The organism is Micromonospora matsumotoense, from assembly GCF_900091525.1.
In the GTDB taxonomy this organism is placed as follows: Bacteria; Actinomycetota; Actinomycetes; order Mycobacteriales; family Micromonosporaceae; genus Micromonospora; species Micromonospora matsumotoensis.
Genome location: NZ_FMCU01000011.1, coordinates 114,284 through 215,218 on the forward strand (window position 1 = coordinate 114,284; position 100,935 = coordinate 215,218).

Annotated in this window: 93 protein-coding genes, 2 tRNA genes and 2 pseudogenes (1 of these 97 running past the window's edge); 49 read left to right on the plus strand and 48 right to left on the minus strand. The window is 71.3% G+C overall.

What is annotated here, in order from left to right:
• The 4 genes and pseudogenes from GA0070216_RS21430 to GA0070216_RS21445 all read left to right on the plus strand — a co-directional run.
• Nucleotides 1-972 (plus strand): annotated as a pseudogene (locus GA0070216_RS21430) (glycosyltransferase 87 family protein); its annotated part reaches 360 nt to the left of the window's first position; the annotation flags it as partial.
• The gene (locus GA0070216_RS21435) at nt 973-1,605 is read left to right on the plus strand and encodes a phosphoribosyltransferase (protein WP_091249353.1); all 633 of its coding nucleotides are present in this window, start codon (nt 973-975) and stop codon (nt 1,603-1,605) included. It abuts the pseudogene before it with no gap.
• A 29-nt stretch (nt 1,606-1,634) separates the two neighbouring features.
• Nucleotides 1,635-2,060: a TFIIB-type zinc ribbon-containing protein gene (locus tag GA0070216_RS21440; RefSeq protein WP_091249053.1), complete on the plus strand. Its 426-nt coding sequence runs from the start codon at nt 1,635-1,637 to the stop codon at nt 2,058-2,060.
• A gap of 181 nt (nt 2,061-2,241) precedes the next feature.
• Nucleotides 2,242-2,925, plus strand: coding sequence for a maleylpyruvate isomerase N-terminal domain-containing protein (locus GA0070216_RS21445; protein WP_091249356.1), 684 nt, complete (start codon nt 2,242-2,244; stop codon nt 2,923-2,925).
• Nucleotides 2,926-2,953: 28 nt separating this feature from the next.
• Here GA0070216_RS21445 and GA0070216_RS33925 read toward each other — a convergent pair whose 3' ends face one another.
• Together GA0070216_RS33925 and dnaB are read right to left on the minus strand one after the other, a co-directional pair.
• Complete coding sequence (locus GA0070216_RS33925) at nt 2,954-3,145, minus strand: hypothetical protein (RefSeq protein ID WP_141723153.1); 192 nt, start codon at nt 3,143-3,145, stop codon at nt 2,954-2,956.
• Nucleotides 3,146-3,875: 730 nt separating this feature from the next.
• Entirely contained in the window at nt 3,876-6,221 is a 2,346-nt protein-coding gene (dnaB, locus tag GA0070216_RS21450) for a replicative DNA helicase (RefSeq protein ID WP_218108251.1), read from the minus strand.
• A 390-nt stretch (nt 6,222-6,611) separates the two neighbouring features.
• Here dnaB and GA0070216_RS21455 point away from each other — a divergent pair, with 390 nt between their 5' ends.
• Nucleotides 6,612-8,267, plus strand: a complete 1,656-nt coding sequence (locus GA0070216_RS21455; RefSeq protein WP_091249056.1) for a hypothetical protein — start codon at nt 6,612-6,614, stop codon at nt 8,265-8,267.
• A gap of 296 nt (nt 8,268-8,563) precedes the next feature.
• On the opposite strand, the gene rplI is transcribed toward GA0070216_RS21455, so the two are convergent.
• The 4 genes from rplI to rpsF all read right to left on the minus strand — a co-directional run bounded on the left by rplI (nt 8,564) and on the right by rpsF (nt 10,212).
• Nucleotides 8,564-9,010 carry a 50S ribosomal protein L9 gene (gene rplI / locus GA0070216_RS21460; protein WP_091249061.1) on the minus strand — a complete coding sequence of 149 codons (447 nt, stop codon included), beginning with the start codon at nt 9,008-9,010 and terminating at the stop codon, nt 8,564-8,566.
• Nucleotides 9,011-9,024: 14 nt separating this feature from the next.
• Nucleotides 9,025-9,306, minus strand: a complete 282-nt coding sequence (gene rpsR / locus GA0070216_RS21465) for a 30S ribosomal protein S18 (protein ID WP_091249063.1) — start codon at nt 9,304-9,306, stop codon at nt 9,025-9,027.
• A complete protein-coding gene (locus GA0070216_RS21470; protein WP_176739072.1) occupies nt 9,306-9,842 on the minus strand; it encodes a single-stranded DNA-binding protein in 537 nt (178 codons plus the stop codon). Before GA0070216_RS21470 ends, rpsR begins: the two co-directional genes overlap by 1 nt.
• Before the next feature lie 79 nt (nt 9,843-9,921).
• Nucleotides 9,922-10,212: a 30S ribosomal protein S6 gene (gene rpsF / locus GA0070216_RS21475; RefSeq protein WP_067301247.1), complete on the minus strand. Its 291-nt coding sequence runs from the start codon at nt 10,210-10,212 to the stop codon at nt 9,922-9,924.
• Nucleotides 10,213-10,751: 539 nt separating this feature from the next.
• On the opposite strand from rpsF, the gene GA0070216_RS21480 reads away from it, so the two are divergent.
• Nucleotides 10,752-11,534, plus strand: coding sequence for a deoxyribonuclease IV (locus GA0070216_RS21480; RefSeq protein ID WP_091249066.1), 783 nt, complete (start codon nt 10,752-10,754; stop codon nt 11,532-11,534).
• A gap of 405 nt (nt 11,535-11,939) precedes the next feature.
• A complete protein-coding gene (locus GA0070216_RS21485) occupies nt 11,940-13,880 on the plus strand; it encodes a hypothetical protein (RefSeq protein ID WP_245722627.1) in 1,941 nt (646 codons plus the stop codon).
• A gap of 143 nt (nt 13,881-14,023) precedes the next feature.
• Here the strand turns inward: GA0070216_RS21485 and GA0070216_RS21490 are convergent, their stop codons facing one another.
• The 3 genes from GA0070216_RS21490 to GA0070216_RS21500 form a co-directional block, all read right to left on the minus strand.
• Entirely contained in the window at nt 14,024-15,532 is a 1,509-nt protein-coding gene (locus GA0070216_RS21490) for a glycosyltransferase family 87 protein (protein WP_091249071.1), read from the minus strand.
• 164 nt (nt 15,533-15,696) lie between these two features.
• Nucleotides 15,697-18,276, minus strand: a complete 2,580-nt coding sequence (locus GA0070216_RS21495; protein WP_425413176.1) for a transglycosylase domain-containing protein — start codon at nt 18,274-18,276, stop codon at nt 15,697-15,699.
• A 533-nt stretch (nt 18,277-18,809) separates the two neighbouring features.
• Nucleotides 18,810-19,256: a DUF5318 domain-containing protein gene (locus GA0070216_RS21500; protein WP_091249077.1), complete on the minus strand. Its 447-nt coding sequence runs from the start codon at nt 19,254-19,256 to the stop codon at nt 18,810-18,812.
• A gap of 175 nt (nt 19,257-19,431) precedes the next feature.
• On the opposite strand from GA0070216_RS21500, the gene GA0070216_RS21505 reads away from it, so the two are divergent.
• Both GA0070216_RS21505 and GA0070216_RS21510 read left to right on the plus strand, forming a co-directional pair.
• Entirely contained in the window at nt 19,432-20,070 is a 639-nt protein-coding gene (locus tag GA0070216_RS21505; protein ID WP_091249079.1) for a PadR family transcriptional regulator, read from the plus strand.
• A 23-nt stretch (nt 20,071-20,093) separates the two neighbouring features.
• Nucleotides 20,094-21,173 carry an inositol-3-phosphate synthase gene (locus tag GA0070216_RS21510; RefSeq protein ID WP_091249082.1) on the plus strand — a complete coding sequence of 360 codons (1,080 nt, stop codon included), beginning with the start codon at nt 20,094-20,096 and terminating at the stop codon, nt 21,171-21,173.
• A gap of 58 nt (nt 21,174-21,231) precedes the next feature.
• Here GA0070216_RS21510 and GA0070216_RS21515 read toward each other — a convergent pair whose 3' ends face one another.
• From GA0070216_RS21515 to GA0070216_RS33930, 4 genes are all read right to left on the minus strand, one after another.
• Nucleotides 21,232-21,618: a hypothetical protein gene (locus GA0070216_RS21515; RefSeq protein ID WP_091249085.1), complete on the minus strand. Its 387-nt coding sequence runs from the start codon at nt 21,616-21,618 to the stop codon at nt 21,232-21,234.
• Nucleotides 21,615-21,821, minus strand: a complete 207-nt coding sequence (locus GA0070216_RS21520; RefSeq protein ID WP_091249088.1) for a ribbon-helix-helix protein, CopG family — start codon at nt 21,819-21,821, stop codon at nt 21,615-21,617. The genes GA0070216_RS21515 and GA0070216_RS21520 overlap by 4 nt, the downstream gene beginning before the upstream one ends.
• 361 nt (nt 21,822-22,182) lie before the next feature.
• Nucleotides 22,183-22,485, minus strand: coding sequence for a hypothetical protein (locus GA0070216_RS21530; RefSeq protein ID WP_091249094.1), 303 nt, complete (start codon nt 22,483-22,485; stop codon nt 22,183-22,185).
• Nucleotides 22,486-22,594: 109 nt separating this feature from the next.
• Complete coding sequence (locus tag GA0070216_RS33930) at nt 22,595-22,783, minus strand: hypothetical protein (protein ID WP_141723154.1); 189 nt, start codon at nt 22,781-22,783, stop codon at nt 22,595-22,597.
• A 156-nt stretch (nt 22,784-22,939) separates the two neighbouring features.
• Between GA0070216_RS33930 and GA0070216_RS21535 the strand changes: the two genes are divergently transcribed.
• Nucleotides 22,940-23,794: a Scr1 family TA system antitoxin-like transcriptional regulator gene (locus GA0070216_RS21535; protein ID WP_091249362.1), complete on the plus strand. Its 855-nt coding sequence runs from the start codon at nt 22,940-22,942 to the stop codon at nt 23,792-23,794.
• A 4-nt stretch (nt 23,795-23,798) separates the two neighbouring features.
• A complete protein-coding gene (locus tag GA0070216_RS21540; RefSeq protein ID WP_091249098.1) occupies nt 23,799-24,035 on the plus strand; it encodes a DUF397 domain-containing protein in 237 nt (78 codons plus the stop codon).
• 124 nt (nt 24,036-24,159) lie between these two features.
• Here GA0070216_RS21540 and GA0070216_RS21545 read toward each other — a convergent pair whose 3' ends face one another.
• Entirely contained in the window at nt 24,160-24,639 is a 480-nt protein-coding gene (locus GA0070216_RS21545; RefSeq protein ID WP_091249366.1) for a methylated-DNA--[protein]-cysteine S-methyltransferase, read from the minus strand.
• A gap of 43 nt (nt 24,640-24,682) precedes the next feature.
• A complete protein-coding gene (locus GA0070216_RS21550; RefSeq protein ID WP_176739073.1) occupies nt 24,683-25,453 on the minus strand; it encodes a hypothetical protein in 771 nt (256 codons plus the stop codon).
• Between the two features lie 416 nt (nt 25,454-25,869).
• Between GA0070216_RS21550 and GA0070216_RS21555 the strand changes: the two genes are divergently transcribed.
• Genes GA0070216_RS21555 through GA0070216_RS21570 form a run of 4 tightly spaced genes read left to right on the plus strand, consistent with a single transcriptional unit; the run spans nt 25,870 to nt 29,574 of the window.
• Complete coding sequence (locus GA0070216_RS21555; protein WP_091249103.1) at nt 25,870-26,388, plus strand: SigE family RNA polymerase sigma factor; 519 nt, start codon at nt 25,870-25,872, stop codon at nt 26,386-26,388.
• Complete coding sequence (locus GA0070216_RS21560) at nt 26,385-27,473, plus strand: TolB-like translocation protein (RefSeq protein ID WP_091249107.1); 1,089 nt, start codon at nt 26,385-26,387, stop codon at nt 27,471-27,473. The genes GA0070216_RS21555 and GA0070216_RS21560 overlap by 4 nt, the downstream gene beginning before the upstream one ends.
• 30 nt (nt 27,474-27,503) lie before the next feature.
• Nucleotides 27,504-28,025: a hypothetical protein gene (locus GA0070216_RS21565; protein ID WP_245722629.1), complete on the plus strand. Its 522-nt coding sequence runs from the start codon at nt 27,504-27,506 to the stop codon at nt 28,023-28,025.
• 28 nt (nt 28,026-28,053) lie between these two features.
• Nucleotides 28,054-29,574 carry a flotillin family protein gene (locus tag GA0070216_RS21570; protein WP_091249113.1) on the plus strand — a complete coding sequence of 507 codons (1,521 nt, stop codon included), beginning with the start codon at nt 28,054-28,056 and terminating at the stop codon, nt 29,572-29,574.
• A 52-nt stretch (nt 29,575-29,626) separates the two neighbouring features.
• Here GA0070216_RS21570 and GA0070216_RS21575 read toward each other — a convergent pair whose 3' ends face one another.
• Nucleotides 29,627-31,084, minus strand: a complete 1,458-nt coding sequence (locus GA0070216_RS21575) for a CCA tRNA nucleotidyltransferase (protein ID WP_091249117.1) — start codon at nt 31,082-31,084, stop codon at nt 29,627-29,629.
• 125 nt (nt 31,085-31,209) lie between these two features.
• Here GA0070216_RS21575 and murJ point away from each other — a divergent pair, with 125 nt between their 5' ends.
• The 7 genes from murJ to GA0070216_RS21610 all read left to right on the plus strand — a co-directional run bounded on the left by murJ (nt 31,210) and on the right by GA0070216_RS21610 (nt 39,731).
• The gene (murJ, locus tag GA0070216_RS21580) at nt 31,210-32,961 is read left to right on the plus strand and encodes a murein biosynthesis integral membrane protein MurJ (RefSeq protein WP_091249121.1); all 1,752 of its coding nucleotides are present in this window, start codon (nt 31,210-31,212) and stop codon (nt 32,959-32,961) included.
• 484 nt (nt 32,962-33,445) lie between these two features.
• Nucleotides 33,446-35,038, plus strand: coding sequence for a protein kinase family protein (locus GA0070216_RS21585; protein ID WP_091249125.1), 1,593 nt, complete (start codon nt 33,446-33,448; stop codon nt 35,036-35,038).
• 43 nt (nt 35,039-35,081) lie between these two features.
• A complete protein-coding gene (sigM, locus tag GA0070216_RS21590) occupies nt 35,082-35,888 on the plus strand; it encodes an RNA polymerase sigma factor SigM (RefSeq protein ID WP_091249128.1) in 807 nt (268 codons plus the stop codon).
• The gene (locus tag GA0070216_RS21595) at nt 35,885-36,898 is read left to right on the plus strand and encodes a hypothetical protein (protein WP_091249135.1); all 1,014 of its coding nucleotides are present in this window, start codon (nt 35,885-35,887) and stop codon (nt 36,896-36,898) included. The genes sigM and GA0070216_RS21595 overlap by 4 nt, the downstream gene beginning before the upstream one ends.
• 177 nt (nt 36,899-37,075) lie before the next feature.
• Complete coding sequence (trxB, locus tag GA0070216_RS21600) at nt 37,076-38,026, plus strand: thioredoxin-disulfide reductase (RefSeq protein WP_091249138.1); 951 nt, start codon at nt 37,076-37,078, stop codon at nt 38,024-38,026.
• A gap of 37 nt (nt 38,027-38,063) precedes the next feature.
• A complete protein-coding gene (gene trxA / locus GA0070216_RS21605; protein WP_067310719.1) occupies nt 38,064-38,387 on the plus strand; it encodes a thioredoxin in 324 nt (107 codons plus the stop codon).
• 186 nt (nt 38,388-38,573) lie between these two features.
• Complete coding sequence (locus GA0070216_RS21610; RefSeq protein WP_091249140.1) at nt 38,574-39,731, plus strand: N-acetylmuramoyl-L-alanine amidase; 1,158 nt, start codon at nt 38,574-38,576, stop codon at nt 39,729-39,731.
• Between the two features lie 51 nt (nt 39,732-39,782).
• Here GA0070216_RS21610 and GA0070216_RS21615 read toward each other — a convergent pair whose 3' ends face one another.
• A complete protein-coding gene (locus GA0070216_RS21615) occupies nt 39,783-40,451 on the minus strand; it encodes a GNAT family protein (RefSeq protein ID WP_091249369.1) in 669 nt (222 codons plus the stop codon).
• Between the two features lie 298 nt (nt 40,452-40,749).
• Here GA0070216_RS21615 and GA0070216_RS21620 point away from each other — a divergent pair, with 298 nt between their 5' ends.
• Complete coding sequence (locus tag GA0070216_RS21620; RefSeq protein ID WP_091249144.1) at nt 40,750-42,057, plus strand: aminotransferase-like domain-containing protein; 1,308 nt, start codon at nt 40,750-40,752, stop codon at nt 42,055-42,057.
• Nucleotides 42,058-42,094: 37 nt separating this feature from the next.
• Nucleotides 42,095-43,090, plus strand: a complete 996-nt coding sequence (locus GA0070216_RS21625; RefSeq protein WP_091249373.1) for a D-alanine--D-alanine ligase family protein — start codon at nt 42,095-42,097, stop codon at nt 43,088-43,090.
• Between the two features lie 164 nt (nt 43,091-43,254).
• Here the strand turns inward: GA0070216_RS21625 and GA0070216_RS21630 are convergent, their stop codons facing one another.
• From GA0070216_RS21630 to rpmH, 9 genes are all read right to left on the minus strand, one after another.
• Nucleotides 43,255-44,379: a hypothetical protein gene (locus tag GA0070216_RS21630; RefSeq protein WP_425413177.1), complete on the minus strand. Its 1,125-nt coding sequence runs from the start codon at nt 44,377-44,379 to the stop codon at nt 43,255-43,257.
• 2,351 nt (nt 44,380-46,730) lie between these two features.
• Nucleotides 46,731-47,780, minus strand: coding sequence for a ParB/RepB/Spo0J family partition protein (locus GA0070216_RS21635; RefSeq protein WP_091249147.1), 1,050 nt, complete (start codon nt 47,778-47,780; stop codon nt 46,731-46,733).
• A 27-nt stretch (nt 47,781-47,807) separates the two neighbouring features.
• Complete coding sequence (locus GA0070216_RS33935; protein WP_091249151.1) at nt 47,808-49,160, minus strand: ParA family protein; 1,353 nt, start codon at nt 49,158-49,160, stop codon at nt 47,808-47,810.
• Nucleotides 49,161-49,433: 273 nt separating this feature from the next.
• Complete coding sequence (gene rsmG, locus GA0070216_RS21645) at nt 49,434-50,135, minus strand: 16S rRNA (guanine(527)-N(7))-methyltransferase RsmG (protein WP_245722634.1); 702 nt, start codon at nt 50,133-50,135, stop codon at nt 49,434-49,436.
• Between the two features lie 118 nt (nt 50,136-50,253).
• Complete coding sequence (locus GA0070216_RS21650; RefSeq protein ID WP_091249154.1) at nt 50,254-50,832, minus strand: Jag family protein; 579 nt, start codon at nt 50,830-50,832, stop codon at nt 50,254-50,256.
• Between the two features lie 217 nt (nt 50,833-51,049).
• Nucleotides 51,050-52,045: a membrane protein insertase YidC gene (yidC, locus tag GA0070216_RS21655; protein WP_091249157.1), complete on the minus strand. Its 996-nt coding sequence runs from the start codon at nt 52,043-52,045 to the stop codon at nt 51,050-51,052.
• Nucleotides 52,046-52,048: 3 nt separating this feature from the next.
• The gene (yidD, locus tag GA0070216_RS21660) at nt 52,049-52,288 is read right to left on the minus strand and encodes a membrane protein insertion efficiency factor YidD (RefSeq protein ID WP_218108252.1); all 240 of its coding nucleotides are present in this window, start codon (nt 52,286-52,288) and stop codon (nt 52,049-52,051) included.
• Nucleotides 52,289-52,332: 44 nt separating this feature from the next.
• A complete protein-coding gene (gene rnpA, locus GA0070216_RS21665; protein ID WP_091249164.1) occupies nt 52,333-52,764 on the minus strand; it encodes a ribonuclease P protein component in 432 nt (143 codons plus the stop codon).
• 29 nt (nt 52,765-52,793) lie between these two features.
• Nucleotides 52,794-52,931 (minus strand): 50S ribosomal protein L34, encoded by a 138-nt coding sequence (rpmH, locus tag GA0070216_RS21670; protein WP_091249168.1) that lies wholly within the window; start codon nt 52,929-52,931, stop codon nt 52,794-52,796.
• 633 nt (nt 52,932-53,564) lie between these two features.
• Between rpmH and dnaA the strand changes: the two genes are divergently transcribed.
• The 5 genes from dnaA (at nt 53,565) to GA0070216_RS21695 (ending at nt 60,080) form a co-directional block, all read left to right on the plus strand.
• Nucleotides 53,565-55,358 carry a chromosomal replication initiator protein DnaA gene (dnaA, locus tag GA0070216_RS21675; RefSeq protein WP_091249382.1) on the plus strand — a complete coding sequence of 598 codons (1,794 nt, stop codon included), beginning with the start codon at nt 53,565-53,567 and terminating at the stop codon, nt 55,356-55,358.
• Nucleotides 55,359-56,140: 782 nt separating this feature from the next.
• Nucleotides 56,141-57,274, plus strand: coding sequence for a DNA polymerase III subunit beta (gene dnaN / locus GA0070216_RS21680; protein WP_091249170.1), 1,134 nt, complete (start codon nt 56,141-56,143; stop codon nt 57,272-57,274).
• A 41-nt stretch (nt 57,275-57,315) separates the two neighbouring features.
• Nucleotides 57,316-58,188 carry a phosphogluconate dehydrogenase (NAD(+)-dependent, decarboxylating) gene (gnd, locus tag GA0070216_RS21685; RefSeq protein WP_091249172.1) on the plus strand — a complete coding sequence of 291 codons (873 nt, stop codon included), beginning with the start codon at nt 57,316-57,318 and terminating at the stop codon, nt 58,186-58,188.
• A 16-nt stretch (nt 58,189-58,204) separates the two neighbouring features.
• On the plus strand, nt 58,205-59,338 hold the full coding sequence (recF, locus tag GA0070216_RS21690) for a DNA replication/repair protein RecF (protein ID WP_091249175.1): 1,134 nt from the start codon (nt 58,205-58,207) through the stop codon (nt 59,336-59,338).
• Entirely contained in the window at nt 59,328-60,080 is a 753-nt protein-coding gene (locus tag GA0070216_RS21695; protein ID WP_425413178.1) for a DciA family protein, read from the plus strand. Before recF ends, GA0070216_RS21695 begins: the two co-directional genes overlap by 11 nt.
• Before the next feature lie 3 nt (nt 60,081-60,083).
• Here GA0070216_RS21695 and GA0070216_RS21700 read toward each other — a convergent pair whose 3' ends face one another.
• On the minus strand, nt 60,084-60,311 hold the full coding sequence (locus tag GA0070216_RS21700; protein ID WP_091249178.1) for a hypothetical protein: 228 nt from the start codon (nt 60,309-60,311) through the stop codon (nt 60,084-60,086).
• A gap of 90 nt (nt 60,312-60,401) precedes the next feature.
• Here GA0070216_RS21700 and GA0070216_RS21705 point away from each other — a divergent pair, with 90 nt between their 5' ends.
• Complete coding sequence (locus GA0070216_RS21705) at nt 60,402-60,902, plus strand: MarR family winged helix-turn-helix transcriptional regulator (protein WP_091249181.1); 501 nt, start codon at nt 60,402-60,404, stop codon at nt 60,900-60,902.
• Between the two features lie 56 nt (nt 60,903-60,958).
• Here the strand turns inward: GA0070216_RS21705 and GA0070216_RS21710 are convergent, their stop codons facing one another.
• Nucleotides 60,959-61,543: a hypothetical protein gene (locus tag GA0070216_RS21710; protein ID WP_091249184.1), complete on the minus strand. Its 585-nt coding sequence runs from the start codon at nt 61,541-61,543 to the stop codon at nt 60,959-60,961.
• Nucleotides 61,544-62,070: 527 nt separating this feature from the next.
• On the opposite strand from GA0070216_RS21710, the gene gyrB reads away from it, so the two are divergent.
• The 6 genes from gyrB to GA0070216_RS21735 all read left to right on the plus strand — a co-directional run bounded on the left by gyrB (nt 62,071) and on the right by GA0070216_RS21735 (nt 69,511).
• Nucleotides 62,071-64,017 (plus strand): DNA topoisomerase (ATP-hydrolyzing) subunit B, encoded by a 1,947-nt coding sequence (gene gyrB / locus GA0070216_RS21715; RefSeq protein WP_091249187.1) that lies wholly within the window; start codon nt 62,071-62,073, stop codon nt 64,015-64,017.
• Between the two features lie 122 nt (nt 64,018-64,139).
• The gene (gyrA, locus tag GA0070216_RS21720; RefSeq protein WP_091249190.1) at nt 64,140-67,922 is read left to right on the plus strand and encodes an intein-containing DNA gyrase subunit A; all 3,783 of its coding nucleotides are present in this window, start codon (nt 64,140-64,142) and stop codon (nt 67,920-67,922) included.
• Between the two features lie 4 nt (nt 67,923-67,926).
• On the plus strand, nt 67,927-68,829 hold the full coding sequence (locus tag GA0070216_RS21725) for a DUF3566 domain-containing protein (protein ID WP_091249193.1): 903 nt from the start codon (nt 67,927-67,929) through the stop codon (nt 68,827-68,829).
• Between the two features lie 315 nt (nt 68,830-69,144).
• Nucleotides 69,145-69,218, plus strand: a tRNA-Ile gene (locus tag GA0070216_RS21730).
• A 49-nt stretch (nt 69,219-69,267) separates the two neighbouring features.
• Complete coding sequence (locus tag GA0070216_RS35030) at nt 69,268-69,396, plus strand: DLW-39 family protein (protein ID WP_218108253.1); 129 nt, start codon at nt 69,268-69,270, stop codon at nt 69,394-69,396.
• A 42-nt stretch (nt 69,397-69,438) separates the two neighbouring features.
• A tRNA-Ala gene (locus tag GA0070216_RS21735) sits at nt 69,439-69,511 on the plus strand.
• A gap of 17 nt (nt 69,512-69,528) precedes the next feature.
• On the opposite strand, the gene GA0070216_RS21740 is transcribed toward GA0070216_RS21735, so the two are convergent.
• The 6 genes from GA0070216_RS21740 to GA0070216_RS21765 form a co-directional block, all read right to left on the minus strand.
• Complete coding sequence (locus GA0070216_RS21740; protein WP_091249196.1) at nt 69,529-70,812, minus strand: tyrosine-type recombinase/integrase; 1,284 nt, start codon at nt 70,810-70,812, stop codon at nt 69,529-69,531.
• 513 nt (nt 70,813-71,325) lie between these two features.
• Complete coding sequence (locus tag GA0070216_RS21745; RefSeq protein ID WP_091249199.1) at nt 71,326-71,652, minus strand: helix-turn-helix domain-containing protein; 327 nt, start codon at nt 71,650-71,652, stop codon at nt 71,326-71,328.
• Between the two features lie 723 nt (nt 71,653-72,375).
• Entirely contained in the window at nt 72,376-73,653 is a 1,278-nt protein-coding gene (locus GA0070216_RS21750) for an AAA family ATPase (RefSeq protein WP_091249202.1), read from the minus strand.
• Nucleotides 73,654-73,799: 146 nt separating this feature from the next.
• Nucleotides 73,800-74,294 (minus strand): HNH endonuclease, encoded by a 495-nt coding sequence (locus GA0070216_RS21755; protein ID WP_091249205.1) that lies wholly within the window; start codon nt 74,292-74,294, stop codon nt 73,800-73,802.
• Entirely contained in the window at nt 74,294-74,626 is a 333-nt protein-coding gene (locus tag GA0070216_RS21760) for a helix-turn-helix transcriptional regulator (RefSeq protein ID WP_141723155.1), read from the minus strand. The genes GA0070216_RS21755 and GA0070216_RS21760 overlap by 1 nt, the downstream gene beginning before the upstream one ends.
• Complete coding sequence (locus tag GA0070216_RS21765; RefSeq protein WP_091249210.1) at nt 74,626-74,940, minus strand: hypothetical protein; 315 nt, start codon at nt 74,938-74,940, stop codon at nt 74,626-74,628. The genes GA0070216_RS21760 and GA0070216_RS21765 overlap by 1 nt, the downstream gene beginning before the upstream one ends.
• 153 nt (nt 74,941-75,093) lie before the next feature.
• On the opposite strand from GA0070216_RS21765, the gene GA0070216_RS21770 reads away from it, so the two are divergent.
• Nucleotides 75,094-75,291 (plus strand): hypothetical protein, encoded by a 198-nt coding sequence (locus GA0070216_RS21770; protein ID WP_091249213.1) that lies wholly within the window; start codon nt 75,094-75,096, stop codon nt 75,289-75,291.
• 150 nt (nt 75,292-75,441) lie between these two features.
• Entirely contained in the window at nt 75,442-76,803 is a 1,362-nt protein-coding gene (locus GA0070216_RS34645; RefSeq protein ID WP_176739074.1) for an NsdA family TPR-like regulatory protein, read from the plus strand.
• A gap of 1,126 nt (nt 76,804-77,929) precedes the next feature.
• On the opposite strand, the gene GA0070216_RS21780 is transcribed toward GA0070216_RS34645, so the two are convergent.
• The 4 genes from GA0070216_RS21780 to GA0070216_RS21795 are packed head-to-tail and all read right to left on the minus strand — an operon-like array spanning nt 77,930 to nt 79,580.
• Nucleotides 77,930-78,430 (minus strand): hypothetical protein, encoded by a 501-nt coding sequence (locus GA0070216_RS21780; protein WP_091249216.1) that lies wholly within the window; start codon nt 78,428-78,430, stop codon nt 77,930-77,932.
• Nucleotides 78,427-79,017: a CDP-alcohol phosphatidyltransferase family protein gene (locus tag GA0070216_RS21785; protein WP_091249219.1), complete on the minus strand. Its 591-nt coding sequence runs from the start codon at nt 79,015-79,017 to the stop codon at nt 78,427-78,429. Before GA0070216_RS21785 ends, GA0070216_RS21780 begins: the two co-directional genes overlap by 4 nt.
• The gene (locus tag GA0070216_RS21790) at nt 79,014-79,238 is read right to left on the minus strand and encodes a hypothetical protein (RefSeq protein ID WP_091249222.1); all 225 of its coding nucleotides are present in this window, start codon (nt 79,236-79,238) and stop codon (nt 79,014-79,016) included. The genes GA0070216_RS21785 and GA0070216_RS21790 overlap by 4 nt, the downstream gene beginning before the upstream one ends.
• Nucleotides 79,239-79,580, minus strand: a complete 342-nt coding sequence (locus tag GA0070216_RS21795; protein WP_091249225.1) for an ArsR/SmtB family transcription factor — start codon at nt 79,578-79,580, stop codon at nt 79,239-79,241. It abuts the gene before it with no gap.
• Between the two features lie 115 nt (nt 79,581-79,695).
• Between GA0070216_RS21795 and GA0070216_RS21800 the strand changes: the two genes are divergently transcribed.
• On the plus strand, nt 79,696-80,031 hold the full coding sequence (locus GA0070216_RS21800; protein WP_091249228.1) for a DUF952 domain-containing protein: 336 nt from the start codon (nt 79,696-79,698) through the stop codon (nt 80,029-80,031).
• On the opposite strand, the gene GA0070216_RS21805 is transcribed toward GA0070216_RS21800, so the two are convergent.
• From GA0070216_RS21805 to GA0070216_RS21815, 3 genes are all read right to left on the minus strand, one after another.
• Nucleotides 80,028-82,103 (minus strand): NACHT domain-containing protein, encoded by a 2,076-nt coding sequence (locus GA0070216_RS21805; RefSeq protein ID WP_245722631.1) that lies wholly within the window; start codon nt 82,101-82,103, stop codon nt 80,028-80,030. The two genes, GA0070216_RS21800 and GA0070216_RS21805, sit on opposite strands and share 4 nt — an antisense overlap.
• Nucleotides 82,100-82,909 (minus strand): nucleotidyl cyclase domain-containing protein, encoded by an 810-nt coding sequence (locus GA0070216_RS21810; RefSeq protein ID WP_245722632.1) that lies wholly within the window; start codon nt 82,907-82,909, stop codon nt 82,100-82,102. The genes GA0070216_RS21805 and GA0070216_RS21810 overlap by 4 nt, the downstream gene beginning before the upstream one ends.
• Before the next feature lie 138 nt (nt 82,910-83,047).
• A complete protein-coding gene (locus GA0070216_RS21815; RefSeq protein ID WP_176739075.1) occupies nt 83,048-83,809 on the minus strand; it encodes an HAD-IA family hydrolase in 762 nt (253 codons plus the stop codon).
• A 205-nt stretch (nt 83,810-84,014) separates the two neighbouring features.
• Here GA0070216_RS21815 and GA0070216_RS21820 point away from each other — a divergent pair, with 205 nt between their 5' ends.
• Together GA0070216_RS21820 and GA0070216_RS21825 are read left to right on the plus strand one after the other, a co-directional pair.
• Nucleotides 84,015-84,359: a hypothetical protein gene (locus GA0070216_RS21820; protein ID WP_091249239.1), complete on the plus strand. Its 345-nt coding sequence runs from the start codon at nt 84,015-84,017 to the stop codon at nt 84,357-84,359.
• A 156-nt stretch (nt 84,360-84,515) separates the two neighbouring features.
• Nucleotides 84,516-85,478 (plus strand): L-threonylcarbamoyladenylate synthase, encoded by a 963-nt coding sequence (locus GA0070216_RS21825; protein WP_091249392.1) that lies wholly within the window; start codon nt 84,516-84,518, stop codon nt 85,476-85,478.
• A 16-nt stretch (nt 85,479-85,494) separates the two neighbouring features.
• Here the strand turns inward: GA0070216_RS21825 and GA0070216_RS21830 are convergent, their stop codons facing one another.
• On the minus strand, nt 85,495-89,940 hold the full coding sequence (locus tag GA0070216_RS21830) for a cation-translocating P-type ATPase (protein ID WP_091249242.1): 4,446 nt from the start codon (nt 89,938-89,940) through the stop codon (nt 85,495-85,497).
• A gap of 200 nt (nt 89,941-90,140) precedes the next feature.
• Between GA0070216_RS21830 and GA0070216_RS21835 the strand changes: the two genes are divergently transcribed.
• The 6 genes from GA0070216_RS21835 to GA0070216_RS21860 all read left to right on the plus strand — a co-directional run bounded on the left by GA0070216_RS21835 (nt 90,141) and on the right by GA0070216_RS21860 (nt 94,327).
• Nucleotides 90,141-90,401 (plus strand): hypothetical protein, encoded by a 261-nt coding sequence (locus GA0070216_RS21835; protein ID WP_091249246.1) that lies wholly within the window; start codon nt 90,141-90,143, stop codon nt 90,399-90,401.
• A gap of 89 nt (nt 90,402-90,490) precedes the next feature.
• Entirely contained in the window at nt 90,491-91,861 is a 1,371-nt protein-coding gene (locus tag GA0070216_RS36195; RefSeq protein ID WP_281190454.1) for an MFS transporter, read from the plus strand.
• Between the two features lie 50 nt (nt 91,862-91,911).
• Nucleotides 91,912-92,547, plus strand: a complete 636-nt coding sequence (locus GA0070216_RS21845) for a GAP family protein (RefSeq protein ID WP_091249250.1) — start codon at nt 91,912-91,914, stop codon at nt 92,545-92,547.
• Nucleotides 92,548-92,611: 64 nt separating this feature from the next.
• The gene (locus GA0070216_RS21850; protein ID WP_091249253.1) at nt 92,612-93,397 is read left to right on the plus strand and encodes an SDR family oxidoreductase; all 786 of its coding nucleotides are present in this window, start codon (nt 92,612-92,614) and stop codon (nt 93,395-93,397) included.
• A gap of 37 nt (nt 93,398-93,434) precedes the next feature.
• Nucleotides 93,435-93,629, plus strand: a complete 195-nt coding sequence (locus tag GA0070216_RS21855) for a hypothetical protein (protein ID WP_091249256.1) — start codon at nt 93,435-93,437, stop codon at nt 93,627-93,629.
• 149 nt (nt 93,630-93,778) lie between these two features.
• Nucleotides 93,779-94,327: a YbaK/EbsC family protein gene (locus GA0070216_RS21860; protein WP_091249259.1), complete on the plus strand. Its 549-nt coding sequence runs from the start codon at nt 93,779-93,781 to the stop codon at nt 94,325-94,327.
• A 215-nt stretch (nt 94,328-94,542) separates the two neighbouring features.
• Here the strand turns inward: GA0070216_RS21860 and GA0070216_RS21865 are convergent, their stop codons facing one another.
• The 4 genes from GA0070216_RS21865 to proS all read right to left on the minus strand — a co-directional run bounded on the left by GA0070216_RS21865 (nt 94,543) and on the right by proS (nt 98,072).
• Entirely contained in the window at nt 94,543-95,175 is a 633-nt protein-coding gene (locus tag GA0070216_RS21865) for a DsbA family oxidoreductase (protein ID WP_091249262.1), read from the minus strand.
• A 20-nt stretch (nt 95,176-95,195) separates the two neighbouring features.
• Nucleotides 95,196-95,621: a SufE family protein gene (locus GA0070216_RS21870; protein WP_091249266.1), complete on the minus strand. Its 426-nt coding sequence runs from the start codon at nt 95,619-95,621 to the stop codon at nt 95,196-95,198.
• A 138-nt stretch (nt 95,622-95,759) separates the two neighbouring features.
• Complete coding sequence (locus GA0070216_RS21875; protein ID WP_091249268.1) at nt 95,760-96,179, minus strand: CBS domain-containing protein; 420 nt, start codon at nt 96,177-96,179, stop codon at nt 95,760-95,762.
• Nucleotides 96,180-96,242: 63 nt separating this feature from the next.
• Nucleotides 96,243-98,072 carry a proline--tRNA ligase gene (proS, locus tag GA0070216_RS21880; RefSeq protein ID WP_091249270.1) on the minus strand — a complete coding sequence of 610 codons (1,830 nt, stop codon included), beginning with the start codon at nt 98,070-98,072 and terminating at the stop codon, nt 96,243-96,245.
• Between the two features lie 240 nt (nt 98,073-98,312).
• Between proS and GA0070216_RS21885 the strand changes: the two genes are divergently transcribed.
• Nucleotides 98,313-99,053, plus strand: coding sequence for a class I SAM-dependent methyltransferase (locus GA0070216_RS21885; protein ID WP_091249274.1), 741 nt, complete (start codon nt 98,313-98,315; stop codon nt 99,051-99,053).
• Nucleotides 99,054-99,139: 86 nt separating this feature from the next.
• On the opposite strand, the gene GA0070216_RS21890 is transcribed toward GA0070216_RS21885, so the two are convergent.
• The gene (locus GA0070216_RS21890) at nt 99,140-99,334 is read right to left on the minus strand and encodes a DUF397 domain-containing protein (RefSeq protein ID WP_091249277.1); all 195 of its coding nucleotides are present in this window, start codon (nt 99,332-99,334) and stop codon (nt 99,140-99,142) included.
• Nucleotides 99,325-100,128 (minus strand): helix-turn-helix domain-containing protein, encoded by an 804-nt coding sequence (locus GA0070216_RS21895; protein ID WP_091249281.1) that lies wholly within the window; start codon nt 100,126-100,128, stop codon nt 99,325-99,327. The genes GA0070216_RS21890 and GA0070216_RS21895 overlap by 10 nt, the downstream gene beginning before the upstream one ends.
• 220 nt (nt 100,129-100,348) lie before the next feature.
• Between GA0070216_RS21895 and GA0070216_RS35645 the strand changes: the two are divergent.
• Nucleotides 100,349-100,725: pseudogene (locus tag GA0070216_RS35645) on the plus strand (hypothetical protein).
• Nucleotides 100,726-100,935: the final 210 nt, after the last annotated feature.

Below are 100,935 nucleotides of genomic sequence, written 5' to 3' on the forward strand. Positions count from 1 at the left end.
GTGGTGGTGGAGCACGCCGGCATCCGGCTCGCCGAACACGGCACCCCCTACCTCGGGCCGGAGGCCATCGCCGCGCTGCCCGCCGACGAACGACTGCTCGGCTACACCCCCTACCAGCCGGGGATGGCGTTGTTCGGGCTGCCCCGGGCCGCCACCGACGCCTGGTGGACCGACTCCCGCGTCTGGTTCGCGCTGGTCACCGCCGCAGCCCTGGCGCTGGCCGTGGTCGCCCTACGCCGCTCCACCCGACCCGTCGGAGGTCGGGCCGTCGGAGGCTGGGCCGGGGCACCGGCGGTGCTGCGCGGTGTGCAGGCGGCGACCGTCCTGCCGATCTGTGCGCTCACCCTGGCCACCGGCGGCGACGACCTGCCCGTACTCGCGCTCTGCCTGCTGGCGTTGGCCCTCGCCGCCGGCGGCCGACCCGGCCCGGCCGGGATGGCGGTCGGGCTGGCCGGCGCGTTGAAGCTCTTCGCCTGGCCGGTCGCGCTGGTCCTGATCTTCTGGGGGGCGACCCGGCGGGCCGGGCTGCGGGTCGCCGCCGGTGCGCTCGGCCTGCCCGCCCTCGCCCTGCTCCCCGCCCTGCTGGTGAATTGGGACGCGCTGGTGGAGAACGTGTTCCGCTTCCCGCTCGGCCACGGCCAGGTCACCAGCCCCGCCCAGTCCCCGTTCCCCGGCCACCTGATCGCCACCGCCCTGCCCGGTGGCCGGTTCGTCGCCGCCGCGCTGCTCGTCGCCGTGGGTGCCGCGATCGCCGTCCGGCTCGTCCGCCGCCCGCCGCGCACCGCCGTCACCACCGCGCTGATCTGCGGGTACGGCCTGCTCGCCGCGATCATGCTGATGCCCACCACCCGCTTCGGCTACCTGCTCTACCCGATCGCCCTGCTGAGTTGGGCACCCGCCCTGACCACCCGTCGGGCCCCGGTTCCGGCGAGTCCCCGGCACGCCCCGCCCGCAGGGCGTACACCTGAGAGCATGAGCAGCTATCGCGATCGGGAGGACGCCGGCCGGCGACTCGCCGAGCGGCTCACCGCCCTGGCCGGCCAACCCGATGTCGTCGTGCTGGGCCTGGTCCGTGGTGGGGTGCCGGTGGCCCGGGTGGTCGCCGACCGGCTCGGCGCGCCACTCGACGTGCTGGTGGTCCGCAAGCTCGGCCTGCCCTGGGCCCCCGAGGTGGCCTTCGGCGCGCTCGGCCCCGGCGGGGTCCGGGTCCTCAACGACCAGGTCGCCGCCCGGCTCGACCCGGCCGACAGCAGCGACGTGCAACGCCGCGAACAGGCCGAACTCGACCGTCGGGAGGCCCGCTACCGATCCGGTCGCCCCCCGCTCGACCTGACCGGACGCACCGCCCTGATCGTCGACGACGGCTTGGCCACCGGCGCGACCGCCCGCGCCGCCGTACAGGTCGCCCGGCGGCTCGGTGCCCGACGGGTCGTCGTCGCGGTGCCGGTCGGCGCGCAGGAGGCGTACGAGATGCTGGCCGCCGAGGCGGACGAGGTGGTCTGCGCCCAGCACCCCGTCGACTTCGGCGCGGTCAGCGCCTACTACGACGACTTCCACGAGGTCGACGACGACGAGGTGACCGAGGCGCTGATCGCCACCGCCTGAACGCTGCGCCGACCGGGTACCGTCGAACGATGCAGCTCACCTGTCCCAAGTGTCGTGGAGAAATGCGCCAGTACGAGCGCAGCGGAGTCGTCATCGACCAGTGCGGCGAGTGCCGGGGGATCTTCCTGGACCGTGGCGAACTCGAAAAGCTGTTCGAGGCCGAGGCGAACTGGAACCAGCAGCGCGGCGCACCTGCGCCCGGCCAACCGGGTCCCGTCCCCGGTCAGCAGCACGTCCAGACGCCGGGCGGTTACCCGCCGCCTCCGCCACCGCCCGCCCCGAGCCACCAGCCGGGCTACGGCGCCGTACCGCCGCCCCCGCCCCCGCCGGGCTACCCGCCGCAGCCCGCGTACGGCACCCACGGTGGCTACGGTCACCAGCAGCAGCACCACGGCTACCACGGCCACTACAAGCGCAAGAAGCACAAGGGCTTCCTCGACGAGATGTTCGGCTGACCGACCCGTCGCGGCCGGCCTGGCGCTCCACCGCCCGGCCGGCCGTCCCGACGCTCCGTGCGCCGCCAGCCGGCCCGTCGGCCGACCGCTCCCCGGTCGGGCCGGCCTGTCGCGATGCTCCCTGGCCGGCCGGTCGCCGACTGTCGTGCCGGACGGCGTCCCGCGTGCGACGCTGCACGGCATGACCTTCGTCCGGCAGCACACCGCGTTGGCGCAGGCCTACGACGGCATCACCCGGGTGGTCGCCGACCTCGACGACGACGCTCTGCAACGCCCCACCCGATGTCGCGGCTGGGTCGTCGCCGACCTGCTCTTCCACCTGCTCTGCGACGCCCAACGGGCGTTGGTCACGCTGGCCAGCCCCGCCGACGGTCCGGCCGACACCGACGACGTCAGCTACTGGCGGTCGTTCCCGGCGGGTGCCGATCCCGACGCCGCGGTCCGGCACGCGTGGTGGGCCCGCCGCTCGGCCGCCGCCTTCGACCGGCCCACCGGCGTGGTGCGGATCTGGGCCGACACCGCCCCGGCCGCCGTACGCGCGGCGGGTGCCGCCGACCCGCAGGGCTGCGTCACCACCCAGGGGCACGTGCTGCGGGTGCCCGACTTCCTGGCCACGCTGACCACCGAGGCCGTCGTGCACCATCTCGACCTCGTGCTCGACCTGCCCGACGCGCCGCGACCCGGTGCGCACGCCGTCACGGTCGCGGTCGCCACGATGGACGGCCTGCTCAGCGACGACACCGTCCGGCCCGCCGACTGGGACGGCCTGACGTACCTGGGCAAGGCCACCGGCCGGCAGCCGCTGACCGACCGGGACCGGGTGGCGCTGGGCGAGGCCGCCGGCTGGTTCCCACTGCTCGGCTGACGCTGAAGCGCGCAGAATGTAAACGCTATTACTGCCGGGCGATCATCTGTGCGGCAATTTCTGCCTTCCGCGCGAGAGCCGGTTCAGCATTCAGGTAGAGGAGGGAGGCTATTCCCTCAGCCGGTCCACAGGTGGTTCCAACAGCACAGATCCTCTTGTGTGGACGCACCGACAGGCCACCAATGCCGTCACTTTCGAGGAAAGCAACAAAGGCGGCCATGACATGCCACCTTCCGACCACTCTGAACTGAGAAAGAGTCCGACTACCCGGTGCCGCCCTTTCATAAATCCCCAACGAGCCGTCACCATCGACGACGCCACGCCAGAAGTCGCGCGGGAGAATCAACCGCTCGTCGATGGACTCACCGTATCTGCCCAATTCTATGAGCCGGTCCGCCAAGGTCTGCGACCGTACGGAGAATTGGCACGAGCCGTGAGTCGGACTTGTTTGAGAGATGCTGTTACCACAGCCCAGACAATCCCGTAGCGCGACCAGTTGACTCCGATCTCGTTCAGCCAGGCCTACCGATATCTGCGGCATGTGACCTGGTCGGTAGCCTGACGCATCCGTCGGCGAACAGGAGTCCGATCCAGTAGCAAGTCTCGGGTGTCAGGCCATCGAAGGCGTCATGTCGCAAGCCCTGCGAGACTGACGAGATCTTGATTCCTCGGCGGGAAATCAGGCCACGAACGGACGGCACCGTGACGCTGAAATCGGTGGCGATCTGCCCGAGGCTCGCTCCGTCGAGAAATCGTTCTATTACCTCCTCGCGCTGCGCATTCGTCAATTTCCCAGTTCGACGTGCAGGCACGCCACAACGACGGAGCATTCCTCGGATCGCTTGCCTTGCCACCCCGTCATGTAGGGCAATACTCGTGAGACTCTCCGCTTTCCGCACGTGCAACCATGTCGCTCCGCCGCCCAGCGGCCAGTCGCGTCCCAATACCGGTCACCCGATGGCCATATCGACGAACCGAGAGAGATGGAGCTGCGCTGCGACCGTTATACTGTCGGTCGGACCATTTCTGTGCTTGGCGACAATAAAGTCCGCCTCCCCGGCGCGCGGCGACTCCTTGTCGTAATAGTCGTCGCGGTGCAACAGAATGACGACGTCAGCATCTTGTTCGATCGAGCCAGATTCCCGCAAATCGGACAACTGCGGGCGCTTGTCGGTGCGTTGCTCGGGGCCACGGTTCAGCTGACTGACCGCGATCACCGGGCACTCGACCTCCTTGGCCAGCAGCTTGAGGCCACGGGACAGGTCCGCGACCTCCTGCTGGCGGCTCTCGGTGCGCTTCGGTGAGGTCATCAGCTGGAGATAGTCGACCACGATCATCTTGAGGTCGTGCTTCTGCTTGAGCCGGCGGGCCTTCGCCCGGATCTCCATCAGGTTCATGCTCGGCGTGTCGTCCACGAAGAGCGGCGCATCGCTGATCTCACCCATGCAGCGGGCCAGCTTGGTCCAGTCGTCGTCGGAGAGCTGCCCGCTGCGCAGCACGTGCAGCGGGACCCGCGCCTCGGCCGAGAGGAGCCGCATGACGATCTCGACCTTGCTCATTTCCAGAGAGAAGATGGCGGCGGCCTGGTTGGCCCGGATCGCCGCGTTGCGGGCGAAGTCCATGCTCGCCGTGCTGTTGTGGGTCGGGATCATCGACCGCCCGGCCAGGTAGAGGTGCGCCGGGTTGTCCACCGTCACGCACCGGACCGGCACACTGGCCACCGGCCGCACATCCACCACGTACCGGACGTCCGTACCGGTCCGTCGACGGGCAGGGTGGACGGCGGCCTTGCGCTCCAGCCGGAACACGGCGTCCCCGGTGGCGAAGGTGACCGTGTAGGCCGTCGACGACAGCGTGGTACGGCCGGGTACCGCCCGCTCGGTGACCGTGCAGCGGTAACCGAGACTCACCACGAGTTCCCGGACGTCTCCGACCAGCCGCCGCGAGGTCGAGGTGTACTGGAGGTCGCCGGTGGGGCTGACCGAGCCGGCGGCGTCGAACAGACCGGCGAGCAGCGCCCGGCGCTGCGCCTCGGAACCCCGCAGGTAGTCCCGGGGGATGTGCCGGTCCGGGCTGACACCGATCTGCCGGAGGGTCGCGCGGAGGGCTCCGGTGAGGCGACTCGGGTCAGCGCCGCCGTCACCGAGCCGGACGCCCAGGCTGTAGGGCGGGACCGGCAGCCGCCGCGCGGGCAACCGGAGGGGGGCGCAGTTGGTGACGGTGTGGTTGAGGCGGGCATCCGGGCCGGTACGCAGCGTCGCCGCGATCTCCGCCGTGGTGACCACACCCTCCCGTCGGGCCTGCGCGCCGCCACCGGCCGGGCCGACCGGCCCCCCGGCCTGCGCCGGCTCCAGGACCCGCGCGTGGGTGGTCTGCCACAGGTGGTCGGCGTCCGCGATGATCACGCTGCCGTCGGAGAACTCGACCGCACAGCAGGGTCGGCCGTCCATCACGTCGAAGGCGGCGGTGATCGTGGTCGGTGTGCCGTCCGCCGCGAGCAACCGGTCGCCGACCTCGACCTCGCCCATCGTGGTCCAGCCGTCCGGGGTGGGCAACGGCGTGTCCAGGGCGAGCGCCTTGCCGAGACCGGGTCGGCCGGCCACGATGATGAGCTGCCCCGGGTGCAGGCCGTTGAGCAGCCGGTCCAGATCGGTGAAGCCGGTCGGCACCCCGGTCATCACGCCGCCCTGCGCGCCGACCGCCTCGATCTCGTCCAGGGTGGGCTGGAGCATGTCGGCGAGGATCGCGAAGTCCTCGCTCACCCGCCGTTCGGTGATCTCGTAGACCGCCTGCTGGGCCAGGTCGACGACGTCGTCGACGTCCCGGCTGCCCCCGGCGGCGGTGCCGTAGCCGAGCTGCACGATCCGGGTGCCCGCCTCGACCAGCCGGCGCAGCACCGCACGTTCGCCCACGATCCGGGCGTAGTAGGAGGCGTTCGCCGCCGTCGGCACGGCCGCCATGCAGGTGTGCAGGTAGGGGGCACCGCCGACCCGGGCGAGGTCCCCCGAGTCGGCCAGGGCCGCCGCGACCGTGATCCCGTCGGCCGGCTCACCGCGACCGTAGATGTCGAGGATGGCGTCGAAGATGGTGGCGTGGACGGGTCGGTAGAAGTCGGTGGACTTGAGGATCTCGACGACGTCGGCGATCGCGTCCTTGGAGAGCAGCATGCCGCCGAGGACGCACTGCTCGGCGGCGACGTCCTGGGGTGGGGTCTTGTCGAACTGGCCGTCGCGGGGTGGCGGGGGCGACTGCCCCCCGGCCCGGGGCTCCGCCCGCATGTCGTCGGTGACCGACACGGTTCCCCCTCCACAGCGTCGAACCGGTTCCAGCAGTACGCCGGCGGTGTGCCATCTTCCGGTCGAGTCGATCGGGGGGCCACCGCGCGACCGGTCGGTGCCCCACGATACGGACCCCGAGGTCAGACCCTCAACCGCCGCGGTGGATGAGCCTCGGGACAACCTGTGGATGCGAGTGGACAACCATGTGCGCAGCGTGTGCACAGCCTGTGGAAAACTGTGGGGGAATTCCGGGCAACACGGCCCTGAACTGGAGGTTCACTATCCACACCCTGTGGACGAATAATTTCTGGTAAGGCTCTTGGGTCGGTCTTCCCGTACTATCTCTGCGAAACGGCTACACCTGGACAGCGGATTGCACTTTCGGTTGAGAAGGGTCACGCTCCGGCCGTGAGTTACCGGGACTGGGAGCGCGGGGAGGGCAGCCCGCGCGAGCGTCAGCCGATCGCCCCGTGGGACGACCTCGGCGACCCGGTTCCGTCAGCTTCTTTCTCCTCGACGGACCGCTACCGTACGCCGAGCCGCCGACGGGCGGTCGAGCGTGGCCAGCAGGAGCCCGTCGACGCCTACCTGCCTCGGTGGGCGGTCGAGTCGGGCATCGCGCACGCCGACGGTCGGGGTCGGCACGCCGCCCCGGACGACGACGAGGACGACGACGCCCGTCCGGTCTCCGGGTTGGGTAGGCGTGCGGCCAGGCGGCGGCGGGAGAGCGAGCGGCGGGAGCCCCGGGCGATCGCGGCAGCCCCCGAGTCCGACCACACCAGGGAGTGGACCTTCGACCGCCCGCAGGAGCAGGGGTACGTGGGCAGCCGGCGGGCGGACACCGACGAGGGTGAGCCGGTCTCCGGTGCCGCCCCGACGGCCCGCCCGCGTCGGTCCGCGTCCCGTCGTCCCGAGGTGGTCTGGTCCGGCGGTGACGACTCCGACCTGCCGGTGGAGGCCGTACCCGAGCAGCCGCCCCGGCGACGGCGACGCAACACCGACGATTCGTGGGCCCGTCCGTTGACCGACCCGGGGAGCCGCCCGGCGGCCGATCCGTGGAGCCGTGCCGCCGAGCCGGAGCCGGAGTACCGGCCGGCGGTCGACCCGTGGGACGCGTCCGGCGTGCACACCTGGCAGAGTCCGGTCGCCGACGACCGGTGGGAGCGTCCCGGCGGGGCGTCGCGGTGGGAGAAGAGCGACAGCACCGGCCAGTGGGACCGGTTCACCGACACCGCGCAGTGGGACCGGACGGACGTCGGCCGGTGGGGTCCGGTGACCGCGGATCGTGACGAGGCCGACCGCCGGGACACGGGCGGATTCGGCCGTCGGGACCGGGATGACACCGACCGGTGGGACCGGGGCGAGGTCGACCGCCGGGACCGGGGTGGGGTCGACCGGTGGGAACGGTCGGTGCCACCTCGGTCGTCCCAGCCGATGACGGAGGGTGAGGGCTGGCCGTGGGGTGAGCAGCCGGAGGGGTTCTGGTCGGGCACCCGGTTGGCCGGGGACGATCCCCGGTGGATGGACCCTCCGACCTCGGCACCCCGCTCTCCGGTGGTGGGCTACACGGCACCGAGGCCCCGGACGGCCCCCCGGCGTCGGGCCGAGCCGGCGTCCGGCCGGGCGGTGGCGACGGCCTCGCTGCGGGACCGGATCGGGTCGGTGGGTGCCGGGTCGTGGAACCGTCGCCTGGAGGACGACCTGCTCGACCCGGACCCGGGTGGCCCGCTGCGCCCGCTGGTCTACACGGCCGCCTGTTATCTGGTGCCGGCGGTGCTGGTGTTCCTGTGGCTGTTGACCCTGGACGGTCAGCCGCCGGCCGGCTGTGTCACGGACATCAGCGGCGGCGGGTGTGAGCCGCCCCGGGCGCACGCCTTCGGTTCACTGGTCGCGGCGGCGCCCCGGTTCGGGCTGTCGTTGCTGAGCAGTCTGGTGGTGGCGGTCCTGCTGCGCCGGGTGGGGACGACCTGGCGGCCGGCGACGGTGGCGCTGGCGGCGGCGGTGGTGGGTGGTGGCCTGTCCACCGTGTTGATCAGCGCGATCACCGGTCAGCCGATCGGCTGACGTGCGCGGTGCCGCTCCCGGTGCCGGCCGTTGTCGCGCCGACGGCCGGGGCGCGGGGCACCGACGCACCGGCGGCCGAGCCGACCCCGGAGGCCGGCACGGATGCTGCCGCGTCCGACGCTCCGGCGTCCGAGACCGGTGACGGCGACGGGCAGCGCGGCCCGACTCCCGCGATGTGCCGTCGACGGTGCCAGGGCGAACGCCGCCGCTGCACCTCTACGCCACCCACGGACAGCGCGACATGGCCCGCACCGGGTGCCGGTGCGGGCCATGTCGGGTGTTGCTGTGCGGTGAGGTCAGCCCTGGACGACGTGGAGGTCGAACTTGGCGGACACCTCGGGGTGCAGCTTGATCCGCACCGGGTAGGAGCCGGTCGACTTGATGTGACCGGGCAGTTCCAACCGACGACGGTCGAGGACCGGACCGCCGGCCGCCTTGACGGCGTCGACGACCTCGGTCGGGGTGACCGAGCCGAAGAGCCGGCCACCGTCGCCGGCGCGGACCTTCAGGTTGACCTTCAGGCCCTCAAGCTGGTCCTTGACCTCGGTGGCGTGGCCCAGGTCGCGGATCTCCCGGGCCGAGCGGGCCCGCTTGATGACCGTGACCTGCTTCTCCGCACCCTTGGTCCAGCTGATCGCGAAGCCCTGCGGCAGCAGGTAGTTACGGCCGTAGCCGTTCTTGACCTCGACGATGTCGCCGGGGGCACCGAGACCGGAAACTTCCTGGGTCAGGATGATCTTCATGTCGGTGCCTCCTCTCAGCGGGCCGTGGCGGTGTACGGCAGGAGCGCCATCTCACGGGCGTTCTTGACCGCACGGGCGATCTGCCGCTGCTGCTGCGAGGTGACCCCGGTCACCCGCCGAGCGCGGATCTTGCCGCGGTCGGAGATGAACTTGCGCAGCAGCGCGGTGTCCTTGTAATCGATATAGGCGATCCCGTCCTTGTCGAGCGGGTTCACCTTCTTCTTTGGTTTGCGAAGTGCCGCAGCCTTGGCCGTTGCACGTGCTCCTGGTTTGCGATCGCGGGCGCTCGGCGCCATTAGAACGGTGGCTCCTCATCAAAATTGGCGCCCGAACCACCGCGCGAGGAGGGGGCCGGAGCAGCAGAGGCCCACGGGTCGTCGAAGTTTCCTCCGCCGCCGCCCTGGTTGCCACCGCCACCGGAGCCGAAGCCTCCGCCGCCGCCACCGGAGCGCGACATCTTCTGCACCTTCGCCGTGGCGTAGCGCAGCGATGGGCCGATCTCGTCGACCTCGAGCTCGATGACGGTGCGCTTCTCGCCCTCGCGGGTCTCGTACGACCGCTGACGCAGCCGACCCGAGACGATCACGCGGGCGCCCCGCTGGAGCGACTCGGCGACGTGCTCCGCCGCCTGCCGCCACACGGTGCAGGCCAGGAAGAGCGGCTCGCCGTCCTTCCATTCGTTGGTGGTCTTGTCCATGAACCGGGGCGTCGAAGCGACCCGGAACTTGGCGACCGCCGCACCGGACGGGGTGAACCGCAACTCGGGGTCATCGGTCAGATTGCCGATGACCGTGATGGTGGTATCTCCTGCCATGACCATCTCCTCGCGCACTCATCGTTGCGTCGTACAGACTCGCAGAGCCCTACGACATCACCGACGAGGCTGATCCGGGCGAACCGGGGTTGAATGCTTAGCGCATCTCCGGTCGAATGACCTTGGTACGCAGCACGGACTCGTTGAGCCGCAGCTGGCGGTCGAGTTCGGCCACCGCCTCCGGCGTCGCCTGAAGGTCGATGACGGCGTAGATGCCCTCGGCCTTCTTGTTGATCTCGTACGCGAGGCGCCGGCGGCCCCATACGTCGGTCTTCTCGACCGAGCCACCCGCGGTCCGGATCACGTTCAGGTACGTGTCGAGCGAGGGTGCGACGGTGCGTTCCTCGAGGCTGGAGTCGAGGATCACCATTACTTCGTAATGACGCAAGACGTGCTCACCTCCTGTGGGCTAGGCGGCCACGGTCCTTCCGTGGCAGGAGGTCGTGCGTCGTGCCCGTCCCGACCGGGGGAACCCGACCGGACGCGGACAACCTGACCAGAATACCCGGCCCCGACGATCATGCCCGGGCAGGTCGACCCGACGGCGCGAGCCGGCCGGGCGGGAAAGGTGACAGGGGCCCACCGCGACACCCGAAGGCCGGCGGTGGACCCCTGTCCACGGGGCCGCGGGGCGTCCCGTCCGCATTCCTTGGGTGGGACCTGGGGAGGAACGACCACACCGATGAGGTTGGATCGAGGACACCCCGCGGAGCTTCATCCTGTTGTTATCCGACGGTACAACGGCAATCGTCACGCGATAGCCGAATTGCAACTATTCGTCCGACTGTCCCACCTCGGTCAACGATCGCCGGGGTCGTCGGGTGACGCCACCTGCCCTGCGGCGCGGCGGGCAGGGGCAGAGGAACGGCACGACTTGCCCACGACCGTCACCTGCCGGCGTCGGGGACGGGACGTAGGCTCGCCTGCATGCGTATCGGAGCCCACGTCGACCCGGCCGACCCGCTGGCGGAGGCGGCCACCCGTGCCGCCGAGGCGGTGCAGTTCTTCCTCTCCGACCCGCAGGGCTGGAAGGCCCCGGAACCCCGGGAGGACGCCGACCGGCTGCGCGCCGCCGACGTCGACCTCTACGTGCACGCCCCGTACGTCATCAACGTGGCCACCCTCAACAACCGGATCCGCATCCCCAGCCGCAAGCTCCTGCTGGGCCACGCCGCCGCAGCGGCGCAGCTCGACGCCCGGGGGCTGATCGTGCACGGCGGCCACGTCAACGCCGGTGACGACCTGGCCGTCGGCTTCGACAACTGGCGCAAGACCTTCGCCTACGCGGCCGACTCCGGCGGCTTCCCCGTGCCCGTCCTGATCGAGAACACCGCCGGTGGCGACAACGCCTGCGCCCGGCGGCTCGACGCGCTGGCCCGGCTCTGGGACGCCCTCGGTGACTACGAGGTCGGCTTCTGCCTCGACACCTGTCACGCCCATGCCGGTGGCGAGGAGTTGCTCGACCTGGTCGACCGGGTGAAGGCGATCACCGGTCGGATCGATCTGGTGCACGCGAACAACTCCAAGGGCGGGTTCAACTCCGGGCAGGACCGGCACGACAACCTCGACGGCGGCACCATCGACCCGGAGCTGCTGGTGGCGGTGATCCGAGCGGCGGACGCCCCGGTCATCGTGGAGACTCCCGGCGGCGCGACCGGTCAGGGCGCCGACATCGCCTTCCTCCGTGAGCAACTCGGCACGGAGGCCTGAGCGCCGATGACCACCAACGCGACGGGCGGCAGCCAGCCGCCACGGCAGACAGACGGCACGGACCCGACCTCCGGGGGCGGGGCGGGGTCGCCGCAGGGCCGGCCGGCACCCGACGCGCGGGACAGCTCGAAGCCGGGCAGGGACGAGCCACCCCCGACCACCGGACCCGACCCACAGCCCGGCGGATCGGGTGCGGAGCCCGCCGGACCCGACGGGCCACCCGACGGAGCCGGTGCGGAGCCCGCCGGACCCGACGGGCCACCCGACGGAGCCGGTGCGGAGCCCGCCGAGGGCGGCCCGGTAGCCGACGACGGCCGGGTTGGGGGCGGGAAGGCCGGAGCCGGCCCCGGGCCGACCGGGGCGAAAGCCCAGCCGGCGGGGACGTCGACGGAGAAGGCCGCAGCGATGACCGCGGTGACGGCCGACCAGGCCGGCACAACGACCGACCACGCCGGGAAGTCCAGGACCTGGAAAGACCGGCTCACAAGAAGGAGGGCCGGGAAGGACGAGGCCGGGAAGGGCCGGGGTGACGAACCGGCCGGGGGCGAAACGGAGCAACAGGAGCCGGCCGCCGAGGCCGATCCGTGGACCTCGTTCGCGCCCGCGCCCGAACCGGTGCCGGGCCGCCCCGGACGGGCGGCCCGCGCCACCGGCCGGTTCCTGGTGCACGAGTGGACGCTCGCCGTCCTCGCCTCGCTCGCCCTGGCCGTGGGGATGACCTGGCCGACCCTGCGGTACCCGCTCTACACGCTGCCCCAGGACTACTGGGACCCGAGCCTCCAGGCCTGGCAGATGGCCTGGTCCGGACATGCCCTGCGGACCAACCCGGGGCAACTGTTCCAGTCCAACACGTTCTTCCCCGAGCCCTGGAGCTTCGCCTTCTCCGACATGCTGCTCGGGTACGCCCCGGCCGGCCTGCTCGGCACCGGTCCGGATGCCGCCGTGCTCCGCTACAACATCATGTTCGTGCTGGCCCACGCGATGGCCACCTTCGGGGCGTACGTGCTGGCCCGGCAGTTGGGCGCGGGCCGGATCGGTGCGGCGGTCGCCGGGGTCAGCTACACCTACGCGCCGTGGCTGCTCGCCCAGGCCGGCCACCTGCACATCATCTCCAACGGTGGCATTCCGTTGGCGCTGGCCATGCTGGCCCGGGGCCACGGTTGGTCACTGCGGCACGGTTACCGGCCTGAGCGCCGCCGGGTCGGCTGGGCGTACGCCGGCTGGGCGGTCGCGGCCTGGCAGCTCAGCCTGGGCTTCGGCATCGGCCTGGTGTTCGCCTACGTCCTGGCGGTGACCCTGCTGGTCTCGGCAGCGGTGTGGTTCTGGCAGCGGCGACGACGCGGGCGGCGGCCCTTCGGGCGGCGGCTGTTCGTCGCCGACCTGGTCGGCGGGCTGCTCTTCGCCGCCGTCGGCGCGCTGCTGGCGGTGCCGTACTTCAAGGTCGCCGAGCTGCACCCGAACGCGGAACGGACGATCGGCGACATCGGCGTCTACTCACCGCCGGCGAGCGGCTTCTTCACCGCGCCCGCCGAATCGAGGATCTGGGGTGGGCTGCACGAGGGGGCGCGGGCGACGCTGCCCTGGCATCCGGAGATGACCCTGCTGCCGGGCTTCGTGCTCTACGCGCTGGCCGCCGGTGGGCTGTTCTTCTCGGTGTGGCGGCTGCGGCACCGGCTGTGGATGCTGGCCGGAGTCCTGGTCACGATGGTGCTGGCGATGGGCACCCGGTTCTTCGACGGCACCTTCACCTACGCGCCGCTCTTCGAGTACCTGCCGGGCTTCAACGGGCTGCGCACGCCCGGTCGGATGATGCTCTGGACGACCCTGCTGCTCGCCCTGCTGGCGGCCGGTGCGGTGAGCGCTTTCGCCCAGCGGGTCCGCGAGCTGAGCACCGAGCGGGTGCCCGCCCGGCCGTCACCGTGGCTGCGGGCGGCCACCCTGCTGCCACTGCTGCTGGTGGTCGTGGAGGGGCTGAACACCACGCCGCACCCGGTGGTGCCGGAGCAACCGGCGGCGATGCGCACGGTGGACGGTCCACTGCTGGTGCTGCCCAGCAGCCAGAACCAGGACCAGCCGGTGATGCTCTGGTCGACGAGCCGCTTCCCGCAGGTGGTCAACGGCGGCAGCGGATTCACCCCGAAACAGCTCGACGACGTCCGCCGGGTGACGGCGGCGTTCCCCGACCAGACCAGCGTCGACTACCTGCGCACCCTCGGCGTACGCAACGTGGTGGTGCTGCGGGACCAGATCGTCGGTACGCCGTGGGAGGTGACCGTGAACGCGCCGGTCGACCAGTTGGGCATCACCCGCCAACAGGTCGGCAACGCCGTGGTGTTCCGTCTCTGAGGCGGGTTGCGGTGGGGCGGGCGGGGGAGCCCAGCCGGCGCAGGGATCAAGCCTGACCGCCCGGAGCCGGCTGGGCTCCCCCGCCCCCGCCTGACGGACGCGGGGGCCGTCTCGGACTTGCGCGTCTGGGTGGGGTGCGGCTGTCAGGCGGGGGTGGGGGCTGGTTCTGGTTCGGGGGCGGGGGTTTTGCGACGGAGTTTGGTCAGCCAGGGGGCGTCGGGGGCACCGTCGAGGACGCCGCCGTCCGGGTCGTCGGGGTAGGTCCAGCGGACGGCGTCCCGCTCCGGGTGCAGGATGTCCTTGACGATCAGGACGCAGAGCACCACCACCGTGCCGAGCCGTAGCGACGAGGCCAGCACGAAGACGCCCTCGGGGAAGACCGGCCGGCTGGTGGCCGAGCCGAGCAGTTCGCCGTAGAAGGCGACGAAGTAGCACACCTCGGCGAACTGCCAGGCGAGGAACGCCCCCCAGCGGGGTCGGGCGAGCACCGCCAGCGGCAGCAGCCAGAGCACGAACTGCTGCGACCAGACCTTGCTGAAGATCAGGAAGGCAGCCACCACGAGGAAGGCGAGCTGGGCCAGCCGGGGCCGGCGGGGTGCCCGCAGGGTCAGCACGGCCACGCCGATGCAGGCCAGCCCGAACAGGGCGTACGACAGGTTGTTGAGGGTGGGGATGTTGCCGTTCAGCCACTGGAAGGGGCCCTGGTCGCCGGGGGCGCCGGTGTTCACCTTGCCGTCGAGGTACCGCCCGATGTACCAGAGGGTGCCCCAGTCGATGGGCCGGGTGGTGTTCAGCTCGAAGAACCGACCCCAGTTGTCCGGGTAGCGGATCGCCGTCGGCAGGTTCACCGCGACCAGTGCGACCAGGCCGGTGGCGACGGCGGTGAACGCGGCCCGCAGCCGATTCGCCCGCAGGCCGAGGATCAGGATCGGGCCGAGCAGGAACAGCGGCCACATCTTCGCCGCACCGCCCAGGCCGAGCAGGACCCCGGCCAGGACGGGTTGTCGTTTCGCCCAGGCGGCCAGCCCGAGAGCGGCCAGCCCGATGGCGAGGAAGTCCCAGTTGACGGTGGCGGTGAGGAACAGCGCCGGGGCCAGGGCGAAGAGTGCCGCGTCCCAGGGTCGTCGGCGGCGCAGGGCGAGGATCACCGCGGCGGTGGCGACGGCGAGCGCGCTGAGGGTCAACGCGTTGGCGTTGTAGAACCACCGGCCCTGGTTGATCGTCGGGTCGTCGACGCCGACGGCGTGCACCGGTAGGCCGAGCGCGCCCATCATGTAGCCGGTGAGCACCGGGTATTCCACCGGGTGGTCCCGGTAGGGGACCTTGCCCTCGTGCAGGCCCTCGGCGTAATAGAGGGCCAGCACGTCGGTGTAGCACATCCGGGTGTACTGGATGTTGTTCTGCCAGGCGCCGTTCTGGCAGGGCGCCTTCTGCACCCAGTGCAGGGCCAGGGTCAGGCAGGCCAGGGCCAGCACGATCCGGGCCGCCGTCCAGAACCGACTCTCCCGACCGGCGGGCCGGTCGACGGCGACGGCGTGGTCGCCGAGCGGCCCGCCGATCGCCTCCGAGACGCCCCGGACGAAGCCGTCCGATCGGGACGGGTGGTCGCTGCTCCCGGCGTCGTCGATGCCGGTCGTCGGCTGGGTGCTCATGAGAATGCATCCTGCCCTATGAATGGCTCTCGGACGAGCAGCATGTTCCACCGGAAGTCCGACGGGCCGCACCGCCGCAGGCTGCCCGAAAGACGCTGCTGCCGGCGACCGCAGGTTTGCGGGCCGCCGGCAGCAGCATAGATGCTCGTCAGTGCGGTGTCAGTTCAGTCCCGGGTACGCGGAGTCGGCAGGATGCCACCGCCGTTTCCGGCCCCGTTCGGCGGGGGCGGGTTCGGGTTCGGCGGACTGCCACCCTGGTTTCCACCTTGGTTACCGCCCTGGTTGCCACCCTGATTGCCGCCCTGGTTCCCACCTTGGTTGCCGCCCTGGTTGCCGCCGCCCAGCAGGCACTGCAGGTCGGTGGGGGCACAGTTCGGCCCGGTCGGGGCGTTCGGCGGCGGCGGAGGCGGCGGAGGCGGGGTGCCGTTGCCGGACTCCGGGTCGCCGACCTTCGCCGCCGGCGGGAAGTCCAGCTTGTCCTCGCCCTTGAGCGCGCCGTTCATGACCCGCTCCCAGATCTCGCCGGGCATGGTCGCACCGCTGATCTTGGTGCCGTCGTTCAGCTTGATCGCTTCCCGCTTGCCCTTGTTGCCCACCCAGACGGCGGTGGCGAGCTGCGGGGTGTACCCGATGGTCCAGGCGTCACCGTTCTGGTCGGTGCCCTCCTTGAGCTCCCAGGTGCCGGTCTTGGCGGTGGCCTTCCGGCCGTCCGCCAGGGTGTGGTTGATCTTGCCCGGGTAGTCCTTCAGCACGTCGGTCACGTCGGCGACCACGTCCGGGTTGATCCGCTTCTGCGGCTTCAACTGCTCGCCGCCGAGCTTCTCCCACTTGCCGGTCTCCTTGTTCTGCTTCTCGGCGGAGATCAGGAAGTGGGCCTTGTTGTAGATGCCCTTGTTGGCGAAGGTGGCGATGCCGTTGGCGTGGTCGAGCACGGTGATCGGGTACTGACCGTAGGCGACCACGTGGTAGAAGGGGTCGGGCGCCAGGTCGGCGGCCTTCTCCTTGGCCAGGTCGTGCCCCTTGGGCGGGCTCACGTTCGTCTGCCACATCATGCTGACGCCGGCCTTGGCCGCCATGTCAACGATCTTGTCGGGCCCGATGTCCAGGCTGACGTGGTAGAAGGGCACGTTCAGCGACTTCAGCGTCGACTCCCGCAGCGTGCAGGAGTCACCACAACTGGGGTTGTCGGTGCCGGCGTTGCTGACCCGGAACTTGTCGCCCTCCGGGGTGAACGCCCGGCCCTTCCACCGCGAGTCGACGGACTTGCCCGCCTCCAACGCCGCCGCCAGCGTGTAGATCTTGAAACTGGAGCCGGGCGAATGCCCGCCGGTGACGTTGCCGTTGGTGTCGGTGTTCGTGCCGGCGTAGTCGGTGCCGGTGCCGTCGTCCCCGCCGTAGTAGCCGAGCACCCGGCCGTTACGCGGGTCGATGGAGACCACGGCGGCCATCAGGTTCTTGCGCGCGCCGTCCAACTCGGAGCCCTTGGTGCTGCGCTGGGCGGCGGTGGTGACGGCCTTCTGCACCTTGTTGTCGATGGTGGTCCTGATCCGGTAGCCACCCTCGCGGAGCATCGCCGAGCAGCGCGGCTTACGCTCGGTCACTTCCGCGTCGTTGTCGGTGCAGAGCTTCTTCTCCCGCATCTCGGCCGAGACGTAGTTGATGACGTTGCCGATCGGGGTGTTGACGCCGAACTTGACGCCGGACCGGGACTCCTTCGGGGTCTGCAACGTCTTGTTCGGGTACTCCGTCGGGTGCGCCGGCCGGTTCGGCGCGTCGACCCAGCGCATCTCGATCATGTTCTTGATGACGTAGTCCCAGCGGTCCTTGGCTTCGACGGGGTTGAGCGCCGGGTCGAAACCCTTGTGCGTGGCGCTCGGTTCCGGCTGCTTGATCAGGGCGGCGAGCACGGCGGCCTCGGCCACGTCGATCTTCGAGACCGACTTGCCGAAGTAGGTCTGCGCCGCCGCCTCGATGCCGTACGCGTTGCGACCGAAGTAGATGGTGTTGAGGTAGTGCTCCATGATCTGTTCCTTGGTGAACTGATCATTGAGCTTGGAGGCGACGATCGCCTCCTTCACCTTCCGCGCGTACGAGTCGTCCTGGAGGTTCTCGTAGGCGTTGCGGGCGTACTGCTGGGTGATCGTCGAGGCACCCTGCTTGTCGCCGTTGGAGAGGTTGTTCCAGGCGGCCCGGGCGATGCCCTTGTAGTCGACGCCGGCGTGCTCGTAGAAGTTCTTGTCCTCCGCCGCCGCCACCGCATCCCGCATGTGCTGCGGAATCTGGTTGATCGAGACGAACGTCCGGTTCTGCTCGCCCACCTTGGCGATGACCGTCTTGTTGTCGGCCGCGTAGATGGTCGTGGCGAGCGGCAACTTGATCTGGGCGGGCAGCACCACGGTGGTGGAGTAGTAGGTGAACCCGACCACACCGAGGCCGGCGAGCATGATGAAGACCGCGAAGCCGGCGATCAGCAGGTTGATCCGCTTACGCCGCTTCGCCCGCGCCAGCGCGTCCGGGTCACCCGGCCCGCGCCCGCGCCCGCCGCCGGCACCACCGCCGTAACCACGACCCGGCCCGTTCGGGCCGCCCGGTCCGCCGCCGCCGCCGACCGGCGCGACGCCGGCCCGCGCCACCGAGGCCCGCCCGGCGGAGCCGACCGAGGCCGCGCCGACGCTGGCCCGACCGGCGGGAGCCGTCCCGACGCTGGCCCGCCCGGCCGGTCCACCCGCCGGGGAGACCGGCACGGAGGCACGACCCGCGCCGCCCCACCCCGACGCCGCCGGGGAGACCGGCACGGAGGCACGACCCGGCCCGGCCGGGGAGACCGGCACCGAGGCACGACCGGGGCCGGCCCGGCCGACCGGGGCCGCACCGCCTGTCGCGCGCGGCGGGGGCACCGCCGCCGAGGCCCGTCCGGTGGGCGCGGCACCGCCGACCGAGGCTCGGCCGGCCGGGGCTGCACCCCAGGCGTCACCGCCCCGTCGGGGGTACGCGTCGTCCGCCCCCGGTCCGGGGCCGCCGTTCGAACCCGGTACCTGGGCCCGCGCGCGCGGGGAACTGGGATCGCCGTACGAGTTCATTCCTCACACCCTGCCGGTCGCGGTGGGACGCGAGGGCGCCACCACCGGGTTGCCGTGAGTTGACACACGCGCCATGGGGCCGGCAAGGGGCCGGATGCGCGCTGCAATTTCCACATCATTCGGGCCAATCGGGCCGATGGGCCGCCGGTCGCGGTGTCTGTGTCCTACGACACCAGAGTCGACCGGAGCAGCCAGGTTCACCGTTGCGCCTCTCGCCTTCGCTCCTGCGTGGCAGCCGTGGCGGCCTCCGCCACACCCTGTTCCGGGCCGCCCTCGGCCAGCCCGTCCCGGCCGAGCAGGAACTGCTCGACGAGATGGTTCCAGTCACAGCCGAGGCACACCTCCACCACGAAGACCTGGAACTCACGCAGCGTCATCGCCAGCACAGGTAGCTCGGCCAGCGTGCGGGCCTGCCCGGCGGACTGCCTGAGTTCGTCCCCGTAAATGTAGTGGACGTGGGTGAGGTTCTCGCTCCGGCAGATCGGACACCGTTGCTCGGTCGGCTCCCCGTGGAAGCGGGCCGCGTTCTTCAGGTACGGCGAGGCGTCGCAGACGTCGTACGTGCCGACCCGGCCGGCGAGCACGTCACGCAGCACTGCTCGCTTCTGCAGCGAGTAGTCGACGACCTGACGAGACGTCCGCATGCGGCAAAGGGTACGCGTTCCGATCGGGTGGGGCGACCACCGTCACGATCCGTGCACGGGCTGGCGCGGAACGGGGGTTTGCCCTGACGGCAGACGAGGTACTAACGTGCGATGTATCGGTCCGATACATCGAGGCGGTTAACCTGCCGCTCCGAGGGTAAGGAAAGGGTGGCCCGTGCTCGAACTCGCCATCCTCGGCCTCCTTCAGGAGGCCCCGATGCACGGCTACGAACTCCGCAAGGAGCTCACCGCCAAGCTCGGCGCCATCCGGGCAGCGATCAGCTACGGCTCGCTCTACCCGACCCTGCGCAGGTTGCAGGCGGCGGGTTGGATCACCGAAGCCACCGACGCCCCGGCCACCGCCGAGGAGGTTCCCGCGCTGACCAGCCGACGAGGTCGGGTGGTCTACAAGATCACTGCGGAGGGCAAGGAACGCTTCGCCCAGCTGATCGCGCAGGCCGGGCCCGAGACGTACGACGACACGGGCTTCGGTGTGCACTTCGCGTTCTTCGCCCGCACCGACCAGGCGACCCGGCTGCGCATCCTGGAGGGTCGCCGCCGCACGATCGAGGAGCGTCGCGAAGGACTTCGGGACGTGCTGGGCCGGGCGGCCGAGCGTCTCGACGCGTACACCCTGGAATTGCAACGCCACGGCCTCGACGCGTGCGAGCGCGAGGTCCGCTGGCTGGAGGAGCTCATCGCCAACGAGCGCTCCGGCCGTGCCCCGACAGTCCCGCGACCCGGGACGGCCGGCGGTCCACGAGACAACAACAGCCCGCCTCCGCCTGGAGAGTCCAGGAATGAGCGGCCGTGATGAAGAAGAAGGAGGCAGACGCTATGGGCTCCGTCCGCGTCGCCATCGTCGGTGTGGGTAACTGCGCCTCGTCCCTCGTGCAGGGCGTGGAGTACTACCGCAACGCCGACCCGAACGACCGCGTCCCGGGTCTCATGCACGTCACCTTCGGCGACTACCACGTATCGGACGTGGACTTTGTCGCGGCGTTCGACGTGGACGCCAAGAAGGTCGGCATGGACCTCGCGGAGGCGATCGTCGCCAGCGAGAACAACACCATCAAGCTCTGCGACGTGCCGCCCACCGGCATCAGCGTCCAGCGCGGCCCGACCTTCGACGGCCTGGGCCAGTACTACCGCGAGATCATCGAGGAGTCCGACGCCGAGTCGGTCGACGTGGTCAAGGCGCTGCGCGACGCCCAGGTCGACGTGGTCGTCTGCTACCTGCCGGTCGGTTCCGAGCAGGCCGCCAAGTTCTACGCCCAGGCCGCGATCGACGCCGGCTGCGCCTTCGTCAACGCGCTGCCGGTCTTCATCGCCTCCGACCCGGAGTGGGCGCAGAAGTTCACCGACGCCGGCCTGCCGATCGTCGGTGACGACATCAAGAGCCAGGTCGGCGCGACCATCGTGCACCGCGCGCTGGCGAAGTTGTTCGAGGACCGGGGCGTCGAGCTGCTGCGCACCTACCAGCTCAACTTCGGCGGCAACATGGACTTCATGAACATGCTGGAGCGCACCCGGCTGGTCTCGAAGAAGATCTCGAAGACCCAGTCGGTGACGTCCCAGATCCCGCACGAGATGGTCAAGAGCGACGTGCACATCGGCCCGTCGGACCACGTGCCGTGGCTGGACGACCGCAAGTGGGCCTACATCCGCCTGGAGGGCCGCTCCTTCGGTGACACCCCGCTCAACGCCGAGCTGAAGCTCGAGGTGTGGGACTCGCCGAACTCCGCCGGTGTCATCATCGACGCCGTCCGGGCCGCCAAGATCGCCCTGGACCGCAAGGTCGGTGGCCCGATCCTCTCGGCCTCCTCGTACTTCATGAAGTCCCCCCCGGAGCAGTACGCCGACCACGACGCGCACGCCGCCGTCGAGTCCTTCATCAAGGGCGACATCGAGCGCTGACGCGCCGACCACCAGCACCACCGAGGGCCGGGTCCGTGCGGACCCGGCCCTCGCGTGTTCAGCCCGCCATCTCCAGATACGGCGACAGCCGCAACGTCAACTCCTCGACCGAGTCGACCTCGCCGCTGGTCAACGCATCGGTCAACGCCATCCGGTCCTTGGCCGGCATGGTGAGGACGAAGCCGGAACGTTCCAAGCGGATGTCCGCCGCCGTCCAGGCGAGACTGGCGTTCCACATGTCGAGCGGCCGCCAGATCATGATCGCGTGCAGGAGTGCCGCCGCCTGGTCCAGCGGTGTCGGATATACCCGGCCCTGCAGCAACTGGGCGTGGGGACGCGCCGCCGAGGCGAAGAGAATCCCACCGTCGCGCACGATGGTCCGGGGAGATGTGCTGTCCGCGAGCAGGAGCAGCAGATCCTCGGCGTCCGGCCAGGCCCGCGTCACCGGTCGCCCAGCATTTCGTAGAACTCGGCGTTCCGCTCGCGAACCCGGCGCGCGGCCTGGCGGGTCCACTCGTCCCGGTCGTGCCGGTCCAGGTAGGCCTGCACCGCCACCTCGACCGTCTTGTGCATCGACCGGTGCTCCGCCTCGGCGAGTTCCTTGAGTCGCTGCTCGACCTCGGGCTTCAGGTTCAGGGTGAAGGCCATACCAGAGTTGTATAACTCGCCCGTCGGCTGGTCAACCACGCTCGGCGTCACGTCTCCTCCTCACTGGGTAGTCCAGGACGATGGTGGCGAGGATCGCTCGGATCGGGGCGGACGGACTGTGCGATCAGCCGGTCGAGCAGATCCACTCGGCCCACTCCGACGCCCGACCCGAGCGCCGCCAGGAAGCCACGCTCCACGAGCCGCCGCGCCTGGCAGGGGAACGGTGCCCCACAGGTGCACCCGCCGTCGTCCGCGAGTAGATGACAGCGGTGCAGCCGGTGACTCCATCGCCAGATAGTCGGTGACACGCACTCGGCCGGCGGATCGACCGGCGGCTCCTCCGGATCGAAGCTGAGCCGCATCAGCCCACCGCCGACCCGAGTCGCCACCGCCAGGCCCAACTGAGTAGCGGTGCCGGCCGTGCTCGCCCACGCCGGTGCGGGGCGAGCCAGCGCCGCAGCGCGCAGCGCCGCTGCGGGGGTACCGGATCGAGCACCGGCAGACCCAGCTCCACCAGGCGATTCGCCGCCGCGTTGGCCGACGGACACGGGACGACGGCCAGGCAGACCCGGCACTGCTGGCTCTCGGGATCGGCGACGTGCGCGGTGATGATCTCGTGTGCGGCGCGGCTCTCCACCCGCGCCCGGGTTTCGTACAGGCCCACTGGCACCCCTTCGCCAAGGGGCGGACGCACGGTCCCGGGGTCACCACCACGAGGGGGATTCGCAGCGGGGTTCCGCACGTCCGCCCGGCTCGGGGCCGGTGGTGCGCCATCAGCTCAGCGCGTCACCGGCCCAGGAAACCGAGTGGGTACGCATCGCGAAGCGCGCCGGCACCCGCTCCGTGCGGGTACGACGTGGTAGACAGTCGGGGAGTCGTTCCCCGGGACGCCGGCCATCGCGTTGCGCCTCCCGTTCGGCTCGTTCCCGGACCGGGGTGGGCATGCCGCCAAGCCGTCCCACCCCGGTCCGTCCTCATCTCGACCTTCGATCACCTTCGATCACCTTCGGTAATCGCAGCCACACGCAGAATGCAGCATGATGGAACGTCATGCAAGCTTGCATCGGTGGAATGTTTTCGAGATGCTCTACAAGGTCGGAGGGAGGTGGGGAGAGGACATGCCGAACGAACATGCGTCCACGCTCCGCGCTCAATGGCTCGGTCAGCAGCTCCGCGAGATGCGGGAGAAGTCCCGGCTGACGCTGCGGGATGTGGGCGAATGCCTCAACCGCAACGCCAGCACTGTCAGCCGGATCGAATCCGGCATGCTGCCGGCCCGGGTACCAGAGGTGTTGACCTACCTCGACGTATGCGGGATCGACGACCCGAAGAGACGTGACGACCTCAAGACGATGGCGCAGGACGTGTGGCAGAAGGGTTGGTGGGATGGACTCGCCGCCAACGTCGCCGCATCCCTGATCGATTGGATCTGGCTGGAGAGTCGAGCCACCGCGATCGACTCCTTCCAGGATTCGGTCATCCCCGGCCTGCTCCAGACCAGGACATATGCCGAGACCGTCATCCGGGCCGCCGACGAGGATCTCGCGGACGATCAGCTTCACCGCTTCGTTGATCTGCGCATGACCCGTCAACAGCGGTTGAGTCAACCCGATCCGATCCGACTCTCGGTCATCATCGATGAAGGTGCGCTACGCCGGATGGTCGGCGGGCCCGAGACGATGCGCCCCCAACTCGCCCATCTCCGCGAGATGGCCGGCTGGCCGAACGTCGAGATCATGATCCTGCCGCTCACCGCAGGAGCCCACGCCAGCCCGAACGGCGCCTTCGACGTCTTCCGGATGCGCCGGCCCTATCCACCTGCCGGCTGCATCTCCACCGTTGTCGGAACAGTCGTGGTCGAAGGGGAGAAGGCCGATTCGCTGCACCAGCGCTACGATCGACTGCGTCGGACGGCGCTGCGCAACGGTGCCGTGCAGCGGGTTCTCTTCGATCTGGAAGCACGTCTGGAGTGAGCGCATGGCGATGGTCAACCCCCTCACCAACGCCGGACTCCCCGTGGCCTGGCATGTCAGCACCCGCAGCGGCAACGGCGACGGTAACTGCGTCGAGGCCGGGCCGGTGCTGGACGGCAGTGGCCGGTTCGCCGTACGCGACAGCAAGGACCGTGGCGGCCCGCTTCTGCTCTACCCCGCCGCCGGCTGGGCCGCCTTCGTCACGGACCTCCGCGCAGGTCGCCTCGCCCCACTCCCCTGACCCACCGACCCGCCGTACCTCCATGGTCAACTCCATTGTGCCGATACTGCGGTATCCGCTCACCGCCGACACCGCTACATCGGCCCAACTGCGAGGGCATAGGCGAGGGCTGGCCTTTACCCGATCAGGACCAGGCACGGCGCAGGGCGACGCCTGCCTCCAACTCCAACAGGGTCACCTTGCGGGGTAGGCCGCCACCGAAGCCGACCAGCTTGCCGCCCGCACCGACGATCCGGTGGCAGGGGACGATCACCGGCACCGGGTTGCGGTTGCAGGCCACCCCGACTGCCCGCGCCGCGCCGGGATCGCCGACCCGCCGGGCCACCTCGCCGTAGGTGAGTGTCTCCCCGTACGGGATGCGGGTCATCTCCCGCCAGACGGCACGCTCGAACTCGGAGCCGCGCGGCATGACCACCGGCACGGTGAACCCGGTCAGCTCACCGGCGAAGTACGCCCTCAGCTCCGCGACCACCCGACCGGCCAGCGTGTCGCCGGGCTCGTCGTCGGCCGACGTGACCCGGCCGAAGTGCGTGCCACAGACCGCCGTCCCGTCGGTGGCCACGGAGAACTGACCGATCGGCGAGTCCAGCACGGTCCAACGCATGCCGGCCATTCTTCCCGCCCCGCCGGGACACCGGCCGGTGACCCTAGCTCCCGTACGAGATGGTCCATCCCTTGCCGTCGAAGACGGCCTTCGCGCTGGTCATGCCGGCGGGGTACGACACCTGCGCGGGTGTGGTGAGTTCGGAAATGTCCATCACCTCGCTGCTCTCGAAGCTTCCGAAGGCGATCCAGTAGGTGGGCTTCGGGTCGAACTCGACCCCGGCGTTCGTCAGGGTCGGCACGACGAAGGTGCCGGCCCCCGACATGCCGATACCCACACTTCCCTGGTCCTGGTCGCCCGCCCCCGGGACAGTGGCGTCCTCCTTGATTATCAGACTGCCATTGTTTCCCGAGGAGTTGGTCGGCCCGAATTCGAAACCGCCGCCGACGTAGGAGAGGGTGACCAGGTTGTTCTGGGTCAGGTCCGCAGAAAGGGTCTGACCGGCCACGAACTGCGTTCCGGGGACAAGCGCCCCGACCTGACCCCAGACAAAGTTGTAGTCGATGTTCCACTGGTATTCGACGGTGGTCGACGGGTGGCACATCTTCGACATCCAGGCGAGCGTGACCGCGTCGCTCGGGAGGACGGGCATCTCCTGGAAGAGGATGGCGTTCATGCCGTCGAGCGCCGAATTGTTCAGGATCGTAATGCTGTACCCGACCGCACCCGGCGGGGCTGAGCTGGCCCGAGAGACGCCCTCGCGCGCCCCGGCCGCCGCCGCCCGGCCGGCAGGACCCGCACCGAGCAGTGCGGCACCCAGTCCTGCACCCAGCGCGACAAGCCCGTCCCGCCGACTGATTCTGAATTCCTTCATGAACCCTCCTCGCTCGCAAAGAACGCCCCTGCTGGCGCCCCCTGGAGAGGAGAGGTACGCGTCAAGACTCGATTTATCCGAAGCTTCATCTCGGATCAGCAATTTGGCGTTATCAATATGTTAGATAGGAGTTACCGCAAGCGCAAGGGATTCCCCCTCGCGCGGAACGGTCAACTCCCATCTGCCGATAGTTGCGCGGGAAAGTAGTTCTATTTAAGCGCCGTGCAGGGGAAGGCGCTTCAGGTGCGGTGCGGCGCAACGGGCCGCCGCCCCGATCCCGGGACGGGTGCCCGACGCCTCCCCGTCGGTCCCGAGCGGGACCCAGGCGGGAGCGGTCGGCAGGCGACGGCGACAAAAATGCGTCGGACGAGGCAAGGTTCAGCCGCCGCCGGGCGTCTTTGGTACGGAGGTGAGCGGTGACCGAAGGCACCGACGGGGAGTTCACCGCGTTCGTCAACGAACGGGGGGACGCGCTGCTGCGCGTCGCGTACGCGCTGGCGGGCAGCCAGCACGCCGCCGAGGACCTGTTGCAGAATGCGCTGGCCAAGGCGTACACCCGGTGGCCCCGGATCCGGGGTGACGCCGAGCCGTACGTACGCCGGATCCTCTACCACGACCAGGTCTCGGGCTGGCGGCGGTTGGCCCGGCGACGTGAGGTGCCGGTGGCCGTGCTGCCGGAGCGGCCAGGCGAGCGGGACAGCGGTCACGACAGCGAGCTACGGATGCTGCTGCGCGACGCGCTGCGGACGCTGCCGCCCCGGCAACGGGCGGTGTTGACCCTGCGCTACCTGGAGGACCTCAGCGTGGAGCAGACCGCCGCGATCCTCGGGTGCCGGGCCGGCACGGTCGCCAGCCAGGCATCGCGCGCCCTGGCCCGACTTCGAGAGTTGGTGCCGTCCTTCGATCCCGCCAGCAGTCCGGAGGTGAAGCGATGAACCGGCCGGCGGAGGATGCGCTGCGGGCAGCCGTACACGATCTCGCCGAGGAGGCCCGACCCGCAGGGGGGCTGGCCCTGGCGGCGCTGGCCCGGGGTCGGCGGCGGCGGGCCCGGCGACGGGTCGCCGCAGCGGGCGCCGCGGTGGTGGCGGTGGCCGTCGTGCTGGTGCCGCTCGTGCTGCTCCGGCCGGACCGACCGGTCCAACCGGCCCGACCCACGCCGAGCCCCACACCCAGCACGATGCTGCTGCCCACCCCCGGTGCCGACTGGTCGACCCGGCCGCTGGCGCTGCCCGGTGGCTGGGTGGTCACCGGCGGCGTGACCCGCGGCACCGGGTACGTGCTGGATCGCACCCGGTCCCGCTACGTTCGTGCCGGCGGATACGCCGAGGTGTGGCCGGCCCCCACCGGCACGGTCACCGCCGTGCGGGACGAGCAGCGCCCCGGCCAGCTCGGCCTCGCTGACGCGGCCACCGGGAAGCTGCGCTGGCAGCGGGTCCCGGGGGTGATCCACCACCTGCAATGGTCACCGGACGGCCGCCGGCTGGCGGTGACCGTCCTGCGGGGCCAGATGAAGCGCCTCGGCGTGCTGGAGGTCGGCGGGCGTTACCGGGAGTACCTGGTGGACCCCGTCAGGTACCTCTGCACCGACTACTGCGCCTTCACCTGGACCCGGGACGGCCGGGAGGTGACGTTGCCACTGACCGACAGCTTCGTGCCCCGGTCCGAGAGCAGCCGCCATCCGCGTTGGGGGGTGCAGTTCTTCTCCGCCGACGACGGACGGCCGACCCGGTTCGTCAAGATCCCCGGCGACCCGGCCGGCCCGTGGTCCTGGTCGCCGGACGGGAACCGGGTGGTGGTCCAGGGGCAGCGGGAACCGCTGCTGGTCGACGCGGTCACCGGCACGGTGCTCGGCCCGCTGCCGGTGGCCGAGGTCGCCTGGGTCGGCGACGACCGGCTGCTCTACCGGCGGCCCGGCGGTTACCGGGACGTCGTACTCGCCGACCCCGCCGGCCACGAGCTGCAACGGTTGCCGCTGCCGAGGGAGTTGGCCGAACGGACGGTGTCCATCGCCCCCAAATGATCACGCGGAACGTTGCGTCGGGTCGCTACCGTGCAGGTCGTGGCCACGGGGACGCTCATCTTTCTGATCATCGGTGGGGCGGGCGTCGGCGTGCTGGCGCTCGCCCTGCTCGGCGGCGAACTCCTGCACTTCGGTCATCCCGGCGTCGACGGTCCGGTCTCCGTCGAGGCGGTCGCCGGCTTCCTCGGCGCGTTCGGCTTCGGCGCGGCCATCGTCAACGAGCTGCTCGGCGGGCGTACCCCGGGGATGATCGCGGCGGCGGTCGGTGGCGGCGCGCTCGCCGCGGTGCCCACCGCGTGGCTGGCGGGGCGGCTGAGCCGGGCGGCGCGCGACATGCGCACCGACGCCACCCCCACCCGGGACGACCTGGTCGGCGCGCTCGGCCTGGTGGTCACCCCGATCCCGACCGGCGGCTACGGCGAGGTTCGGGTACGCGTCGCCGGCCAGCCGGTGAAACTCAACGCCCGTGCCGACGAGCCCATCCCGCTCGGCGCGCAGATCTTCGTGGTGCAGACGCTGAGCGAGACCAGCGTGCACGTCGAGACCTACTGACCCTCTTCTCGCAGAGACGGAACCCCCCATGCCTCTCCTCATCGCCATCGGTGGCGCGGTCGTCCTCGCCCTCGTCCTCGTGATGTTCGTGCTCTCCCGGATCAAGGTGGCCGGGCCGAACGAGGCGTTCATCGTCACCGGCCGCAAGGGGCGGACCACGCAGACCGCCGACGGCGGCCGGTCCACCGACAACTCCGGCCAGAAGGTCGTGCTCGGCGCGTCGGTCTTCGTCCTGCCGGTGGTGCAGAAGCTCCAGTCACTCGACCTGTCCAGCCGCCGCATCGACGTGGGCATCCGGGGCGCGGTCAGCAAGCAGGGCATCCGGGCCGACCTGCACGGCGTGGCCATCGTGAAGGTCGGCGGCACCGAGGACGCGATCCGCGCCGCCGCCCAGCGCTTCCTGCACCAGCAGGACGAGATCGACAACTTCACCCGGGAGGTGCTGGCCGGCGCGCTGCGCTCGATCGTCGGTCGGCTCACCGTCGAGGAGGTCATCCGGGACCGGGCCGCGTTCGCCAACGCGGTCGCCGAGGAGGCCGAGCACTCGATGACCAACCAGGGGCTGGTGCTGGACACCTTCCAGCTCCAGGACATCCTCGCCGAGGGGTCGTACCTGCAGGACCTGGGTCGGCCCGAGGCGGCCCGGGTGCTCAAGGACGCCGCCATCGCCGAGGCCCGCGCCCGGCAGCAGGCCGAGCAGGAGCGGCTGCTGGCCGAGGAGGCGATCGCCGAGGCGAACCGGAACCTGTCGCTGAAGCAGGCTGGCATCCAGGCCGAGATCGACGCGGCGAAGGCGAAGTCGGCGGCGGCCGGGCCGCTCGCCCAGGCCGAGCGGGACCAGGCGATCCTCTCCGAGCAGCAGAAGGTGGCCGAGCGCAACGCCGAGCTGAAGCAGCGCCAGCTCGACACCGAGGTGCGCAAGCCGGCCGACGCGGCCCGGTACAAGGTGGAGCAGGAGGCGGAGGCGGCCCGTAACGCGGCCGTGCTGAGCGCCGACGCGCAGCGGCAGGCCACCATCGCCGCCGCCCAGGCCTCCGCCGAGCAGGCCCGGCTCACCGGTGAGGGTGAGCGGGCCCGCCGGGCGGCGCTGGCCGAGGCGAACGCCATCGAAGGCGCCAAGGAGGGTGAGGCCGAGCAGCGGCGGCGGTCCGCCATCGCCGAGGCGGTCGAGCGGGAGGGTCAGGCCGAGGCCACGGCCATCCTGGCCCGGGGTCAGGCCGAGGCCGACGCGATGGCCCGCAAGGCCGAGGCGTTCGCCGCGTACGGTGAAGCCGCCGTGCTGGACCTGCTGGTCCGGGTGCTGCCGCAGGTGGTCGAGGCGGCCAGCGCCCCGATCGGCGCGATCGACAAGCTGACGGTGATCTCCACCGACGGGGCGTCCTCGCTGACCAAGTCGGTGGCCGGGAACGTGGCCCAGGGCCTCCAGCTCGGCTCCGACCTCACCGGCATCGACCTGCCGGCCCTGCTCGCCAAGCTGGGCTCGGCGTCGGCCGGGTCCCCGGCCAACGGCAAGTCGCCGGTCGAGGGCAGCGCGGTCGAGACCCGCTGACCCGACGACGAAGGGGGCCGTCCGGAATCCGGACGGCCCCCTTTCGGGTACGTCAGCGCAGGCCCTGGTCGTGGGCCCAGCGCAGCAGCTCCACCTCGGCCTCGTCGCGGTCGAGCGGGCCGCGTTCCAGGCGCAGCTCCTTGAGGTGCTGCCAGGCCCGGCCGACCAGCGGACCCGGCGGCACCCCGAGCAGCTCCATGATCGCGTTGCCGTCCAGGTCGGGTCGGACCCGGGCCAGGTCCTCCTCGGCGGCGATCCGGGTGATCCGCTCCTCCAACGCGTCGTAGTCGGCGGCGAGTTGGGCGGCCTTGCGCCGGTTGCGGGTGGTGCAGTCCGAGCGGGTCAGCTTGTGCAGCCGGTCCACCAGGTCACCGGCGTCGGTCACGTACCGGCGGACGGCCGAGTCGGTCCACTCGCCCCGGCCGTACCCGTAGAACCGCAGGTGCAGTCCGACCAGCTTGGTGACCTGGCTGGTGACGTCCTTCGGGTAACGCATGGCCTTCAGTCGGGCCTTGGTCAGCCGGGCACCGACCACCTCGTGGTGGTGGAAGCTGACCCGACCGTCCGCGCCGACCGCCTTGGTGGCCGGCTTGCCCACGTCGTGCATGAGCGCGGCCATCCGGAGCACGAAGTCACAGCCGTCCGTCTCGTACGACACCGCGTTGCTGACCACGGTCAGGGTGTGCTCGTAGACGTCCTTGTGCTGGGCGTGCTCGTCGATGGTCAGCTTGAGGCCGGTCAGCTCGGGCAGGAACCGGTCGGCCAGCCCGGTGTCGACCAGCAGCCGCAGCCCGGTGATCGGGTCGGTGCCGCAGAGCAGCTTGGTGAACTCGTCGCGGATCCGCTCGGCGGTGATCCGGTCCAGGTCGGCGGCCATCGAGGTCATCGCCGTACGCACGTCGGGGTGGACGGCGAAGCAGAGCTGGGCGGCGAACCGGGCGGCCCGCAGCATCCGCAGCGGGTCGTCGCCGAACGACTCGGCGGGCGTGCCGGGGGTACGGATGATCTTGGCGGCCAGATCGTCCAGGCCGCCGTGCGGGTCGGTGAACCGGTGCTCGGGGAGGCTGACCGCCATCGCGTTGACGGTGAAGTCGCGCCGCCGCAGGTCGTCGGTGAGGTTGGTGCCGTACTCGACCACCGGGTTGCGGCTGACCTGGTCGTACGCCTCGGCGCGGAAGGTGGTGATCTCCAACCGGAGGCCGTCACGCTGACAGCCGATGGTGCCGAACTCCCGACCGGTCTCCCAGATCGACTCGGCCCAGCCCTTGATGATCCGCAGCGTCTGGTCGGGGTGGGCGTCGGTGCAGAAGTCCAGGTCGTCGCCGAGCCGGCTGAGCAGGGCGTCGCGCACCGAACCACCCACCAGGTGCAGCTCGTGCCCGGCACGGGCGAACCGGCGGCCCAACTCGTCGGCGACCGGCGAGACGCGGAGCAGTTCGGCGACGGCGTTGCGCTGCACGGTGGTCAGCTCACGGCGTTCGGCGGCGTGGGGTGCGGAGGCTTCGGACATGGGATCGCCAGCCTATCGGGCGGGGACGGGAACCGATCCGCCGGGCGCGGGTATCGGGGCCGGGTTGACTATGGTCATGGCGTGCGGACCGGTACCGCGTCCGACGTATCCCTGGGAGGCTGGAGATGAGCGGCGGGCTCTACCGCAGCGCGAACGCCGCGCAGGGTGACGACGGGCTCCGGCCGTACGACGGGGCGACCTTCATCTCCGCCGAGCCGCTGAACCAGCCGGGGGTGGAGGCGACCGCGCCGCCGCAGGAGGTGGTCGCCGAGACCAGCGCGGCGGCGAACAGCGCGGTGATGGCGGTCGGCAGCCTGGTCAGCCGGGGCACCGGTTTCATCCGCAACCTGATGATCGGCGCCGCGCTGGGCAGCGCCGTCGGCGACGCGTTCACCACCGCCCAGTTCCTGCCCAACCAGGTGTACGAGTTCCTGCTCGGCGGCGTGCTGACCAGCGTGCTGATCCCGGTGCTGGTCCGCCGACGCAAGGCCGACCCGGACCGGGGCGAGGCGTACGCCCAGCGGCTGCTGACCCTCGCGGTGCTGGCCCTCGCGGTCACCGTGGTCCTCGCCCTGCTGCTGGCCTCGACCCTGACCACGCTCTACGCCGGCGGCAAGAACCAGGACTACACCGGCCTGGTCACGAACCTGTCCTACCTGATGCTGCCGATGCTGTTCTTCACCGGCCTCAGCGCGTTGATCGCCGCGGTGCTGAACACCCGGGGGCACTTCGCCGCCCCGATGTGGGCGCCGATCCTCAACAACCTGGTCGTCATCGGCACCTTCGGCCTCTACATCGTGGTGTACGGCGCGAAGGCGCTGGGTCCGGAGGGCATCGGTTGGGACCGGATCCTGCTGGTCGGCGGGGGCACCCTGCTCGGCGTGGCGGTGCAGGCCGCCGGGCTGCTGCCGGCGCTGCGCAAGGTGGGTTTCCGGTGGAAGCTGCGGTTCGACTTCCGCGAGCTGGGCCTGCGCGAGCTGGCCCGGCTCGGCGGGTGGATGTTCTGCTACGTCGCGGTCAACCAGCTCGGTCTGTTCGTGGTGGTCAACCTGCTCACCCGGGCCGCCGGTGGCGACGAGGGCAACGCCGGCCTGCTGATCTACAACAACGTCTTCCTGCTGCTGATGATGGCGCACGGCATCATCGCCGTCTCGATCATCACGGCGCTGATGCCCCGGATGAGCGCCGCCGCGGCCGAGGGCCGGTTCGCCGACGTCACCGCCGACCTGTCCCGGGGCACCCGGATGGTGACGGCGGTGCTCGCCCCGATCGCGGTCTGCTACGCGGTGCTGGCCGGCCCGGTCTCCGTGGTGGTCTTCCGGTACGGCGCGTTCACCGGTGACAACGCGCTGGCCACCTCGCTGGTGCTGCTGGTCGCCGCGCTGGGCCTGGTGCCGTTCGCGATCAGCCAGCTGTTCACCTTCGCCTTCTACGCGCTGCCGGACACCCGCACCCCGGCCCTGGTCAACATCCCGGTGGTGATCCTGCGGGTGGCGGTCCAGATCGGGGTCTTCGTCGCCTTCTCGGCCACCTTCGCGGCGGCCGGCATGATGCTCGGCAATGCCATCTCGTACGTGGCGGCGGCGGTGCTCTCGGCGATGCTGCTGCGGCCCCGGGTCGGCCGGATCGGGTTGGGCCGGATCATGCGGACCGTGGGCAAGGTCGTCGTGGCGGCGCTCGGCGCGGCCCTGGTCGGTCTGCTGGTGGTCAACCTGCTCCCCGGCGATCCGGGCAACCTGAGCTGGACGGCGGCGGCGGTGCGGCTGGTGCTCGGCGGTGCGGTGATCGGCGGGACCTACCTGGGTCTGGCCACGGTGCTGCGGATCGGTGAGATCACCGAGGTGGTCGGGATGGTGCGTCGCCGACTCGGCCGCTGATCCACCACCCACCGGGGTCCACCACCCACCGGGGTCCGCAGCCCACACCGGGGGTCCACCGGACAGGGGACACGCAGGGTGAACGAGGATCACCCGCCTGGGGACACGCCTGTGGATAACTTGGTTAACCCCCGCTCAGTCACCGTAAGGGCCTGTGGACAACCAACCGTACGGCTGAGCATGTACGGCCGTTCGGGGGGAACCTGACCTACCGCCGACGGGTTGTCACCGGTGGGTCGGCCCACAGGCCGGCGGCTTGCGGTCAGCGTCTAGATTGGCCAGTACATGTGCCAGCAACGCGGGCGAGAGTGGCGGTAAACGGACTTAACCCCTCATATACGACAGCCTGTTGAGCGCGGCGGGAAGATGACATGTCGGGATGACGGGCGGTCCGGGTAAGGTCGCTCTCGACGGGCACGGCAGGTGGCCGACGCCCGTGTCGACGCCGCCGGCCGGTTCCATCGACGGCGGAGCGGGAAGCCACATGCCCAGCAGCGCGGGTCCATCGATCGACACGATCACCGAGGGAGGACGGGTGACCCAGGTCGGCGAGGGTCAGGAGGCGGAGGAAACTGCTCCTCCGGTCATGACCTTCGGTGCTCCCACAGCCGGTGAGATCCTCGCCGAGCGGTACGAGCTGGTCGAGCACATCAACAACGACAGTGCCGGGCGCCTGGTCTGGCGGGGGGTCGACGTCATCCTGCGCCGGCCCGTGGCGGTCGTGCTCCGCTACCCCGGTGGCGACTCCGCCACCGAGATGCTCCAGGCCGCAGTTGCCGCCAGCCGGGTCATCCACCCCAACCTGGTCGGCGTCTACGACGCCATCGACGAGGACGTCCGGGCGTACGTCGTCCGGGAGTGGGTCGACGGTCGGTCCCTGCGTGAGCTGGTCGCGGATGGTCCGTTGGACCCGGCCCGTGCCACCGCCATCGGCAACGCGGTCGCCAGCGCCATCGCCGCCGTGCACGCCACCGGGATGGTCCACGGCAACGTGCACCCGGGCACCGTGATGATCAGCGACGACGGCCGGGTGGTGCTGGCCGACGCCCGCACCGACGGCGAGGACAGCCAGGAAGCCGACATCCGCGCGGTGGGCGGCATCCTCTACTTCGCCCTCACCGGGCACTGGCCGCACGCCGAGGCGCCGCTGCGCGGCGCGACCGCCGGCCACGGCCGGGCCGCCATCCCGGACGCCGTCCGCGACGCCAGCGGCGCCATCGCCGCGCCCCGGCAGGTCCGGGCCGGCGTGCCGGCGTACCTCGACGACCTGACCATGGACCTGCTCGACGCCGAGATCGCCCCGCCGTCGTCGGACGTGCTCTCGGCCGAGCTGGGCCGGCTCGACATCCCCGCCGAGGACCACTTCCTCGACCAGACCGGCACCATCCGGTTCACCGCCGACGGGGTCGAGGACCGCTCGCCGCTCGCCGCCGCAGGTGGTCGGAAGGTCGCCATCGGCATCGCCGGTCTGCTGGCGGTCGCCCTGGTCGGCCTGCTCATCGGCATCGCCACCCTGGGCAACGACGACCCGGAGACCGAGCCGGTGGCCCGCCCCTCCGCCAGCACCCCGGCCGGCGACGCCACCCCGGCCCCCGTCGTGCGCAAGCTGACCATCCAGGACATCCGGATCGTCGACCCGGACAGCCGGCAGCGCAACGAGCTGAGCGACGCCGAGAAGATGATGGACGGCGACGAGAACAAGGGTTGGGAGACCGACACCTACTACTCGGCCAACTTCAGCAACTACAAGAAGGGCATGGGGGTCTGGATCGACCTCGGCGCCCCGCACACCGTCAAGTCGCTCACCGCCACCCTGTCGGACTCCGGCGTCTCCGCCGCGCTGTTCACCGGCGTCGGTGACTTCCCGTCCAGCTCGCAGGGCGACAAGGACCTGGTCAAGGGCTTCAAGACGCGGATCGGGCAGCCGTTCGAGCAGCACGACGGCACCAAGATGGCCTTCGACGGCTTCGACCCCGAGCAGAAGTACCAGTACCTGCTCTTCTGGATCACCGAGCTGCCCTCCACCGAGCGGGGCTTCAAGCTGGGCGTCCAGGAGATCTCGGTCCAGGGATCGTGATCTGCCGGCCGCGACCCCGTCACCGCCTCCACCGGGCGTGGTGATGGTCGGTCGCGGCGGGCATCCACCCGATCCGGCGACCGGCAGGTCGTCGGCGAGCGTGGTGCCGCACACCGAGACCACCGACCTGGACCTGCTCCGTGCCCATGTCGCCGGTGACCGGGACGCCTTCACCGAGCTGTTCCACCGGCACCGTGACCGGCTCTGGGCGGTGGCCCTGCGGACCACGGGCGACCGGGAGGAGGCGGCGGACGCCCTCCAGGACGCGCTGCTCTCCGCCCATCGCGCCGCCGGCCGGTTCCGGGGCGACTCCGCCGTCACCACCTGGCTGCACCGGATCGTGGTCAATGCCTGCCTGGACCGGATCCGCCGTCGACAGGCCCATCCCACCGTCCCGCTGCCCGACGGGAACCACACCGACGACGCCCGTGGCACCGGCGGCGTCGAGCCGGTGGCCCCGGCCACCGACCACGACACCGCGCTGGTGGTACGCCAGGCGCTGGCCGGGCTGCCGGTCGAGCAGCGGGCCGCGCTGATCCTGGTGGACGTGCAGGGCTACCCGGTGGCCGAGGTCGCCCGCATCCTCGGCGTCGCCGAGGGCACGGTGAAGAGTCGCTGCGCCCGGGGCCGGGCCCGACTCGCCCGGGTGCTCGGGCACCTGCGCGCCGGCGGTGCCGACCCGTCGTCCCGCCCGGCCGGCACCGGATCGGCCGGCGCGACCGCACCGGGCGGGCACCTCCGGACGGGTCGGGACGTTTCCGACGTCACACCCGGGAACCGGCAGCCGGCCAACGGCGTCCGATCGGGGTCGGGGCAGGCCCGGCGGGGCGCCATCCAGGAGGAGACGTGACGGGCCGGGAGTTCAGGGAGGTCGACCACGACCTGCTCGCCGACTATGTGGGCGGGGCACTGGACGGCACCCCGGAGCAGACCGTCGTCGCCCGCCTGGTCGCCGAGGACGCGGCCTGGGCCGACGCACACGCCACGCTGGCCCCCGCCATGGCCCGGGTACACGACGAGCTGACGGGTTGGGGTGCCGCCGCACCGGAGATGCCACTGGCCGTGCTGGAGCGGCTCACCGCCGTGCTCGCCGGTGCCGGTCCGGCCACCACCGCGTCCACCGACGACGCCGAGGCAGCCGACCGCACCGACCGGCCCGCCGGGACAGGTGGCCCGGTGCCGGCGCAACCGGGCGGGCGGCGTACCCCCGGCGGTCGGTCCGGGGACGGCCGCGCCGATTCGTCGGGGCCCGGCCGACGGCGGCGCTGGGCACGGCTCGCCGGGCCGGTCGGCCTCGCCGCGGCGTCGTTGGCCGCGGTGGGATTCGGCGTGGCCCACCTGCTCGACGGCGCGGCCGCCCGGGACTCCGCCGCCTCGACGATGGCCGGGCCGGCGCAGGACAGCGCGGAGAACGCCGGCCGGGGATTCCGGTTCACCGGTCAGACCCAACGCAGCGGCATCGACTGGTCCCCGGCGACACTGAACGGTGCCTCGACCGCCCCACTGCCCCGCCCCGTCACCCCGCCGGGTTTCCAGCCCGGGAACGGGCCCGGCGTCACCACCCAGATCAGCCCCACCGCCCCCACTGCGGCCGAGAGCAAACGCCTGATGGCCCCCGGCGGGCTGGACCGGCTGACCGGCCGGGCGGCGCTCGACGCCTGTCTCGCCGACATCGCGGCCGAGCACAACCGGGGGCCGGTCGCCGTCGAGGTGGTCGACTACGCCACGTTCAACGGCCTGCCGGCGGTGGTGGTCCGCTTCACCGATCCCCGCGGTGGGCGGTGGGCGTGGGCGAGCGGTGCGGAGTGCGGTGTGCCGGGGTCCGGCGCGGACACCCGCTACCAGGCGCAGGTAGGGTGAGGGCCCGGTCACCGCTCGTCCCGCATCGCGTGACGTGACCCACCGGACGACCGGTCCGGGAATCCCCGGTTCGTACGATGACGTTCTGCAAGTCAGCCGCCGACGTCATTGAACCGTCGGCGCTCGGATCGACGTCGGTGCGCCGCCGATGTCGTACACACACATCGGGAGACGGCAGTGGACGAGGTCCGCAACCTGATCATCATCGGCTCCGGGCCGGCCGGCTACACGGCGGCGGTCTACGCCGCACGCGCCAACCTGAAGCCACTCGTGATCGAGGGTGTGCAGTCCGGTGGTGCGTTGATGACCACGACCGAGGTGGAGAACTTCCCCGGTTTCGCCGACGGCATCCTCGGCCCCGAGCTGATGGACAACATGCGCAAGCAGGCCGAGCGGTTCGGGGCGGAGTTCCTGACCGACGACGTCACCCGGGTCGAGCTGAAGGACACCGGCGACACCGGCTCCGGCGCGGTGAGCACCGTGTGGGTCGGGCAGACCGCCTACCGGGCCAAGGCCGTCATCCTCTCCACCGGCTCGGCCTGGCGTCCGCTGGGCGTGCCGGGTGAGCAGAAATACCTGGGGCACGGCGTGTCGTCCTGCGCCACCTGTGACGGGTTCTTCTTCCGCAAACAGCACATCGTGGTGGTCGGCGGCGGTGACTCCGCGATGGAGGAGGCCAGCTTCCTCACCCGGTTCGCCGAGTCGGTCACCATCATCCACCGGCGCGACTCGTTCCGGGCCAGCAAGATCATGGCCGACCGCGCGCTGGGCAACGACAAGATCAAGGTGGAGTGGAACAGCACCGTCGAGGAGGTGCTCGGCGACGACGGCAAGGTGACCGGCGTCCGGGTCCGCAACGTGCACACCGGCGACGTCAAGGTGCTCGACGTGACCGGTGTCTTCGTGGCGATCGGCCACGACCCGCGCAGTGAGCTCTTCCGCGACCAGGTCGAGCTGGACGACGAGGGTTACGTGAAGGTGCAGGCACCGAGCACCCGGACCACCGTGCCCGGCGTCTTCGCCGCCGGTGACGTGGTCGACCACACCTACCGGCAGGCGATCACCGCCGCCGGTACGGGCTGCGCCGCCGCCCTCGACGCCGAGCGGTTCATCGCCACCCTGAGCTGAACGCTCGCAACACAACAAACTGAGGAGGAGGGTCATAGTGGGAGCAACGAAGGTCGTCACCGACGCCAGCTTCACCGCCGACGTGCTGAAGTCCGACAAGCCGGTCCTGGTGGACTTCTGGGCCGAGTGGTGCGGGCCGTGCCGCAAGGTCTCGCCGCTGCTGGAGGAGATCGCGGGCGAGATGGCCGGCCAGGTCACCATCGTCAAGCTCAACATCGACGAGAACCCGGAGACCGCCCGCGCCTACCGGATCATGTCGGTGCCGACCCTCACCATCTTCAAGAACGGCGAGCCGGTGCAGTCGATCGCCGGTGCCAAGCCGAAGGGCGAACTGGTCCGGCTGATCGAGTCGGCGCTGTAACACCGGCGTACCACCGGAACCCCGTACCCCACCGGGTGCGGGGTTCCGGTCGTCCCGGCCGCTGACCTGCGCGAACCGTCGGTCGGACCGCACCGGTCACGGTACGCTCCGTAAGCGCTGGTCCGCCGGACGCACAGCGTGGCCGGCGTTGAGGTGCCCGGCAGCCAACCTCCGAGGGGGTCCTGCGTGCGTCCGATCCGATCCGGTGACCGCGGCCCGGCAGTGACCGAGATCCGTGCGGTCCTGACCGGCCTGGACCTCCTCGCCGCCACCCCCGGCGACGAGTTCGACGTCGCCACCGAACGCGCCGTCCGGGCCTTCCAACAGTCCCGTGGGCTCAGCGCCGACGGCCGGGTCGGCGCGGAGACCTGGCGGGCCCTGGACGCCGCCCGCTGGCGGCTCGGCGCCCGCACCCTCTACCACGCGGTGCCCGACCCGCTCACCGGTGAGGACGTCCGGTCCCTGCAGGAACGACTGTTGGAGATGGGGTACGACGTCGGTGGCGCCGACGCCGTCTACGGCGTGCGCACCTCCCGGGCGGTGGCCCAGTTCCAGCGCGAGGTCGGGCTGAAGCCCGACGGCTCCTGTGGCCCGTACACGATGGGCGCGCTGCGTCGGCTCGGCCGCAAGGTGGTCGGCGGACGCCCCCAGTGGCTGCGCGAGTCCGACGCGATCCGGCAGTCCGGCCCGACGCTGGTCGGGCGGACCGTGGTCATCGACCCGGGACACGGCGGCACCGACCCCGGCGTGGTGGTGCCCGACGGGGCGCTGCGCTGGACCGAGGCGGACCTGGTGCACGACCTGGCCAGCCGGCTGGAGGGACGGCTCGCCGCAGCCGGGGTACGGGTGCAGCTGACCCGTGGTCCCGCGCCCCGGGACTGCCTGCCGGACGTCGACCGGGCGGAGCTGGCGAATTCGCTCGGCGCCGACGTGTTCATCTCACTGCACACCGACGGCCACCCCGGCCCGGCCGCCGACGGGGTCGCCACCTACCACTACGGCACCGACAACGGTGTCACCTCGGCCACCGGGGAACGGCTCGCCGGGCTGGTGCAGCGGGAGATCGTCGCGCGGACCGGGCTGCGGGACTGCCGTACCCACGCCAAGGCGTGGGACCTGCTGCGGCTGACCAGGATGCCGGCCGTCCGGGTCGAGGTGGGCTACCTGACCTCCCCACAGGACCGGGCCCGGCTGGTCGACCCCCGGTTCCGGGACCGGGTCGTCGAGGCGATCATGGCCGCCGTGCAGCGGATGTTCTTCCCGATCGAACGGGACGTGCCGACCGGCTCGATCGACGTGAGCACGCTGCGGGCGGTGGTGGCCGCCGGCGCCGTCCGCGACTGAGCGGTCCCGCCCGACTGGCGGGACGGGTCGACCGGTGCGGCGCGGGGTGGTTCAGCCGGCGCTGGAGCGGGTCGCCGGGGCGGGGCGGACCGGGCGGAGCAGGCTCTCCGGGCTCATCGAGCCGAGCAGCTTCTCCAACGCGTACTCGACGTCGGACTTCCAGCTCAGCGCGGTGCGCAGCTCCAACCGCAGGCGTGGGTAACGGGGATGCGGACGGACCGTCTTGAAGCCCACCGAGAGGAAGAAGTCGGTCGGGGCGACGCAGGCCCGGACGGTGTCGTCCGGCTCGTCACCGAACTTCGCGTCACCGAACGCCTCGATCGCCTTGATCCCCCGCTTGGTCAGATCCCGGGCGACGCCCTGCACCAGCATCCGGCCCAGCCCGCCGCCGGCGAAGGCGGGCACCACGCTGGCGGTCATCAGCAACGCGGCGTCCGCCGAGACCGGCGAGGTCGGAAAGGCCATCGAACGGGGCACGTAGGCCGGCGGCGCGTACAGCACGAAACCGGCGGGCATCCCGTCGACGTACGCCAACTTGCCGCAGGAACCCCACTCCAGCAGTGTCTGGGAGACCCACGCCTCCTTCTCCAGCCCCGGGTCACCGTTGGCACAGGCCCGCTCGGCGGAGACCGGGTCCAACTCCCAGTAGACGCACTGCCGGCACGGGCGAGGCAGGTCCTCCAGGGTGTCGAGGGTCAGACTGACCAGACGTCGCGACATCAGCGCATCCCCACACTCAGGCTCGGAGGCGAGACCAGCCCACAGCGGCAGCAGCACCGGCTGCATCCCCGACGAGCGATCGTACGCCGACTGCCGACCGTACGGGAGGGGACGCGCGAATCGCCACCCGGGCCGGGGGACGGACGTCCGGGATGTGGACGGGGGCCACATCGTGACCGACGACCGGCCCGGCGGGGACTACGATCGACCGACCGGCGTCCCCGCGCCGCCATGGTCGTCGGCACCGCGGGTACCCCAGCGGGCGGGAGCCCGACCGACACCCGATCGAGGTGATGTCATGACCGGCACGACGCTCGACGACTACACCGACCGGTACGCCCGGCGGGTCCGGGGCATGACCGCCTCGGAGATCCGGGCCCTCTTCGCGGTGGCCAGCCGGCCGGAGGTCGTCTCGCTCGCCGGTGGTGCACCATACATCGCCGCGTTGCCGCTCGACGCGGTCGGCGAGATGCTCGGCAAGCTCGGCAGCGAGCACGGCGTCACCACCCTCCAGTACGGCATCGGCCAGGGCACCCTGGAGCTGCGCGAACGGATCTGCGAGGTGATGGCGCTCTCCGGCATCGACGCGTCCTGCGGCGCCTCCCCGGACGACGTGGTGGTCACCGTCGGCGGGCAGCAGGCGCTCGACCTGGTGGCCCGGCTCTTTCTCGACCCGGGTGACGTGGTGCTCGCCGAGGGCCCGACCTACGTCGGCGCACTCGGGGTGTTCCAGGCCGCCCAGGCGCAGGTCGTGCACGTGCCGATGGACGACGACGGGCTGATCCCGGAGGCCCTGGAGGTAGCGATCGCCGATCTCGCCCGCACCGGCCGGCGGGTGAAGTTCCTCTACACCATCCCCACCTACCAGAACCCGGCCGGCGTGACGCTGAGCGAGGAACGGCGGGAACGGGTGCTCGACATCTGCGAGCGGGCCGGCCTGCTGGTGGTCGAGGACGATCCGTACGGTCAGCTGGGTTTCGAGGGCGAGGCGCCCCGGCCGCTGCGGGCCCGCCGCCGCGACGGGGTGTTCTACCTGAGCACCTTCTCCAAGACCTTCGCCCCCGGGCTGCGGGTGGGTTGGATCCTCGCCCCGCACGCGGTACGCGACAAGCTGGTCATCGCCAGCGAGGCGCAGATCCTCTGCCCCAGCGGCTTCGCGCAGGCCGCCGTCACGACGTACCTGTCGACGATGCCGTGGCGCGAGCAGCTCAAGATCTACCGGGAGGTCTACCGGGAGCGGCGTGACGCGCTGCTCGGCGCGCTGCACGACCTGATGCCCGAGGGCACCACCTGGACCAGGCCCACCGGTGGGCTCTTCGTCTGGGCCAGCCTGCCCGACGGGCTGGACGCCAAGGCGATGATGCCGCGTGCCATCGCCGCCCGGGTCGCCTACGTGCCGGGCACCGGTTTCTATGCCGACGGCACCGGCACCGGCAACATGCGGCTCAACTTCTCCTTCCCCACCCCGGAGCGGATCCGGGAGGGCGTACGCCGGCTGGCCCGGGTCATGGAGCAGGACCTCGCCATGCGTCAGGTCTTCGGCACCGTCGGCCCGACCGGTAGCCGACGGGGTGGCGCGGACGCCCCCGGCCCTGACTTGGCATGATTCCCGCATGGCTGCCATCCCCGCCGAGCGCTCCCTCGTGACCGATTCCGCCGCCGCAACTCCTGCGGCCACCGGCTCTGCCGCCACCGAGCTGCACGTCCTGGTGCTGGCCGGCGGCCTGTCGTACGAGCGGGACGTCTCCCTGCGGTCCGGCCGGCGGGTCCTCGACGCGCTGCGCAGCGCCGGGGTGGAGGCGGAGCTGCGGGACGCCGACGTGGCGTTGCTGCCCGCGCTGGCCGCCGACCCGCCGGACGCCGTGGTGATCGCCCTGCACGGCGCCACCGGCGAGGACGGCTCGCTGCGCGGGGTGCTCGACCTGTGCGACGTCCCCTACGTCGGCTGCGACGCGCGGGCCGCCCGCCTCGCCTGGGACAAGCCGTCGGCCAAGGCGGTGCTACGGGAGAACGGCATCCCCACCCCCGACTGGGTGGCCCTGCCGCACGACCGGTTCTCCGAGCTGGGCGCGGTGGCGGTGCTCGACCGGATCGTGCAGCGGTTGGGGTTGCCGCTGATGGTCAAGCCGACGCAGGGCGGCTCGGGCCTCGGCGCCGCCGTGGTGCGGGATGCCGCCGCACTGCCGGCCGCCATGGTCGGTTGCTTCGCGTACGACTCGACGGCGCTGGTCGAGCGGTACGTGGCCGGGATGGACGTGGCGGTGTCGGTGCTCGACCTGGGCGACGGGCCGCAGGCGCTGCCGCCGGTGGAGATCGTGCCCCGCAACGGCGTGTACGACTACGCGGCCCGGTACACCGCCGGCCGGACCACCTGGCACGCGCCGGCCCGCCTCGACCCGGCCGTGGCCGGTGCGGTGGCCGAGGTGGCGTTGGCCGCCCACAGCGCGCTCGGGCTGCGCGACCTCTCCCGCGTCGACCTGATCGTCGACGGGGACGGCCGACCCCACGTGCTGGAGGTCAACGTGTCGCCCGGCATGACGGAGACGTCGCTGCTGCCGTTGGCGATCCAGGCTGCCGGGCTGGACTTCGGTCAGGTCCTCGGCACTCTGGTCGGCCAGGCCGCAGCCCGCCGCTCCTGATCCCTACGCACCACGTCTCCCTCGACCGGTCCGCCCGGCTCGATGCCCCGGCTTCCTTCCGGGACGGGTCGGTGCCGGCGCTTTTCCGCCCGGACAGGTGCTGCTGCTTCTGCCAGCTTGGTCGCCCGGAGCGAGCCGTGCTGGCTCGCACGGGGCGGCCCCCGTCAGCGCCGGTCGGGCTCCGACGCGACAGTTCCTTGGTCTCCGTCGTCGGTGCCCGCCCGGTTGTCGGCGCCGGCCGGGCCGTTGGCCCCGGTGCCCTCGGCATCCGCCCCCGCTTCGATGTCGCCGCTTCCCGACCCGGTGCCGGTCCGGTCGGACCTGTTGCCATCTGGGTCAGTCCCCGCGTCCGCGTCGGCGTTGGCCGTGCTGGCCGCGACCCCCGAATCGGTCCGGGCCGCCGCGTTGGTCCGGGGCGAGGCGGGTGCGGCGACGCTGTCGTTCTCGTCAGCACCGGCGGCACCGGTCCCGTTGATCCCGTCGTGCGGGGTGCCGTGGGATCCGAGGTCGAAGGAAGCACTGCCGGGCGCGTCGGGCGCGGCACCCTCCTCCGGCGCGATCCCGGTCGAGTGCTCCGCTGACGCGGTCTCGGTCTCCTCTGGTGCCGGCGGAGGAATTTCTTCCTCCGCCTCGATCACGGAGACGGCGTCCTCGGCCGCCGCCGCAGCGGCCTCGGCCGACGACTGCGCGGCGATGCTGGAGGGCGTCTGCCACTGAATGCGGGGCGGCTCGGCGAGGGGACGTCCACCGAACTCGGCCAGCCAGGCCGCGACGTGCGCCAGGTTTTCCCGCCACTGGGATTCGGAGATGGGCGGCAGGATCGAGTCCCAGAGCGACAGGAACGTGCCGCGCAACTGGAGCCGGCCGTACGGACGAGCCAGAAACCACATGTGCAGGTGGGCGGACCCGTCGCCCCATCGGTTCACATGCACCCGGGCGACGCCGTCCAGCGAGCGGATGGCGCGTTCCAGGCGAACGGTCATCACCCCGAGTTCGGCAGCGAGCAGGTTGGGCAGGTCGCCCAGGTCGAGATGCGACCGCGATTCAAGGATCAGCACCATCGGCAGGCCGGTGGGTCGGTCCATGGCCCGCACCCGCCAACGCTCACCGACCCAGATGTACGCATCGTCGGGCGCGTTGCAGGCGATGCACTCCCGCAGTCCTTCGCCCTTGCGGGGAGGTTCGACCGCCACCGGTTCGTCGAGATGCTTGACGCGCAGCTCGCCTTCGAAGGGGAACGACGGCCACTGGGTGAAGTCCGGAACTGAGGAGGGAGGGGTGTCGTGCACGACGCTGACCCTAACCGAGACCGGCACCGCTGTCCCTACCCCGAACGCCGCTGATCATGACGGGAATTCGGCCGATCGGGGTGGCTGACATCCGCGCACAGAGGGGGCGGGAAGATAGTTGTCCACAGGCTGATGAGATCACCACCACACCCCGTCATCCACAGGCTGGGGAGGGCTCTGACGCGCTGTTTCACGTGAAACGGGTCCTGCCTGTGGAAAACTTCTGTGGATAACTTTGGTGCTCGTCCACAGCACTGTTCACAGGGACAACGGGCCCGATTCTCTCAACGACCGAGGGGCTCCTCCGGCTGTCGGGAGGCCGGGACTTTTCCCTCGGAGCCCCGGTCTACACGAGCCGCCGTGAGGCCGGCGCGGCCCGTCCGCCCTGGCTGGATTCAAGAACCGCCAAGCTCGGCGGGCCACCCGCTGGGGGGCCTTCGTCGCTACCGCGGCCGCTGCCCACCAGGAGAACTGGCGCGGGTACTTGCTCAACGCGGACGCGGACGCCGGTGCTACGAGGTCGCTCGCGCGGCCTGGTTCCACGAGGTCGCTTTGAGTGCGCCTGGTTTCACGTGGAACCAGGGACTCCACCCGCCTACATGTCGTGAGGTTCCGCCTGGCGGGTGGCGCGGGTTTCACGTGAAACCGTCGAGTAGACCGGCTGCTCGGCTGGCCGTGTGGCACGGGCACCGACTGGGGATGGACGAGGGCTTCTTTGGCCAGCAACCCGATGCCAACCTGCCGCCGAGACCTTGGCTCCGATGGCGGAGTCCCACTTTGAGCGGGTCCAGATCCTGAGCACCGCCATGCAGAGATGTCTGAACTTGGCCCGGCCGGCGTTGGCCCGGCCGGCGTTGTTCACGATGGTCGGGGTGCTGGCGGTGGATGTCGTGGCGAATCTGCTGTCGGCCCGGTACCGCGCGGTCGCGGCCCGTCATTCTCCCGCCTGCCCGACCCTCGGCCGCCGCTCCTTTGCACCGGTCTCCCCGGGGTCCTCGCCGACAAGCGACCACGTGGCGGGGAGCGTGGCGGTGGCGGCGCAGGGGCCTTGGTCCGGACGAGCGAGACCGGGTCCCGTTCCACGTGAAACATGGCCGCATGTGGCGCGTGGGACTTGCCGTGCTGGCAGCGGTGGCCCATGCAGCCCTCGGCCGGGGGGATCGGCACCGCCGTAGCAGAGCGCCGCGATCTTCCCAGACCAGCCGCTACCGATATCCGCTTCCCGAGGCCCCCAAGGGCGAGGTGGCCTTCGTCGCGTAGGCCGCCCGGCTTGCTACCCCACTCCAGGGGGCCTCAGAGCGACTGAGCAGTCACCGGAACCTATTGGGCACCACCGGTGCGGGGTGCAACTCTCCGAGCGATCTACGGCGACGTAAGCGGCGGTGCGGGATCATCGAGAGGCGGGCCCAGTCCTCCGGAGATGAGCTCGACCGCTCAGCTCTCCCTGACGTCCCAGGTTTGGGCACGGCCTGCCCACCCGGCCGGGGCATATTCATTGCTGCGGTTCGCGCCGTAACCGTGCCCTGCCGTGCGTGCCGCAGTCGTGCCGCGCTGCGCCGTGCCGCAGTCGTGCCGCGCTGCGCCGTGCCGCAGCCGTGCTGCGCCATGCCGTGCGTGCCGCAGCCGTGCCGTGCCGTGCCCGGAACTAGTACCCCGCTTTGCCGAGGCGTCAGCCACCGCACAGCAGGGCCAGGGTCCTCCGACCGAACCGAACTCCGGTCACCGGCCAATCGGACCGCGCCCGATCCGATCCGCCGCCCGAACATCCCGGATTCCACCGCACAGCTGAGTCGCCGCCCCTTGACCGTGCCCCCGAACTCACCTGCTCGTCGTCCGGACACCGCCAGCAAACAGGCGGGCAGCCCGATCGGGCTCGTTCACCCGGGCCGAGGGCCCGCATCGGTCGTCGCCGTTTCACGTGAAACGGGGAGGCGCTCCGCTCGGTCACGAGCCGGCTGATGACTGACACCGAACTTCGGGGATCGCCGGGCAGGAGACATGGGTCGCCCGAGAGGAACGAGAAACAGCATGGGCACCTGACCGCGCCGAATTGCAGACCGCCGTCCGCCGGAGGGGCTGGCGGCCAGGGAGAGCCACGGCTCCGCAGGGCTCCGGAGGTTCCAGGGACCCGAAGGAGTCGCGCCCTCAAGGCCGCGCCAAACGGAGCCTTCTGCGGAAGGCCGGCGTCCGGGTGGGCCTGGAAACTCAGCAGGGCGTCGTTGACCGACGCAGGCGTGCTCGGCCCACCGCGCCAGGTCCTTCCACCCACGGTTGCCGGGGAGCAGCACCCCCAGCGCAGAACGGCCGCGTACCCGAGTCGGGTACGCGGCCGGGGGAAACGGCGGGGACGGTCAGTCCTCGGGCTCCGGCTGACCTTCCTCGCCGACCCCGATGATGCCGACGATCCGCTCCAGGTCGTCCACCGTGGCGAACTCGATCGTGATCTTTCCCTTGCTACGACCGATGTCCACCTTTACCCGGGTGTCGAACCGATCAGAGAGCCGGTCGGCCAGATCGGTCAATGCGGGTGCGTGCGGCTTGGAACGGCGCTTCGCCGCAGGCGTCTTCGCCGGGCCGTCGCTGAGCGCCAGGGCGACGATCTCCTCGGTGGCCCGGACCGAGAGCCCTTCGGCGACGATCCGGAGGGCCAACTGCTCCTGCGCCTCGGCCTCGTCGAGGCTGAGCAGCGCGCGGGCATGACCGGCCGACAACACACCGGCGGCCACCCGACGCTGGACCTGCGGGGGCAGATTCAGCAACCGGATCGTGTTCGAGATCTGCGGCCGGCTCCGGCCGATCCGCCGGGCCAACTCCTCGTGGGTCGCACCGAACTCCTCCAGCAGCTGCTGGTAGGCGGCGGCCTCTTCCAACGGGTTGAGGTTGGCCCGGTGGATGTTCTCCAGGAGCGCGTCGCGGAGCATCGCGTCGTCCTTGGTCTCCCGGACGATCGCGGGGATGGTCTCCCGACCGACCGCCTGGGCGGCGCGCCAGCGCCGTTCACCCATGACGAGTTCGTACTTCTCGCTGTCCAACTGTCGGACGACGATCGGCTGAAGGAAGCCGACCTCCTGGATGGAGGTCTTCAGCTCCTCCAACGCCTCTTCGTCGAAGACGTGCCGGGGCTGCTTGGGGTTCGGCATGATCGCGTCGACGGAGATCTCGGCGAAGCGCGCGCCGGGCACCGGGCTGAGTTGCGGTTCGTCCGGCTCCGGCGGCGCGAAGGCCACGGGAGCGGGCGGCGTGACGTCAACGGCCACCGGATCGGAGGACGTCTCGATCGCCGGATGTGCCGGGTCGACCTCCACGGGCATGGTCGCCGTGGTCGTGCTCTCCTGCACCGGCCCGGTCGGGATCAGCGCACCGAGCCCTCTACCCAGACCGCCCCGGGGACGGTTCTTCATACGACGCCTCCCAGCGACTCGTCCGCACTACGCATTCCGGCTCACCGGCTCCTTGGCACCGCGCTCGGCGATCTCCTGGGCAGCCTCGAAGTAACTCGTGGCACCCCGCGAACCGGGATCGTAGGTCATCACGGACTGCCCGTAGCTCGGGGCCTCCGACACGCGGACGTTGCGGGGAATGACGGCCTGGAGGACCTTGTCACCGAAGTGGTTCCGGACGTCCTGTTCCACCGCGTCGGCCAGCCGGGTACGGCGGTCGTACATGGTGAGCAGGATCGTGGAGACCTCCAGCTTCGGGTTCAGGTGCTGGCGAACCAGGTTGATGTTGTTTATCAACTGGTTCAACCCCTCCAGGGCGTAGTACTCGCACTGGATCGGGATCAGCACCTCCTGCGCGGCCACCAGGGCGTTGACCGTCAGCAGGCCGAGGGAGGGCGGGCAGTCGATGAAGACGTAGTCGAAGTGCCCCGGGTACGCGTCGATGGCCCGGTTCAGCCGGGACTCCCGGGCGACCACGGAGACCAGTTCGATCTCGGCGCCGGCCAGGTCGATGGTCGCCGGCACGCACCACAGGTTGGGGATGCCCTCGACCTCCTGTGCCACCTCCGCCAGCGGCACACTGTCGATCAGGCAGTCGTAGACGTCCGGCACCCCGGTGTGGTGCGGGACGTTCAACCCGGTGGAAGCGTTGCCCTGCGGATCGAGGTCGACCACCAGCACCCGGTTACCGTGCAGGGCCAGAGCCACCGCCAGGTTCACCGTGGTCGTGGTCTTGCCCACGCCGCCCTTCTGATTGGCAACGCACATCACCCGGGTCCGCTCAGGACGGGGCATGGTCACCTCGCCACTCGGATTAAGGATCTGCACGGCGCGCATCGCCTCCATAGCCAACGGTGGGTCATCCTCTTCGCGCGTCGGAGTTTCACGTGAAACGTACGCGGCGTCCGCCGAGGCCACGGCGACGACCCCGGGGGCGGGCCCGGGGGTGTCGAGCGTGGGCGTCGCATCGGGCACCGCGCCGGGTTGGGGCTGGGTGGGCACGGGTGGCGAATTGCCCTGCACCGGGAGCTCGAACCGAGACGGTGCCCCCGCATTCCGTCGTACTGAGGGCACCCGGCCATCCGGGGCATTGACCGGTCCGCCGTCGGGACCGGAACGCGCACCGGGCGGAGGTACGTACGACTCGGGTGCCGGGCGTGCGGCACCCACCGCCGGCGGCTCCCGCCGTAACCCGGGATCGTGCTCCGGTGGGCGGATCGTCGGCTGCCCGCGGGTGGCCCGGCCCTGAGGGTCGGTTTCACGTGAAACAGGGCCCGCGCCCGAGCCCGATCCCTCGGGACGGTTCACCCGTGGATCGTCGTACCTGTCGTCGTCATGCACCTGTCATCCCTACCCGCTCCGGATGGTCGGCCCGCACCCCGCCTCGCTTGCCCTACCCGCGCTCGCACCGCAGAGCGTACGGTCCGGCGGGGGCGATCGTGACCCGGTGCGCCCGACATCCGCCCGCCCCACACTATCGACGCGCGGTCAGCCTACGGGGGACGGGCGCGGCGGGTCCATCTTCGTTCTCCGGCGGTGCTGCGTCCGATCGGGTTGGCACCGCTCCACCGGACCTCCCGATGGAGCGGTGCGATCCGCAGCGACAGGAAAAGCTCAGCGGGCGCGCTTTCGGCTACCGTGCGACCGCTTCGGCGCCTTCTTGGCCCCCGGAGGTCTGACCACCCGCTCCCGCACAATCTCCACCAGGGTGGTCGGCGGGTCGAGGATGTCGGTGCCACACAGCTGCACCGTCGGCTCGCCTCCGCCCAGCTTCGCCACCGCCTCGGCGTGCTCGGTGATCTCGTCCCTCGCGGACGACCCCTTGAGGGCGAGCAGCCGGCCGCCGCGGACCACCAGCGGCAGGCTCCAGGTGGCGAGCCGGTCCAGCGGTGCCACCGCGCGGGCGGTCACCACGTCGGCCATGAACGGGCCGACGCCGTTCGCCCCGGTGGCCGCCTCATCGGCCCGACCCCGGAACACCCGGACCGTCCTGGCCAGCCCGAGCCGCTCCACGGTCTCGACGAGGAACGAGGTACGCCGGGCCAACGGCTCGACCAGGATGACGCTCAGGTCGGGGCGGGCGATCGCCAGCACCAACCCGGGCAGCCCGGCTCCGGAGCCGACGTCGATCACGCTGGCGCCCTCGGGGATCCGCTCGGCGACGGCGGCGCAGTTGAGTAGGTGCCGGTCCCAGATCCGGGGTGCCTCGCGGGGGCCGAGGAGACCACGCAGCACACCGTCGGTGGCGAGCAGTTCGGCGTAGCCGGCGGCCAGGTCGAGCCGGTCACCGAAGAGTGCCTGTGCGGCGCCGGCCAGCTCGGCCGGGAGCGCGGCGTCCTGCGCGGAGGGGACGGGACGCTCGGGCGACGGCCCGGGCGGCGTACCACCCGGGCCGGGACCGGCATCCGTCGTGAGGTCGTCGGGCGTCACCAGTTCAGTCCGCCGGCCGGACGACGATGCGTCGGGTCGGCTCGACACCCTCGGACTCGCTCTCCACCCCGCTCATCGCGTTCACCACGTCGTGTACGCACTTGCGCTCGAAGGCCGACATGGGCTCCAGCCGCACCGGCTCACCGTGCTCCTTGACCTTCTCCACCGCGTTCTTGGCGACGGCGGCGAGTTCCTTGCGCCGGGTGGCCCGGTAGCCGCCCACGTCGAGCAGGAGCCGGCTCGGCGAGCCGGTCTGCCGGAACACGGCCAGTCGGGCCAACTCCTGGAGCGCCTCCAGGGTGGCACCGCGCTGGCCGACGAGGTTCTGCAACCGGGCACCGACCACCTCGACGACCGGGCGGCCGCCGGAGACCAGCTCGTCGATGTCGCCGTCGTAGTCGAGGATGTCGAGCAGTCCCTCGATGTAGTCGGCAGCGATCTCGCTCTGCGCGAACAGTTCGCCCTCGCCGGCGGGCTTCCTCTCCTTGCCGCCCTCCTCGGGCTCACCCTCACCGGTCGCGGCGGTCGGGACGGTCTCCTCGTCGAGCGAGGCGTCCGCGCTGGGGATGCTGGTGTCCGTCACGGTGTCATCTCCGTACTAGCTCGGCCGGACCGTCGGGTCCGCTGGTCTCCCGGGCGACCGGCGGGAAGGGGGCCGGTTCGGTCACGGGCACGTCTCGTAGGGGCAGTCTCGCCCGCATCCGCGCGGGGCGCGGCGGTTCCGGCCCGGCGCCGACCGTCAGGTGGCTGCGCGGTGCCGGAGAGGCCGCCGTCGGTCGTTCCGGCGGCGGCCCGGTGGCTCAGCCCTGGCGCTTGGCCGGGCCCTTCTTCGGGTTGGCCGGCTTGGCGCCCGGCTTCGGCCCGGCGACCTTCGGCGCGGCCGGCTTGGCCGGCACCTGCGCGACGGGCTTGTTCCGGTTGAGGAAGCCGCCGGTCTTGGCCGGCTGCACCGGGCCCCGGCCGGCGGTGGTCGTCGCCTTGTTGCCGGCGACCCCCTTGTTGGTCACCAGCGGCGGGAACTTGCGGAGCACCCACTGCTGCTGGCCGAGGGTGAACAGGTTGTTGGTGACCCAGTAGATGATCACGCCGATCGGGAAGATCGAGCCGGAGACCAGCAGGGAGAGCGGGATGCCGTAGAGCATCAGCCGCTGCACCATCCGCTGCTGCGGGTCCTCCGCCCAGCCGGTCTTGAGGATCATCTGACGGCTGGTCAGGTAGGTGGTGCCCATCATGACCAGGACCAGGATGCCGGCGATCACCTTCACGGTGGTGCCGTTGGCACCGAGGCGGGCCAACTCGTCGGCGGTGGAGCCGAACTTGCCGGCGATCGGGGCGGTGAAGATCGTGGCGCTGGAGGCGCTGTCGAACTGCTCGGTCGTCCAGCCGTAGAGGCTCCTGGCCTCCCTGGCCGGGTCGAGCCGGCGCAGCACGTGGAAGAGACCGAGGAAGACCGGGATCTGGAGGAACATCGGAAGGCAGCCCATCAGCGGGTTGGCCTTTTCCTTCCGATAAAGCTCCATCATCTCCTTCTGGAGCGTCTCCCGGTCACCCTTGTGCTTCTCCTGGAGCTCCTTGACCTTCGGCTGGAGCGCCTGCATGGCCCGCTGAGACTTGATCTGCTTGACGAAGACCGGGAAGAGGATCACCCGGACGGTGACCACCAGGAAGATGATGGCGAGAATCCACGACCAGTTCGTGCCGAGAACCGTGCGGACCGGCACCCCGATGGCGTCCCACGCCGAGTGCCAGGTCAGCAGGATCCACGAGATCGCGTAGTAGATCCAGTCGAGACTCAATTCTCAGACTCCAGTCACGTCGGCGCGTCGGCGACCGCCCGGCTCCGGCACCGGGTCGTGTCCACCAGGGTGGAAAGGGTGGCAGCGCGATAGCCGCCGGACCGTCAGGCCGGCTCCCCGGAGCGCACCGTGACGGGTGACCGCCTCCAGGGCGTAGGCACTGCACGACGGGTAGAACCGGCAGCGGGCCGGCAGTGCCGGGCTTATCCAACGACGGTACGCGATGATGGGGCCACTGAGCATCCGGGCACCCATGCTCCGGCGTGCCGACACGGCGGGTCCGCTGCTCACCGCGACCGCCGTGCCCGGGGCGTCTGTGCGGCGGCGATCGCCGCGTCCAGGTCGCTGCCCAGTCGGGCGTACGGCGTCCCGGCCGCGGGGGGCAGGGCGCGTACCACCAGGGTGCTGCCGTCCGGCAGCGCGGCCAGCCGGTCGCGGACCAGGTGCCGCAGCCTGCGGCGGACCTTGTTGCGGACCACGGCGGGCCCGACGGCCTTGGACACGACGAAGCCGGCGCGGCTCGATCCGGAGCTCAGCTCCGGGTCGGTGCTCCGCGCCGGCTCCGGCGAGGTTGTCCCGAGGGGTGTGGTCGCTGGAGATGTGGAGGTCGCCGGCAACGTCAGGTGGACGACGACGGCACCACGACCGACGCGTCGACCACCACGGACCGCTGCGGCGAAGTCGGTGCTACGCCGCAGGCGCTGTGCGGCCGTCAGCACGACTGTCCACGTCCTCGGACCGGTCGGCCTCAGGCCGACAGGCGGTCACGGCCCTTGGCGCGGCGGGTCGACAGGATGGCGCGGCCGGCACGGGTGCGCATGCGCAGCCGGAAGCCGTGGGTCTTCGCGCGCCGGCGGTTGTTCGGCTGGTAGGTGCGCTTGCTCACGTCAGGCTCTCCGTTTTCGTACGTCCCCGGCGCGGGTTCGCCGGGGTCGTTTGATGGACCAGACCACCTCGGCGGTGGCCTCCGATCGGTGCTGCCCGGCGGCGCGAAACCTCGGCGATGCGGGGCAGCGACCACGGACAGCAAGCACCCATCACCCTAGCAGAGGGCGACAGAGCAGCCCCTCCACCCTACGCAGGGGGGCAATGACCGTCAAACCACCCCGGGCCGGCGGTCCGCTGGCCGGCACCCCGCCGATCAGGCGTTCTCCACCCGGGTCGGGGCAGGCGTCGGGGTGGCGGCGGTTGATGGCGGCCCGCCGTCGCTGTTACCGTGCGCGTTTGCGGTCAGCTTCGATTCCGGGTTGTCGGCGGAGGGCAAGACCGGACCCGGCAGTGAATCGTTCGGCACGGTGAACCCGCTTCAACGCCCTCCCCGGCAGGGGGCAGGTCCGACCCGCGTCCGGCGGGCGGCCACAATCGGTCGGTACACACAGGCTGTGGATAACTTGTGGACGCCGGCCGGTCAGCCGTCCGGTGGGTGAGTGGCACCACCCGCGCGTACGCGGTGGCGGGCCCGGCACAACCGCTGGACCACAGCGGCGGTCGGGAGCAGAGGCGAGGGGGTGGCACGACGGTGGCCGGAACAATCGACCTTGCCGCGGTGTGGACCGCGGCGACGGACGAACTCGCCGACGAGATCATCTCCGCCCAGCAGCGTGCCTACCTCCGACTGACCCGTTTGCGGGCGATCGTCGAGGACACCGCGCTGCTCTCCGTGCCGGACGCCTTCACCCGGGACGTCATCGAGTCACGGCTGCGACCGGCCATCACCGAGGCGCTCACCCGCCGGCTGGGCCGACCGATACAGGTCGCGGTCACCGTGCGGATCGCCGACGACGCCGCCGGCCGGCCGGCCGGCACCCTCTACCGCAGCGGACCGGAATCCGCCCCGGTGGAGACCGGCCCGGCCGTGGATGACTATCCCGGATTCCGGCCGCCGGTCTACGACGAGCCGCAGCCGTCGTACCAGCGCGATGCCGGGCCACCGCCGGAGCAGCCCGGGGAGCGGCCGCCACCGGAGCACGACGGACACCGTCCCGCCAGGGTCCCGGCCAGCCGGGACGGCGGTCAGGACACCCTGTTCGGTGCCGGCTTCGCCGAACCGACACGGATGGACCACCCCGCCCCCGAACGGCGCGGGTTCGAGGAACGCCACCGCCCCGAGCCGGACACCGATCCGCGCGGCTACGAGCCCGCGTACCGGGACCAGGGTCGGCCGCCGCGCGACCAGCAGGGTCCGCGCGGCCTGGCCCGCGACGGCGCCACCGACAGCGGGCCCGGTCGGGCCGGTGCCGACCATCGACCCGGTGGCGGTGACCGACGCGGTACGGAGGGCAGCGGCAACCGCCTCAACCCGAAGTACATGTTCGAGACGTTCGTCATCGGCTCGTCCAACCGGTTCGCCCACGCGGCGAGCGTCGCGGTGGCCGAGTCGCCGGCCAAGGCGTACAACCCGCTGTTCATCTACGGCAGCTCGGGGCTGGGCAAGACGCACCTGTTGCACGCGATCGGGCACTACGCCCAGACGCTCGGCAACGCCCGCTCGGTCCGGTACGTCTCGACCGAGGAGTTCACCAACGACTTCATCAACTCCCTGCGGGACGACAAGACCAGCGCGTTCCAGCGTCGCTACCGCGACGTCGATATCCTGCTGATCGACGACATCCAGTTCCTGGAGAACCGCGAGCGGACCCAGGAGGAGTTCTTCCACACCTTCAACACCCTGCACAACGCCAACAAGCAGATCGTGATCACGTCCGACCGCTCGCCGAAGCAACTGGCGACGTTGGAGGACCGGCTGCGGACCCGGTTCGAGTGGGGACTGCTCGCCGACATCCAGCCGCCCGACCTGGAGACCCGGATCGCGATCCTCCAGAAGAAGGCCGCCCAGGAGCGGCTCTACGCCCCGCCGGACGTGCTGGAGTTCATCGCCTCCCGGGTGTCGAACTCGATCCGGGAACTGGAGGGGGCACTGATCCGGGTCACCGCGTTCGCCAGCCTCACCCGGTCCACCGTCGAGCTGTCGCTGGCCGAGGAGGTGCTGCGGGACTTCATCCCCGACGGCGCCGGCCCGGAGATCACCGCCGACCAGATCATGGTCTCCACCTCGGAGTACTTCGGGGTGAGCCTGGAGGACCTGCGCGGGCACTCGCGCTCCCGGGTGCTGGTCAACGCCCGCCAGGTGGCCATGTACCTGTGTCGGGAGCTGACCGACCTGTCGCTGCCCCGGATCGGGCAGGCGTTCGGCGGCCGGGACCACACCACGGTGATGCACGCCGACCGGAAGATCCGGCAGCAGATGGCGGAGCGGCGCTCGCTCTACAACCAGATCGCCGAGTTGACCAACCGGATCAAGCAGAACACCTGAGACGTACGCCACTCCCACCGCTTCATCGACGCCCGGCCGACCATCTCGGCCGGGCGTCTTCGCGTCGGCACGCCCCCGGTGGGTTGACCCTGCACCGGGTCGAGGGCCCACGATCTGTGGATGACACGTCACGTTCGTCCACAGGACGACCCGGTTGTCCACACCCCCTGTTCCACAGCCGGTGGATAACCACGCTCTGTCCGGAGCCAGTTACCCACAGACTGTGGATAAACCCTGGGGACGATGCTGTGGACGGCTGGGGACAACCGGTGCGCGGTCCACAGCCGACGGAGGGCCTGTGGGCAACCTGTTGAAGGTTCTGGGGACGACCCGGCTCCGGGCCGACGCCGTCGTCCACAGCACTGGGGGTAAACCCGGTGGATAACCGGTGGACAACCGGTGGACGGCGGTGGACAACGCTGGGGACAGCGGGTGCCTGTGGACGGCCGACCGGGTTTACCCCCGGGTTCTCCACAGCGAACCCACCGGTGGATAACGTGTCTGACCTGCCACGACGCGAGTTACCCACAGTTTGCACAGGTGCGATGAAGACGATGTAGTTATCTCTTCTAAGAATCAAAAACCAATCATCACCGTTGGACTTCCTGTGGATCGGGCGCAGCACTGCCGTCGGCAGTCGGCCCGGCACCGGAAGCACGGGGTCGGGCGCACAGCCGATGCCCACGCGCCCTAAGGTGCGATGGGTACCCGCACGGTCGGGCGGGACGGTGGGCAGCGGTCGGCATGAGAGAGTTGTCGCTGACGTCGACGCGGAGGCATTGATGAAGTTCCGAGTAGAGCGCGACGCGCTCGCCGAAGCGGTGGCGTGGACCGCCAAGAGCCTGCCCAGCCGGCCGTCCGTACCGGTGCTCGCCGGGGTGATGCTGCGGGTCACCGACGGCAACCTCCAGGTCTCCGGCTTCGACTACGAGGTCTCCAGCCAGGTGACCGTCGAGGTGCAGGGCGATGCCGACGGCGCCGCCCTGGTCTCCGGCCGGCTGCTCGCCGAGATCACCAAGGCACTGCCGGCCAAGCCGGTCGACATCGCCGCGGTCGGTGCCCACCTGGAGCTGGTCTGCGGCAGCGCCCGGTTCACCCTGCCGACCATGCCGGTGGAGGACTACCCCGCCCTGCCGGAGATGCCGGAGAGCGCGGGCACCGTCGAGGCCGCCGCCTTCGCCGCCGCCGTCGCCCAGGTGGCCATCGCCGCCGGCCGGGACGAGACGCTGCCGATGATGACCGGCGTCCGGCTGGAACTCTCCGGGGGCACCCTGGCGATGCTCGCCACCGACCGCTACCGGCTCGCCCTGCGCGAGATGGAGTGGAACCCGGACGACCCGGACATCAGCATCAACGCCCTGGTCCCCGCCCGCACCCTGAACGACACCGCGAAGGCACTCGGCCCGCTCGGCGGTCAGGTGACCATGGCGCTGTCCCAGGGCGGCGCAGGCGAAGGCATGATCGGTTTCTCCGGCGGCACCCGCCGGACCACCAGCCGACTGCTCGACGGAGCCAACTACCCGCCGGTCCGCTCGCTCTTCCCGGCCAACAGCAACGCCGAGGCACGGGTCCCGGTGAGCACCCTGATCGAGGTGGTCAAGCGCGTCGCCCTGGTCGCCGAGCGGACCACGCCGGTGCTGCTCAGCTTCAGCTCCGACGGACTGGTCGTCGAGGCCGGTGGCACCGAGGAGGCCCGGGCCAGCGAGGCGATGGAGGCCACCTTCACCGGCGAGCCGCTGACCATCGGCTTCAACCCGCAGTACCTGATCGACGGGCTGGCCAACCTGGGGGCCCAGTACGCGCTGCTGCGGTTCGTGGACGCCTTCAAGCCGGCGGTGATTTCGCCCGCCGGTGAGGATGGCGAGGTCATCTCTGGGTACCGGTACCTCATCATGCCGATCCGCGTGTCCCGCTGATCGCGCACCGGCACCACCCAGACGCACGGAGGTAGGGGCAGATGCAGCTCGGCCTGGTAGGACTCGGCCGGATGGGCGGCAACATGCGCGAGCGGTTGCGCGCCGCCGGGCAGGAGGTGGTCGGCTACGACCGCAACGCCGACCGCAGCGACGTCGCGAGCCTCGCTGAGCTGGCCGACAAGCTGGAGTCGCCCCGGGCGGTCTGGGTGATGGTGCCCGCTGCCGTCACCGACGCGACCATCGACGCGCTCGCCGAGGTGCTGGGCGAGGGCGACATCATCATCGACGGCGGCAACTCGCGGTTCAGCGACGACGCCCCCCGGGCCGAACGGCTGGCCGAGCGGGGCATCGGCTACGTCGACGTCGGTGTCTCCGGCGGCGTCTGGGGCAACGTGAACGGCTACGCCCTGATGGTCGGCGGCGCGCAGGAGCACGTCGACCACCTGATGCCGATCTTCGAGGCGTTGAAGCCGGCCGGTGACTTCGGCTTCGTGCACGCCGGCCCGGTCGGCGCCGGCCACTACGCCAAGATGGTGCACAACGGCATCGAGTACGGCCTGATGCACGCCTACGCCGAGGGCTTCGAGCTGCTGTCCGCCGCCGAGATGGTGACGAACGTGCCCGGCATCATCAAGTCCTGGCGGGAGGGCACCGTCGTCCAGTCCTGGCTGCTCGACCTGCTGGACCGGGCGTTGGACGAGGACCCGTCGCTGGCCACGCTGACCGGTTACACCGACGACACCGGTGAGGGGCGCTGGACGGTCGACGAGGCGATCCGGCTGGCCGTCCCGCTCAACGTCATCACCGCCGCCCTGTTCGCCCGGTTCTCCTCCCGGCAGGACGACTCACCCGCGATGAAGGCGGTCGCCGCGCTGCGCCAGCAGTTCGGTGGGCACGCCGTGCACAAGCGCTGAGCGGCATCCACAGGCTGTGTACGTCCGCCGGCTCGAACTGGTCGACTTCCGCTCGTACGAGCGGGTCGGCGTCGACCTGGAGCCGGGGCCGAACGTCCTGATCGGGGCGAACGGCGTCGGCAAGACCAATCTGGCCGAGGCGCTGGGCTATGTGGCGACCCTGGACTCGCACCGGGTCGCCACCGACGCCCCCCTGGTCCGGCTGGGCGCCACCTCGGCGGTGATCCGCTGCGCGGTGGTGCACGACGGCCGGGAACTCCTGATCGAGCTGGAGATCGTCCCCGGGAAGGCCAACCGGGCCCGGCTGGGGCGCTCACCGGCCCGGCGGGCCCGCGACGTGATCGGCGCGCTGCGGCTGGTGCTCTTCGCCCCCGAGGACCTGGAACTCGTCCGGGGTGACCCGGCCGAACGCCGCCGCTACCTCGACGACCTGCTGGTGCTCCGGCAGCCCCGGTACGCGGGGGTGCGTGCCGACTACGAACGGGTGGTCAAGCAACGCAACGCCCTGCTGCGTACGGCGTACCTGGCCCGCAAGACGGGCGGGTCGCGGGGCGGTGACCTGTCCACCCTGGCGGTCTGGGACGCCCACCTGGCGCAGCACGGGTCCGAGCTGCTCGCCGGCCGGCTCGAACTGGTCGCCGCGCTCACCCCGCACGTGGCGAAGGCGTACGACGCGGTGGCGGCGGGCGCGGGGGCGGCGGGGATCGCGTACCGGCCGTCGGTGGAGCTGACCGGGCCGACCGCCGACCGCGCGGTGCTGGCCGAGGCGTTGACCGGCGCGCTGGCGGAGTCCCGGTCGGCCGAGATCGAGCGGGGCACCACCCTGGTCGGGCCGCACCGTGACGACCTCGTCCTCACCCTCGGCCCGCTGCCCGCCAAGGGGTACGCCAGCCACGGCGAGTCCTGGTCGTACGCGCTGGCCCTGCGACTGGCCGGGTACGACCTGCTGCGCGCCGACGGGATCGAGCCGGTGCTGGTGCTCGACGACGTCTTCGCCGAGCTGGACGCGGGTCGGCGGGAACGACTGGCCGAACTGGTCGGCGGGGCCGGTCAGCTGCTGGTGACCTGTGCGGTGGACGACGACGTGCCGGCGGCCCTGCGCGGCGCCCGGTACGCGGTGGGCGACGGGACGGTCCGCCGTGTCGACTGAGCCGGAGCAACCCGCCGGGCCCCGGAAGGGGACGGGCGGTGCGAGGCGCACCTCCTCGGGCGGGGCAGGTGGTGCGCGTACCCCCGGGGGAGCCGGTGGGGGCGCGGGCGGTGCCCGGGCCCGACCGGCCGGCACCGGTGCGGACGCCGCGCCGGGTGGGGGTACCGGCGGTCCGGCGACCGGCAGCGGTTCGGCCGGAGCGGGTGGCCCCGCGGGCGGTGCTGACGGCGCGGCGGGTGCGTCCGGACCGCAGCTGGCGCGGGCGGTGCTGGACGCGGCGAGGGCCCGGCGGGAGTCGGCGGCCCGCAACCGTCGCCCGGGGGTCACCGGCGCGGCCGACGGTGGCGGCCGGCGGTTGCGCGGCTATTCCGGGCCGGGGCCGGACCCGCGTGACCCGCAGCCGTTGGGTGCGGTGTTGGAGCGGCTGATGAAGGCGCGCGGCTGGCAGCAACCGGCGGCCGAGGCGACCGTCTTCGGCGCCTGGGAGAAGGTCGTCGGGGCGGAGATCGCCCAGCACAGCCGCCCGGTCAAGCTGGAGGACGGCGAGCTGACCGTGGAGGCGCGGTCGACCGCGTGGGCCACCCAGTTGCGGCTGCTCGCCGGTTCGCTGTTGAAGCGGATCGCCGGGGAGGTCGGCCACAACGTGGTCCGCAAGCTGCACATCCACGGGCCGGCGGCACCGTCCTGGTCCCGGGGCCCGCGCCGGGTACGCGGCCGCGGACCGCGCGACACCTACGGCTGACGGTCAGCGTTCGGCGCGGCGGGCCTCCCGCTCGGCGCGTTTGCGTTCCCGCTGGTCACGGCTCCACTGCTTGCGTCGTTCCAGGTCCTCCTTCCAGGCGTCCCGGGCCTGCCGGGAGCCGCCCTGCACCGCGCCCTGCACCTCGGGCGGGCCGGTCAGGTTCTTGAAGGCCCATGCCAGGAGTCGACCGCCCTCGCCCGGGGCCTTCGCCGCCGGCTTGTCCTCGCTCATCGGCACCGACCTTCCCTCAAGTTGCTTGGTGTACCAATCATTGGTACACCAAGCATTGCTATCATCGCAACGGTGACGAGGAGGTGCACGGTGGTGGACGGCCCGCCCGAAGGCGATCCGCTGGCGTTGGAGGAGCAGGTCTGTTTCGCGCTCTCCGTCGCCGCGCGCGGTGTCGTCGCGGTCTACCGGCCGCTGCTGGAACCGATGGGGCTGACCCATCCGCAGTACCTGGTGATGTTGGCGCTCTGGCAGCACGCGCCGCTGTCGGTCCGCGAGCTGAGCCGGCTGCTCCAGCTCGACCCCGGCACCCTGTCGCCACTGCTCAAGCGCCTGGAGGCGGCCGGCTACCTCCGCCGCGAACGGGACCCCGCCGACGAGCGCAGCCTCGCCGTGTCGCTCACCGGGAGCGGGCGGGCGCTGCGGGAGCGCGCCGAGCAGATCCCCCCGGCGATCGTGGCGCGGCTCGGGCTGCCGCTGGCCGAGCTACGCGACCTGCACGGGGCGCTGACCCGGGTGATCGCCGCCGCCAACGGCGCGGTGGCGGCCGGCCCTCCGCCCGCCGGGTCGGCGCCCCCGACGCCCGGCGGCTAGCGACACACGCCGCACGGCCGGGGCGACGACCAGGCCGGGGCGCGGGGTCGGCAACCTCAGATCTGCGGGAGGGGACGGCGACCGGGTTCGGCGTCGGCATAGACCGCGAAGCCCCGGTCGGCGCAGCGCCGGTAGAAGGCGGCCAGCACCCCCAGCTCGGCGCAGGTGAAGTCCCACTGCGGCGGGTCACCGTTCTCGTCGCGCAGCCGGTCGAGCCGGCTGCCCAGCCAGCGCAGCTGCTGCTCGGCGAGGCGGCCGTCGCCGAGCAGCGCGCCGAGCACGTCACTGACCGACTCGAAGGTCACCGTCTCGCCGTGCGGCCGGTGCTGGACGACGAACTTCTCCACCCCGCCGGCGATCCAGGCGCAACCGTCCGGGTCGATCACCGGGTCCTCGTCCTCGGCGGCGGCGTCGGTGGCGTAGAGCACATTCTCCAGCCCGAGGATCAGGTCGACCAGCTCGGTGTAGGCGGTGGCCCGGACCGTGCCCGTCTTGGCGATGTGCTCGGCGAGCGCGGCGGTCGGCGCGGAGATCCGGGGGACGTCCACGATCTCGCCGAAGTCGACGAACTCGGCCGGCGCGACCGGGTCGTAGAAGCGGCCGGTCCGCGGCCAGTGCACCGCGACATTGTCCAGCCCCATCGGGTGTCACCTCTCGAGAGCACGGGTCGGGTCGATCGGGTCCATCGTCCCGGTTACGGGGGGAAAAGATCAAGACGGGCAGCTTTGCCGCGCGCCGCAAAGCTACGGTACGGCCGCCTCCGGGCGCGACCCCCCGGCCGCCCGGCGAGCCGGTCGATTCCGTGGCGGTGGGCACGGAGGCCGAGCCGGGGCGTGTAGGGGGAGTCGCGGACAGCGAGATTCGGCCGGCTACGAGGGTCTCAGCCGCCTTCAAGGGGTGCCGAGTGGCGGTTCTGTCGTGTGCGCACAGTAAGATTGACGGTGAGACGACGACCTGACGCGGTGCGACGGACAGGGGCCTTCACCGGCCCTTGATCAACGTCCCGGGTCGGGTCTGGCCGATCGCGATCCGCGGGCAACCGCGGCGACCGGCGCGCACGATCCGCGGCCGCCCTCCGGGCGTCGCCCGTGTGCGCCGACGTCGTGTCCTGTCCGCCGAACCCGCGCTCCCGCGCCCCGGCGCGGATGGTGCGAGAAAGTGGCCGAGGGTGGCAGCGCAGGACAAGCAGGAGTACGGCGCAGAGTCGATCACCGTCCTCGAAGGACTGGAGGCGGTCCGCAAGCGGCCCGGCATGTACATCGGCTCGACCGGCGAGCGCGGTCTGCACCACCTGGTGTGGGAGGTCGTGGACAACGCCGTGGACGAGGCGCTCGCCGGCTACTGCGACACCATCGACGTGGTGCTGCTCGCCGACGGCGGGGTCCGGGTCACCGACAACGGCCGTGGCTTCCCGGTCGACCTGCACCCGAAGCTCAAGAAGCCGGGTGTCGAGGTCGCGCTGACCGTGCTGCACGCGGGTGGCAAGTTCGACGGCAAGGCGTACGCGGTCTCCGGCGGTCTGCACGGCGTCGGCGTCTCCGTGGTGAACGCCCTCTCCACCCGGATGGCTGTCGAGATCCACAAGTCCGGTTTCGTCTGGCGGCAGCAGTACCACAACTCCAAGCCCGACTCGCTGGACAAGGGCGAGACGACCGACCGCACCGGTTCGGCGGTCTCCTTCTGGCCGGACCCGGACGTCTTCGAGACGACCGACTTCGACTTCCAGACCATCTACCGCCGCCTCCAGGAGATGGCCTTCCTCAACCGGGCGCTCTCCATCCACCTGCTCGACGAGCGGGTCGCGGAGGGCGAGGAGGGCAAGCCCCGCGAGGTCACCTTCTACTACGAGGGTGGCATCGCCGACTTCGTCCGGCACCTCAACGCCTCGAAGAACCCGATGCACAAGACGGTGGTGGAGTTCGCCGCCGAAGAAGAAGGCATGTCGGTCGAGATCGCCATGCAGTGGAACGAGTCGTACGGCGAGTCGGTCTACACCTTCGCCAACACGATCAACACGCACGAGGGCGGCACTCACGAGGAGGGCTTCCGGGCCGCGCTGACCAGCGTGGTCAACCGCTACGGCGCGGACAAGAAGCTGCTCAAGGGCGACGAGAAGCTCTCCGGTGAGGACATCCGCGAGGGTCTGGCCGCGATCATCTCGGTCAAGCTGGCCAACCCGCAGTTCGAGGGCCAGACCAAGACCAAGCTGGGCAACACCCCGGTCAAGAGCTTCGTGCAGCGGGTCTGCAACGACCGGCTGGTCGACTGGTTCGACCGGAACCCGGCCGAGGCCAAGACGATCATCCAGAAGGCGTCCCAGGCGGCCCGGGCCCGGATCGCCGCCCAGCAGGCGCGCAAGCTGGCCCGGCGCAAGTCGCTGCTGGAGTCGGGCTCGATGCCGGGCAAGCTGGCCGACTGCCAGTCCACCGACCCGCGCGAGTCCGAGGTCTTCATCGTCGAGGGCGACTCGGCCGGCGGCTCGGCCAAGCAGGGTCGCGACCCGCGTACCCAGGCGATCCTGCCCATCCGCGGCAAGATCCTCAACGTGGAGAAGGCCCGGATCGACCGGGTGCTGAAGAACAACGAGGTCCAGGCGCTGATCACCGCGCTGGGCACCGGCATCCACGACGACTTCGACATGGAGAAGCTGCGGTACCACAAGGTGGTGCTGATGGCCGACGCCGACGTCGACGGCCAGCACATCCAGACGCTCCTGCTCACCCTGCTGTTCCGCTTCATGCGTCCGCTGGTCGAGTTGGGCCACGTCTACCTGGCCGCCCCGCCGCTCTACAAGATCAAGTGGAACAGGAAGGGCGACGACGCGCAGTACGCGTACTCCGACCGGGAGCGCGACGGGCTGATCGCGCTGCGCCAGCAGAAGAAGCCCAACGCCAAGCCGGACGACATCCAGCGGTTCAAGGGTCTCGGCGAGATGAACTACCCCGAGCTGTGGGAGACCACGATGAACCCGGCGACCCGGACCCTGCGTCAGGTCACCCTCGACGACGCCGCCACCGCCGACGAACTGTTCAGCGTGCTGATGGGTGAGGACGTCGAGGCCCGCCGCTCGTTCATCCAGCGCAACGCCAAGGACGTGCGGTTCCTCGACATCTGACGTCGTCGGCCGGCCGGTGGCTCACCGGCCGGCCCACGACCACCGGGTTATCCACAGCTTGGCCGCTTTCCACAACGTTATCCACAGCACGAACACGACTCTGAGTCTGATAAGGGTTAACAGTGACCGATACTCCCGAGTCCACCCCGAACGAGCCGGAGACCCCCGAGACACCAGTCGCGGCGGTCGTCCAGCACGACCGGATCGAGCCGGTCGGGCTCGAGGTCGAGATGCAGCGCTCGTACCTCGACTACGCGATGAGCGTGATCGTCGGGCGGGCACTGCCGGACGTCCGGGACGGGCTCAAGCCGGTCCACCGCAAGATCCTCTACGCCATGTACGACTCGGGTTACCGGCCGGACCGGGGCTACGTGAAGTGCTCCCGGGTCGTCGGCGACGTGATGGGGCAGTTCCACCCGCACGGTGACTCGGCCATCTATGACGCGCTGGTCCGGATGGCCCAGCCCTGGTCGCTGCGCTACCCGCTGGTCGACGGCAACGGAAACTTCGGTTCGCCCGGAAACGATCCGGCTGCGGCTATGAGGTACTGTTTGGCGGCAAATGTCCGTATTGGTACGGCTGTCGGCAGCGTGCGGATCGCCGACGTCGTGCCGGACGCCGCGCCGAACAGCGAGACCGACGTCGACCTCAAGGTCCGCGACCGCAACGGCGACCTGGTCCGCGCCTCGAAGTTCTTCCACTCCGGCGAGCACCCGACGTTGCGGCTGCGCACCCGCGAGGGGTACGAGCTGACCGGCACCCACAACCACCCGGTGCTCTGCCTGGTGGACGTGGCCGGGGTGCCGACCCTGCTCTGGAAGCTGCTCGCCGAGATCTCCCCGGGCGACCGGGTGGTCCTCCAGCGGACGGTGCCGGACGAGATCGGCTACCCGATGCTGGAGCACGTCGAGGCGGCCGTGCTCGCCGGTGCCTTCGTCAGCGAGGGCTGGGTGTCCGAGGGTCGGGCCGGCTTCAACAACGTGGACCGGGAGTTCTTCGTCCGGGTCCTCGCCGCCTACGATCTCGCGGTCGGTGGACCACGTCATGTGAGCGAGCGGACCATCGCCTCCGGCAGCGTGCTGCACGAGATGGACGTCCAGAACCTCTCGGCGTTGCGCGCCAGCGTCCTCGGCGAGCTGATCGGCGCCCGTAGCGCCGCGAAGTTCGTGCCCGAGTTCGTCTGGCAGGGACCTGCGGCGATCAAGCGCGCGTTCCTCCAGGCGTTGTTCGAGGGCGACGGATCGTCCTCGCTGCTGCCGCGCAACACCATCCAGGTCTCGTACTCGACCCGCAGCGAGCGGCTCGCCCGCGAGGTGCAGCAGTTGCTGCTGGAGTTCGGCGTGATCAGCCGGCAGACCCGGTACGACAACGGCGAGATCAAGGTGGTGGTGACCAACCGCCGCGACGCCCGGATCTTCGCCGCTCACGTCGGCTTCCTCGGCCGCAAGCAGGCCAAGCTGGAGTCCGAGCTGGCCTCGGTGCCGGCGAGCAGCACGGCGCTCTCCAGCGACCATGTGCCGCTGGTCGGTGACTTCATCCGCGAGCACGGCGCGCAGCGCTGGACGGAGCGGGACTGGCTGCGTCGGCACAACGTCGACCGGATCGAGCGTTGGGAGCGGGACCGCGACGAGATCGCCGCCCGGATCACCAACACCGAGGTGCTCGACGTGGTCGAGCCGTTGGTCGACGGGCGGTTCTACTACGCCGAGGTGGCCGAGGTCGCCGATGCGGGTGTGCAGCCGGTCTACAGCGTCCGGGTGGACACCGAGGACCACTCCTTCGTCTCCGACGGCTTCGTCAGCCACAACACCGAGTGCAAGCTCGACCCGTTGGCGATGGAGATGCTGCGGGACATCGACGAGGACACCGTCGATCTCCAGGACAACTACGACGGCCGGGCCAAGGAGCCCACCATCCTGCCGGCGCGCATCCCCAACCTGCTGGTCAACGGCTCCGAGGGCATCGCGGTCGGGATGGCCACCAAGATCCCGCCGCACAACCTGCGCGAGATCGGCGCGGCGGTGCAGTGGTGCCTGGAGAACCCGGAGGCCGACGAGGCGACCACCCTCGAAGCGCTGCTGGAGATCGTCAAGGGCCCGGACTTCCCCACCCACGGGCTGATCGTCGGTCAGTCCGCCATCCAGGACGCGTACCGGACCGGTCGCGGGTCCATCCGGATGCGCGCGGTGGTGGAGGTCGAGGAGGACAAGCGGGGCCGGCCGGCGCTGGTCGTCAGCGAGCTGCCCTACCAGGTCAACCCGGACAACCTGGCGGAGCGGATCGCCGAGCTGATCAAGGAGGGCAAGCTCGCCGGCATCGCCGACATCCGGGACGAGTCCTCCGGGCGTACCGGCATGCGGATCGTGCTGGTGCTCAAGCGCGACGCGGTCGCCAAGGTGGTGCTGAACAACCTCTACAAGCACACCCAGCTCCAGGAGACCTTCGGCGCCAACATGCTGGCGCTGGTCGACGGGGTGCCGCGCACGCTCAACCTGGCCCAGTTCCTCCGCTACTACGTCGAGCACCAGATCGAGGTGATCCGGCGGCGGACCGCGTTCCGGCTGCGCAAGGCCGAGGAGCGGGCGCACATCCTGCGCGGTCTGTCCAAGGCGCTGGACGCGCTGGACGAGGTGATCGCCCTGATCCGGCGTTCGCCCACCGTCGACGACGCCCGGCAGGGCCTGATCCGGCTGCTGGAGATCGATGAGATCCAGGCGACCGCGATCCTGGACATGCAGCTGCGCCGGCTGGCCGCGCTGGAGCGGCAGCGGATCCTGGACGACCTGGCCAAGCTGGAAATCGAGATCGCCGACCTCAAGGACATCCTCGCCAAGCCGGAGCGGCAGCGGAAGATTGTCTCCGAGGAGCTGAGCGAGATCGTCGCGAAGTGGGGCGACGAGCGGCGTACGAAGATCATCCCGTTCGACGGCGAGGTCTCGATGGAGGACCTGATCGCCCGCGAGGACGTGGTGGTCACCATCACCCGCACCGGGTACGCCAAGCGCACCAAGGTCGACCTCTACCGCTCCCAGCGGCGCGGCGGCAAGGGCGTGAGCGGCGCAACGCTGCGGCAGGACGACATCGTCAGCCACTTCTTCGTATGCTCCACACACGACTGGATTTTGTTCTTCACCAACAAGGGCCGCGTGTACCGGGCCAAGGCGTACGAGTTGCCCGAGGCCAGTAGGGTGGCCAAGGGCCAGCACGTGGCCAACCTGCTCGCCTTCCAGCCGGACGAGCAGATTGCGCAGATCATCGAAATCCCGAACTACCAGGTGGCTCCCTACCTGGTACTGGCCACGAGAAACGGCCTGGTGAAGAAGACCCGACTCGAGGAGTTCGACTCCAACCGGTCCGGCGGCGTCATCGCGATCAACCTGCGCGATGAGGACGAGCTGGTCGGTGCCGTCCTCGTGGCGCCGGAGCAGGATCTGCTGCTGGTCTCGAAGAAGGCGCAGGCGATCCGGTTCAACGCCTCCGACGAGGCGCTGCGCCCGATGGGCCGGGCCACCTCGGGCGTGATCGGCATGCGCTTCACCGACGACGACGTCCTGCTGGCCATGGAGGTCGTCCGGGAGGGTCTGGACGTCCTGGTGGCCACGAACGGGGGATATGCGAAACGCACCCCGATCGAGGAATACCCGGTCCAGGGTCGGGGAGGTAAGGGCGTGTTGACTGCGAAGATCACCGAGCGCCGCGGTGGTCTGGTCGGCGCGGTCGTGATCGACCCGGACGACGAGCTGTTCGCGATCACCAGCAACGGCGGCGTCATTCGGACTCCGGTGAAGCCTGTACGCCGCACCCGTGACCGGAACACAATGGGGGTCAAGCTGATGGACCTCCCGGACGGCGTGACTATCGTGGCGATTGCTCGCAATGCCGACGAGCCTGACGAACAGGACTAGTTGAATGACGGAGACACAGGCGAAGTCGGGGAACAAGGGGACCTCGGCCACCCCGGTCGACGAGGAGGCCGCCAAGAGCGGTACAACCCCCGCCGGCCGCGCCGCCGTGGGCCGGGCGACCGTCCCCGCCGACGCGCCTGCCCCGAAGTTCACCCGGGCACCCGGCATGGCACCGCCGCCGGACAAGCCCGGTGAGGACTCGGGGACGACCGAGCAGCCCCCGACGACGGGCACCGACGCGCCCTCCTCCGCCACCCAGGCGGTGGCCGCGGCGGCCAGGTCGAGCAACACGACACAGCCGATCTCGGTGGGGGCAGCCGCCTCACCGTCCACGACCGGCACCCAGCCGAAGGTCGGCGGCGGGTTCCGGCCGTCCCCGGAACCCGGGCGTCCCGCCGCAGGCGTGGGTAACGCCCGGCCCGCCAACGGCGGTGGGCTGCCACCGGGCCTCGGTGGCCCGGCCGCCGTCGGTGCCGCCCGGGTGGGTGACGCGGTACGCGCCGCGCGTACCTCGGTCAGTTCGGCCGCCTCCCGGGGGCCGCGCCGGGCCCGGCTGAACCTCAAGCGGATCGACCCGTGGTCCGTGATGAAGTTCGCCTTCGCCGTCTCCGTGGTCCTGTTCATCGTGGTGGTCGTGGCGACCTCGGTGCTCTACCTCGCGCTGGACGCGATGGGTGTCTTCCAGAGCGTCAACGACAGCCTGACCGACCTGGTCAGCGCCAGCGGTGGGCAGGGCGCCGACGGTGGCTTCCAGATCACCGCCAAGGGCGTCATCCTGACGTCCGCACTGGTCGGGCTGGTCAACGTGGTGCTGTTCACCGCGCTGGCCACCCTCGGCGCGTTCGTCTACAACGTCTGCGCCGACCTGGTCGGCGGGATCGAGCTGACGCTCGCCGAGCGCGACTGATCCGAACGGCGCCCGCCCGCCGGGCGCTACTGATCCGACCCGACGCCGGGGCACCGCGCACAGCGGTCGCCCCGGCGTCGTGCTTCCCCACCGACCCGCCGGACCGTCCCCGCGCTCATGGGCCGATCCAGGGGTGTCCGCGCCGGCGCGGACACCCCTGGATCGCGTTGATGGAGCGGATCTCCTACCCCGCCCCCGCCGGAATCGGCTCGCCCGTTCGCCGGGTGGCCGGTACGGTCGGGATGGCGCGGGAGCATCGGCCACCCCGATTTGGGAGCGGACGATGCGATGGGTTAACCTTGCTCGTCGCTACGCGGGGCTATAGCTCAGTCGGTTAGAGCGCAGAGCTGATAACTCTGAGGTCGCTGGTTCGATTCCAGCTAGCCCCACCGCACACAGTTCCGACGAGCAGTCGAGTCGAGCGCGAGGGGTCGCCCCATGTTCAAGAAGCTGCTGTTCCTGGTCGGCATCATCGGTGTCGCCGCCGTGGTGGCCAAGAAGGTCAAGGCCTCCAACGACGAGCGCGCCCTCTGGCACGAGGCGACCACCTCGCCCGATCTGCGCTGACCGGTCCGGCTCCGGCCAGCACCCGGCGGCCTGGTCCGCCCAGGGGCCCTAGCTCAACTGGCAGAGCACTGCCTTTGCAAGGCAGGGGTTAGGGGTTCGAGTCCCCTGGGCTCCACTCAGCTCCCGTGCAGGTCACGGGGCATTTCCCCCACCCTCGTCTTCCTCGTTTGATCGACCGTTGTCATCGGTCGTCAGCGAGTCGTCAGCAGAGGGCGCGAAAACACCTCGTACGAGTCGATGAAAATCGGCCGGCGTGTGCGTGTAGCGGTTGAGCGTGGTCGACGCCTGTTCGTGCCCCATGACCGCCTGGACGACGTTGACGGGTACGCCGCTGGAGACAAGCCAGGTGGCGTAACCGTGCCGCAGGTCGTGAAACCGCAGCCCTCCGGCCGCCTTAACCGCGACATGGGCCACCGCGTCCCGGTGTGTGGTGAACTCCGCCGACCATTCCGCGCGTTCGCTGTCGTGCCACGTCGCCCGGAACCGGTGCGGCCCGTCCTCTGCGACGCTGCCGAGCAACCCGGCACGCACGAGGGAGGGTCGCCACACCTGGCGCCGGAAGTTGCTCCGTAGCATCGGGTCCCCTGCCTGATTGGTGAAGACCCGACCGGCAGCGCCGGGGTTCGTCAGGGCACGGTGGCGACCCAGCTCGGCGCGCAGGAACGGCGGTACGGGAACGACGCGCCGGCTCTGCGCCGTCTTCGGGTACGGCTTGTCGGCCGGGTGCCCGTTGACCTCGATCACGACTCGCCGCACGGTCAGCGTGGCGGCCTGGTCGTCGTCGTCCGGCAGATCGATATCGGCCCACCGCAGCCCGAGGCACTCGCCCCACCGCAGCCCGGCACCGGCCGCCGCCGCGACGACGGGTCGGTGCCACTCCGGAACGCTCGGTAGAAGTAGCTCCGTCACCTGGGCGAGCGTCAGCAGGAGTTGCCCACCCGCCCGCTTGCGTTGTGCCGGCAGGCGCACGCCCTCGCACGGGTTGAACGCGATCAGCCGGCTACGCACCGCCGACGCGAGGATGGACGACAGCAGCGAGTGACACGAGGCGACGGTAGCCGGCGACAGTTCCCGACCGAGGCGAGTCACCCACTCCTGAACGGCCAGGTGGTCAATGCGGGCAACCGGCCAGGTTCCCCACTGCGGCAGCAGCCGCGCGCGTAGGCGGGACGTCCACCCGGCCAACGTGGTTGCCTCGACCGACCGCGAGGCAAGCCAACGCTCGGCATACGTACCGAATCGGGTTCTGCCGGCGGCGGGATCGACGTAGGTTCCCTGACTCACGGTCGTCTCCGTGGCCGCGAGGTACGCGGCGGCTTCCTTGCGAGTGCGGAAGGTCTTCGCCTTCTGACGGCCGGATGGGTCGCGCCAGTTGGCGCGGTAAGTCCCGGCGGGGGTCTTGATGATGTGTCCCACGGTTGTGGATCTCCTTGGGTTGGTGACGGTGTGTTATCTGTGGTGCGGCCGGTGGTCGGCTGTGCTAGCAGGGCTTGCGGGGGTGGTGATTCGGGTTCTGGTGGGGGTTCGGGGTGTTGGTGCTGGTGGGCTGCTATCTGCTATGCCGCTGGTGGGGCTGGCGATTGGCTGCTAGCACGTCTGCTAGCCCTAGCAGCGCGGGGTGCTAGCGATAGCAGCTCTGCTAGGTCGTCGGTCGCCGCGTGGTTGGTGACGGAGCGTGTATCTGACGGTGAGGCGTCGCGGTCGTCTAGCGCTGCTGAACCCACGTCGGTCGGTCGCTGTGGAGGGGTTCAGTCGTTCTGACCGGTGGTGCCGATAGGCGCTAGGTGCCAGGTGGGGGCGGGGTTGGGCCGCTAGCGGTGCCGCTAGGTCTAGCGGGTGGTGGCGCTAGACCTAGCGGCACTGCCGGCCGATGAGATGGCCCCTCCCCCGGGTGTGCGGCTCGGCAGGCACCGACCGGGGGGGGCCATCTCATGCGCCGTTGCGTCGGTGCTGGCGTTGTTCGGCGCGTTCCATGCGGTCCAGTTCGGCGGCTACGTCCTCGGTGCTGGCCTCGGGCAGGTCGTCAAGCCAGCGGTGGAGTCGGCCTTTGGGGATGAGCCACCGGCCGCCGAGCTTGATCGCGGGGATTTCGCCGGAGCGGACGAGGGCGTAGGTGGAGCCGAGGGACAGCGACAGGATCTCGGCGGTTTCGGCGACGGTGTAGACGGCGCTGACGACAGGCGCGCTGCGGGTGTTGGAGATGCCCCCCGCCTCGGTTGGGATAGGGCGCTGCGGGAACGGGATGACCGTGCTCACGGGTGCTTCCTCCTGGGTAGCGGTACTACTTCGCCGACTGCTGGTAGCAGCACTAGGCGACGTAGTAGGCGGGGTAGCGGTAGCGGCTGCTGGGGGTCGGTGGAGGGCGGTGGGGCGGGTTTTCGGGGTGTCGGCGGTGGGTGCCGCTACCCGCGACCCGGTGCCGTTCGTGCTGGCCGGGCAGGTCGCGGTGCGGGTCGCGTCGGCGCGACCGGTCGCGGGTGGGCCGCGACCTGGCGGCCGGGGTGACGGATGCGACCTGGCCGTGACGCAGCGCCCGCGCGGTCGAGCTGGGCGGCGCGGTGACAACCGGGGTTGTCGCCAGGTGGGTTCCGTCGCGGGTGACTAGGAGATGCCTGGTCGCCGTGCTGGCCGCTGGCGCGGGTGGGGCGGGTAGCGGTGGTGTGGGTCCTAGACCGCTAGTGCGCTGGTCGGCAGCGCTCCTAGGTCTAGAAGGTGGTCGGTCCTAGGGCTAGGAGGGCCGGCGGTCGGGTGACGGATGCCAGCCGGCGGGGTTGCATCACGCCCGCTGTGCGGCCCGGTGCCGACCGTTCCCGGTCCGTCTGTCCCTGGGGTGGAGGGCCGGCGGGGTGGTGGTGGCGCTGACACGTTGACACCCCCTCGTGATCGGCGGGTTTGTGCTGGTCGGGGCGGGTGTCGCGCTGTCAGCGCCGACCGTTGACAGGCGTTGACAGCGCTGACACCTGGCCGCGTCTAGTGGGGTTACGGAGCGTGAGGGAGTTCGGTCTGTCCGGCCAGTGGGGCCACAGTGCGGCCAGTGCGGCCAGCTTCTGGAACGTGGCCGGACTGGCCGGAGTGTGGCCGGACTGGCCGCGCTGCCGGTTGGTCGTCACGGACGGTGAGTTGCCAGAGGGTGCGTGCGGGGAAGCCCTGGCGGGTGGTGGTGACCCCGGCGCGGGTCTTGGCGCGGCGTAGCGTCCGTTCGGCGATGCCTTCGGCGCGGGCGGCCTTGAGCACGTCGGCGCGGGTCGCTTCGCCGCCCTGTTCGGTCAGCCAGTCGCGCAGCCACGCGGCGGCGTCGTCGCGCTCGCTGCGGTCGTCCCCTTCCGCGCCGGCACCCTCGCCGAGGATGTCTCCGACCGACCGGTCCGACTCGCCGGTGATGGTCAGCTTCCCGACGAACGCCGGCCCTTCGTCGGTGGGGATCTCGACCGACTCCACGACGTAGCGCAGCGAGGGCAGGTCCAGGGGGCCGAGGTTGTTCTTCGCCTGGCTCATGACGCACGATCCGTCTCCGGCTTCGTCGTCGCGGGCAATCGCGATCACGGCGCGGGCGACGGCCGAGAATGCCCGTGATCCGGTGATGAGGTTCAGGGCGTCCGGGCTGGCTGACTTGTTGAAGTGCGCCAGCCCGACCACCGCGCACCCGGTGCGGTCGGCCATGTTCACCAGGGGTTCCAGGGCGGTACGGAGATCCCGGTCCCGGTGGGTGTCGATTCCGGAGTGAATCAGCGACAGCAACGGGTCAGCGGCCAGCAGCGCCACGCCGAGACGGCTGATCTCCCGGCCCAGCGCCGTGCAGTCACGGGGCAGGGTCAGGGCGTCAAACCCGCCGTCGTGTTGCACGTCGACCCGGTACACCATGTCGAGATCCGCGCCGGCCGCGTAGAGGCGTGGGCCGATGGTCTGCGACCAGGAGTCTTCGGTGGCGGCGTAGATGACCGGACGCGGGGTGCCGTGGTGCCGACCGGGCAGGGTGCCCTGGGTGATCTGCGCGGTGAGCCACGCCAGGGTCAGGGACTTGCCGATGCCCTCCCGTCCGGGTATCACGGTCAGCGCGCCGGAGGGGATGCGGTTGGTCCACGTCCAGGCGACCGGTCGCATCCGGATCTGTGACGCCGGGGTCAGCAGGATCGTGCGGCCGTGCTCGGCGGGTCCGCCGGGCTCAACCTGACCGGTGCTGACCGGTTCATGGAACGGTTCACCATCCGGGGCGTGACCGGCGGCGATGCCGTCCAGACCTACCGGCGGCGGGGGCATCTCCGGGTCAGATCGGCTGAACCACTCGGCAGCGGGATCAGGTCCGCCCGTCGCTGCGCTGAAGGGTGTTTCAGCCGCTTGGGGTGGTCGGACACCCGGGTCCGAAGATCGGCCCGGCCGGGTCCGTGGTGGTCGGTTCGTGGCGGTCACAGGGTGACTCCCGTTCGGTTGGTGCGGGTGTGGTCTGGGTGGGCCGGACCCGGGTCCGGCCCTCGGTCGTCCGGTGACGCGCACCCGGTGACGTAAGCCACCAGGGCGCATCCGTCACCGGGCGGCGGTGACAACCGTGGTTGTCGTCGGGTGGCGCAGCTCGACGCGCGCCAGGCGGGCCGCCAGCGCGGCGACGGTGGTGACGAACGGGTGCGGCCGTCGCGGCAGCGGCGCGCAGCCGGCGGCGCGCAGCCGGCGGCGCGCAGGAACACCTGCGGAAGCTGGTCGGCCTTGGCCTCGTTGCATGGCCGGCAGGCAAGAACCAGATTCATCAGCGCCCACCCCGGCAGGGCACTCTGCGGGATCAGGTGGTCCACCGTCGCGCCCAGCAGCGTGGCGAACGGGTGACCGCAGTAGAAGCACCCCGCGCCGTCCCGGTCGGCAAGCGCCCGCTTGATCGCCCGCATGCGGGCCGAGTTCGGCCGGGCCATCACGCCACCGCCGCCAGGTGCGACACCAGCTCGGACAGACGGGCGACCTCCACGCGCAGCGCCACCAGCTCGGCGGTCACCGTGCCCGGCTTGGGCGCAGCCACCGGCGACGGGCCGTCATCCGGCGGCAAGTCGAACACCTCGGCCAACAACCCGTAGTAGAACGACGTCGGCTTGCTGTGCCCGTTCTCCCACCGGGAGATCGCCTTCTTCGCCGACTCCTCGGACGGGAACGGCACGCCCTGACGGCGGGCCACCGCCTCCATACGACGCAGCACGTCACGCTGCGACCAACCGCGCTCAAACCGCAGCCGCTTCCACCGCGTCTCCATCACGCCACCACCGCGAACTCCGCAGCGGCCCGGCGCTGCGGCAGCGTCCGGCCGATGAACTCCGCCAACCCGGCCCGGTCCATCTCCACCACGCCGTTCAAGCAGGTGCAGCTACCGAAACCATCGCAGTCCGGGCACGGCCCCCACACCGACACCGCGTGCACCTTCACACACGCCGACGACACACAGAACCGCGTCTCGCAGTAGAGACACACCTTGGCGAAGTTCAAGCGCGGGGGACGGAACATGTCCGCCAGCGCGGTCAACGTGTCACTGTCGGAGGCCAGCACGACCGGGATACCCTTGACCTGCATCTTCGTACTCCTTCGCTGGGAACGGGTTGATGCACTGGCCTCGGTGGGGGTGCCACCCCGCCGGGGCCGCTTGCATGGGTCATACGGTAGCCGGCTACCCGCTAGCTGTCTAGCCGTATCTTCGGTAGCTGGCTAGTCGCTACACTGCGAGGCATGGCGACCCTTGACGACCTTCAGAAGCTCGCTGCTCGCGTACGAGAGGCGAACCAGGCGCTCGATGACCTGCGGCAGAAGCGTGACCAGCTCATCCGCGATGTACGCCGGTCGACCGACCACACCGTTCCCGAGATTGCCGAGGCTGCCGGCGTGTCGCAGGCGACCGTGAAGACGGTCGTTCGTGGCTTGCGCTGAGAAACCGTTGTCATGCAACGAGAAAACCCGACGACACCGGGCATCGACACCATGTGAAGACCCGTGTGAAGTTCGAGGGTCCATGTGGGCGTATCCCTCCCCTGGTCGTAGCCGGTAGCGTCCGAGGTAGGCCCTGGGGAGGGACGGACCGTGAACGAACCGAACGATGCTCTTGCCGCTCTCGTCGGCGAAGCCGGCTACTCGTGGGCTGGGTTGGCTCGCCGCGTCAACGACCTGGGCGCGAACGAGGGTCGGGCGCTGCGGTACGACTACACGGCGGTGAACCGCTGGGTGAAGCGCGGCGAGAAGCCCCGTCCGCCCGTTCCGACCCTGCTTGCACAAGCCCTGTCCGAGCGGCTGAGCCGTCGTGTCAGCCCGTCGGACTTCGGTATGACCGAGGAAGAAACCCTGGCTGCGCGGGGGTTGCAGTACTCGAATGACACGCGCACGACAGTCGATACCATCATCGATCTCGGGAGAGCTGACGTGAAGCGCCGCGACATCGTGAAGGCACCGTTTGTACTGGCCGCGCTTGGAGCACCTAGCCGAGACTGGCTGCTCGCCATGCTGGACGAGACGGCGACGGAACGCGGGCCGCGCCAGGTGGGTATGCGCCAGGTGGCCGGCATCCGCGACATGTTCGCGCTCTTCCAGGACATGGACGTGATGCGCGGCGGCGGCCATGCCCGGACCGCCCTCGTGGAGTACATGCAGAGCTACGTACTGCCGCTGCTCAAGCGCGACCACGAACCTGCGGTGCAGCACGCGCTGTACGAAGCTGCCGCCGAGCAGTCCTACCTTGTGGGCTGGATGGCGTACGACGATGGCGAGCACGGTCTAGCGCAGCGATACCTGATTCAGGCGCTACGGCTGGCGCAAGCCGCTGGCAGCGCTGCGCTCGGTGCTCATGTGCTGGCCGGCATGTCGGATCAGGCGAACCTGCTTGGTCACCCTCGCGAGGCGCTGATGCTCGCTCGGGCCGGTCGCCGTGGGCTATCCGAGGGGGATTCGCCCGCCTGCCTTGCGGATCTCCACATCTTGGAGGGGCGGGCGCTCGCGGCACTCGGCGAGGGATCTGCCGCCGCTGCGTCGGTCGTGAAGGCTGAGCAGGTGTTTGGGCGCGTGGTTCACGACGACGAACCGGCTTGGGCGAAGTTCATCGACGCGCCGTACATCTTCGGTGAGGCTGCGCACTGCTTCCGTGATCTCGGCCAGCCGTCGGAGCTTGAGCGCTTCGCCAGCGAGTCCGCTGCTGGCGCTCGACGGCAGGGGCGTGCCCGGCGCGGCGCGCTCAGTGAGGCGGCGCTGTCGATCGCTGACCTTGACCGGGCCAACGTCGAAGCTGCCGCATCACGGGCGGCGCACGTCGTCGACCTGGCCGCGTCGGTCAACTCGTCCCGCGCCATCGAGACGGTGCGAGACCTGCAACGGCGCATGAAGCCGTTCGGCAACCTGCATGAGGTCCAGCGGTTCAACGCGCGTGCCGGGGCGCTGCTTGGCCTTGCCGCCTAGCGGCCCGGCGGGGGCAGGTCGTTGGGACTCCGCCCCCGCCGGGGCTCAGGCGACGAACAGTGCGACAAAGGTAGCGGCAGCGGCGACCAGCGTCGAAACCGCCGTTACCAGGGCCGTTACGGCTGTGAGGTAGCCGATACGGCGACTGTGCTGGTCATCGCTTTGCTTGGCCCGTTCATGCCGGGTTGCTAGCCTGGGCACTCGATCTCCTTAAGTCCGTTGCTCGCGGATCAACACGGAGTTCACTGCGGCACCCGTTCCTAAGGCGGGTGCCGCTCCGTGTCTCTAGAGGTTCTACACCGCTGTGACGACAGCCAGGTGGATCAGGTGAGCGATCGAGCGTCAGCTGTGTAGGTCCTCTGCCTGAGATCGAATCACTTGATCCGCGAGCAGCACAACAAGCGCGGTGGACGAGCGTGGAGACAGTTCGTACGCAGGGTAGTCGAATGTTGCGGAGGGTGATGCTCTGCTCGGCGCGGGACTGCAAGGTAGTAGAAACCTGCCGAACCGAAGCGGTGCTTACCTGCAGATATGCGGGCATTATGGGTGCTGTGAGCAATTCAACACTGGTGGGAGGACCTACTCGATGGTAAGGTCGAGTGCGAAGAATGTCCGTAATATACTAATAAGGCTTGCAACTCCGTCAGCGGAAAGTCAGCGAACGCCATGTGAGTCGTTGGTAACCGATGGCAAAGAGCGACAGGCGCTAGGTGGTCTGCCACAAGGGTTGTCGCTCGTTGACCTTGCTCAGCGCCTGTTATCCGCCTTTGCAAGGCAGGGGTTAGGGGTTCGAGTCCCCTGGGCTCCACTCCGCTCCCGTGCAGTTCACGGGGCCTTCTCCTCATTCTCGTCTTCCTCGTTCGATCGAACGTTGTCATCGGTCGCCAGCGAGTCAGTAGGGGCGCGAAATCACCTCGTACGAGCCGGTGAAGGTCGGCTGGAGTGTGTACAGCGGTTGAGGGTGGTCGACGTCCACAGCCGCTGGTGAGTTAGGGGTTCGAGCCCCCTGGGGCTCCACCCGCTGACGTGCGTCCGCACAATGCGCGAACCTTTGTCGGACCGTCATTCCGCTCGGCGGGCCGCGTTCCGGATGTTGTCGGGTGCCGGACCGGGCGGCGGCCGGTGCTCAGTAGCCGGCGAGCCGTGGCGCCAGTGCGATCGCGACGAAGCGGATCGTACGGCCCAGCAGGCACGTCGCCGCGAACGCGACCGGACGCAGCGGCGTGCGACCCAGGTAGACGCTGGTGGCCAGCAGCGGTGGAAATCCGGTTACCGCGCTGACCAACAGCACACCGATGGCCTGGCGGGGGCGTTCCATCATCTCGACGAGTCGTGCGCCGGCCGCCTTCGGGCGTGCGAGCATCGTCCCCCACCGGCCCGCTGGTTTCCGCCCGGTCGGGGTCCGCCTGCTGAGCCGGCGTCGCAGCCAGGGTGAGTGGATCGCGCCGCGCGTACCGAGGAAGATCAGGAACTTGCCGGCGGTCTGACCGGCTGCGGCGGCGACGCCGAGTGCCACGGGTGGCGTGGCGGTGGTCGCTACGGCCGCCATCAGGTACGGCTCGGCCGGGGTGAACGGCAGGAACGCCGACAGGAGCCCGACGGCCGCCGCCGCCAGAACGGCGATCATGGCCGGGTGGGCGGCGGGTCGACCGGCAGATTGGCGGCGGACACCAGCGAGACGGCCTTCACTGCGGCGACGCCGAGGGCGAAGGTGACGGCGACGGCGGTCGGCGCGAAGATCGCCAGAAGCACCACCGCTGCGGTGTTCAGTGCCTTCGCCGGCGGAGACCAGTTCCACCGGTAGATGCGGCGGTCGACGCAGGCGAAGTGGTTCGGGCTCAGCAGCGGCCAGCGCAGGAACATCAGGCTCAGCAGCTGATCGACGACCATGAACTGGACGAGGAACACCGCGATCGGCAGCGCGGTTTCGGGCCGCAGCACGACGAGTGCCGCAGCGCAGGCCGACGTGCAGGCCCGGTCGGCGACGATGTCGAAGACCGCGCCGGTGCGGGTTTCCTGCCCCAGGGCGCGGGCGGCGACACCGTCGAGGATGTCACCGACCCAGTAGATCAGGTAGGCGGCGACGAGCAGGTGGGCGTTGCGGTGGGTCAGCGCCGCCACCGCGAGCCCGAAGGAGCCGGCCGTCCGTGCGGCGGTGATGGCGTTGGGGACGTTGAGGAGGGTGACCGGCGGGGAGAGCCTGAGCGTGGTCATTCGGCGTCTTTGAGGATGCGTTGCATGTCGGCGGTACGCCGGTGCAGGTCCGCCAGTTGCGCGCTCATCTCGGTGAGCAGCCGCTGTGTCTCGGCGGCCTGCTCGGCGTACTGCCGCTGCAGTTCGCTCGACACCTCGGTCCGCTTGCGGACGCCCGCATACCAGACGACCGAGATGAGCACGGCGGCGACGACGATCAGGAAGACCGAGGCAGCGTCCATCTAACTGGTTCCCTTCGGTGGGGCGTCGCCGTCTCCGGCGGTGCTCAGGGTCGCGGCGGCAGCCGCCACCACGTCGGGCGTGAGGTGCAGCGAGAACGGCGTGACCTCGTAGTACTTGAGCGCCTTGCCGTCTCCGGACAACTCCAGATGGGCGGTGACCAACCCGGCCCGCTCCAGTTTCTTGAGATGCACCTGCAACAGCGCACGGCTGATGCCCAGATCGCGGGCGAGCTGTGAGACGTAGGCGCGTCCGCCGGTCAACGCGGCGAGGACGCGGAGCCGGTGCGGGCTGGCCAACGTGGCGAGAACCTCGACCAGCCGATCGCCGCTCAAGTCTCCCATAGCTCACCTTGGCTCATGCCAACTATTATTGGCATGAGCCAAGGTGAGCTGTCAACTTCGGAGTGCTGACGGGGCCGGTGGCTGCGGACCGGGCGGTCATCTGCCATCCTGGGATGTGCTGATCTACAAGATTCTCCTGCCCGCCGAGTGGGCCGAGTTCGAGACCGTCGGCCGCTTCGACGGCTCGCCGTTCGACCACAGCAGCGGTTTCATCCACTGCTCCTCCCGCGAGCAGGTGGGTGCGACCGCGCTGCGGTTCTTCGCGCAGGAGCCGGCGCTCGTGGTCGCCGCTCTCGACGCCCGGCTTCTCGGCGCGGCGGTGCGCTGGGAGGATGCCCCCGACGGCGGTTCCTTCCCGCACGTCTACGCGGCCCTACCGCTCGACGCTGTCGTCGGGGTTCATCAGGTGGCGGGGGCGTCGTCGGTGGACGATGCGCTACCGCAGGGTTAGGTGGTGGAAGGAGCTACCGGAACGTGCGGTGAGGACGGATCGGCAGCCAATCGGTCACGAAGCCGCGGGTGGCGGAACTGGTAGGTGGCACCCACCTGGCGGAGCACGCCCCGCCCGGCCGCGTCGCGGAGAAAGGCCATCGTCCGCCAGGGCAGCCGACCTCGCATCGCCAGGATGGCCCGAGCGATCGCAAACTCGGTCCAGGCACCGAAGCCCACCCAGCCGATCGCGAACGCGAGGATGGTGGCGGCCTGCGGCCACGATCCACCACCGAGCAGCAGCGCCGGCGAGGCCCCCATGAGGAGCAGTGCGCCGGCAGGTCCCAGCACCGATCTGCGGTCGGCCCGCAAGGTGGAGAGGGGGTTGTCCGCGCGGGCGGGATCCTCGGCGATCATGATCTCGCGGGACGGGTCGTAGACCCTGCGTCGATAGTGGTCGCAGACGGGAACGACCACGGCCGACAACATCAGGCCGAGCCCGCCGATGATGCCCGGCAGTGCGTCACCCGACAGGTGCCACACCACCGCTCCCGACCCGGCCAGCAACAACGCCAGCAGGAGGCTGACGGACGTCGTACGAACGAGGTGTCGCACCCTGCGTCCGCTGACCTGCACCCGGTAGATCGGTGCGGCTGGGACCAAACCGAATCGCGTACGGAGCCGCTCACTCACCACAACCGGCATGCTGATGGCCGCGAACAGGACAGCGACGACGAGATTGCCGTGTGCGAGCCATATCGACGCCCAGAACAGCAGAAGCGTCACCGCGTACTGGATCGGCCGGAGGAACCTCATCGTCCGGTGCAGCTGCCACCAGGCGATCTCGTGGGTGTCCGTGTCCTGCAGGTGCCGCGCGAGGAAGAGCAGCCATCGCCTCGCATCGTCGGGATGCCAGGTCTCGTCGGTGTCCCGCCGGCGGGCCGGCGTCGGCTGTCGTGGGTAGGCGACCGACAACAGACCGTCGAGGAGATGATTCTCGATGGCGGTCTGATCGGGGAACCGGCCCCGGTCGCACAACTCGCGCGGATCGGCGGCGGCGCCGGCGTAGGTGGTACGGGCCAGCCAGACCAGCAACGGCGTGCGCAGGGCGCTGGCCAGGGGTGCTTCGGGATCGGCATCCAGCTCAAGGAACGCCTGATGCCACCGTCCGTTCCCCCCTTCGGGGGCGAAGTACGCCCGGATGTCGGCGAAGGTGAGCGGCAGCACCTCGACCACCGCAGCGCGGGACAGCCCGCGTTCCGCGCTCTCGACCGCCTTCCGGTACGGCGCGACGAGGCTGGTCACCACCAACGGAGCCTCGGCTCCCCGCTCGTGCAACGCGTTCATCGTCTCTTCGCGCAGCCCGTCACCGATCATGTCCAGGTCGTGGATGATGGGCAGCACAAGGTTCCTGTCGACCAGGTAGGCCGCCAGCGTTCGGCGCTTGCGGAGCCCTGCGAAGTATCTCCACGGGCCGGGCAGGGGTGCTGACGCCCGCAGGTGCGGGTGGTCCCGGGCCAGTTGCTCCGCCATCCAATCGCGCAGCAGTTGCTTGCTCGGGTTCCACGACCCGGCGGGCAACATCACCGGAACCGGCTGACCGGCTAGCCGCTCCTTGAGCAGGAGGCCGACGAGCCGGGTGACCAGCACGGTCCGGCCCGACCCTGCCGTGCCGAGGATCACCAGGCGGCGGTGAGGCAGTTGGCGGGTGAGCAGGTCGGCGAGATCGTCGAGTCCGCCGGCGGGAGGCTGGGCCGGGGTCAGGCCGAGCGATGACCAGGTGACCTCGCCCATCGACGCCTCGGCCATCGCAGTTGCCGCCCATCGCGCCGGCAACGGACGGCTGAGCACCCCGCTGCGTTCCTCGTCCCGCTGGCGTCGTACCGCCACCTCGTCGGCCAGGGTCTCCAGAGCCTTCGACAACACGACGTCGCGCGAGTGGGTGGGCGGAACGCTCCCGTAGTTCACCTGGTTGATGGTGTTGCGGTAACCGATGGCAGTCGGCCCGTGGGAGGTGTTCCCGGAGTAGACGTTCACGGTGGCCGGGACGGGAGGCTCCGACTCCTCGTCAGCAGGGGGATCAATGGCACTCACCGCGATGACCGGCCCGGCTGTGCGTCGTCGGCGGAACCGTACGTCGTGACGGTGTTTCCGTTGCCGAACGCGGCCGGCCCCTGCGCCGTGATGTGCTGGAACACCTGCCCGACCGTCGGCAGTTGTGGCGGGTCGAGCTCCGCGGAGCGGTCCATCCGGTTCAGGTCGATCTCTCCCTGTGGGTCGGCGGGAAGTGCGTCCGGCACGGTCGACGCGGCGGCATTCTCCCCCGGTACGTAGATCCAGGCGGAGCTCTCGAAACCCTTGTCCGGCAGGCTGGCGTTGATCCGCAGGAACTGATCCTGCGGCAGGTCCTGGTACTCGCGAACGACGTCCTGGTAGATCAGGTCCGACACGACCAGCGCGACCTGCGCCCGGGGAAAACGGCGCAGCATGCTCTTGAGCTGCGGCGAGTCGACCAGTCGGCAGACGGTCACCACCGCGCTGCCGGCAAAGCCGTTCGCGCTGTCGAGATGGACCAGTCCGTGGTGGACGCCGAGTCGCATCCGGACCCGGGCCTCAGCGGACAGGCCCTGGTTGTGCTCCCGCAACAACCGGTCGAGAACCGACGCGAGCCGGAGGACCCGCCGTTCACTGGCCCCCGGGGGCAGGACCGCCAGTTGGCCGTCACCGCTCTGTTGGCGCAACGTCTCGGGCAGCACGATGCCCAACTCGTCCCAGGCTGCCTGCATGACTTCTGTCAGTGCTTGCTGTGCGCGGTGTTGGAGCACGTTGCTCCGCGCGCTGTAACGCTCGATGTCGACCATGAGGACGACGTGTCGGGTCGGGTTCCTCGCGTCAGCCACCATTCCACCCTTCGCTGGGAACGCTGCCCGGTCGCGGTATTCCTACCAGCCGAAAGCGAAGGGGAACCCGCCAAAATACGGGATGTCGTAGTGATGCTCCCGGTGCCTCCGTACGACACGGTGCCGGCGAGTCGGTCCTCAGCCGACGGAGCCTCGGGCCTGCCGCAGCAGGGCGAGCAGGCCGTGACCGTCATCGACCCGGGCGTCCGGGGTGACGGCGGGATGCGGCGGTTCCCGGTCGGTGCGGGGTGAGCGCATCAGGATCGCCGCGCCCGCCCCGGCGCGGCGGGCACACTCGACGTCCCGACCGAGGGTGTCGCCGACGAACCAGCAGCGGTCGATCGGCACCCCGACGGCCTCCGCCGCCAACAGCGCCAGTCGCGGGTTGGGCTTCCGGGGGCCGGCTTCGTCGCTGTAGAACTGGGCGGCGAACAACCCGGCGAGCCCGGCGGCGGCGAGGAAGTCCCGGTGCGCGGCACCGCAGAGGGTGTTGCTCACCACGGCCAACGGAAGGCCCGCCTCGGTGGCCGCCCGGAGCGCGTCGGGGATACCCGGGCGCACCGCCCAGTCCGCCCGCCGGGTCCAGGCGTACGCCAGGGGGGTCGCCTCCCGGTCGACGGCCTCCCTGGCCGCGCGGGGCCACGACCGGGTGACGAACTCCGCCCAGACCCGGGAGTGGGGCAGCTCCACCGGTTCGGCCTCCCGGCCCGCGCCGTCGCGCCAGGCCGAATAGCTCCGTGCGCCCTCGGCCAGGTCGGCGGCGAGTTGCCGCTCCGGCACCGCACCGCCGACGAGGTGGGACAGCCGCCGGACGAGCTCCGGTGGGGCGGGTGGCTGCGGGGGAGCATCGGCCAGGACGCCACCGAAGTCCCACAGGAGGGCGTGCGGCGAGCGGAGCATGCCCGCAATCCTCCCCAGCGGGACCGGCCGCGCGCAACGGACCGGGGCGGCGCGGTCGGCGCCCGTCCCCTAGCCTCTCGGCAATGGGAGCAATCAAACCGTGGCACCTGATCGTCCTGATGCTCTGCTGCCTGGTGCCCACGGTGCTGGCCTTCGGCGGGGGCATCTGGGCGCTGCGCCGGTCCCGTCGCCGTCGCTGAGCCACATGACGACCGAGGGTGCCCCGGGCAGCCGGCGTCTCCAACTCTATTGCCGGATCGACATCGCAGTGACCGACCCGGCCGCGCTGACCGGCCACGCGGTCGCCGAGCTGCGCGCCGCCGACATCGACTGGGCGCAGGAGGAGGACGACCTGCCGTCCGCCGACGCGGAGCTGCGCGGTGACCTCACCCTGGCGCTCGCCTCCGTCGCGGACCTCAGCCGGGTCGTCGACGGTGTCCCGGGCGTCGAGTTCCGGGGCGGCGTCTGCTGGGCGGAAACCGGTCCGCCACGCGCGTCGTTCGCCCCGACCGGCGGGCAGCCCTCGACGGCACCGGGCCCGACCGGATGACCGGCCCGGCCGGCGGGCGACCTCCGACGGCACCGGCCTGGCCGACGACGCCCGTGCGTGCACGACGACCCTTGCGTGGACGACCGCCACCCGCACCGGCCCCGGCCGGGGCGGCAGGCTAGCGTCGAGGGCGTGACCACTGCCGTCCCCCGTGTCCTGCCCGCCGCGCACGGCATCGCCGAGGCCGCCGCCGTGCTGCGGGCCGGCGGGTTGGTGGCCTTCCCCACCGAGACGGTCTACGGGCTCGGCGCGAACGCGCTGGACGCCCGGGCCGCGGCGCGGATCTTCGAGGCGAAGGCCCGGCCCGGCTTCGATCCGCTGATCACCCACCTGGCCGACGCCGCCGACCTGCCGGCCCTCGTCGGCGCGCTGCCCCCGCCGGTCGCGGCGCTGGCCGAGCGGTTCTGGCCGGGGCCGCTCACCCTGATCGTGGACCGGCCGGACGCGATCCCGCCGATCGTCACCTCCGGCCTCGACACCATGGCCGTCCGGGTGCCCGACGAGGCGTCCGCCCGCGCATTGATCAGGGCTGCCGGGGTGCCGGTGGCCGCGCCGAGCGCCAACCGGTTCGGGCAGCTCAGCCCCACCCGCGCCGAGCATGTCGTGCACGGGCTCGGCGCGGCGGTCGACGTGGTGCTCGACGGCGGCCCCACCCGGTGCGGGATCGAGTCGACCATCGTGGACGCGCGCGGCCCGCACCCGGTGGTGCTGCGCCTCGGGGCGCTCGCCGTGGAGGAACTCGTCGCGGCGGTCGGCCCGGTGACCGTCCGGCCGGGCAGCTCCGGGCAGCCGGTGGCACCGGGTACGTTGGCCGCGCACTACGCGCCGCGTACCCCGTTGCGGGTGGTGGCGGGCGCGGGGCCGACGCCGCACGACGGGGTCCGGCGGGGTTTCCTGGCCTTTCGGGAGGGCCCGGCGGCGGGTTACGCGGCGGTCGAGGTGCTCTCGCCCGCCGGTGACGTGACCGAGGCGGCCGCCCGGCTCTTCGACGCGCTACACCGGCTGGACGCGGCCGGGGTGAGCGAGATCCTCGCCGAGCCGGTCCCCGACGAGGGGGTCGGCCGGGCGATCAACGACCGGTTGGGACGCGCCGCCGCCACCTGGGCCCCGCCCGGCTGACCAGCGAGGCGACGGTCTAGGAGGAGCCGGAGTCCGACGCGGCCGGCCAGCGGACGGGTGGACCCGGCAGGTGCTCCACCAGGCGGGTCAGCGCGCCGTTGGCAAAGGTCGCGCCGAGCGCCGAACCGGCGGCGATGCCCCAGCCCACCGGGCCGAGCGGGGTGCAACCGAAGAACTGGCTCAACCCGGGTGTCTGCACCACGGCGGCGAGCACGCCGACGGAGGCGGCGGTCGACGCGAGCACCGTCGGGCTGGTGCCACCGGCGAGGACGGTCTGCCCCAGTTGGGTGCCGACCAGCGAGACCAGGGCCACCGTGCCGGCCCGCCGTTCCCGGCCCGTCCACCGGGCGGCCGTCCAGCCGACGGTCGCCCCCAGGGTGGTGGCGGCGGCGCGCAGCCCGATCTCCCGGGTCATGGTGCCGCCGAGGGAGGCGTCCGGCCCCTCGCGGAGCAACCCCTCGGCGTGGTCGGCGTCGGGGGGCCGGACCGCGATGGCCAGTGCCGGTGCCAGGTCGGTGAGCAGGTTGACCAGGAGCAGTTGCCGGCCGTTGAGCGCCGACCGGCCGGTGACGGCGGCGCTGAGCACGCTGAACGCGATCTCGCCGAGATTGCCGCCGACCAGGATGCTCAGCGCGTGGCGTACCGACGACCACATCGCCCGCCCCTCGACCAGGGTGGCGATGATGGTCTCCAACCGGTCGTCGGTGACCACCAGGTCGGCGGCGGCACGGGCGGCCGGGGTGCCCCGCTGGCCGAGGGCGATGCCCACGTCGGCCAGCCGGATCGCCGGGGCGTCGTTGGCGCCGTCACCGGTCATCGCCACGGTACGCCCGCACTTCTGCAACGCCTGGATGATCCGCACCTTGTGCGCCGGGGTGCACCGGGCCACCACGTCGGTGCGGCCCAGCCGCTCACCCAGCGCCGCGTCGTCCAACTGGTCCAGCTCGGAGGCGGTGACCACCCGTTGGCCGTCGGTCTCCGGGCTGATCGCCGACGCGATCGCCTCGGCGGTGGCCGGATGGTCCCCGGTGATCATGATGGTGTGCACGCCCGCCTGCCGGATCCTACGGACCGCCGGGGCGGCGCTCTCCCGTACCCCGTCGGCGAGGGCGAGGAAGCCGACGAAGACCAGCCCCCGCACCTCGTCGTCGGTGACCGCCTCGGCACCGGCCCGGCACTCCGCCACGGCGAGGATCCGGTGCCCCGCCCCGGCCCGGTCGGCGAGCACGGTGTGCAGCCGGTCCCGGCGTTCGGCGTCCAGCGGCTCGTCCCGGCCGCCCGGCAGCCGCCACGCACCACACCGGGGCAGCACCGTCTCCGGGGCGCCCTTCACGCTGAGCAGCAGCCCGTCGGCGGTCCGGCCGACGGTGGCGTGGTAACCCCGGGACGGTTCGAACGGCAACCCGCCGACCGCCGCCCAACCGGACGCGCCGGTCTGCTCGGTCACCCCGGCCTGCCGTGCGCCGTACCGGACCGCCCGGTCGGTGTGCTGCGGCAGTTCCTCCGGATCGTCCGCGTAGGGGGTGGCGCGCAGCCCGGCGGCGAGGACCCGGCGCAACCCGTCGTCGAGCCCGTCCAGATCGGCGAACCGGCCGTCGTCGCCGACCCCGGCGAGCAGCAGCTTGCCCTCGGTGAGGGTGCCGGTCTTGTCGAAGCAGAGCACGTCCACCCGGCCCAGCGCCTCGATGGTGCGCGGGTTGCGGACCAACGCGCCGTGCGCGGCCAACCGTCGCGCGGCGGCCAGTTGCGCCGCACTGACCAGGAACGGCAGCCCCTCCGGCACCGACGCCACGGCCAGGTTCGCGGCGGTCGCCGCCGTCTGCCCCAGCGGTACGCCCCGCAGCAGCCCCGCCCCGGCCACCGCGATCGCCGACCCGGCGGCCAACGGGATCGCCGAGCGGGTGATGGTGCCCAGCCGGGCCTCCACACCGCTCTCCGGCGGGGCCTGGCGGGCCAGCGCGAGGCTCCGGCCGGACTCGGTCTGCGCACCGGTCGCCACCACCACGGCGGTGCCGTGACCGGCGGCGATGGTGGTGCCCTCGTAGAGCATCGAGGTGCGGTCGGCCAGGGCGGCGGCGACCACCGGAGCGGCCCCCTTGGTCACCGGCAACGACTCACCGGTCAGCGACGACTCGTCGGCCTCCAACCCGCCGGCGGTGAGCACCCGGCAGTCGGCCGGCACCGCGTCCCCCGGGCCGAGGGTCACCACGTCGCCGGGGACCAGTTCCTCGGCGGCGGCCACCCGCTCGGCCCCGTCCCGCAGCACCCGTGCGGTGACCGCCGAGCGGGACAGCAACTCGGCGAGCGCCCGGTCGGTGTTGCGCTGGTGCACCGCCCCGACCAGCGCCGATCCGCCGACCACGCCGCCGACCAGGGCCGCGTCGACCAGTGAGCCGAACGCCGCGGAGAGGACCGCACCGGCGGCCAGCACCGGCGTGAGCGGGTTGGCCAGCTCGTCGACGAAGGCCCGGAACAGGCTGACGGGGCCGGCCGCCGCGTCCGGGTCGGCGCGGTGCCGGTGCTGCGCCTCGGCGCCGGTCAGCCCGTCCGGGGTGGTGTCCAGTTGGCGCAGCACGGCCGACACCGGCATCAGGTGCCAGGCGGTGGTGGCCGCCGCCGGTGCCTCGGCCGGGTCGGGCAGCCGGCGGGCCCGCCACACGCCGTTGGCGAAGGCCAGCGCCGCCGCGCCGTTGACGGCGGCGAGACTGCGGCCGGGCAACTGCGGTGTCGCGGCGGTGAACGCCCCCAACGCGCCGAGCCCGGTGCCGGCCATGGCGAGGCGGATGTTCTGCCCGGTCATCCGTCGGGCCACCCCGGCCGCCTCGATCAGCAGCGCGGGAATCCGCAGGTCGGTGCCGACGAGCAGGTGGGCACCCCATGGCGGCAGGTCCTCGGGGGCGGCCACCCCGAGCCCGCAGTCGGAGCCGGCCAGCGCGGCCCGGTCGCCGGACACCAACATCACCACCGCGCCGTCGCGTTGCAGCGTACGGACGGACCCGGCGAGCCGGTCCCCGCCGGGCAGCACCGCGTCGGCGAAGCCGTACCGCTGCGGGTCGTCGCCGCCGACCACCAGGCGCAGGCCGGCGTGCCGGGCGGCGGCGGTCAGCGCGTCGACGCCGGGAGCCGGTTCGGGCGCGACCCGGACGACGGCGGTGAGGCTGCCGTGGTGGACGAGACCGAGCAGCGGGCCGCCCGCCGCGCGCAGCCGCCGGCTGTCCGGGGTGTCCCCCGGGTCGTCGGCGTCGAGGTCGGCCAGGGGTCCGAGCCGCCAGCCGTCCGCCTCGTGGACGTCGTCCGGGTGGTCGGGGTCGAAGAGGGCGAACGCCCGCCCGACCACCTCACCGGTGTCCGTGTCGGACAGCGGGGCCAGGTCGGCGAGGACGCCCCGGGCCGAACCGAGCACGGCCGAGTCCAACACCACCGTGTCGATCCGGTCGAGTTCCCGCAGCACGCTACGGTCCATGGCGATCACGCCGCGCCGGGCCAACACCCGGCCGAGCTCGGCGGCGTACCCCTCACGGCCGCTGCCGGGGGCCTTGGGCAGTGCGGCGAGCCCGAGCGCGGCGGCCCGCTTCGGCCCGGCGACGGGCCACGCGGCGGCCCCGGCGGCAGCCCCGGTGGCGAGCATCGTCGAGACGTACCGTTCGACCGGGCCGTCGGGGCGGGGGCAGGGCCGCTGGGCCCCGGGTGAGCGGGCGACGGCGCGTTCCGGGTCACCGGTCAGCCCCGGCTCGGCCCGGGTCCAGGTGGCGAGCTGGGCGCGCGCCTCACCCCACTGCACGATCCGCTGCGCGCCGTCGAGGACGATGCCGGCCCAGCCGCCGGTCAGGCCCTGCACGACCGCCTCGACGAGCGGGAACAGCACCTCGGTGCGCGGGTCGGCGCGCAACCCCCGGCCGGCGAGGTCGTGCAGCTTCGGGTGCAGGTCGACGGCGGTGAGCAGGCCGGCCACCTCCCCCGGGATCGGGGTGAACGGCAGGATCCGGGTGGCGGCGGAGATGGTCAGGCCGAGCGCGTCGGAGGCGAGCGCGCCGAGGGTCCGGGGCGTACGCGGCCCGTCCTCCGGCGGATGCGGGGGCGGGATCTCCGGGTCCGGCTCGTGCGGGCAGACCCGCTCGATCCGGGCCACCGTGTCGATCAGGGCAGCCAGCTTCGGTCTCGGTTCCTCGACGGCCACCACCACCCGGCCGGAGGGGGCGTTCACCCGGGCCCAGGCCACTCCGGGGAGCTGTTCCAGCGCCGCCTCGACCTGACGGGCCAGCCGGTCGCCGCCGTCCTGGCAGACGCCGTGCACCTCGATGTGGTGCCGACCGTCGCGGGACCAGACCCGGCGGCGGGTCAGCCCGGCCACCCGGGCCAGCCGTCCGGCGGCCGAACCGGCGGTGCGGGACGCGTCGGCGAGCAACGGGGGGACCGGCACCGACGGGAGGACCCGGCCGGCGATCCGGCCCAGCGTGGTCATCGAGCGGTACGGCCGATGCGTCGGCCCCGCCCACTGCCGCCGTACGCCATCGCGCCTCCTGCGTTCGTCAGGCGGCCTGGCTTCCCGGTAGGGCATCCGTTATGCCCTCCGGGCGGGGGAAGTTCCCGCCGGTGGCGGGGCATGGACGGCGGTGCCGGTGGAATCCGGCTGACGACCCGACGAGTCGGCAGGAGGCCGGGATGAGCACGATCACGCGTCACCTCAGTGGCAGTCACGAGATGGTCCGCGCATACACCCGACGGGTGGAGGTGCCGATGCTGGGCGAGGTGGCGGTGCCACCGCCCGACAAGATCGCCTACTACGCCGGGTTGGGGGTGCTCGCCGCCCTCCAGGTCATCGAGTGGCCGCTCGCCCTGGTGATCACCGCCGGTCACCTGCTCGCCGACCAGCACCTGTCGGGGCTGGCCAAGGGGCTCGGGGAGGCGCTGGAATCGGCGTGACGAGACCAGGCTCACCCTTGACCTGAACCAGGGTGCAGGTCGCAGGCTGGGCGCATGCCTGACGTACCGCCCCGGGCCGGGGCCGTTCGGTGACCGCCACCCTCGCCCCGGCGGCCCGCCTCTACGATCCCCGGCTGCGGGCGATGACGGTGGGCAGCGTCGCCCTGGTGTCACTGCTCGCCTTCGAGGCGTTGGCGGTGGGCACCGCGATGCCCACGGTGGCCCGCGCGCTGGACGGGTTGGGGCTCTACGCGCTCGCCTTCGGCGGTTCGTTCGCCGCCGGGGTGCTGGCCATGGTGCTCTCCGGCATCTGGTGCGACGCCCGGGGACCACGCGCCCCGATGTGGGGCGGGGTGGGGTTGTTCGTCGTCGGGTTGCTCGTCGCCGGGAGCGCCGACGCGATGGGCACGTTGGTGATCGGTCGGGCGGTGCAGGGCTTCGGGTCCGGGCTGCTCTCCGTCGCGCTGTACGTGGTGGTCGGGCAGGCGTACCCGGAGCAGCTGCGGCGGCGGGTCTTCGCCGCGTTCGCGGCGGCGTGGGTCATCCCGTCGCTGGTCGGGCCGGCGGTGGCCGGGCTGATCGTGGAACACCTGGGCTGGCGGTGGGTCTTCCTCGCGGTGCCGGTGGTGGCGTTGCCGGCGGTGCTGCTGGTCGAGTCGGGCCTGCGCACGCTCGACCGGCCGACGCCGGCCGGGCCACCGGCGGGCGCGGCGGCCCGGATCGGCTGGGCGGCCGGGGCGGGGGTGAGCGCCGCACTGCTGCACCACGGGGGGCAGCAGCGCGGCGCGTTCGCCGTGACCCTGGTGGTGGTGGCCCTCGCCGGCCTGGGGGTCTGCGCGCCCCGGCTGCTCCCGGCGGGGTTCCTGCGGGCCGCCCGGGGCCTGCCCACGGTGGTGGGTCTGCGCGGGTTGGCGGCGGCGGCCTTCGCCGGCGCGGAGGTGGTCATCCCGCTGATGCTGTCCCGGCAGCGGGGTTTCTCGCCGACCGCCGCCGGCCTGGTGCTGACCGTCGGGGCGCTGTCCTGGTCGGTGGGTTCCTGGCTCCAGGGGCGACTGCCGCCGCCGCGCTCCTCGGCGACCCTGCCCCGGTGGGGCCTGGCCTGCGTGGCGGCGGGCACGGCCACGGTCACCCTCGCCGTCTGGCCGGCGGTGCCGGTGGCGGTCGGGGTGGCCGGTTGGGCGGTGGCCGGTCTGGGGATGGGCCTGGCGTACCCGTCGCTGTCGGTGTTGACCCTGGCCCTGTCGACCCCCGACGAGCAGGGGCGCAACAGTTCGTCGTTGCAACTGGCCGACTCGCTGTTCACCGCCACGGTGCTGGCGTTGACCGGCACGGTGCTCGCCGCCGGGACGACGCCCGGTCCGGCCGGCTACGCGGGGACGCTCGCCGTGGCGGTGGGCTGCGCGCTCCTCGGCGCGCTGCTTGCCGGCCGGGTGGTGCCGGGCCGGGGGCATCCCGCCTGATCCATCGAATCCCGCCTGGTCGACCGGGGTGACCGGGAGGATGGTGGGCGATGAACTTCCTGACGATCCTGCCGATGGCCGTGGTGATGGTGGCCGGTACGCAGCTGGTGGCGGCGGTCTTCCTCGCCTCCGGCGACCGGCCCCGTCGGGCGTCGCTGGGCTTCCTGACCGGCGCCGCGATCGTGGTGGTCGTCGGCACGACCCTCGCCTGGCTGGTCTTCCGGGTGATCAAGGGCGCGGCCGGCGGGGGTGGCCGCAGCCCGGTCGAGACGGCCATCGACTGGGTGGTGCTCGGGCTGCTGGTGGTGCTGGCGGTGGTGGTGTTCGTCCGGCGGCACTCCTCCGGCGAGCCGAAGTGGATGGGCCGCCTCCAGCACGCCGGCTTCGGGTACGCGCTCCGGCTGGGACTGCTGCTCTTCGTGGTGATGCCCTCCGACGACCTCACGATGGTGACGGTGGGGGCGAGCGCGGCCCGGCACGGCCTGTCGTGGTGGCACCTGGTGCCGTTCATGCTGCTGACCCTGCTGTTGCTCGCGTTGCCGCTGCTGGCGTTGCTGCTGCTCGGTGACCGGGCGGACCGGACGCTGCCCCGGATGCGCGACTGGGCGGACCGGCACTCGTGGATCATCAGCGAGGCGGTGGTCGTCTTCTTCCTCGCGTTGACCGTCGTCGACCTGCTCAGGTGAGGCCGGGGGCCGGTGTCACGTTCCGGGTGGCCGGCCCGTCGGGCGGTCGGCGGAGGGAGACGGGATGCGGGTGCTGGTGACGGGTGCCGGCGGGACGTTGGGGCGGGCGGTGCTGCCCCGGTTGCGTACCGACGGATTCACGGTGCGGGCGATGAGCCGGCGACCCCGGCACGACCCGGCGGCGGACTGGGTGGTCGCCGACCTGGACACCGGGGCCGGGTTGGTCGAGGCGGTGGCCGGGATGGACGCGGTGCTGCACCTGGCCTCCCGGCCCGGTGGCGGCACCCGGACACACCGGGTGGACGTGCTGGGCACCCGCCGGCTGGCCCTGGCCGCCGGGTACGCGGGCGTGGCCCATCTGCTGTACGTCTCGATCGTCGGCGTGGACCGGGTGCCGATCCCGTACTACCGGCACAAGGAGGCGGCGGAGCAGGTGGTGGCTGCCGGACCGGTGCCGTGGACGGTGCTGCGGGCCACCCAGTTCCCGGTGTTCCTGGACCGGCTGTTGCGGGCGGCGGGCCGGATCGGCCCGGTACCGGGTGACCCGGCGGTGCTGGCCCAGCCGGTCGACCAGCACGAGGTGGCCGCCCGGCTCGCGGACCGCCTCGCCACCGGCCCGCTGACCGGGGTCGAGGAGTACGGCGGTCCGCAGGTGCTCCGCTTCGACGAGGCGGTACGGGCCTGGCGGGCGGCCCGGCGGTCCCGTGGTCCACTGCTGCCGGTGCGCCTGCCGGGGCGGCTGGGTCGTGAGCTGCGGGCGGGTGGGCTGACCACGACCGCCGTCCCGACCGGCCGCCGGACCTGGACCGACTACCTGGTCGACACGTACGGGGGACCCGGCCGAAGATGAGTCGGGCGCGGGTTCACGTTCTGCCTACCGTGACGCCATGCTGGTCTTCGTCGTCACGGTGCTGCTCTACGTGTTCGGTCTGGTCTTCCTCTACGGGGTGATCCGCCTCGCGGTGCGGCACGGCATGGAGGATCTGGAGGCCCGTCGGCCGCAGGTGCTGCGGGTCGGCCGGTCGGCGACGGCCGACGACCGGGCGTTCCTGCAGGAGAATTCCTTCCTCGGCGGCAACTGATCCGTCGGCCCTGTCGGCCCTGTCGGCTGGCCGTCGGTCGGCGTGCCCGGCGTCCTGCGGCGTGCCCGGCGGCCTGCGGCGTCCACGACGACCTGCGGGCGTGCCCCGGCGGGTGGCCTGCGGCGTGAGGTGCGAGGATCGCTGCCGTGATGGGAACGTTGAAGACCGAGCCCGCCCGGACCCGATCCGACCTGCTGGCGACGCCGGTGGCCGCCGCGCTGGCGCAGTGGTCGGCGGAGGCGCCCGTCGACGTCGACGACGTCCTGGTCGCCCCGATCGACGCCACGCTGGCCGACACGGCGGCCTTCTGTGCCGCGTACGAGGTGGGGCTGGACGTGTCGGCGAACTGTGTGGTGATCGCCGGCAAGCGGGAGGGCGAGATCCGGTACGCCGCGTGCGTGGTGCTCGCCACCACCCGGGCCGACGTCAACGGAGTGGTCCGCCGGGCGCTGGACGTCCGCAAGGCGAGCTTCGCCCCGATGGCCGACGCGGTCGAGGCGACCGGGATGGAGTACGGCGGGATCACCCCGATCGGGCTGCCGGAATCGTGGCCGATCCTGGTGGACGCCCGGGTGATCGCCACCCCGCACGTGATCATCGGCTCCGGCGTACGGCACAGCAAGATCGCCCTCCCCGGGCCGGCGCTCGGCGCACTGCCGGGCGCGCGGGTGGTGGAGGGCCTGGCCCGACCCGCCTAGCCAATCACGACCATCGATGTTGTTGCACGTGAAACATCACGATCGTCGATGTCTGATGGGGGTCGCCGCACCCTGCGCCAGCCCCGCTCCGCCCAGCCCGGTCGACCTAGCTCGGCCGGGCTAGGTCGTCCTGTGTGCGCGCCGGGCTGGGAGCGGGGACGCGTCAGCGGGTCGCGGCAGCAGCTTGGCCTCGGTGAGGTGCCGGTCTTGCGGTGTCAGCCGGCCGATTCGCGCTGGGCGACCTCGGTCAGCGCGGCGAGCAGGGTCTCCGGCTCCTGCGCTCCGGTGACGCCGTACTTGCCGGCGAGCACGAAGGTCGGCACGCTGCTCACCCCGAGTTGGTGGGCGGCGGCCAGGTCGGCGGCCACCTCGCGCCGGCCCGCGTTCGACGCCAGGTGTTCGCGCGTCTCCGTCTCGTCCAGCCCGACGGAGACCGCCAGCGCGACCAGCGCCTCGGGTGAGCCGACATCGACCCCGTCGGTGAAGTGCGCCCGGTAGAGCGCCTCGACCACGTCACCCGCCCGGCCGTGCCCGTCGGCGAAGCGGACCAGCCGGTGCGCGTCGAAGGTGTTGGCGCTCACCGCCCGGTCGAAGTTCAGCGTCAGCCCCACCTCGGCGGCCACCTGGGTCACCTGCCCGGCCATCGACTGGGCCCGCTCCTGGCCGCCGAACTTCGCGGCCAGCGCGTCCAGCAGCGGCTGCGGCGCGGTCACCGGCGTCGGGTCCAGCTGGAACGGCCGGTACCGGACGGTCACCTCACCGTCGTACGACGCCAGGGCCTGTTCGAAGCGGCGCTTGCCGATGTAGCACCAGGGGCAGACCACGTCGGCGTAGATCTCGATCTCCATGATCGGAGACAACCCCCAGCTCAGCCAGCTTGTTCCCGCACCTGCCGCTTGAGTCGGGCCAGGATCGCGGTGCCGCCGCGCACCCGCAACGGGCTGATCACCTGGGCCAGGCCCATCCGCTGGTAGAGGTCGTCCGGCACGTCCAGCACCTGCGTGGCGCTCGCCCCGGCCAGCCCTTCGGCGAGGATGCCGGCGAAGGCCCGGGTGGTGGGCGCCTCCGGCGGGCAGTCGAACAGGGTGGTCACCGTGCGGTCCGGGTTGACCTCGGCACGCAGGAAGAACGCCGTCTGACACTCGGGGACCTGCTCCAGGTCGTCGCGATCCACCCCGGCCGGCAGCGGCGGGATCACGTCGGCGTACTCCAGCAGCATCTCCAGCACCACGTCGCGGGGGGCGTCGGTGAACTCCCCGACGATCTCGGCCAGCCTCGTCGGCATCTCGGACATCCCGCCAGGCTACCGCCGCACCCCGCGCGGGTCTGCCACCAGACTGCCGTGCCGCCCGTGTGCGGGCTGGAAGGAGCCGGGACGAGGGAGTGCCGGGCGGGCGACCACACCGGTCGTGGGTCGCCCGCCCCGGGCGGGTCAGTTGTTCGGTGCGCCCTCGCTGATGTCGGCGAGCGCCGAGCTGGGGTCGAGCTGCATCGCCAGGTCGCCCAGGGAGACGATGCCGACGAGCTTGCGTTCGTTGTCGCAGACCAGGATGCGTCGGATGTTGCGCTCGCGCATCAACGTCACCGCCTCGCCGGCCGTGGCGTGCTGCTCGATCATCACCACCTCCCGGGTGGTGATCGAGCCGATCGAGGTGCTGGCCGGGTCGCTGCACTCGGCGACCGCCCGCACCACGATGTCCCGGTCGGTCAGCAGGCCCGCCAGCGTGGAGCCGTCGGTGACCACCACGTCCCCGATGTCGGCCTCCTTCATCACCCTGGCCGCTTCGTCCAGGGTGGTCTCCGCCGACAGATAGACCACTTGCTTCGTCATCACGTCACTGACCCGGTACATGAGAGCCCTCCGCACAACAACCACCCTTGGACGATCCCACTTCGATACCCCGTGGCACGTCCGCTACACCCCGTTGCCGCGAACCCGACGCAGAAGCTGGTCGACCAGGCCTTCCCAGGCGACCTCCTCGTGCCCGCCGGTAGCCCGCTCACGCAGCTCGACGTACCCCTCGGGAAGTCGGCGGCCGACCACGACGGCGCGGGGGATGCCGATCAGCTCGGCGTCGGTGAACTTCACCCCGACGGAGACGTTGGCCCGGTCGTCGACGAGCACCCGCAGGCCGGCGGCCGACAGCCGACCGCCGAGGTCGAGCGCCGCGTCGAGCTGCGGCCCCTTCCCGGCCACCACCAGGTGTACGTCGCACGGCGCGACCGCCGCCGGCCAGACCAACCCCCGTTCGTCGTGGTGCTGTTCGGCGATCGCGGCGACCGCCCGGGACACCCCGATGCCGTAACAGCCCATGGTGGGCCGGACCGGTTTGCCCGCCGCGCCCAGCACGTCGAGGGCGAACGCGTCGGTGAACCGGCGGCCGAGCTGGAAGATGTGCCCGATCTCGATGCCCCGCCGCATAGTCAGCTCGCCGCCGCCGCCGCCGTTGCTGCCGCTGCCGCTGCCGCTGCCGCTGCCGTCGCCGGCTCCGGTGGTCCCGGTGGTGCCGCAGGCGGGGCAGGGGTCACCCGGGCGCACCTCGGCGGCCTCGATGGTGCCGTCGGGCGCGAAGTCCCGTCCGCAGACCACGTCGGTGGCGTGCCGCCCCGGCTCGTTGGCCCCGGTCAGCCAGGCGGTGCCGGTGACCACCCGGGGGTCGACCAGATAACGGAGGCCGAGCCCGGCCAGCACCTGCGGCCCGAGGTAGCCCCGGACCAGCCCGGGGTGGGCGGCCCAGTCGTCGAAGACCGTCACGGCGGCCGGGTGCAGCGCTGCCGCGACCCGCTTGAGGTCCACCTCCCGGTCGCCGGGCAGCCCGATCACCAGCACCTCGGCTGCCTCCGCGCCGGGCCGGCGTACGGTCAGCACCACGTTCTTCAGGGTGTCGGCGGCGGTCCAGTCGTGCCGCCCGGCGAGCTTCCGGTCGTTGGCGAGCGCCACCAGGGCGGCGATGGTCGGGGTCTGCGGGGTGTCGTGCACCTCGGCGGGTAGGTGCGAATCCGGGTCACCGGCGGGCGGGCCGGGGGTCGTCACCGCCTCGGTGTTCGCCGCGTAGTCGCAGGCCGTGCAGCCGACGTAGGTGTCCTCACCGACCGGGGTGGTGGCCAGGAACTCCTCCGAGGCCGACCCGCCCATCGTCCCGGAGACCGCCTGCACCACCGTGTGGTCCAGCCCCAACCGGTCGAAGACCCGCCGGTACGCGGCCCGGTGCCGGGCGTACGACTCGCGCAGGCCCTCGTCGTCCAGGTCGAACGAGTAGGCGTCCTTCATCAGGAACTCCCGTCCGCGCAGCAGCCCGGCCCGGGGGCGGGCCTCGTCGCGGAACTTCGTCTGAATCTGGAAGATCGTCAGCGGGAAGTCCCGGTAGGACGAAACCAGATCCTTGACCAGCAGCGTCGCCATCTCCTCGTGCGTCGGGGCGAGCAGGTGCTCGGCACCCCGTCGGTCGGCGAGGGTGAAGATGTCGTCGCCGTACTCCGCCCACCGGCCGCTGGTCCGGTACGGCTCCGCCGGCAGCAGCGCCGGGAAGTGCACCTCCTGGTCGCCGATCGCGGCCAACTCCGACCGGACGATCTCGGTGACCCGGTCCAGCACCAGTTTGCCCAGCGGCAGCCAGGCGTACCCGCCCGGGGCGACGCGACGGATGTAACCGGCGCGCAGCAGGAGCCGGTGGCTCGGCACCTCCGCGTCCGCCGGGTCCTCGCGCAGGGTCCGCAGCAGGGTGGTCGACGTACGAAGCAGCATCCGGGCAGCCTAGAACCCGCCCACCCTCCCGGCGACCCGTTTCGCACCGCCCGCCCCTGTCGCGTTGATCAAGAGGTTTGCGTCAAATTTCCAGCTCGTAGGCCCACAAACTTCTTGATCACCAACGATGGGAGCCGGCGGCGGGCGGGGGCCGGCGGGGGCCGGCGACGGGCGGCCGGGGTGGGGGCGGTGGGGGGAAATCGGTGGACAGAGAGGGTGGGGGGTGGTGATTGTCGGTGTATGCGGCAGGAGGAGATCTGGGACGGGGAGGCTGCCCGGCGGTATGACACGCCGGGCACCGGGATGTTCGCCCCTGAGGTGCTGGGGCCCACGGTGGACCGGCTCGCCGCGCTCGCGGGTGACGGGCCGGCGCTGGAGTTCGCGATCGGCACCGGCCGGGTGGCCGTCCCGCTCGCCGCCCGAGGGGTGCCGGTCACCGGCATCGAGCTGTCCGCCCCGATGATCGCGCAGCTCCGGACCAAGGTGGACGCGCAGACCATCCCGGTGGTCGCCGGAGACATGGCCACCGCCGTCGCCCCCGGCGAATACTCACTGGTCTATCTGGTCTACAACACGATCGCCAACCTGCTCAGCCAGGCCGAGCAGGTGGCGTGCTTCCGCAACGCCGCCCGGCACCTCGGCGACGGTGGCCGGTTCGTCGTCGAGCTGTGGGTGCCCGAGCTGCGCAAACTCCCACCCGGGCAGCAGGCCGTCGTATGGCACTCCGAACCCGGCTACCTCGGCCTGGACACCTACGACGTGCTGGCGCAGCACGTGGTGTCGCACCACTTCAGGTTCGCCGACGGCCGGCAGGCGGAGCTGTTCCGTACCCCGCACCGCTACATCTGGCCCGCCGAGCTGGACCTGATGGCGCAGCTCGCCGGGTTCGCCCTGGAGAGCCGGCACGCGGACTGGACCGGCGGCGAGTTCACCGCCGAATCCCGCTCCCACGTCTCCGTCTACCGCCGGCCTCCGACGTAGCCGCCGGCCTCCGACGTAGCCGCCGGCCTCCGACGTAGCCGCCGGCCTCCGACGTAGCGGGCTGCCCTCGTCCGGGCCGGGACGGGTCAGCGGGTGCCGACACCGTTGCCGGTGGCGGTGACGAACGACCGCCAGGCCTGGCGGTCGAAGGTGAGGACGGGACCGGTCGGGTCCTTGCTGTCGCGCACCCCGACGACGCCAGGCAGGTCGTCGGCGACCTCGACGCACTCGCCGTTGCCGCTGCGGGTGGACTTGCGCCAGGTGGCACCGGTCAGCTCCATGACGTCATCACTTCCTTCATCAGCAGTGCCGACTGGTTGTGGGGCAGGGCCTCGCTGCGGACGCTCTCCCACCGCGAGATCAGGATAGTCAGCTCCCCGTCCTTGTCGATCGTGGTGCCATTGAGCTGGTTCTCCAGATGACCGACCCAACCGCTGTCGTTGCCGAGCGCCAGCGTGAACGGGCCGGCGAGACCCACGTGGGTGCTGACCTCGGCGGGTATCACGTGGACACTGACGTTCGGCTGGTCGACGCACTCCAGAAGGTGGGCGATCTGCTGGACCATCAGGCCCCGGAAGCTCTCGTCCGCGCGCCGGAGCACCGCCTCCTCGACCACCGCGATCAGCTTCGGCGGCTGCGAACGACTGAGCACGCTCTGCCGGTCCAACCGGACCGCGAGCCGCCGCTCCACCTCGTCGTCGCTGAGCATGTCGTCGGCCCGGATCACCGCACGGGCGTAGTTCTCCGTCTGCAACAGACCCGGGACGAGCGTCGGGTGGTAACACCAGAGCTGCTGTGCCTGGCGTTCGGCCTCCAGCCAGGGCCGGAACCAGTTCGGTTGCGAGTAGCGCTCGGCCAGCCTGAGCAGTGAGGTGAGCAGCCCGCCGGTCGTCAGGACCTCGTCCGCCCGTTTCAGGAACAGCCGGTCGAACGGGCGTTGGCCCAGCTCGATGGCGGAGATCTGGGAGCCGGAGAAGTGGACCAGCTTGCCGAACTCCTCCTGGCTCAGCTCCGCGTGCAGCCGCAGTCTGCGCAGTTGTGCCCGGATCAGCTCGGCGGTCGGTTCACTTTCCACACGTCCTCCACGGTTGTCCCGGCTGCCTCCCCGGTCTGACCGGACGGCCCTCGCCGTCGACCCGACCTCGCCCAGCCCGGCGTCGATGCCTTCCGAGAGTAGTGGTGTCATCACCAGAATGTCACCAGCGGGTCGCCTTCCGTCCGGCCCGCGCCGGGGCCGCCCGTGACCCCCCGTGCAGGGGCGGCCCCACCCCCACCACCACAGGAGGTCGAGACCGGTGAACTCCCGTTCGTTTCCAGTGCCACGCCTCGGCCCGTATGCCGACCGGCCGCGCGCCCACCCGCCGCGCGCCCACCCGCCGCGCGCCCACCCGCCGGGCGGCCGGCCGCACCTGCCGCTGCGACCGCTGTGGGTGTGCCGGGCCTGCGGCGGCCCGTGGCCGTGCGCCGAGGGCCGGCTACTGCTCCGCATCGAGTACGACGCACACCTCGTCGACCTGGCCGTCTATCTGTCCGGGCGCTCTATCACGAGGCGAGCCATGACCTGTTCCGGCTGAACCCGCAGGACGGGCCGACGCCGCGTGACCTGTTCGAGCGCTTCGTCGCTTGGGCCCCCTACCGCCGGCGACCGGGCGCCCCGCCCCCGCCGGGCTGAGCCGGCCGGGTCGAATCGTTCGGCTGGGTCGTTCGGGCCGGGCTGGTCGGGCTGGATTGGCCGGGCCGGGCTGGTCGGGCTGGGCCGGGCTGGTCGGGCTGGGCCGGGCTGGTCGGGCTGGGCTGGTCGGGCTGGGCTGGACTACTCGGGCCGGGCCGGGCTGGTCGGGCTGGGTTGCTCGGGCCGGGCCGGGCTGGTCGGGCTGGGTTG

Coding starts and splice junctions, on each gene's coding strand:
- GA0070216_RS21435 (WP_091249353.1), top strand. CDS start 973: ATGAGCAGCTATCGCGATCGGGAGGACGCCGGCCGGCGACTCGCCGAG.
- GA0070216_RS21440 (WP_091249053.1), top strand. CDS start 1,635: ATGCAGCTCACCTGTCCCAAGTGTCGTGGAGAAATGCGCCAGTACGAG.
- GA0070216_RS21445 (WP_091249356.1), top strand. CDS start 2,242: ATGACCTTCGTCCGGCAGCACACCGCGTTGGCGCAGGCCTACGACGGC.
- GA0070216_RS33925 (WP_141723153.1), bottom strand. CDS start 3,145: ATGGCCGCCTTTGTTGCTTTCCTCGAAAGTGACGGCATTGGTGGCCTG.
- rplI (WP_091249061.1), bottom strand. CDS start 9,010: ATGAAGATCATCCTGACCCAGGAAGTTTCCGGTCTCGGTGCCCCCGGC.
- rpsR (WP_091249063.1), bottom strand. CDS start 9,306: ATGGCGCCGAGCGCCCGCGATCGCAAACCAGGAGCACGTGCAACGGCC.
- GA0070216_RS21480 (WP_091249066.1), top strand. CDS start 10,752: ATGCGTATCGGAGCCCACGTCGACCCGGCCGACCCGCTGGCGGAGGCG.
- GA0070216_RS21485 (WP_245722627.1), top strand. CDS start 11,940: ATGACCGCGGTGACGGCCGACCAGGCCGGCACAACGACCGACCACGCC.
- GA0070216_RS21490 (WP_091249071.1), bottom strand. CDS start 15,532: ATGAGCACCCAGCCGACGACCGGCATCGACGACGCCGGGAGCAGCGAC.
- GA0070216_RS21500 (WP_091249077.1), bottom strand. CDS start 19,256: ATGCGGACGTCTCGTCAGGTCGTCGACTACTCGCTGCAGAAGCGAGCA.
- GA0070216_RS21510 (WP_091249082.1), top strand. CDS start 20,094: ATGGGCTCCGTCCGCGTCGCCATCGTCGGTGTGGGTAACTGCGCCTCG.
- GA0070216_RS21520 (WP_091249088.1), bottom strand. CDS start 21,821: ATGGCCTTCACCCTGAACCTGAAGCCCGAGGTCGAGCAGCGACTCAAG.
- GA0070216_RS21535 (WP_091249362.1), top strand. CDS start 22,940: ATGCCGAACGAACATGCGTCCACGCTCCGCGCTCAATGGCTCGGTCAG.
- GA0070216_RS21540 (WP_091249098.1), top strand. CDS start 23,799: ATGGCGATGGTCAACCCCCTCACCAACGCCGGACTCCCCGTGGCCTGG.
- GA0070216_RS21545 (WP_091249366.1), bottom strand. CDS start 24,639: ATGCGTTGGACCGTGCTGGACTCGCCGATCGGTCAGTTCTCCGTGGCC.
- GA0070216_RS21550 (WP_176739073.1), bottom strand. CDS start 25,453: ATGAAGGAATTCAGAATCAGTCGGCGGGACGGGCTTGTCGCGCTGGGT.
- GA0070216_RS21560 (WP_091249107.1), top strand. CDS start 26,385: ATGAACCGGCCGGCGGAGGATGCGCTGCGGGCAGCCGTACACGATCTC.
- GA0070216_RS21570 (WP_091249113.1), top strand. CDS start 28,054: ATGCCTCTCCTCATCGCCATCGGTGGCGCGGTCGTCCTCGCCCTCGTC.
- GA0070216_RS21575 (WP_091249117.1), bottom strand. CDS start 31,084: ATGTCCGAAGCCTCCGCACCCCACGCCGCCGAACGCCGTGAGCTGACC.
- murJ (WP_091249121.1), top strand. CDS start 31,210: ATGAGCGGCGGGCTCTACCGCAGCGCGAACGCCGCGCAGGGTGACGAC.
- GA0070216_RS21585 (WP_091249125.1), top strand. CDS start 33,446: ATGCCCAGCAGCGCGGGTCCATCGATCGACACGATCACCGAGGGAGGA.
- sigM (WP_091249128.1), top strand. CDS start 35,082: ATGGTCGGTCGCGGCGGGCATCCACCCGATCCGGCGACCGGCAGGTCG.
- GA0070216_RS21615 (WP_091249369.1), bottom strand. CDS start 40,451: ATGTCGCGACGTCTGGTCAGTCTGACCCTCGACACCCTGGAGGACCTG.
- GA0070216_RS21620 (WP_091249144.1), top strand. CDS start 40,750: ATGACCGGCACGACGCTCGACGACTACACCGACCGGTACGCCCGGCGG.
- GA0070216_RS21635 (WP_091249147.1), bottom strand. CDS start 47,780: ATGAAGAACCGTCCCCGGGGCGGTCTGGGTAGAGGGCTCGGTGCGCTG.
- yidD (WP_218108252.1), bottom strand. CDS start 52,288: ATGCTCAGTGGCCCCATCATCGCGTACCGTCGTTGGATAAGCCCGGCA.
- dnaN (WP_091249170.1), top strand. CDS start 56,141: ATGAAGTTCCGAGTAGAGCGCGACGCGCTCGCCGAAGCGGTGGCGTGG.
- gnd (WP_091249172.1), top strand. CDS start 57,316: ATGCAGCTCGGCCTGGTAGGACTCGGCCGGATGGGCGGCAACATGCGC.
- GA0070216_RS21700 (WP_091249178.1), bottom strand. CDS start 60,311: ATGAGCGAGGACAAGCCGGCGGCGAAGGCCCCGGGCGAGGGCGGTCGA.
- GA0070216_RS21710 (WP_091249184.1), bottom strand. CDS start 61,543: ATGGGGCTGGACAATGTCGCGGTGCACTGGCCGCGGACCGGCCGCTTC.
- GA0070216_RS21725 (WP_091249193.1), top strand. CDS start 67,927: ATGACGGAGACACAGGCGAAGTCGGGGAACAAGGGGACCTCGGCCACC.
- GA0070216_RS35030 (WP_218108253.1), top strand. CDS start 69,268: ATGTTCAAGAAGCTGCTGTTCCTGGTCGGCATCATCGGTGTCGCCGCC.
- GA0070216_RS21750 (WP_091249202.1), bottom strand. CDS start 73,653: ATGCCCCCGCCGCCGGTAGGTCTGGACGGCATCGCCGCCGGTCACGCC.
- GA0070216_RS21755 (WP_091249205.1), bottom strand. CDS start 74,294: ATGGCCCGGCCGAACTCGGCCCGCATGCGGGCGATCAAGCGGGCGCTT.
- GA0070216_RS21760 (WP_141723155.1), bottom strand. CDS start 74,626: ATGGAGACGCGGTGGAAGCGGCTGCGGTTTGAGCGCGGTTGGTCGCAG.
- GA0070216_RS21765 (WP_091249210.1), bottom strand. CDS start 74,940: ATGCAGGTCAAGGGTATCCCGGTCGTGCTGGCCTCCGACAGTGACACG.
- GA0070216_RS21770 (WP_091249213.1), top strand. CDS start 75,094: ATGGCGACCCTTGACGACCTTCAGAAGCTCGCTGCTCGCGTACGAGAG.
- GA0070216_RS21780 (WP_091249216.1), bottom strand. CDS start 78,430: ATGATCGCCGTTCTGGCGGCGGCGGCCGTCGGGCTCCTGTCGGCGTTC.
- GA0070216_RS21785 (WP_091249219.1), bottom strand. CDS start 79,017: ATGACCACGCTCAGGCTCTCCCCGCCGGTCACCCTCCTCAACGTCCCC.
- GA0070216_RS21790 (WP_091249222.1), bottom strand. CDS start 79,238: ATGGACGCTGCCTCGGTCTTCCTGATCGTCGTCGCCGCCGTGCTCATC.
- GA0070216_RS21795 (WP_091249225.1), bottom strand. CDS start 79,580: ATGGGAGACTTGAGCGGCGATCGGCTGGTCGAGGTTCTCGCCACGTTG.
- GA0070216_RS21815 (WP_176739075.1), bottom strand. CDS start 83,809: ATGCTCCGCTCGCCGCACGCCCTCCTGTGGGACTTCGGTGGCGTCCTG.
- GA0070216_RS21820 (WP_091249239.1), top strand. CDS start 84,015: ATGACGACCGAGGGTGCCCCGGGCAGCCGGCGTCTCCAACTCTATTGC.
- GA0070216_RS21830 (WP_091249242.1), bottom strand. CDS start 89,940: ATGACCACGCTGGGCCGGATCGCCGGCCGGGTCCTCCCGTCGGTGCCG.
- GA0070216_RS21835 (WP_091249246.1), top strand. CDS start 90,141: ATGAGCACGATCACGCGTCACCTCAGTGGCAGTCACGAGATGGTCCGC.
- GA0070216_RS21845 (WP_091249250.1), top strand. CDS start 91,912: ATGAACTTCCTGACGATCCTGCCGATGGCCGTGGTGATGGTGGCCGGT.
- GA0070216_RS21850 (WP_091249253.1), top strand. CDS start 92,612: ATGCGGGTGCTGGTGACGGGTGCCGGCGGGACGTTGGGGCGGGCGGTG.
- GA0070216_RS21855 (WP_091249256.1), top strand. CDS start 93,435: ATGCTGGTCTTCGTCGTCACGGTGCTGCTCTACGTGTTCGGTCTGGTC.
- GA0070216_RS21860 (WP_091249259.1), top strand. CDS start 93,779: ATGGGAACGTTGAAGACCGAGCCCGCCCGGACCCGATCCGACCTGCTG.
- GA0070216_RS21865 (WP_091249262.1), bottom strand. CDS start 95,175: ATGGAGATCGAGATCTACGCCGACGTGGTCTGCCCCTGGTGCTACATC.
- GA0070216_RS21870 (WP_091249266.1), bottom strand. CDS start 95,621: ATGTCCGAGATGCCGACGAGGCTGGCCGAGATCGTCGGGGAGTTCACC.
- GA0070216_RS21875 (WP_091249268.1), bottom strand. CDS start 96,179: ATGTACCGGGTCAGTGACGTGATGACGAAGCAAGTGGTCTATCTGTCG.
- proS (WP_091249270.1), bottom strand. CDS start 98,072: ATGCTGCTTCGTACGTCGACCACCCTGCTGCGGACCCTGCGCGAGGAC.
- GA0070216_RS21885 (WP_091249274.1), top strand. CDS start 98,313: ATGCGGCAGGAGGAGATCTGGGACGGGGAGGCTGCCCGGCGGTATGAC.
- GA0070216_RS21890 (WP_091249277.1), bottom strand. CDS start 99,334: ATGGAGCTGACCGGTGCCACCTGGCGCAAGTCCACCCGCAGCGGCAAC.